Source organism: Kocuria sp. HSID16901 (assembly GCF_003989425.1).
Classification (GTDB): Bacteria; Actinomycetota; Actinomycetes; order Actinomycetales; family Micrococcaceae; genus Rothia; species Rothia massiliensis.
Genome location: NZ_RBLM01000001.1, coordinates 230,182 through 344,000, shown reverse-complemented (window position 1 = coordinate 344,000; position 113,819 = coordinate 230,182). Strand labels below are relative to the sequence as shown.

The 113,819-nt window shown below is 61.4% G+C and carries 115 protein-coding genes, 4 tRNA genes, 1 pseudogene and 1 riboswitch (2 of these 121 only partly in view); of the genes and pseudogenes, 26 read left to right on the top strand and 94 right to left on the bottom strand.

Annotated features, from left to right (window positions below; genetic code table 11):
- Window positions 1-579 carry the 3' portion of a glutamate--cysteine ligase gene (locus D8M21_RS01675; protein ID WP_048682642.1) on the top strand. Its footprint begins 570 nt before the window's first position, so the window shows 579 of its 1,149 coding nt (coding positions 571-1,149); its start codon lies beyond the left edge, outside the window; the stop codon is at window positions 577-579.
- A 42-nt stretch (window positions 580-621) separates the two neighbouring features.
- On the opposite strand, the gene tsaD is transcribed toward D8M21_RS01675, so the two are convergent.
- From tsaD to alr, 5 genes are read right to left on the bottom strand one after another with little or no spacing between them, the layout of a single operon-like run.
- Window positions 622-1,737: a tRNA (adenosine(37)-N6)-threonylcarbamoyltransferase complex transferase subunit TsaD gene (gene tsaD / locus D8M21_RS01670; RefSeq protein ID WP_048682645.1), complete on the bottom strand. Its 1,116-nt coding sequence runs from the start codon at window positions 1,735-1,737 to the stop codon at window positions 622-624.
- Window positions 1,724-2,299, bottom strand: coding sequence for a ribosomal protein S18-alanine N-acetyltransferase (gene rimI / locus D8M21_RS01665; RefSeq protein WP_238650916.1), 576 nt, complete (start codon window positions 2,297-2,299; stop codon window positions 1,724-1,726). The genes tsaD and rimI overlap by 14 nt, the downstream gene beginning before the upstream one ends.
- On the bottom strand, window positions 2,296-3,027 hold the full coding sequence (tsaB, locus tag D8M21_RS01660) for a tRNA (adenosine(37)-N6)-threonylcarbamoyltransferase complex dimerization subunit type 1 TsaB (RefSeq protein WP_053090017.1): 732 nt from the start codon (window positions 3,025-3,027) through the stop codon (window positions 2,296-2,298). Before tsaB ends, rimI begins: the two co-directional genes overlap by 4 nt.
- A gap of 24 nt (window positions 3,028-3,051) precedes the next feature.
- Entirely contained in the window at window positions 3,052-3,621 is a 570-nt protein-coding gene (gene tsaE / locus D8M21_RS01655; RefSeq protein ID WP_048682767.1) for a tRNA (adenosine(37)-N6)-threonylcarbamoyltransferase complex ATPase subunit type 1 TsaE, read from the bottom strand.
- A 2-nt stretch (window positions 3,622-3,623) separates the two neighbouring features.
- Window positions 3,624-4,853 carry an alanine racemase gene (gene alr / locus D8M21_RS01650; RefSeq protein WP_048682771.1) on the bottom strand — a complete coding sequence of 410 codons (1,230 nt, stop codon included), beginning with the start codon at window positions 4,851-4,853 and terminating at the stop codon, window positions 3,624-3,626.
- 116 nt (window positions 4,854-4,969) lie between these two features.
- Between alr and D8M21_RS01645 the strand changes: the two genes are divergently transcribed.
- The 3 genes from D8M21_RS01645 to D8M21_RS01635 all read left to right on the top strand — a co-directional run bounded on the left by D8M21_RS01645 (window position 4,970) and on the right by D8M21_RS01635 (window position 8,624).
- Entirely contained in the window at window positions 4,970-6,289 is a 1,320-nt protein-coding gene (locus D8M21_RS01645) for a glycosyltransferase (protein ID WP_126855598.1), read from the top strand.
- Window positions 6,270-7,043, top strand: coding sequence for a phosphatase (locus D8M21_RS01640; protein WP_048682653.1), 774 nt, complete (start codon window positions 6,270-6,272; stop codon window positions 7,041-7,043). Before D8M21_RS01645 ends, D8M21_RS01640 begins: the two co-directional genes overlap by 20 nt.
- Window positions 7,044-7,190: 147 nt before the next feature.
- Window positions 7,191-8,624: a sugar transferase gene (locus D8M21_RS01635; RefSeq protein WP_126855596.1), complete on the top strand. Its 1,434-nt coding sequence runs from the start codon at window positions 7,191-7,193 to the stop codon at window positions 8,622-8,624.
- Here D8M21_RS01635 and D8M21_RS01630 read toward each other — a convergent pair.
- From D8M21_RS01630 to D8M21_RS01610, 5 genes are all read right to left on the bottom strand, one after another.
- Window positions 8,621-10,255 carry an NAD(P)H-hydrate epimerase gene (locus D8M21_RS01630; protein WP_048682661.1) on the bottom strand — a complete coding sequence of 545 codons (1,635 nt, stop codon included), beginning with the start codon at window positions 10,253-10,255 and terminating at the stop codon, window positions 8,621-8,623. The two genes, D8M21_RS01635 and D8M21_RS01630, sit on opposite strands and share 4 nt — an antisense overlap.
- Window positions 10,246-10,650 carry a holo-ACP synthase gene (locus D8M21_RS01625; RefSeq protein WP_048682664.1) on the bottom strand — a complete coding sequence of 135 codons (405 nt, stop codon included), beginning with the start codon at window positions 10,648-10,650 and terminating at the stop codon, window positions 10,246-10,248. Before D8M21_RS01625 ends, D8M21_RS01630 begins: the two co-directional genes overlap by 10 nt.
- A 120-nt stretch (window positions 10,651-10,770) precedes the next feature.
- Window positions 10,771-12,645: a glutamine--fructose-6-phosphate transaminase (isomerizing) gene (gene glmS / locus D8M21_RS01620; protein ID WP_085529256.1), complete on the bottom strand. Its 1,875-nt coding sequence runs from the start codon at window positions 12,643-12,645 to the stop codon at window positions 10,771-10,773.
- 108 nt (window positions 12,646-12,753) lie between these two features.
- Complete coding sequence (locus D8M21_RS01615) at window positions 12,754-13,899, bottom strand: mannitol-1-phosphate 5-dehydrogenase (RefSeq protein ID WP_048682671.1); 1,146 nt, start codon at window positions 13,897-13,899, stop codon at window positions 12,754-12,756.
- Window positions 13,896-15,968, bottom strand: coding sequence for a PTS mannitol transporter subunit IICBA (locus tag D8M21_RS01610; protein ID WP_048682673.1), 2,073 nt, complete (start codon window positions 15,966-15,968; stop codon window positions 13,896-13,898). The genes D8M21_RS01615 and D8M21_RS01610 overlap by 4 nt, the downstream gene beginning before the upstream one ends.
- Before the next feature lie 248 nt (window positions 15,969-16,216).
- On the opposite strand from D8M21_RS01610, the gene coaA reads away from it, so the two are divergent.
- Window positions 16,217-17,173 carry a type I pantothenate kinase gene (gene coaA / locus D8M21_RS01605; RefSeq protein WP_082156854.1) on the top strand — a complete coding sequence of 319 codons (957 nt, stop codon included), beginning with the start codon at window positions 16,217-16,219 and terminating at the stop codon, window positions 17,171-17,173.
- Between the two features lie 127 nt (window positions 17,174-17,300).
- Window positions 17,301-17,726: a large conductance mechanosensitive channel protein MscL gene (gene mscL / locus D8M21_RS01600; protein WP_048682677.1), complete on the top strand. Its 426-nt coding sequence runs from the start codon at window positions 17,301-17,303 to the stop codon at window positions 17,724-17,726.
- 69 nt (window positions 17,727-17,795) lie between these two features.
- Here mscL and glmM read toward each other — a convergent pair whose 3' ends face one another.
- The 60 genes from glmM to modA all read right to left on the bottom strand — a co-directional run bounded on the left by glmM (window position 17,796) and on the right by modA (window position 74,468).
- Window positions 17,796-19,154 (bottom strand): phosphoglucosamine mutase, encoded by a 1,359-nt coding sequence (gene glmM / locus D8M21_RS01595; RefSeq protein WP_048682681.1) that lies wholly within the window; start codon window positions 19,152-19,154, stop codon window positions 17,796-17,798.
- Between the two features lie 20 nt (window positions 19,155-19,174).
- Complete coding sequence (gene ppk2, locus D8M21_RS01590) at window positions 19,175-20,164, bottom strand: polyphosphate kinase 2 (RefSeq protein ID WP_082156855.1); 990 nt, start codon at window positions 20,162-20,164, stop codon at window positions 19,175-19,177.
- Window positions 20,165-20,417: 253 nt separating this feature from the next.
- The gene (gene rpsI / locus D8M21_RS01585; RefSeq protein WP_048682683.1) at window positions 20,418-20,921 is read right to left on the bottom strand and encodes a 30S ribosomal protein S9; all 504 of its coding nucleotides are present in this window, start codon (window positions 20,919-20,921) and stop codon (window positions 20,418-20,420) included.
- 32 nt (window positions 20,922-20,953) lie between these two features.
- Window positions 20,954-21,397, bottom strand: a complete 444-nt coding sequence (rplM, locus tag D8M21_RS01580) for a 50S ribosomal protein L13 (RefSeq protein WP_048682686.1) — start codon at window positions 21,395-21,397, stop codon at window positions 20,954-20,956.
- Window positions 21,398-21,685: 288 nt separating this feature from the next.
- A complete protein-coding gene (locus D8M21_RS01575; protein ID WP_082156853.1) occupies window positions 21,686-22,705 on the bottom strand; it encodes a tRNA pseudouridine synthase A in 1,020 nt (339 codons plus the stop codon).
- A 107-nt stretch (window positions 22,706-22,812) separates the two neighbouring features.
- Complete coding sequence (gene rplQ, locus D8M21_RS01570; protein ID WP_048682688.1) at window positions 22,813-23,520, bottom strand: 50S ribosomal protein L17, sunset domain variant; 708 nt, start codon at window positions 23,518-23,520, stop codon at window positions 22,813-22,815.
- Window positions 23,521-23,616: 96 nt separating this feature from the next.
- Window positions 23,617-24,624, bottom strand: a complete 1,008-nt coding sequence (locus tag D8M21_RS01565) for a DNA-directed RNA polymerase subunit alpha (RefSeq protein ID WP_048682691.1) — start codon at window positions 24,622-24,624, stop codon at window positions 23,617-23,619.
- A 173-nt stretch (window positions 24,625-24,797) separates the two neighbouring features.
- Window positions 24,798-25,202 carry a 30S ribosomal protein S11 gene (gene rpsK, locus D8M21_RS01560; RefSeq protein WP_048682694.1) on the bottom strand — a complete coding sequence of 135 codons (405 nt, stop codon included), beginning with the start codon at window positions 25,200-25,202 and terminating at the stop codon, window positions 24,798-24,800.
- 28 nt (window positions 25,203-25,230) lie between these two features.
- A complete protein-coding gene (rpsM, locus tag D8M21_RS01555) occupies window positions 25,231-25,599 on the bottom strand; it encodes a 30S ribosomal protein S13 (RefSeq protein ID WP_048682695.1) in 369 nt (122 codons plus the stop codon).
- A 154-nt stretch (window positions 25,600-25,753) separates the two neighbouring features.
- A complete protein-coding gene (rpmJ, locus tag D8M21_RS01550; protein ID WP_030014999.1) occupies window positions 25,754-25,867 on the bottom strand; it encodes a 50S ribosomal protein L36 in 114 nt (37 codons plus the stop codon).
- Window positions 25,868-26,000: 133 nt separating this feature from the next.
- Window positions 26,001-26,222: a translation initiation factor IF-1 gene (gene infA / locus D8M21_RS01545; protein WP_030015001.1), complete on the bottom strand. Its 222-nt coding sequence runs from the start codon at window positions 26,220-26,222 to the stop codon at window positions 26,001-26,003.
- A gap of 236 nt (window positions 26,223-26,458) precedes the next feature.
- Window positions 26,459-27,634 carry a 23S rRNA (adenine(2503)-C(2))-methyltransferase RlmN gene (rlmN, locus tag D8M21_RS01540; RefSeq protein WP_048682703.1) on the bottom strand — a complete coding sequence of 392 codons (1,176 nt, stop codon included), beginning with the start codon at window positions 27,632-27,634 and terminating at the stop codon, window positions 26,459-26,461.
- A gap of 31 nt (window positions 27,635-27,665) precedes the next feature.
- Window positions 27,666-28,493, bottom strand: a complete 828-nt coding sequence (gene map, locus D8M21_RS01535) for a type I methionyl aminopeptidase (RefSeq protein WP_048682706.1) — start codon at window positions 28,491-28,493, stop codon at window positions 27,666-27,668.
- Between the two features lie 123 nt (window positions 28,494-28,616).
- Window positions 28,617-29,180 carry an adenylate kinase gene (locus tag D8M21_RS01530; RefSeq protein ID WP_048682708.1) on the bottom strand — a complete coding sequence of 188 codons (564 nt, stop codon included), beginning with the start codon at window positions 29,178-29,180 and terminating at the stop codon, window positions 28,617-28,619.
- The gene (secY, locus tag D8M21_RS01525) at window positions 29,177-30,487 is read right to left on the bottom strand and encodes a preprotein translocase subunit SecY (protein WP_126855594.1); all 1,311 of its coding nucleotides are present in this window, start codon (window positions 30,485-30,487) and stop codon (window positions 29,177-29,179) included. The genes D8M21_RS01530 and secY overlap by 4 nt, the downstream gene beginning before the upstream one ends.
- Window positions 30,488-30,722: 235 nt before the next feature.
- Entirely contained in the window at window positions 30,723-31,193 is a 471-nt protein-coding gene (gene rplO, locus D8M21_RS01520; RefSeq protein WP_048682715.1) for a 50S ribosomal protein L15, read from the bottom strand.
- Between the two features lie 2 nt (window positions 31,194-31,195).
- Complete coding sequence (gene rpmD, locus D8M21_RS01515) at window positions 31,196-31,405, bottom strand: 50S ribosomal protein L30 (protein WP_048682716.1); 210 nt, start codon at window positions 31,403-31,405, stop codon at window positions 31,196-31,198.
- Window positions 31,405-32,115, bottom strand: a complete 711-nt coding sequence (rpsE, locus tag D8M21_RS01510; RefSeq protein WP_030015011.1) for a 30S ribosomal protein S5 — start codon at window positions 32,113-32,115, stop codon at window positions 31,405-31,407. The genes rpmD and rpsE overlap by 1 nt, the downstream gene beginning before the upstream one ends.
- A complete protein-coding gene (gene rplR, locus D8M21_RS01505; protein ID WP_048682719.1) occupies window positions 32,112-32,474 on the bottom strand; it encodes a 50S ribosomal protein L18 in 363 nt (120 codons plus the stop codon). The genes rpsE and rplR overlap by 4 nt, the downstream gene beginning before the upstream one ends.
- 2 nt (window positions 32,475-32,476) lie before the next feature.
- Complete coding sequence (rplF, locus tag D8M21_RS01500; protein ID WP_048682722.1) at window positions 32,477-33,013, bottom strand: 50S ribosomal protein L6; 537 nt, start codon at window positions 33,011-33,013, stop codon at window positions 32,477-32,479.
- A gap of 27 nt (window positions 33,014-33,040) precedes the next feature.
- Entirely contained in the window at window positions 33,041-33,439 is a 399-nt protein-coding gene (gene rpsH / locus D8M21_RS01495; RefSeq protein ID WP_048682726.1) for a 30S ribosomal protein S8, read from the bottom strand.
- A gap of 70 nt (window positions 33,440-33,509) precedes the next feature.
- Window positions 33,510-34,070 carry a 50S ribosomal protein L5 gene (gene rplE / locus D8M21_RS01490; protein ID WP_030015016.1) on the bottom strand — a complete coding sequence of 187 codons (561 nt, stop codon included), beginning with the start codon at window positions 34,068-34,070 and terminating at the stop codon, window positions 33,510-33,512.
- Complete coding sequence (rplX, locus tag D8M21_RS01485) at window positions 34,070-34,405, bottom strand: 50S ribosomal protein L24 (protein WP_048682729.1); 336 nt, start codon at window positions 34,403-34,405, stop codon at window positions 34,070-34,072. The genes rplE and rplX overlap by 1 nt, the downstream gene beginning before the upstream one ends.
- 3 nt (window positions 34,406-34,408) lie before the next feature.
- Window positions 34,409-34,780 (bottom strand): 50S ribosomal protein L14, encoded by a 372-nt coding sequence (gene rplN, locus D8M21_RS01480; RefSeq protein ID WP_048682733.1) that lies wholly within the window; start codon window positions 34,778-34,780, stop codon window positions 34,409-34,411.
- A 520-nt stretch (window positions 34,781-35,300) separates the two neighbouring features.
- On the bottom strand, window positions 35,301-35,573 hold the full coding sequence (gene rpsQ, locus D8M21_RS01475; RefSeq protein WP_048682737.1) for a 30S ribosomal protein S17: 273 nt from the start codon (window positions 35,571-35,573) through the stop codon (window positions 35,301-35,303).
- A complete protein-coding gene (gene rpmC / locus D8M21_RS01470) occupies window positions 35,570-35,896 on the bottom strand; it encodes a 50S ribosomal protein L29 (RefSeq protein WP_048682739.1) in 327 nt (108 codons plus the stop codon). The genes rpsQ and rpmC overlap by 4 nt, the downstream gene beginning before the upstream one ends.
- A 2-nt stretch (window positions 35,897-35,898) precedes the next feature.
- Window positions 35,899-36,315, bottom strand: a complete 417-nt coding sequence (gene rplP, locus D8M21_RS01465) for a 50S ribosomal protein L16 (RefSeq protein WP_030015032.1) — start codon at window positions 36,313-36,315, stop codon at window positions 35,899-35,901.
- Complete coding sequence (gene rpsC, locus D8M21_RS01460) at window positions 36,316-37,146, bottom strand: 30S ribosomal protein S3 (protein WP_048682741.1); 831 nt, start codon at window positions 37,144-37,146, stop codon at window positions 36,316-36,318.
- Window positions 37,147-37,512, bottom strand: a complete 366-nt coding sequence (gene rplV / locus D8M21_RS01455) for a 50S ribosomal protein L22 (RefSeq protein ID WP_030015036.1) — start codon at window positions 37,510-37,512, stop codon at window positions 37,147-37,149. It abuts the gene before it with no gap.
- Window positions 37,513-37,570: 58 nt separating this feature from the next.
- Entirely contained in the window at window positions 37,571-37,852 is a 282-nt protein-coding gene (rpsS, locus tag D8M21_RS01450) for a 30S ribosomal protein S19 (protein WP_048682744.1), read from the bottom strand.
- 12 nt (window positions 37,853-37,864) lie between these two features.
- On the bottom strand, window positions 37,865-38,704 hold the full coding sequence (rplB, locus tag D8M21_RS01445; RefSeq protein ID WP_048682747.1) for a 50S ribosomal protein L2: 840 nt from the start codon (window positions 38,702-38,704) through the stop codon (window positions 37,865-37,867).
- Between the two features lie 34 nt (window positions 38,705-38,738).
- The gene (rplW, locus tag D8M21_RS01440) at window positions 38,739-39,041 is read right to left on the bottom strand and encodes a 50S ribosomal protein L23 (protein ID WP_048682749.1); all 303 of its coding nucleotides are present in this window, start codon (window positions 39,039-39,041) and stop codon (window positions 38,739-38,741) included.
- Complete coding sequence (gene rplD, locus D8M21_RS01435) at window positions 39,038-39,661, bottom strand: 50S ribosomal protein L4 (RefSeq protein WP_048682752.1); 624 nt, start codon at window positions 39,659-39,661, stop codon at window positions 39,038-39,040. The genes rplW and rplD overlap by 4 nt, the downstream gene beginning before the upstream one ends.
- Window positions 39,662-39,666: 5 nt before the next feature.
- Window positions 39,667-40,323, bottom strand: a complete 657-nt coding sequence (gene rplC, locus D8M21_RS01430; RefSeq protein WP_048682754.1) for a 50S ribosomal protein L3 — start codon at window positions 40,321-40,323, stop codon at window positions 39,667-39,669.
- Window positions 40,324-40,339: 16 nt separating this feature from the next.
- Complete coding sequence (gene rpsJ, locus D8M21_RS01425; RefSeq protein WP_030015043.1) at window positions 40,340-40,648, bottom strand: 30S ribosomal protein S10; 309 nt, start codon at window positions 40,646-40,648, stop codon at window positions 40,340-40,342.
- Between the two features lie 486 nt (window positions 40,649-41,134).
- On the bottom strand, window positions 41,135-41,728 hold the full coding sequence (locus D8M21_RS01420; RefSeq protein ID WP_126855592.1) for a hypothetical protein: 594 nt from the start codon (window positions 41,726-41,728) through the stop codon (window positions 41,135-41,137).
- 53 nt (window positions 41,729-41,781) lie between these two features.
- On the bottom strand, window positions 41,782-43,398 hold the full coding sequence (locus tag D8M21_RS01415) for an FAD-dependent oxidoreductase (RefSeq protein WP_126855590.1): 1,617 nt from the start codon (window positions 43,396-43,398) through the stop codon (window positions 41,782-41,784).
- A 278-nt stretch (window positions 43,399-43,676) separates the two neighbouring features.
- Window positions 43,677-44,867 carry an elongation factor Tu gene (tuf, locus tag D8M21_RS01410; protein WP_048682929.1) on the bottom strand — a complete coding sequence of 397 codons (1,191 nt, stop codon included), beginning with the start codon at window positions 44,865-44,867 and terminating at the stop codon, window positions 43,677-43,679.
- Window positions 44,868-45,047: 180 nt separating this feature from the next.
- Window positions 45,048-47,162 (bottom strand): elongation factor G, encoded by a 2,115-nt coding sequence (gene fusA / locus D8M21_RS01405; RefSeq protein ID WP_048682933.1) that lies wholly within the window; start codon window positions 47,160-47,162, stop codon window positions 45,048-45,050.
- Between the two features lie 66 nt (window positions 47,163-47,228).
- Window positions 47,229-47,699: a 30S ribosomal protein S7 gene (gene rpsG / locus D8M21_RS01400; RefSeq protein WP_030015050.1), complete on the bottom strand. Its 471-nt coding sequence runs from the start codon at window positions 47,697-47,699 to the stop codon at window positions 47,229-47,231.
- On the bottom strand, window positions 47,699-48,073 hold the full coding sequence (rpsL, locus tag D8M21_RS01395; RefSeq protein ID WP_048683053.1) for a 30S ribosomal protein S12: 375 nt from the start codon (window positions 48,071-48,073) through the stop codon (window positions 47,699-47,701). The genes rpsG and rpsL overlap by 1 nt, the downstream gene beginning before the upstream one ends.
- Window positions 48,074-48,456: 383 nt before the next feature.
- Window positions 48,457-49,242, bottom strand: coding sequence for an IclR family transcriptional regulator domain-containing protein (locus D8M21_RS01390; RefSeq protein WP_048682936.1), 786 nt, complete (start codon window positions 49,240-49,242; stop codon window positions 48,457-48,459).
- On the bottom strand, window positions 49,239-49,940 hold the full coding sequence (locus D8M21_RS01385) for a 3-oxoacid CoA-transferase subunit B (protein ID WP_048682938.1): 702 nt from the start codon (window positions 49,938-49,940) through the stop codon (window positions 49,239-49,241). The genes D8M21_RS01390 and D8M21_RS01385 overlap by 4 nt, the downstream gene beginning before the upstream one ends.
- Window positions 49,937-50,623: a 3-oxoacid CoA-transferase subunit A gene (locus D8M21_RS01380; protein WP_048682941.1), complete on the bottom strand. Its 687-nt coding sequence runs from the start codon at window positions 50,621-50,623 to the stop codon at window positions 49,937-49,939. The genes D8M21_RS01385 and D8M21_RS01380 overlap by 4 nt, the downstream gene beginning before the upstream one ends.
- A 3-nt stretch (window positions 50,624-50,626) precedes the next feature.
- Window positions 50,627-51,829, bottom strand: coding sequence for a thiolase family protein (locus D8M21_RS01375; protein WP_048682945.1), 1,203 nt, complete (start codon window positions 51,827-51,829; stop codon window positions 50,627-50,629).
- A gap of 25 nt (window positions 51,830-51,854) precedes the next feature.
- Window positions 51,855-53,114 (bottom strand): bifunctional 3-oxoadipate enol-lactonase/4-carboxymuconolactone decarboxylase PcaDC, encoded by a 1,260-nt coding sequence (gene pcaDC, locus D8M21_RS11585; RefSeq protein ID WP_065424319.1) that lies wholly within the window; start codon window positions 53,112-53,114, stop codon window positions 51,855-51,857.
- A complete protein-coding gene (locus D8M21_RS01365; protein ID WP_048682947.1) occupies window positions 53,111-54,334 on the bottom strand; it encodes a lyase family protein in 1,224 nt (407 codons plus the stop codon). Before D8M21_RS01365 ends, pcaDC begins: the two co-directional genes overlap by 4 nt.
- Before the next feature lies 1 nt (window position 54,335).
- Window positions 54,336-54,980: a protocatechuate 3,4-dioxygenase subunit alpha gene (pcaG, locus tag D8M21_RS01360; RefSeq protein ID WP_082156868.1), complete on the bottom strand. Its 645-nt coding sequence runs from the start codon at window positions 54,978-54,980 to the stop codon at window positions 54,336-54,338.
- On the bottom strand, window positions 54,977-55,813 hold the full coding sequence (gene pcaH / locus D8M21_RS01355; protein ID WP_082156869.1) for a protocatechuate 3,4-dioxygenase subunit beta: 837 nt from the start codon (window positions 55,811-55,813) through the stop codon (window positions 54,977-54,979). Before pcaH ends, pcaG begins: the two co-directional genes overlap by 4 nt.
- A 249-nt stretch (window positions 55,814-56,062) precedes the next feature.
- Window positions 56,063-59,956, bottom strand: a complete 3,894-nt coding sequence (locus tag D8M21_RS01350; protein ID WP_048682949.1) for a DNA-directed RNA polymerase subunit beta' — start codon at window positions 59,954-59,956, stop codon at window positions 56,063-56,065.
- Window positions 59,957-60,010: 54 nt separating this feature from the next.
- On the bottom strand, window positions 60,011-63,526 hold the full coding sequence (rpoB, locus tag D8M21_RS01345; protein WP_048682952.1) for a DNA-directed RNA polymerase subunit beta: 3,516 nt from the start codon (window positions 63,524-63,526) through the stop codon (window positions 60,011-60,013).
- 278 nt (window positions 63,527-63,804) lie between these two features.
- Window positions 63,805-65,253, bottom strand: coding sequence for an L-serine ammonia-lyase (locus tag D8M21_RS01340; protein WP_048682955.1), 1,449 nt, complete (start codon window positions 65,251-65,253; stop codon window positions 63,805-63,807).
- 54 nt (window positions 65,254-65,307) lie between these two features.
- Entirely contained in the window at window positions 65,308-66,492 is a 1,185-nt protein-coding gene (gene gcvT, locus D8M21_RS01335; protein WP_048682958.1) for a glycine cleavage system aminomethyltransferase GcvT, read from the bottom strand.
- A gap of 29 nt (window positions 66,493-66,521) precedes the next feature.
- Complete coding sequence (gene gcvP, locus D8M21_RS01330) at window positions 66,522-69,392, bottom strand: aminomethyl-transferring glycine dehydrogenase (RefSeq protein WP_048683061.1); 2,871 nt, start codon at window positions 69,390-69,392, stop codon at window positions 66,522-66,524.
- A 124-nt stretch (window positions 69,393-69,516) separates the two neighbouring features.
- Window positions 69,517-69,608, bottom strand: a riboswitch (glycine riboswitch).
- Window positions 69,609-69,988: 380 nt separating this feature from the next.
- Window positions 69,989-70,468, bottom strand: coding sequence for a molybdenum cofactor biosynthesis protein MoaE (locus tag D8M21_RS01325; RefSeq protein WP_048682961.1), 480 nt, complete (start codon window positions 70,466-70,468; stop codon window positions 69,989-69,991).
- On the bottom strand, window positions 70,455-70,952 hold the full coding sequence (locus D8M21_RS01320; protein ID WP_082156871.1) for a MogA/MoaB family molybdenum cofactor biosynthesis protein: 498 nt from the start codon (window positions 70,950-70,952) through the stop codon (window positions 70,455-70,457). Before D8M21_RS01320 ends, D8M21_RS01325 begins: the two co-directional genes overlap by 14 nt.
- The gene (moaC, locus tag D8M21_RS01315; protein ID WP_048682965.1) at window positions 70,949-71,440 is read right to left on the bottom strand and encodes a cyclic pyranopterin monophosphate synthase MoaC; all 492 of its coding nucleotides are present in this window, start codon (window positions 71,438-71,440) and stop codon (window positions 70,949-70,951) included. The genes D8M21_RS01320 and moaC overlap by 4 nt, the downstream gene beginning before the upstream one ends.
- Window positions 71,441-71,477: 37 nt before the next feature.
- On the bottom strand, window positions 71,478-72,758 hold the full coding sequence (locus tag D8M21_RS01310; RefSeq protein ID WP_065424320.1) for a molybdopterin molybdotransferase MoeA: 1,281 nt from the start codon (window positions 72,756-72,758) through the stop codon (window positions 71,478-71,480).
- An 8-nt stretch (window positions 72,759-72,766) separates the two neighbouring features.
- A complete protein-coding gene (locus D8M21_RS01305; protein WP_048682970.1) occupies window positions 72,767-73,624 on the bottom strand; it encodes an ABC transporter permease in 858 nt (285 codons plus the stop codon).
- A complete protein-coding gene (modA, locus tag D8M21_RS01300; protein WP_202975598.1) occupies window positions 73,608-74,468 on the bottom strand; it encodes a molybdate ABC transporter substrate-binding protein in 861 nt (286 codons plus the stop codon). Before modA ends, D8M21_RS01305 begins: the two co-directional genes overlap by 17 nt.
- 210 nt (window positions 74,469-74,678) lie before the next feature.
- Between modA and moaA the strand changes: the two genes are divergently transcribed.
- The 4 genes from moaA to D8M21_RS01280 are packed head-to-tail and all read left to right on the top strand — an operon-like array spanning window position 74,679 to window position 77,859.
- Window positions 74,679-75,710 (top strand): GTP 3',8-cyclase MoaA, encoded by a 1,032-nt coding sequence (gene moaA, locus D8M21_RS01295; RefSeq protein ID WP_048682971.1) that lies wholly within the window; start codon window positions 74,679-74,681, stop codon window positions 75,708-75,710.
- A 4-nt stretch (window positions 75,711-75,714) separates the two neighbouring features.
- Window positions 75,715-75,993 carry a MoaD/ThiS family protein gene (locus D8M21_RS01290; RefSeq protein ID WP_048682974.1) on the top strand — a complete coding sequence of 93 codons (279 nt, stop codon included), beginning with the start codon at window positions 75,715-75,717 and terminating at the stop codon, window positions 75,991-75,993.
- Window positions 75,994-76,000: 7 nt separating this feature from the next.
- Complete coding sequence (gene mobA, locus D8M21_RS01285) at window positions 76,001-76,663, top strand: molybdenum cofactor guanylyltransferase (protein ID WP_161800291.1); 663 nt, start codon at window positions 76,001-76,003, stop codon at window positions 76,661-76,663.
- Window positions 76,660-77,859 (top strand): molybdopterin molybdotransferase MoeA, encoded by a 1,200-nt coding sequence (locus D8M21_RS01280; RefSeq protein ID WP_048682978.1) that lies wholly within the window; start codon window positions 76,660-76,662, stop codon window positions 77,857-77,859. The genes mobA and D8M21_RS01280 overlap by 4 nt, the downstream gene beginning before the upstream one ends.
- A 104-nt stretch (window positions 77,860-77,963) precedes the next feature.
- Here D8M21_RS01280 and rplL read toward each other — a convergent pair whose 3' ends face one another.
- From rplL to D8M21_RS01240, 8 genes are all read right to left on the bottom strand, one after another.
- Complete coding sequence (gene rplL / locus D8M21_RS01275; RefSeq protein WP_048682981.1) at window positions 77,964-78,350, bottom strand: 50S ribosomal protein L7/L12; 387 nt, start codon at window positions 78,348-78,350, stop codon at window positions 77,964-77,966.
- A 120-nt stretch (window positions 78,351-78,470) separates the two neighbouring features.
- Window positions 78,471-79,010, bottom strand: coding sequence for a 50S ribosomal protein L10 (gene rplJ / locus D8M21_RS01270; RefSeq protein WP_048682983.1), 540 nt, complete (start codon window positions 79,008-79,010; stop codon window positions 78,471-78,473).
- A gap of 291 nt (window positions 79,011-79,301) precedes the next feature.
- Window positions 79,302-80,345 carry an ABC transporter ATP-binding protein gene (locus D8M21_RS01265; protein WP_053090026.1) on the bottom strand — a complete coding sequence of 348 codons (1,044 nt, stop codon included), beginning with the start codon at window positions 80,343-80,345 and terminating at the stop codon, window positions 79,302-79,304.
- 157 nt (window positions 80,346-80,502) lie between these two features.
- The gene (gene rplA / locus D8M21_RS01260; protein WP_048682988.1) at window positions 80,503-81,198 is read right to left on the bottom strand and encodes a 50S ribosomal protein L1; all 696 of its coding nucleotides are present in this window, start codon (window positions 81,196-81,198) and stop codon (window positions 80,503-80,505) included.
- Between the two features lie 132 nt (window positions 81,199-81,330).
- The gene (rplK, locus tag D8M21_RS01255) at window positions 81,331-81,759 is read right to left on the bottom strand and encodes a 50S ribosomal protein L11 (protein ID WP_030015100.1); all 429 of its coding nucleotides are present in this window, start codon (window positions 81,757-81,759) and stop codon (window positions 81,331-81,333) included.
- Between the two features lie 240 nt (window positions 81,760-81,999).
- Window positions 82,000-82,848 (bottom strand): transcription termination/antitermination protein NusG, encoded by an 849-nt coding sequence (gene nusG / locus D8M21_RS01250; RefSeq protein WP_048682990.1) that lies wholly within the window; start codon window positions 82,846-82,848, stop codon window positions 82,000-82,002.
- 84 nt (window positions 82,849-82,932) lie between these two features.
- Window positions 82,933-83,217: a preprotein translocase subunit SecE gene (secE, locus tag D8M21_RS01245; protein ID WP_048682992.1), complete on the bottom strand. Its 285-nt coding sequence runs from the start codon at window positions 83,215-83,217 to the stop codon at window positions 82,933-82,935.
- Between the two features lie 94 nt (window positions 83,218-83,311).
- Window positions 83,312-83,384 (bottom strand) — tRNA-Trp (locus D8M21_RS01240).
- A gap of 255 nt (window positions 83,385-83,639) precedes the next feature.
- On the opposite strand from D8M21_RS01240, the gene D8M21_RS01235 reads away from it, so the two are divergent.
- On the top strand, window positions 83,640-84,851 hold the full coding sequence (locus tag D8M21_RS01235) for a pyridoxal phosphate-dependent aminotransferase (protein WP_048682994.1): 1,212 nt from the start codon (window positions 83,640-83,642) through the stop codon (window positions 84,849-84,851).
- Window positions 84,852-85,020: 169 nt separating this feature from the next.
- Window positions 85,021-86,052 carry a 6-phosphofructokinase gene (locus tag D8M21_RS01230; protein WP_048682996.1) on the top strand — a complete coding sequence of 344 codons (1,032 nt, stop codon included), beginning with the start codon at window positions 85,021-85,023 and terminating at the stop codon, window positions 86,050-86,052.
- Window positions 86,053-86,152: 100 nt separating this feature from the next.
- On the opposite strand, the gene ygfZ is transcribed toward D8M21_RS01230, so the two are convergent.
- The 3 genes from ygfZ to D8M21_RS01215 form a co-directional block, all read right to left on the bottom strand.
- Window positions 86,153-87,292: a CAF17-like 4Fe-4S cluster assembly/insertion protein YgfZ gene (gene ygfZ / locus D8M21_RS01225; protein WP_048682998.1), complete on the bottom strand. Its 1,140-nt coding sequence runs from the start codon at window positions 87,290-87,292 to the stop codon at window positions 86,153-86,155.
- Complete coding sequence (locus D8M21_RS01220; RefSeq protein ID WP_048683000.1) at window positions 87,289-87,897, bottom strand: FABP family protein; 609 nt, start codon at window positions 87,895-87,897, stop codon at window positions 87,289-87,291. The genes ygfZ and D8M21_RS01220 overlap by 4 nt, the downstream gene beginning before the upstream one ends.
- A 180-nt stretch (window positions 87,898-88,077) precedes the next feature.
- Window positions 88,078-88,764 (bottom strand): hypothetical protein, encoded by a 687-nt coding sequence (locus D8M21_RS01215; protein WP_048683004.1) that lies wholly within the window; start codon window positions 88,762-88,764, stop codon window positions 88,078-88,080.
- Window positions 88,765-89,029: 265 nt separating this feature from the next.
- On the opposite strand from D8M21_RS01215, the gene D8M21_RS01210 reads away from it, so the two are divergent.
- The 8 genes and pseudogenes from D8M21_RS01210 to D8M21_RS01180 all read left to right on the top strand — a co-directional run bounded on the left by D8M21_RS01210 (window position 89,030) and on the right by D8M21_RS01180 (window position 97,347).
- On the top strand, window positions 89,030-89,719 hold the full coding sequence (locus tag D8M21_RS01210; RefSeq protein ID WP_048683007.1) for a winged helix-turn-helix transcriptional regulator: 690 nt from the start codon (window positions 89,030-89,032) through the stop codon (window positions 89,717-89,719).
- A gap of 136 nt (window positions 89,720-89,855) precedes the next feature.
- Window positions 89,856-90,896, top strand: a pseudogene (gene mshD, locus D8M21_RS11440) (mycothiol synthase); the annotation flags it as partial.
- Between the two features lie 6 nt (window positions 90,897-90,902).
- On the top strand, window positions 90,903-93,197 hold the full coding sequence (locus tag D8M21_RS11435) for an RNA degradosome polyphosphate kinase (protein ID WP_425432075.1): 2,295 nt from the start codon (window positions 90,903-90,905) through the stop codon (window positions 93,195-93,197).
- A 61-nt stretch (window positions 93,198-93,258) separates the two neighbouring features.
- The gene (locus D8M21_RS01200; RefSeq protein WP_048683010.1) at window positions 93,259-94,203 is read left to right on the top strand and encodes an NUDIX hydrolase; all 945 of its coding nucleotides are present in this window, start codon (window positions 93,259-93,261) and stop codon (window positions 94,201-94,203) included.
- Entirely contained in the window at window positions 94,196-95,023 is an 828-nt protein-coding gene (locus D8M21_RS01195) for a thymidylate synthase (protein ID WP_048683013.1), read from the top strand. The genes D8M21_RS01200 and D8M21_RS01195 overlap by 8 nt, the downstream gene beginning before the upstream one ends.
- Entirely contained in the window at window positions 95,020-95,664 is a 645-nt protein-coding gene (locus D8M21_RS01190) for a dihydrofolate reductase (RefSeq protein ID WP_065424321.1), read from the top strand. The genes D8M21_RS01195 and D8M21_RS01190 overlap by 4 nt, the downstream gene beginning before the upstream one ends.
- A gap of 91 nt (window positions 95,665-95,755) precedes the next feature.
- Window positions 95,756-96,901, top strand: a complete 1,146-nt coding sequence (asd, locus tag D8M21_RS01185; protein WP_048683015.1) for an aspartate-semialdehyde dehydrogenase — start codon at window positions 95,756-95,758, stop codon at window positions 96,899-96,901.
- Window positions 96,902-96,906: 5 nt separating this feature from the next.
- Window positions 96,907-97,347, top strand: coding sequence for a GntR family transcriptional regulator (locus D8M21_RS01180; RefSeq protein ID WP_082156875.1), 441 nt, complete (start codon window positions 96,907-96,909; stop codon window positions 97,345-97,347).
- Here D8M21_RS01180 and D8M21_RS01175 read toward each other — a convergent pair.
- The 4 genes from D8M21_RS01175 to D8M21_RS01160 form a co-directional block, all read right to left on the bottom strand.
- A complete protein-coding gene (locus D8M21_RS01175) occupies window positions 97,344-97,850 on the bottom strand; it encodes a PGPGW domain-containing protein (protein WP_065424322.1) in 507 nt (168 codons plus the stop codon). The two genes, D8M21_RS01180 and D8M21_RS01175, sit on opposite strands and share 4 nt — an antisense overlap.
- 188 nt (window positions 97,851-98,038) lie before the next feature.
- Window positions 98,039-99,124 carry a UDP-N-acetylmuramate dehydrogenase gene (locus tag D8M21_RS01170; protein ID WP_048683081.1) on the bottom strand — a complete coding sequence of 362 codons (1,086 nt, stop codon included), beginning with the start codon at window positions 99,122-99,124 and terminating at the stop codon, window positions 98,039-98,041.
- 148 nt (window positions 99,125-99,272) lie between these two features.
- Window positions 99,273-99,734, bottom strand: coding sequence for a MaoC family dehydratase (locus D8M21_RS01165; protein WP_048683017.1), 462 nt, complete (start codon window positions 99,732-99,734; stop codon window positions 99,273-99,275).
- Between the two features lie 2 nt (window positions 99,735-99,736).
- Entirely contained in the window at window positions 99,737-100,195 is a 459-nt protein-coding gene (locus tag D8M21_RS01160; RefSeq protein WP_048683019.1) for an FAS1-like dehydratase domain-containing protein, read from the bottom strand.
- Between the two features lie 157 nt (window positions 100,196-100,352).
- Between D8M21_RS01160 and D8M21_RS01155 the strand changes: the two genes are divergently transcribed.
- Window positions 100,353-100,541, top strand: coding sequence for a hypothetical protein (locus D8M21_RS01155; RefSeq protein ID WP_082156876.1), 189 nt, complete (start codon window positions 100,353-100,355; stop codon window positions 100,539-100,541).
- A gap of 180 nt (window positions 100,542-100,721) precedes the next feature.
- On the opposite strand, the gene D8M21_RS01150 is transcribed toward D8M21_RS01155, so the two are convergent.
- The 4 genes from D8M21_RS01150 to D8M21_RS01135 all read right to left on the bottom strand — a co-directional run bounded on the left by D8M21_RS01150 (window position 100,722) and on the right by D8M21_RS01135 (window position 104,903).
- Window positions 100,722-100,795, bottom strand: a tRNA-Met gene (locus D8M21_RS01150).
- 54 nt (window positions 100,796-100,849) lie between these two features.
- Window positions 100,850-100,921, bottom strand: a tRNA-Thr gene (locus D8M21_RS01145).
- A gap of 268 nt (window positions 100,922-101,189) precedes the next feature.
- On the bottom strand, window positions 101,190-103,106 hold the full coding sequence (locus tag D8M21_RS01140) for a DEAD/DEAH box helicase (protein ID WP_342342966.1): 1,917 nt from the start codon (window positions 103,104-103,106) through the stop codon (window positions 101,190-101,192).
- A 348-nt stretch (window positions 103,107-103,454) separates the two neighbouring features.
- The gene (locus tag D8M21_RS01135; protein WP_161970363.1) at window positions 103,455-104,903 is read right to left on the bottom strand and encodes a DUF2079 domain-containing protein; all 1,449 of its coding nucleotides are present in this window, start codon (window positions 104,901-104,903) and stop codon (window positions 103,455-103,457) included.
- A 204-nt stretch (window positions 104,904-105,107) separates the two neighbouring features.
- Here D8M21_RS01135 and D8M21_RS01130 point away from each other — a divergent pair, with 204 nt between their 5' ends.
- The gene (locus tag D8M21_RS01130; protein WP_053090028.1) at window positions 105,108-106,109 is read left to right on the top strand and encodes a DNA-3-methyladenine glycosylase family protein; all 1,002 of its coding nucleotides are present in this window, start codon (window positions 105,108-105,110) and stop codon (window positions 106,107-106,109) included.
- Between the two features lie 42 nt (window positions 106,110-106,151).
- Here the strand turns inward: D8M21_RS01130 and trxA are convergent, their stop codons facing one another.
- The 3 genes from trxA to D8M21_RS01115 all read right to left on the bottom strand — a co-directional run bounded on the left by trxA (window position 106,152) and on the right by D8M21_RS01115 (window position 107,255).
- The gene (gene trxA, locus D8M21_RS01125) at window positions 106,152-106,559 is read right to left on the bottom strand and encodes a thioredoxin (RefSeq protein ID WP_048683024.1); all 408 of its coding nucleotides are present in this window, start codon (window positions 106,557-106,559) and stop codon (window positions 106,152-106,154) included.
- 147 nt (window positions 106,560-106,706) lie between these two features.
- Window positions 106,707-106,788, bottom strand: a tRNA-Tyr gene (locus D8M21_RS01120).
- Between the two features lie 149 nt (window positions 106,789-106,937).
- Entirely contained in the window at window positions 106,938-107,255 is a 318-nt protein-coding gene (locus tag D8M21_RS01115) for a hypothetical protein (RefSeq protein WP_048683027.1), read from the bottom strand.
- Window positions 107,256-107,440: 185 nt separating this feature from the next.
- Here D8M21_RS01115 and D8M21_RS01110 point away from each other — a divergent pair, with 185 nt between their 5' ends.
- Complete coding sequence (locus tag D8M21_RS01110) at window positions 107,441-107,932, top strand: YajQ family cyclic di-GMP-binding protein (RefSeq protein WP_048683029.1); 492 nt, start codon at window positions 107,441-107,443, stop codon at window positions 107,930-107,932.
- A 108-nt stretch (window positions 107,933-108,040) separates the two neighbouring features.
- On the opposite strand, the gene htpX is transcribed toward D8M21_RS01110, so the two are convergent.
- Window positions 108,041-108,937, bottom strand: coding sequence for a zinc metalloprotease HtpX (htpX, locus tag D8M21_RS01105; RefSeq protein WP_048683031.1), 897 nt, complete (start codon window positions 108,935-108,937; stop codon window positions 108,041-108,043).
- A 241-nt stretch (window positions 108,938-109,178) separates the two neighbouring features.
- Between htpX and D8M21_RS01100 the strand changes: the two genes are divergently transcribed.
- Both D8M21_RS01100 and D8M21_RS01095 read left to right on the top strand, forming a co-directional pair.
- A complete protein-coding gene (locus D8M21_RS01100; RefSeq protein WP_446720488.1) occupies window positions 109,179-109,733 on the top strand; it encodes a Fur family transcriptional regulator in 555 nt (184 codons plus the stop codon).
- Window positions 109,734-109,783: 50 nt separating this feature from the next.
- Entirely contained in the window at window positions 109,784-111,283 is a 1,500-nt protein-coding gene (locus D8M21_RS01095) for a catalase (protein ID WP_048683034.1), read from the top strand.
- A 109-nt stretch (window positions 111,284-111,392) separates the two neighbouring features.
- On the opposite strand, the gene D8M21_RS01090 is transcribed toward D8M21_RS01095, so the two are convergent.
- Window positions 111,393-112,871 (bottom strand): SseB family protein, encoded by a 1,479-nt coding sequence (locus D8M21_RS01090; protein WP_082156879.1) that lies wholly within the window; start codon window positions 112,869-112,871, stop codon window positions 111,393-111,395.
- Window positions 112,872-112,985: 114 nt separating this feature from the next.
- On the opposite strand from D8M21_RS01090, the gene D8M21_RS01085 reads away from it, so the two are divergent.
- A protein-coding gene (locus D8M21_RS01085) for a DUF6882 domain-containing protein (protein WP_048683038.1) crosses the window boundary here: on the top strand, window positions 112,986-113,819 show its 5' portion. It continues 579 nt past the right edge of the window; the window shows 834 of its 1,413 coding nt (coding positions 1-834); it begins with the start codon at window positions 112,986-112,988; the stop codon falls past the right edge of the window.

Genomic DNA, 113,819 nt, shown 5'->3' with positions numbered 1-113,819 from the left:
ATTTTCCAACAGCTTCCGGCTAGCGGCATTCCGTATCAATTCGCGTCGTGGTCGGAGTACTCAGACTATATCGACGGATTAATTGCCGCTGACACGATCGCGGAGGAATCCGAAAATCGCTGGGATATTCGACCGGTGGCTCGATTCGGGACCGTCGAAATGCGCGTGTGCGATGGTTTGGCCACCATCGACGAAATTGGGGCCGTAGCCGCGCTGACCCAGTGCATCGTCGAAGAGGCCTCTCGTGCCGTAGACGACGGTCAGACCGTTGAGTCGCTCCCCCATTGGTTTGCCCAAGAAAATAAGTGGCGCGCCGCTCGATACGGGCTGGATGCCGACGTCATTACGGCGGCCAGCGGGTCCGTCCGCCCCGTCCGGGTCGAGCTCGAAGAACTCGTCGAACGACTTGCGCCCATCGCCCAGGACCTCGGATGCGCATCGGAACTCGCCTACATCTCCACGATCTTGGCTCAGGGACCCGGATATGTTCGGCAACGTCGCGTTTTTGAGGAATCGGGCGGGAGCCTGCGCGACGTCGTCACATCGACCATTAGCGCGACCCGAACCGGCCGCCTCTAGAACGAACCCAGGAGGCTTTCCCCTCCACGGAACGGGCGGAATCTAGGCTGAGGCCACGGACACGGTGGTCACGGGAAGCGACGGATCCACGGCGAAATCGAGTCCCGTCGGCTCCACCCCGCCCATGACCAATCGAGCGCCCAATGCCGCGACCATCGCTCCGTTATCGGTGCACAAGGACAACTTCGGGACGACGAGCCGAATTCCATGGTCGGCGCATCGCTGCTCTGTCAGCGCCCGCAGGCGGGAATTGGCCGCAACGCCTCCACCGAGCAAGAGCGTGTCGATCCCGTTCTCGGTGCACGCCAACATGGCTTTGTCCGTGATGACCTCGGCCACCGCCTCTTGGAAGGATGCCGCGACATCGGCCACGGGGACGTCGAGCCCCTCTGCCTCGATCCCCTCGACCACGCGCGCGACCGCCGTCTTCAATCCGGAAAAGGAGAAATCGTAGCGATGCGGCCCCGGCTCCTCCGGCGTTCCCATATATTTGCGAGCCGTCAGGCCTCGCGGCAGACGGTATGCGGCAGGGTTGCCCTCCGCCGCGGCGCTGTCAATCGCGGGCCCTCCCGGGTAACTCAAGCCCAAGATGCGGGCGACCTTGTCGTAGGCTTCCCCTGCGGCGTCGTCCAAGGTTGCGCCGAGCAGTTGCACGTTAGACGAGATGTTATTGACCTTGAGAATTTCGGTATGACCGCCGGAGACTAATAGCGCACCGAGTCCGGTCGGAAAGTCGCCCCCGGCTCCTTGGGCAACATCCACGCCGTCCAAGAGGCCGACCCCCACGTGAGCCACGAGATGATTGATTGCATACAGGGGTTTACCCGTGGCGACGGCGAGCGCTTTGGCGGCACTGACCCCAACCATCAAGGCGCCCGCCAGGCCTGGACCACTCGTCACCGCAATGGCGTCGATGTCGTTCAGCTCGAGGCCGGCCTCTGCCAGCGCCGCGTCGAGCGCCGGTACCATGGCTTCGAGGTGGGCCCGTGAGGCGATCTCGGGGATCACGCCTCCGAATCGGACATGGTCCTCCATCGACGAGGACACGGTGTTCGTTAGGAGGGTGTCCCCCGCGACGATGCCAATTCCGGTCTCGTCGCACGAAGATTCGATACCCAGAACGATCGGCTTCTGGACTGCAGAATCAGCGGTTGGCATCGGGGGCCTCCTTCGTCGTGGTCGCGGACGGACCGTGTAGGTCGAGTTGCATGATGATGGCGTCGCATCCGCCCGCGTAGTACCCGCGACGACGATGAATTGCGCTGTATCCCATGGATTCGTAGAGCCTTTGAGCTCGGTGGTTATCGGCGCGGACTTCGAGCATCATGACCTGTGCACCCGCGCGAACCGCTTGGTGGTGCATCCGTGTCATGAGCCAGCGACCGATTCCCAAGCCTTCATGCTCAGGCGCCACGGCGATGGTCTGTACGTCGCCCGTCTCTGCCACGGCCATCATGCCGGCGTACGCGACGACGCACCCGTCGAACTCAACGACCGTGTATCGACGAACAGGGTGGCACAGCTCCGCCAGAAACATGTCGACGGGCCACGCGTCGTCGGGGAACAGTCGCGATTCCAGCGTGTGCACGGATTCCACGTCGGAGAGTGTCATGGGACGGGCCAGGTAGCCGCCGGGCAAGCCACGGGAATCGATGGGCTCCTGATGATCGGGAGGCTGCCGCTCCGTCTCAGGACGGGGACCAATACTCGGCTGATTCACCGCGTAGCACGCTTCCTTCCGGTGGGCACTCGTGCGTCAGATTCCCGAAGGTACAAAGGGCTGGTGGACTCCGACGCCGTCGCCAAGCCTTGCCGCAGAGCCGCTCGAACCAACCATTCCGCCCACGGCTCATCGTCGAGATGCCCCGGCAACGGCGTCAGTGCGTCCGAATAAAGGGCTGCCCCGCGACCGGCCGTAACCAGCCCCGATTCGAGGTCCGTGGCTGGCCCAACGGCGGGTCCGGACATCCGGTCATATCCAGAACTCTGGGGTGCCTGCGGGGTGTTAGTCCGGAGACGGTACGTCGCGGAATACACTTCTCGACGGCGGGCGTCCGTGGCAACCTGGAACACCTCGAGCCCCGAGCGGGCGGCATCGCGCCACACGCCTTCCGCGATGGCGTCCAGGCTCATCACGCCTCGAAGGGGCACGGACCAAGCCCACGCCATGGTGCGTGCCGTCGCGATTCCGGCGCGGAGTCCTGTGAATGGTCCAGGGCCGACGCCGGTCAGGATCATCCCGAGGTCTGGGCCGGAGATACCTGCGTCGTCCAGAATGGCCTGGATACCAGGGGCCATGGCTTCGGCGTGTGAACGAGTATCCTCCGTCTGAAAACGCCCGACCACCGCAACCTCACCGGTGAAGGGCTCACCCAGCGCGGCGTCGTCGTCGACGTGGAGCAGGGCGCCGCTGGCTATGGACGATGAATCGCAACCGAGAATGAACACGGCCCACAGTCTACTGCTCCGAGCTCAGCCTTCGCTCGCGTTGCATAATTTGCGCCGAAGGTTGGTCACCTCGTCGACGCGCCATCGAGGTCCCACGAATTGAATCGTCATGCGGCGAGGCTCGGTGTCTTCCTCGTCGCCCTGAATGACGGGCGCGTCATCCCCCAGCGACCGTTCGAGCACGATCTCAATTCGAGATTCAGAAAGATGCTCGACGAGACCGGCGCCCCATTCGATCACCGTCACGGAACGATCCATCGAGTATTCAAGGTCGAGGTCATCGACCTCTTCCGGACTGCCGAGTCGGTAAGCATCCACGTGCACCAGATCCGGTCCACCTGGCCGAGAGCCCTCGGGATCGTTGGGGTGAATCCGAGACAACACAAACGTCGGGGAAATGACGTTGCCGCGCACGCCGAGCCCCTCGCCCAGAGCTCGGGTAAATGTGGTCTTCCCCGCGCCTAACTCGCCCGTCAAGATGACGAGGTCGCCGCTTCGCAAATTCCCTGCGAGCGCATGAGCAATGCGGGCGGTAGATTCTTGGCTACTCACCAGGATCTCTACCTCCGAGGCCTGATGATCGGTGGATTCCACGCTCACGAATCTGACTCCTTGAGGTACACCCGATCGAGTCGAGGCGACATTCGGGTGACGATTTCGTAGTTGATGGTCCCCGCCGCCTCGGCCCATTCATTCACTGACGGATTCGCCCCAGATCCAAAGATCACGACCGGGGCGTGAAGGTACCCCAGGGAAGGATCGGTCAATCCAGGCCGACCCAAGTCCACGACCATCTGGTCCATGGCGACCCGTCCGACCTCTGCGTAGTTCGCCGTGGCATCGCCGGTGGGGTAAATCCGCACGGGGCCGCCGGTCGCGACGCGAGGTATTCCGTCCGCGTATCCGACCGGAACGAGTGCCAAAGTCGTCGGGCGCTCGGTGTGGTACCGGAGTCCGTAGGAGACGCCCTGACCCGCGGGAACCTCCTTGACTGAACTGATGAACGATTGCACGGTCATGGCTGGTCGCAAGCCCCATTTTTCCGGGGGAACCCCTTCCAAAGGAGACAATCCGTAGAGCGCGAGACCCACCCGAACGGCATCTCGGGTGATGCGGTTGCCTTGGCCGCGGTCCGCGTATCGGACGGACGTCAGGGTTCCGGGGGTATTGGCGATGTGCACCAGCTCGGGGCGGAGGCCCGCTTCATGAGCGATGGCCTCGGCTTCTTCCAAGCGGTCGAGCTGCACCTGGGTTTCTGGACGTTCGGGCTCGTCGGCGACGGCCAGGTGAGAAAAGATGCCGACGACGCGAAGCAGTCCCTGTTTCTCCAGCGCGACGGCTCGCTCAACCATGTCCGGCCAGTCGGCGATCGTGCATCCGTTGCGTCCCAGCCCCGTATCGATCTTGAGGTGAACCTTGGCGGGAATGCCGGTGCGTGCCGAAGCTTCTGCGGTGGCTTCCATGTCCCAACCGGAGACGCCGATTTCGATGTCGGCCTCCAACGCGGCGTCGAAATCTGTAGCCCGCGTATGCAACCAGGCCACCATGCGGCCTTCAACCCCAGCGGCTCTCAGTCCAAGGGCCTCGCGCACGTGCGCCAGTCCGAGGGCATCTGCTCCGGCGTCCATCACGGTGCGCGCAACGGGTTCGGCGCCATGTCCATAGGCATCCGCCTTAACGACGGCGATCAGCAGGGTATCCCCGATCAGTTCCTTGACGCGCTTCACGTTGCTGGCGATCGCGTCGAGATCGATCAGAGCCGCGCGTTCAGGCAGCGCCTGATCGAGCAGGAACTCGTGGCGTTGCCGTTCTGGCTCTGGTGTCATCGCGGAATTGTGGGGGGACAGCATTTTTTCATTCTCTCACCGCAGCAAAGCTCTTTCGAACCGTGAGTCCGACTCATCATCGGCGAGTCCTCGGCCCGTCACGTAGGGTGGTTGATGTGTCGAGTCCCGGTCATGATGAGCAACGTTCCGTGCATCTCTTCAGCATGCACACTTCTCCCCTAGCCCAGCCCGGTGACGGCGACGCGGGCGGCCTCAACGTCTATGTTGCCCACCTATCGCAAGCTCTGGTGCGGGAAGGCTACTCGGTCGAAGCATTTACGCTCGCTACCGACGTCGCACAAGTACCCCATAGCCACGGCGATCCCGAACGAAGCGCCTCGGGCCGGACGACCGTTATCCCGGGGTATTCGGTTCACACCTTGTATCTGCCGGAGATTCGAGGGGCCTCCAAGGAAGAGCTTTCGGCTTGGACCGAGGTTTTCGGCCAAGCCTGCTCGCGGTACGCCGTCAACCATGGTCTCCGCCCGGACGTTCTCCACGCACATTATTGGCTCTCCGGCGAGGCTGCCATGCATTACCGAAGCACCCTCGGTTCCTCAGCGCCGCTGGTTTTGACGCTCCATACCTCCGCCCTCGCCAAAAATCTTCAGTCGGACAACGGTGAGCGGCCCGAACCGCAACACAGAGCCGACGTCGAACGCTTCTTACTGACGAACGCCGACGCGACGGTGGTCAATACGCCGCACGAGCTGCACCACATGAGCGACCTCTACGGAGCCCCCGAGGAGCGGATGCACGTCATCCCGCCCGGCGTCGACTTGGAAACTTTTCATCCGGGTGAGCCACGGAAGGCCGGCAATCCTGACGAGTTTCTGGTGGTCTTCGCCGGACGGCCCCAACCGTTGAAAGGACCAGAAATCCTCATCGACGCCGTCGCTCTAGCTGCACCATTCATTCCCGGGCTACGACTCGAGATTCGAGGCACCGCATCACCGGATTATTTGGACGGACTCAAAGCCCGGGCCCGTGAGCGTGGACTCGAGGATCGATGTGCGTTTCTTCCGGCGAGCGGCAGAGCCGAATTAGCCGCGGCATTTCGGGCCGCAGACGCCGTCGCTTGCCCTTCTTCGTCCGAAACTTTCGGACTGGTGGCCCTAGAGGCCCAAGCCTGCGGGGTTCCCGTACTCGCCTCAGACGTGACCGGGCTGCGAGCCGCCCTCGACGACGGACGAGCCGGCCGACTCGTGAGTCCTCGGACTCCCGAAGCGTGGTGCCAAGCCATCCTCGATCTAGCCTCCGATTCAGAGGCTCGGATCCGTCTGGGACAGGCAGGAGCGGCCCATGCGCGCTCCTTGGGCTGGGACCAAGCTGCCTACACCACCGCACAGCTCTATGACCGATTGCTGAATACCACGAAGTCATCACAGACTCACCCCACCCGTTCTGAGGAGCACCATGTCGAATCTGGATCGTGAGGCGCTGGGGCGCCACCTGGAACAGACCAAAATCACAGGTCAGGTCGCCACGCCAAGGGAAATCAACCTTGCACATATCACCGGCTTCCTGGAGGGCCAAGAACACCTCGAATTCGGCGTCGACATGCGCCAGCCATGGAGCTGGGACGAGGTCTTCGATCTCATGGTCGAACGCTGCGGCATCGATCCGGACCGGAATCATACGGAAGGACAGGACACCATTGGTACGCGCCAGTGCCTCGATTCCTTGGACCGGTACCGTGAACGGTTTTGGGCGGCCGTCGACCAGGAGGCGGACATCCTGTTTGCAACCGGACATCCAGCGGGCCTCTTTCCCATTTATCAACACCTCGCCACCGCCGCCCGCGAGAACGGGGCACATGTCATGACGATTCGCGAGGGCATCGAATTCAACGGCGGGGACCTTCGTCAGATCAACGATGTCGTCATGTTTCAGCAGTATGGTTCCCTCGCCCACACACACTTTTCCGAGCCGATGCGCCGCGTTCTCGAACAACTCGGCGATCAGGGTCGGCGGCCCAGTTTCGTCGTGGCGGACCACGGTTGGGCCGGGGCGGCCGCTTCCGCGGGCATTCCGACCATCGGGATCGCCGATTGCAACGACCCGGGGCTCTTCGTCTCCGAGGCACAACGCGACCTCGAGGTGTGCGTCCCCATGGACGACAACGTCCTGCCCGGTTACTACTCAAAAGTAACCAATTACATACTCGACCGCCCACTGAAGGCGGCCTAGACCTTTATACTCAATAGTTGTACTTAAGAGTATTTCGCCTCCAGATCTCGCCAGTTTGGAGGGCACCGCCAGCCGGGGTAGGGGGACCACCGAGCTATGTTGCATTCCAGGGGCGCACCCGCGCCTACCAGAGAGTTACCGCACCGCATGACGTGGAGCACAAAAGCCGTGAAGGTTTTGTCGGCGACCGATGCGGTCGCCATCGTCATCGCAGTTTTCATCGCGCAGTTTTTGCGCTTCGGCACCGACAATAATGCCATTCTCCCGATCGAAAATGACAATTCGATCGGTTACTCGATCATCTCTACCGCGTTGTGCTTGGCGTGGTGGATCGCTTTGTGGCTTGGTGGTTCTCGCGATTCGCGCATTCTCGGCGCGGGCAACGACGAGTACCGCAAGGTCATTTCGTCATCGCTGTGGGTTTTTGCGTTCATAGCTATTGGCTCCTATGCCGGCGGCATCGAACTCGCTCGCGGCTATGTCCTCATCTCCGCGCCCCTCGGTATCGTCGTTCTCCTCGCCCAGAGGTGGTTATTCCGGGCCTGGATCGTTCGACGGCGCCACAAAGGGGGCGCTCTCATTCGGACCCTAGTCATCGGGGATGCTGAGTCCACCGCCCACTTGGTCAAGACGATGCGCGGCGCACGGAACTACGGCTATGACCCCATCGGCGTCTACTATGCAGGACTGGATTCGGAGAAGCTTCCACAGCACTCGGATCTTCCACTCCTCGGCCGCAGCATACGCCCGGAAGAGATCATGCGAACGGTTCGCGAGCATGCCGTCGACGTCGTCGCGATATCCACTGGGCACATGATTTGGCCCAAGAATCTCCGCAAGCTCGGGTGGCTGTTGGCCGACCAGCACGTCGGATTGATCATGGCTCCCGCACTGACCGATATCGCCGGGCCGCGTTTCCACACTCAACCGCTCAACGGATTACCACTGATCCACGTCTCCACACCTCGCATGCGGGGTCCGGCGGCACTCGCCAAGAGAATCCTGGACGTCTTCATTAGCGGCCTCGCGCTCCTCGTACTTTCGCCGCTTTTCCTCCTTCTGGCGATCATCATCAAGATCGACTCGCCCAGAGGACCTGTGTTCTTCGCACAGCAACGGGTAGGACTCGAGGGCCTTCCTTTTTCCATGTACAAGTTCCGTTCCATGGTGCCGAACGCCGAAGAATTAAAGAAGCAACTCATGTCCCAAAACGAGGGCCACGGAGTGCTGTTTAAAATGGCCAACGATCCACGCATCACCCGGGTCGGCAAGTTCATTCGGCGCTATTCTTTGGACGAATTGCCGCAGCTGTGGAACGTGCTGACCGGAGAAATGTCCTTGGTGGGACCTCGTCCTCCCCTGAAGGACGAAGTCTCTCGCTACGAAGAAGACCTCCATCGCAGGCTCCTCGTCAAACCGGGAATCACCGGCCTGTGGCAAATCTCCGGACGCTCCGACCTCCCGTGGGAAGAATCGGCCCGGCTGGACCTTTATTACGTGGAAAATTGGTCGGTTCTGGGAGACATCTTGGTCCTCGTCAAAACCTTGCGCGCCGTCGTCCGGTCGAGTGGAGCCTACTAATCCATCAGGTGGGCGATCGCGTCGGGGATCCTGGCCGCTGCGATGCTCGGGGGTACGGGCCCCGGCTGCACGCAACTCATACGACGTTGAATCAAGAGGGCACCAGCGGCGACCCTCCCCCACGAGTCGTCGTCGCTGGCTCCCCCGGCTTCCGCTCGGGCGCCCCACGCTGCTATTCCGGCTCCCAAAATCCCGGTGAGGGTGTCGCCTGATCCGGCCGTGGCAAGCCATCCGCTATTGCCTGAATGCGCCCACGTCTTCGTCGGACCGGCCACGATGGTGGTGGATCCCTTGAGCAGGATCGTTCCGCCCAGGACCTTCTGAGCGGCCCTAGCCCATACCAGCGGGCATTCTTCGATCTCGCTGCGGCTGGGGAAACCGTCCTCAGGGAACCGCTCGTCATCCATGCCGGCGTCACACGCAGCGTCCCGTAGTTTCCGATCGCCTTGAAGATGGAGGCGAACAAACCACTCGAGGGACTGTGCGAGCTCTCCGGCGTGAGGCGTCATGATCACGTGAGGTTTCGCGGGTCGTCCGTCGGCGGCGTCCCGGGCCAGCATGTCCAAGGCCGCGGCGTCGGCCACCAACGGCAGGCCTGAATCGATGGCCTCGCGAATGTCGACTTCGCGGTCCCGACCAGTGGCTCCAGACCCGATGGCCCATGCCTGGACTCGATGAGCTCCCACGCCACTGGTGCGCACCGCCTCGGGGCAGGAAATTCCGACGAGCCCTGCAAACGAGTCCCCGCCCGTATACCGCACCATACCGACGCCTGAATTCAAGGCCGCCCGAATACACATGAGTCCCGCACCCGGGTATTCGTCTGACCCAACCACGGTACCGAGCACACCGCGCGTGTATTTATGGTCCCCCTCGCGTGGAAGGGGCCAAATATCCGAGAAGTCCCGGACGTAGAGAGCATGCACCGTGGGTTCCGGTAGCTGATCAGCCAATCCGATGGGTAGGTCGACGACGCGCCCCACGAGGCTCCGGTGCGGGGTTGCCACGAGTCCCGACGTGGCCCCGATAAACGTCACGGTGAGGTCGGCCGGAAGGACTGGCCCGAGGGCCTCACCTGTCGTGGCGTCGAGGCCGGATGGAACGTCGCACGCGATGACGTAGGGATTCTGCCGACCGTTCTTGGCACAATCTCCTTCTTCCAAACGGGCCCGAAGACCTTCGACGATCTGTCTGGCCACTCCGCGGAGGGCACCTCGGCCGCCCGTTCCGACGAGTCCGTCAATGATCACGTCGGCTTGGACCGATAGGTCAACCGCAGAATTCACGAGGGCTTCACCGTCAGTCCCGACCGCGTGGAAAACCTTGCCACCGGCTTTTTCCAGGGCCTCTCGGCCTTGTTCGTGACATTGTTCGTTGACCAATACTGCGGTCACTTGCACGCCCTTCGAGCGCATGTAGGCTCCGGCGAACAAGGCATCCCCGCCGTTGTTCCCCTTTCCCACGAGCAAAACCGCTTCCTTGCCGAAAGCGGTCTTGGTGCGATTCGACAACATGCGGACGGTGGCTTCACCAAGCCCTTGGGATGCGCGCTCCATGAGCGGCTCCCCTGCCTCAAGGGCCGGAGCCTCGACGTCGCGAATTTGCCTCACCGAATACGTTCTTAGGCCCATGTAATCTCCTCTAACATCTGCGCCGCCGCCAACTCGTCGGCGTCGAGTCGTTCCGCGATCACGCTCGCCACGGCCACTCCGCCGTCGTGCGTGATGCTCACGTGCCACCGATTGATGCCTAAGCGCTCAGCCGTTTCCTGGATCGTTCCCGTGACCACCAGAAGAGGAGCTCCATAGCGATTCTTCTCGATCCAACAGTGCTTCCAAATCATCCCCGGCGGCGCGTGAAGGGCTTTGGCGGTCGCTTCACGCACCGCAAATCGGCCTGCGAGGGATCGGTCCGTGAGGTCTTGTTCATCGGGTGTGAAGAGCCGATCCCGCAGACGGGGAGTTCGGGCAAGAATGTGCGAGAAACGTTCGATGTCGACGACGTCGATCCCCGAACCCATAATCACGGCAAACTCTCCTGATGTCTCGTGGCCTGATGTGGTGGATGACGGAATGCGCCACCTGAGGCACCCCGATAGCCGAAACGCCCGCTGCACCAGGATGCAACGGGCGTTTTCACGGCATGGTTACTCGACGGTGACCGACTTGGCCAGGTTACGCGGCTGATCGACGTCGTAACCCTTGGCGCCGGCCAACGCGCAGGCGAAGATCTGCAACGGGACCGTGGCCAGGAGCGGCTGCATCAGCGAGGGCGCCTGGGGAACGTAGATCAGGTGGTTTGCGTACTGCTGGACGTCCTCGTCGCCTTCCTCGGCGATCACGATGGTGATCGCCCCGCGAGCGCGAATCTCCTGAATGTTGGACACGACCTTGGCGTGCAACGAGTCCCGCCCCCGAGGAGACGGCACGATCACGAAGACCGGCTGACCCTCTTCGATCAGGGCGATCGGGCCGTGCTTGAGCTCGCCCGCGGCAAAGCCTTCTGCATGGATGTAGGCGATCTCCTTGAGCTTCAAGGCGCCTTCCAAAGCCACGGGGAAGCCCACGTGACGGCCAAGGAAGAGCACCGAAGAAGCATCCTTCATCTGGATGCCGAGATCCTTGACCTGTTGCTCCGCGTCAATGACCTTCTGGACCTTCTCCGGCATCTTCTGAAGCTCGTCAAGTACCTCGACGATTTCATCGGAGTACATGTTTCCGCGGAGCTGGGCCAGGTACAGGCCCAACAAGTACGCGGCGGTGATCTGGGCCAGGAAGGCCTTGGTCGAAGCAACCGCGATTTCGGGTCCGGCGTGCGTGTACAACGAGGCATCGGATTCACGCGGGATCGACGATCCGTTGGTGTTGCAGATCGCGATGACCTTGGCACCCTGTTCACGGGCGTGACGGATGGCCATCAGCGTGTCCATGGTCTCACCGGACTGAGACAACGCGACGACGAGGGTCTTCTCGTTGACGATGGGGTCGCGGTAACGGAACTCGTGAGCGAGCTCGACTTCGGTGGGAATACGGCACCAGTGTTCGATGGCGTAACGAGCAACCTGCCCGGCGTAAGCCGCCGTACCGCAAGCGATCACGACGATTTTATCGACTGAGCGAAGGACGGACTCGTCGATATGGATTTCGTCGAGGGTCAACCGACCCTTCTCATCGAGACGACCGAGCAAAGTGTCGCGCACGGCGGCGGGCTGGTCGTGGATCTCTTTATCCATGAAGGAAGAGAAACCGCCCTTTTCCGCCTGAGTTGCGTCCCACTTCACCTCGAAGGGCTTGCCCTCGGCGGGGTTACCTTCGAAATCGGTGATCTGGTAATCCGTTGCCGTGACGGTGACGACCTGGTCGTTGCCCATCTCGACGGCCTGTTTGGTGTAGTCGATGAAGCCGGAAACGTCCGAGCCGAGGAAGTTCTCGCCCTCGCCCACGCCAATCACGAGCGGTGAGTTGCGACGGGCTGCCACGATGCGGTCCGGCTGATCCGCGTGAATCGCGAGCAAAGTGAAGGCGCCTTCGAGACGCTGAGAGGTCTTCTGCATGGCGAGCGTGAGGTCATGCTCTGCCTCGCCGTTATAGATATGTCCGAGCAGCGTCGCCGCGACCTCGGTGTCTGTCTCCGAGACGAAGTCATAGCCCTGAGCGGCAAGTTCTTTGCGCAATTCGGAGAAGTTTTCGATGATGCCGTTGTGCACCAGGGCGAGGTGACCGTTGTCCACCACGTGCGGGTGGGCATTCTGATCGGTCGGCCCGCCGTGTGTTGCCCACCGGGTATGGCCGATGCCCAAAGTTGCGTTTGGCATGGGCTTGGCCTCAAGCTCCGCGTCCAGCGCGGCTACCTTACCTGCCTTTTTGCGGTACTCCACCGCGCCGTCGGCAACGACAGCAACGCCTGCCGAGTCGTAGCCCCGGTACTCAAGGCGTCGCAGCCCCTCGAGAACGACATCGAGTGCATAGTACTGACGATTGGCCGAGTCGCTCTGGCCTACGTATCCAACGATTCCACACATACGCTCAGCTTATCCCACGTGAAGTCACGATGCGGTCAACACCCTAGTGACGAAACGAATGCGGCCCCCTATCCACGGTGGAAAGGGGGCCGCAAGAACCAACGCGCGTCACGATGCGTGGGCGAAGGCCTCCGAAAGCTGAGCAAACAGCGGATGCGTCGAGTCGATGCCGGTCCATTCAGTCACCAGGCCGTCGGTGGCTGCTCGGTTGCCCCGAGCCTCCGCCAGTTTGGCTTGCAACTGCACGGATTCCGCGTCCTCGGCGACGTCGAACTCCAGCGCAGCACCGATGGCCGAGACCAGAGCCTCAGTCCGATGTCCGTGCTCGGCCAGTTCTGCTGCCGGCCCGACGAATCGTTCATGACGCGAAATCTTTCGCAACGGTGCACGACCCACTCGGTCCACGGTGTCCGGCAAATGCGGGTTCGTGAATCGTGTCAGGATCTTCTCGATGTAGGCCTGCTGCACATCCGGGGCAAAACCAAACTTGTCGACAAGCAAGGCCTTGGTTTCGGCGAGTACCGCTTCAACCTGAGCGCGCACGGCCGAGTCTGAGAGTGCGTCGGAGATCTTCTGAATCCCCGCACGGCTACCAAAGTAGGCGGTGGCGGCGTGGCCCGTATTGACCGTAAACAGCTTACGCGTGATGTACGGAGCGAGGTCATCCACCCACGTGATGCCGGGGACCTCGGGAGCAGAGCCTTCGAACGGCGTCGAGTCCACAGCCCATTCGTGGTAGGTCTCCACGGTGACGTCGAGGCCCTGACCTGCCGGCTGATTGGGGACGATTCGGTCCACGGCCGTGTTCGCGAAGATTGCGACGTCGTCTGCCTCCGGGTACGACTCGCGGATCGCTTCGGCCAACCCATCCGTGGCGTTAATGGCGTTTTCACACGCCATCACGGCGACCTTGCCTGCGCCAGATTCCGCACGAGCTTTGAGACCGCGCGCGATGGCGGGCGCGATGATCTTGAGGACAGTCGGCCCCACGGCGGTGGTGACGATATCCGCAGTTCGAATCTGTTCCGTCAGGGCATCCGGATCACTGGCGGAATTGACGCCCGAAAAGTTGGTGACCTGTATGTCACGAGCCTGCTCGCCAACCTCGTGGACGGTATACGAGTCTTCGGAGTTCAGAGCGTCGATCAATGGTTGCGCGACGTCGGCGAAGACCAGCTCGTATCCTGCTTCGTGCAGCAGGACCCCAACGAATCCGCGACCAATATTTCCCGCTCCGAAGTGCAAAGCCTTCATGAATTCACCTTTCCGAAAATATCGAGAATCTCTTGGGGCGACTGGGCCGCCTCGAGCTGGGCCACCGCCTCTTTTTTGGAGAAGGTCTTGGCGATCTTCTGCAGAAGCTCCAAGTGCTCCCCACCCGCGCCGGCGATGCCGATCACGAAGCGGGCGGTCTTGCCGTTCCAGTCGATGCCGTCGTCGTACCGAACGAAGGACATGGCTGAGGAATGAATGGCGGATTTGGCCTCGTTCGTTCCGTGCGGAATCGCCAAGCCGTTACCCATGAAGGTGGATACCGAGGCTTCGCGTTCGTGCATCGAATCCACGTAGGTGGGCTCCACCTTGCCGGTATCGATCAGCAACGCACCGGCTTCGTCAATCGCGGCGTCACGATCGGTTGCGCGACCACCGAGAACGATGGAAGCCCGGTCCAAAATCACCGGCTCCGAGGAGTTGGCTGACTCACCCTCCCCGGCGACAGCGCTATTCCCAGCTGCGGTTGCGCCCGCCGCTGTGGCGCCCGCTGCGGTTCCAGCGGTGGCATCCGTGGCAGCAGCACCATCGGAATCGGCATCAGATGTTTGCGAACCACCTGAATGCTGGCTACGGATGAGCTCGACGATTTCGTCGTACCGCGGGGAACTCATGAAGTTGTCCACGGTCACGTGCTGAGCGGAGGGCGTCGGCGCGGCGGCACGTTCGGCGAGGTCCTCGTGGGAAACCAGCAAATCGTAGTCGTCATTGAGCGAGTTGATGGCCTTATTGACCACCGTGATCTGCTGTCCAAAACCGGCGTCTTTGATCTTGTTCCGCAGAACCGAGGCACCCATCGCGGAGGATCCCATACCGGCGTCGCACGCGAAGACGATCGACTGAATCGGCCGGGTGGAATTCTGATCCCCGACCAAGGCGCCGGAAACCGAAGACTTCTTGCCCTTCATGCTTTCCATGTCGGCGGTGGCTTTCGCGATGTCGCCGTCGTCTTTCTTGGACACCTTGAGGATGATCGACGCGACAAGGAGCGAGACGATCGTGGCGGTCAGCCATCCGAGCGTGACGCCGAGGATCGCGTTCGGCGGCGCATTGACGTAGAGGAAGATGAGCGAACCCGGCGCCGCTGGCGAACGCAGACCGGCGTGGAAAATCAGCTCGACGAAGACACCGGACATTCCGCCCAGAATGGTCGCGGCGAGAAGCTGGGGCTTCATGAGAACGTACGGGAAGTAGATCTCGTGGATGCCGCCGAGGGCGTGGATGAGAGCGGCGGCCGGGGCGCTGGCCCGGGCTGTGCCACGACCGAAGATCATGTACGCCAGCAGAATTCCCAGGCCCGGCCCGGGGTTAGCTTCCAGCAAGAAGAGGATCGATTTTCCCTGCTCGAGGGACTGATCCGTACCCAGCGGCGTGAGAATACCGTGATTAATGGCGTTATTGAGGAACAGCACCTTCGCCGGTTCGATGAGAATCGAAGCGAGCGGCAAAAGCTTCATGTCGATCAGCCAGCCGACGGCACCCCCGGCAATCTCCATGAGCCAGTGCATGATCGGTGCCAGCCAGAACATCGAGGCAATGGCCAACGCGGCGCCAATGATGCCGGACGAGAAGTTGTTGACCAACATCTCGAAGCCGGGCTTAATGCGGCCTTCCATGATGCGGTCGAACTTCTTGACGACCCACGCGCCCAGCGGACCCATAATCATGGCCCCGAGGAACATGGGCGAGCCCGGCTTGTCACCGATGAACACCGGCGAGGATGTCGCGAGGATGACACCCATCGTCGATACAGCACCGACGACGCCGCCACGGACGTCGTGGATCAATTTACCGCCGGTATAGGCGATAAGAATCGGCAAAAGATAGGTCACCATCGGCCCGATGGCCGCATTGATGTATTCGTTGGCGAATGGTCCATGCCCGCCCTTAGGGTCATCGGACCACAGGAAGAGGGCCGTGAGAAGGCCCCAGGCGATGAAAGCGCCGATATTCGGCATGATCATGGAAGAGAGAAAGGTGCCGAATTTTTGGACGCGGACGCGCGCCCCAACCTTCTTCTTCGCTTCGGGTGTTGCTGCTGTAGTGGACACGGTGTCTCCAGGCTCAGAGGGCTCACTTACTCCGAACCGGGAAAGTATCCCGGAGCGTCGGCGTCTATGCGGCGACCGGCGAAATCGAATTCAGTGATACGTCACGGTAGGGAGCGCACGAGATGACTCGAAGGACCCCCGACCTTGGATACAGCATATAGCTAATTGTGACCACATTTGGTGCGTTGTTCCTTCTCATGGGCCCCGTCAATTCGAATTCCCCGTACCCGGGTCGTAAACTTCGAGAAATGACCCATCTGACGGCGATCTCTCGCACCTCACCTTTCGTGTCATTGGACCGGGAAACGTGGTCCAGACTCTCGGATGAGATCGAAGTCCCCCTCTCTCCCGAGGAGATCGAACAGCTCCGCGGGCTTGGCGAGACCCTCGATGTTGAGGAAGTCCGCCAGGTCTACTTGCCGCTCTCGCGGCTGCTCAATCTCTATGCCAACTCCGTTGGCGAACTCAATCAGCAAACCAACCGGTTCCTGCACGAGGATCACCAACGCACACCCTTCGTGATCGGCGTCGCCGGATCGGTGGCCGCCGGAAAGTCCACCACCGCTCGTCTTCTGCGAGCCTTGATGAGCCGCTGGCCCACCACTCCGAATGTTCAGCTGGTCACGACCGACGGATTCCTCTACCCCAATGCCGAGCTCGAGGCCCGCGGACTGATGCAGCGCAAAGGATTTCCCGAATCCTACGACCGCCGAGCCCTGTTGCGATTCGTCTCCGAGATTAAGTCCGGCTCCCCCGTGGTCACCGCACCCAAGTACTCGCACATGACCTACGACATTCTCGAAGACGACGAAACGGTGGTCACCCGGCCGGATGTCCTCATCGTCGAGGGCCTCAACGTGCTGGCCCCGGCGCAATTGCGCCCCGACGACACGGCTGCCCTCGCCCTCAGCGACTTCTTCGATTTCTCGATTTACGTCGATGCCCGCACGAGCGACATCGAGAATTGGTATGTCGAACGGTTCCTTAAACTTCGGAGCTCAGCCTTCACGGATCCCGAGTCCTATTTCCGCAAGTACGCGGACCTTTCCGACGACGAGGCCCGCACCACGGCACTCGACATCTGGCGGCGCATTAACGAACCCAACCTCGTACACAACGTCCGGCCAACCAGAGGACGCGCCAAGCTGATCCTCTCCAAGGACGCCGATCACTCGACCCGACGGGTATTGCTTCGAAAGAATTAGTCCTTTTCCATACCACCCCGTATTTATTGAATTTTTGAACTCTTTCTGCCCTTTCTTCACCTAAGCAACCGACATTCTCGACAAATTTCCTTTCCTTTTGCTCCATAGATCTGTGTAGGATGTCGATATGCTTAAAGGTTTCAAAGAATTCATCATGCGGGGCAACGTCATCGACCTCGCGGTCGGTGTCATCATCGGTGGCGCGTTCAGCACCGTCGTGACGGCCCTCGTTAATTCCGTCATCATGCCGGCCATCTCGATGTTGTTCCGTGCGCCCAACTTCGATTCATTCCTGGCCTTTGGCGACGTCAAGGTCGGCGTCTTCCTGACCGCCGTCGTGAACTTCTTGCTGGTCGCAGGCGCCCTGTACTTCTGCATTGTCATGCCGATCAATGCGATGAATGCGCGTCGTGCCAAGAAGCTGGGTCTGGAAGAGGAAGACGAGACCGAGCCCGAGGTCGCGTTGCTTACCGAGATTCGTGACGCCCTGCTGGCCAATAAGAACGTCACCGGTGCCGATTCCTACATCGACCCCGAAAACACCACGAAGTAACTACCCGCCACGTTAAACGACGAGGGGCCCGCACCAGTTGGTGCGGGCCCCTCGTCGTGTGCCTACGGTTTAGAGCGCAAGTTCCTGGGCCACGACCTTGGCCAAACGCTCAGCATGCCGATCAACCGTCGGCTGGTCAGGTCCTTCAACCATCACGCGCACCAATGGCTCCGTCCCGGAAGGCCGCAACAGCACACGACCTTGGGCACCCAGCTCGGCTTCGACGGCCTGAACCTCCGCTTGAACCACGGCATTCGTGTTCGCCGAGACTTTGTCCACCTCGGGAACATTGATCATGGTTTGAGGCGCCCGCTCGAACCGGTGTGCGAGCGACGAGAGGGCAAGGCCGGTTCGATTAATTTCTGCGGCCAAATGCAATCCCGTGAGAATGCCGTCCCCCGTGGTCGCATAGTCGCTCATGATCACATGACCCGACTGTTCGCCACCCAGGGAGTAACCGTTTTCCTTCATCGCCTCGAGCACGTACCGGTCCCCCACCTTGGTGCGGATCATCGAAATGCCCTCCGCAGCGAGGAACTGCTCCATGCCAAGGTTGGTCATGACCGTGGTGACCAGGGTGTTGTCCTTGAGCTTCCCGGCATCGCGGCGTGCAATGGCGAGGATCGACATGATGGTGTCACCATCGACAACCTCTCCGCGTTCGTCCACCGCGAGGCAACGATCCGCGTCGCCGTCGTGTGCGATGCCGAGGTCGGCCCCCAGCTCTTTGACCTTCGCCTGAAGCCCACTCAAATGAGTCGAACCGACGCCGTCGTTGATGTTGGTTCCGCTCGGCTCGGCGGCCACCACATGGACCTTGGCACCCGCGATGTGGAAGGCGTCCGGAGAACACCCGGAGGCGGCACCGTTGGCGCAGTCCAGAACAATCGTCAGGCCTTCGAGAGCCATCCGCCCTGGCAACGTCGAGAGCAGGTGCGTCACGTAACGGTCTTCGGCATCCGCAAAGCGGGAAATCCGGCCTACTTCTCCCCCGTCGGGATAGCGGAATTCCTTGGCGTGATACACCTTTTCGATGCGATCCTCGATCTCGTCGGGCAGCTTTTTGCCTCCACGAGCGAGGAACTTAATCCCATTGTCGTAAAACGGGTTGTGTGAGGCGGAAACCATCACCCCGAAATCGGCATCGAGATCCGCAATCAAGTACGCCGCGGCCGGGGTCGGAAGCATACCGGCGTCGTAAACGTCGACGCCGGATGACGCGAGGCCAGCCATAATGGCGGCGCCAATGAATTCACCACTTACTCGAGAATCATGAGCAATCACAGCTTTGGGCCGAGTTCCCTCAGCGACTTGATCAAATCCCAAGACCTGAGCAGCCGCCTGTGCCAACTCCAAGGAGGACAGGGCGCTCATCTTGTCGCTGTTTGCGCGGGCTCGTACGCCGTCGGTTCCAAATAATCTAGACATCGTTGGTCATTCTACGCACTTCACTGGTCGATATCGGACTTGACTACCGGAAACCCTTCTGGGTTGTGTTGTTCTTCCTCGAAAACCTCCGTCGCCGGACCCACAATCAATTTGTCGGGCGTGCCCACGACGTCGTGATCCTTATTCGGGTAATCGAATTGCGACAAAACATAGCGCATGGCTTCCAGGCGGGCCCGCTTTTTGTCGTTGGACTTCACAATCGTCCACGGTGCGTCGCCGGTGTTGGTATAGAAAAACATGGCTTCTTTGGCCTCGGTATAGTCATCCCACTTATCCAGGGACGCGAGGTCTGTGGGTGAAAGTTTCCACTGACGCACGGGATCGGTCCGGCGCGCCTCGAATCGGGCGATCTGCTCGGCCCGAGTCACGGAGAACCAAAACTTGATGAGGTGAATTCCGGAGTTAACGAGCATTCTCTCCAGCTCAGGGGCCTGACGCATGAATTCGTAATACTGATGCGGCGTGCAGTACCCCATGACGCGTTCCACACCGGCGCGGTTGTACCAGGAACGGTCCATCAACACGATCTCTCCCCCGGACGGAAGGTGCTGAATATATCGCTGAAAGTACCACTGGGTCTGTTCGATTTCGGTCGGCTTTTCGAGCGCGACGACGCGGGAACCGCGCGGATTCAGGTGCTCCATGAACCTCTTGATCGATCCGCCCTTGCCTGCGGCGTCCCGGCCTTCGAAAATCAACAAGATCTTTTGGCCGGATTCTTTAACCCACAGTTGCAACTTGAGAAGCTCGATCTGCAAAGAACGCTTGGTGCGTTCATATTCCTTGCGCTTGAGCTTTTCGTCGTAGGGATAATCGATGCTCCACACATCCGAGGCAGAGTGTTCCTGATGCAATCGATGCGTGAGCGATGCGATCTCATCGAGCTCGGCCGCGTAGTCCTCCGTGACGGACCGTCGACGGGCTTCCTTCTTCAACGCGTGGTCGACCGCAGGAGTTTCCTCCTGTCCGGGCTTCGTTTTTCCGACCATGACTCGTGCGGCCTGACGGCTCCGTTCCGAGGGGCGCTTACCTTGCTTGGGCTGTCCGTTTTTCGGCTCTCGAGGCTCCGTGGCCTCAGCGGTCCGATCGGATTCTTGCACTCCGGTGTGATCATTGTGGGCAGACACCGCAAACTCCTTCTCATCGGCATCAACCTCCTCATTTTATCCCGAAGAGCCCTCGCTTAAACGACGAACCCCTCCACGCGTGATGCGTAGAGGGGTTCGGGCAGAACCGGGCGAATTAACGCTTGGAGAACTGCGAAGCCTTGCGGGCCTTCTTGAGACCGGCCTTCTTGCGCTCGATGACGCGAGCATCACGAGTCAAGAAGCCTGCCTTCTTAAGAGCCGGACGGTTGTTCTCGAGATCGATCTCGTTCAGCGCACGGGCAACGCCGAGACGCATGGCGCCGGCCTGGCCGGAAGGGCCACCACCGTGCACGCGGGCGATGACGTCGTAGGAACCCTCAAGCTCGAGGAGCTTGAACGGATCGTTGACTTCCTGCTGGTGCAGCTTATTCGGGAAGTAGACATCCAGCTCGCGGCCGTTGACGCTCCACTTACCGGAACCGGGAACCACGCGGACGCGGGCGATGGCCTGCTTGCGACGTCCCACAGCTGCGCCGGAAACGGTGAGGGCCGGACGCTCAACGGGAGCGGCAGCCGAAACGGTCTCGGTGGACTCGGAGGTGTAAGAGGTCATCTCCTCGCCCTCGGGGTTGATCTGGTCTTCAGTATTCTGAGCCACGATTTCTCCTTGTAGTTTCTTCGTAGGCCCGATTACTGGGCGATCTGGTCAAATTCGTAGGTCTTCGGCTGCTGAGCAGCGTGGGGGTGCTCGGCACCCGCGTAGACCTTGAGCTTCTTGATCTGCTCGGCGGCCAGCTTGTTCTTGGGCAACATGCCCTTAACAGCCTTCTCGACGGCCTTGGTCGGGTTCTTGTCGAGCAGCTCCATGTAGGACACGGAACGAAGGCCACCCGGGTAACCGGTGTGACGGTAGGCCCGCTTCTTCTCGAGCTTGGCGCCGGTCAAGGCAACCTTCTCTGCATTGATGATGATGACGAAGTCACCGGTGTCCACGTTAGGAGCAAAGGTCGGCTTGTGCTTGCCGCGCAGCAGTGTTGCGGTCTGGCTGGCAAGACGACCCAGGACAACGTCGGTGGCGTCGATGACATGCCACTGGCGATCGATGTCGCCGGGCTTCGGAGTGTACGTACGCACGTTAATTTGCCTTCGTGTCGGAATTACTTCATTGGCGCTAGTTGGGTTTCGCGCCAGGTCAGGTGCGCTCGAAGGGGTCTGGGTGAGGGCCAGACAACATCCGTTCCGTCCCGAAGTCTCGCCGCCCTCATCATCCATAGGCCCTGCAACTGGGCGAATGATCCGGGCGCATGAACCGAGGTGGGACACGCACAACAGCTAGTAACTATACCCAAGTAGCCAGCCTTAATCCACAGCTGTGGGAATCCGCGGCGCGAGATGCCCCACATCTTCGGAGCTGCCGTGGCTTTAAACGGGGCCTTCAGACCGTTTGGCTCGGGTTTGCCGCGCCCTTTCGGCCCATTGCAGCGGGTCTTCCGGGTACCGCACACTTTCGAGGACCAGCCCCTCCGGCGGCGCAAGACGAACCGAGGAGTCCCTGATGGGGTCCTCCAGGCGCGACTCCAGCCACGCCATGTCTCTCTTCCCCTCTGCAACCAGCACGCAAGAGCCCACCATCGCTCGAACCATGTTGTGACAGAACGCATCCGCGCTGATCCGGGCCTCGATCAGGCCGGTGGACGTTCTGTCGAAAGTCACCGAACGGACGTCACGTACCGTCGTCGCACCCTCACGGGGCTTGCAGAAGGACAGGAAATCGTGGAGGCCCACCAATCGCTCCCCTGCTGCGTTGAGGGTCTCAAGGCTCAGTCGAGACTTGGCCCAGTACGACGTGGTCCGGTTCAGCGGCGATTGATGGTCCAGACCATCCGCAATTCGATACACGTACGATCGGGACAGTGCCGAGAAGCGCGCATCGAAGCCGACGTCGACTCTTTGGGCCTTCCAGACCAAAATGGCACCCACGGCGTAGGACGGTGCGCCCGGGCGCAACGGCGGAAAAGCGCGAGAAAGAATCCGGGTGAGCGCCCCATTCACCTTCCTCACCAGGGACGACGACGGGTCATCCGTACCGGGCCCATTCGGCCCTCGACGCCCTGGGAGATTCCGCCAGACGTCCTCAGGCACATCGACATGGACCACTTGATGGTCGGCGTGAACTCCGGCATCCGTGCGTCCGGCTACCGTCAACTTGATCGGACGCCGTAGGACGAGGCTGAGGGCCTCCTCCAGACAGCCTTCCACCGTCACAAGGCCAGGCTGCTTCGCCCAGCCCGAAAAGGGGCCGCCGTCGTAGCCGAAATCGAGTCTGACACGGACTCGCTCCTCGGCGTCCTGCGCCGAGATGCTCTCAACCACAGCGCCCAGGGGATGGCCCGATTCCGCCTGCCCTGAGCGCCCCGGCTCTCGTCGACCGTCCGTCGTCATTGCTTCTCCTTGCTCCACTCGACCCACAGCCCCTACAGAATACTCAAGCCCCGCTCACCACAATGGTGAACGGGGCTTGAGTGGTAACGCTACTCGGGAACGACCTCTTACTCGGAGACCTTCTGAGCGGCGGCGCCGCCGGCCGGTGCGTAACCGGCCGCGATGGCGGAGTCCGCGGTGTCGAACCAGATCTCGGCGCGGGTGTTTTCATACCAGCGCGAACCGGGAACGTGGTACTTCATCGAATCGCGGTTGCCCTTGATCTGGAAGCCCTCGGGAGCCTCGCCGGACTCCAACGGAGCGTGCGAACCGGCGGGGAGATCCGAAGCGGGAACTTCCGCAGCGGCGGGCTCTTCAGCGGCGGGCTCTTCGACGACGGGTGCCTCAGTTGCCTGGTTCGAAGCGGCGGCGGCGTTAGCGGCCTGAGTCGCCTCGTTGACAACCGACTTGGACGCGACCGGCTCCATGACGAGCTCGATAACGGCCATCGGGGCGTTGTCGCCCGAACGGTAACCGATCTTGGTAATGCGGGTGTATCCACCGGGACGCTCGGCCATGGCCGGGGCGATGGTGGTGAACAGCTCGTGCACCACGGACTTGTCCGTGAGGCTACGCATCACGCGACGGCGAGCGGCGAGGTCTCCACGCTTGGCGAACGTGATGAGACGCTCGGCAACCGGGCGGAGACGCTTGGCCTTGGTCACCGTGGTGGTGATGCGCTTGTGCTCGAAGAGCTGCTGGGACATGTTCGCCAGAATCAGGCGCTGGTGCGAGGGGCTACCGCCGAGGCGCGGCCCCTTGGTGGGAGTAGGCATATGACTGTTTCTCCAGTGGTCACGGTTCCCGCTTTAGGATCTCGCGGGGACCAAAGATTGTGGTGTGAATTGTGGTCGGCTCGTTGCCGTCCGACGTTAGAACGACTCTTCCTCTTCGCTCTCTTCGTCCTCAGCGGCGCGTGCCGCAAGGTCGAATCCGGCGGGCGAATCCTTGAGCGACATCCCCAACTCAGCCAGCTTGTCCTTGACCTCGTCGATGGACTTGGCACCGAAGTTTCGGATGTCCATCAAATCGGCTTCGGAACGAGTCACGAGCTCACCCACGGTGTGGATGCCCTCGCGCTTGAGGCAGTTGTACGAACGCACGGACATGTCGAGGTCCTCGATGGGCAACGCCATATCAGCGGCCATCGACTCGTCGGCGGGCGACGGTCCAACCTCAATGCCTTCAGCTTCAGTATTGAGCTCACGGGCCAAACCGAAGAGCTCAACCAGGGTGCTACCGGCGGAGGCCACGGCATCGCGCGGGGCGATGGCTTCCTTGGTCTCGACGTCGAGCACGAGGCTGTCGAAGTCGGTACGCTGCTCCACACGGGTTGCCGCGACGCGGAAGGTCACCTTGAGAACCGGCGAATAGATGGAGTCAACCGGAATCCGGCCGATCTCCGATTCACCGGCACCGACCTTATTCTGCGAGGCAGACACGTAACCGCGTCCACGCTCGATGGTCAGCTCGGCGTTGAAGGATCCCTTGGCGTTGAGGGTCGCGATGTGCAGCTCCGGGTTATGGATCTCCACACCGGCGGGAACCTCAATGTCCGCCGCGGTCAACTCGCCCGGGCCCTGCTTGCGCAGGTAGGCGATGACCGGCTCGTCGTTCTCCGAAGAGACCGAGAGCTGCTTGATGTTCAGGATGATCTCGGTGACATCTTCCTTCACACCGTCCACGGTGGAGAACTCGTGCAGTACACCGTCGATACGGATACTGGTCACGGCTGCACCGGGGATGGAGGACAAAAGCGTGCGACGCAGGGAGTTACCCAGCGTGTAGCCGAATCCGGGTTCGAGAGGCGAGATCGTGAAGCGCGAGCGGTGATTCTCGACGACTTCTTCACTCAGGGAGGGGCGCTGTGCAATGAGCACTGATGTTTCCTTTCAGCGAGCATCCGCTATATGACGCAACACAGGTTGGGGAAAACAAGGGATGAAGGGGCCGCGGTTGCGGCACCCGGATAGTTTGTGGTCGTTGGCCACAAACCCCCAGGCTTGCGGTTCCCACTCGGGAGACACCAGCCTGGTGAACGGCAACGCCTCTATTAGACGCGGCGACGCTTCGGGGGGCGGCAACCGTTGTGCGCGCTCGGGGTGACGTCCGAAATGGAGCCAACCTCGAGGCCAGTGGCCTGAAGGGAACGGATGGCGGTCTCGCGACCGGAACCCGGACCCTTGACGAACACGTCGACCTTGCGCACGCCGTGCTCCTGAGCACGCTTGGCGGCGGTCTCCGCAGCCATCTGAGCGGCGTAAGGGGTCGACTTACGCGAACCCTTGAAGCCCATCTCACCGGCGGAAGACCAGGAGATCACAGCACCCGAGGGGTCAGTGATCGAAACGATGGTGTTGTTAAACGTCGACTTGATATGCGCCTGACCGGCGGCAATGTTCTTTTTGTCCTTGCGGCGGGGCTTACGAGCGGCCGCAGCACGTGTCTTTGGGGGCATTGAATACTTCTCCTACGCGAAAGGGTGCTTACTTCTTCTTACCGGCGACCGTGCGCTTCGGGCCCTTGCGGGTGCGAGCGTTGGTCTTGGTGCGCTGGCCGTGAACGGGAAGACCGCGGCGGTGGCGAAGTCCCTGGTAGCTACCGATTTCAACCTTGCGGCGGATATCGGCGGCCACCTCGCGGCGGAGGTCACCCTCAACCTTGAAGTTGCCTTCGATGTAGTCGCGCAGCTGCACGAGCTGGGCGTCGGAAAGGTCCTTGACGCGAATGTCCGGGCTGACGCCGGTCGCTGCCAAGGCTTCGTCGGCACGGGTCTTACCCACGCCATAGATGTACGTGAGAGCAATTTCCACGCGCTTTTCGCGGGGAAGATCTACTCCTGCGAGACGAGCCATAGTGGCGGTTCTCCTTGTAGTTGATCCAGAGGTTTGTGGCATCGCTTCCCGGGTTTCCCCGGTCTCCGGCCTCTGTATCCGGAGGTGTCCCACTGATGGGGAGCGGTACCTTGTGTGATGTGCCGACCAAAGCCGGCGTGCGTCGAACGGGCTATTAGCCCTGACGCTGCTTGTGGCGCGGGTTACTGCAGATAACCATGACCACGCCGTGGCGGCGGATCACTTTGCAGCTATCGCAGATCGGCTTCACGCTCGGCTGAACCTTCATCGCATTCCTTTGCGTTGTTGCAACTTGTAGTTGTTCCGGGTCCCGGGTGTTAATCCAGTTCCCTTTCACGCAGACAGGCACCACCCATTCGGGTAGCGCCCTTCACACGCCGCGCGAGGCGGCGACATGAGATCTACTTGTAGCGGTAGACGATGCGACCACGCGACAGATCGTACGGAGAGAGTTCAACAACAACCCGATCCTCAGGGAGGATGCGGATGTAGTGCTGACGCATCTTTCCGGAGATGTGTGCAAGAACCTTGTGGCCATTGTCCAGCTCCACACGGAACATAGCGTTGGGCAGGGCTTCCACCACTGCGCCTTCAATCTCGATTACGCCGTCTTTCTTGGCCATATCCTCCGCTAACGTCGGTGCCACGCACGGTGCGCGCGAGGCATGCTTTTGATTCTTTCCGCTCGTCCGCGCACTAAAACACACGGACGGCAGACACAACCAACAGTCAAGTGTACGCCATACCCCGCTGTAAGTTAACCCAGAATTCCGGAACTGCCCCCTGTGACGTTAGTCGCCGTGGTAGTGTCCGGGTTCGCTCCTCAACACGCAGGCAGGAAGGCGAAACGTCATCCCTGCTAACTTGCGGCAGCCAGCTGACCACAGGCGCCGTCAATATCGGAGCCACGGGTGTCTCGAACCGTGGTGGGAATGCCATGCGCGCGCAGTCTCTCCACGAAGTTCTGTTCGACACCCGGTCGCGACGCCGTCCATTTTGAACCGGGAGTTGGGTTCAACGGAATCGGGTTAACGTGCACCCAACCCCGGCCACGCTGGGCAAGTTTCTTGCCGAGAAGGTCCGCCCGCCACCCTTGGTCATTGATGTCGCGGATGAGCGCGTATTCGATGGAAACGCGCCGCCCGGTCTGGCGGTAGTAGTCATACGCAGCGTCCAGGGCCTCGTCGACCTTCCACCGGTTATTGATCGGGATGAGCTCATCACGCAATTCGTCATCAGGCGCGTGCAAAGACAATGCCAGAGTCACCGGAAGGTTCTCTTGGGTGAACTTATACATGCCCGGAACGAGTCCGACGGTCGACATCGTAATGCCGCGAGCCGAAATGCCCATCCCCTCCGAAGGCGCATCGATGAGTCGGTGAACAGCGCCCAACGATGACTTGTAATTCGCGAGGGCCTCTCCCATGCCCATGAACACGATGTTGGAAATCCTCAACGGTTTCGTTTCCTCGGGACCGTCCTCGGCACCTTCCAAGCCCTTCATGTTCTTGACCATGCGGGCGCCCGCCACAACCTGCTCCACGATTTCGGCGGTGGACAGGTTGCGAGTCAGTCCGGCCTGGCCCGTCGCGCAGAAGGGGCAGTTCATGCCGCAACCGGCTTGGGAAGAGATACACATGGTGACACGGTTCGAGTACCGCATGATCACGGATTCGACGAGCGCGCCATCGAAGAGACGGTGCACCATCTTTAGGGTGTCGCCACCATCGGCTTCTAAGGTATTGACGGTGGTCAGTAGGGTGGGCATGGCTTCAGCAACCATGTCGGCACGGGAGGCCGCCGGGAGATCGGTCATCTCCTCGGGATCGGTCACGAGCCTTTCGAAGTAGTGCTTGGAAAGCTGCGTGGCTCGGAACGGTTCATAGCCGAGTTCTTTGAGGAACTCCTTGCGCCCCTTCAGGTCGAAATCCGCGATGTGGCGCGGAGGCTTCCCGCGGCGTGGTGCTTTGAGGAGAATCTTTCCAGGTTCCGGCCGCGTCGTGATTTCGACCGGCGTCGACGTCTCTGAGGACATGATGAGGCCCCTACTTCCTGTGTGCGTGTGGTCAGTCGGGAATGGGGGCGACGGTAACCCCGAGCGGTCCAAGTTCCGAAGCGCCGCCGTCTTCTGCGGTCAGCACCCAGATCCCGTCCCGATGAAAAGCGACCGAGTGTTCCCATTGGCTGGCGTGAGAGCCATCCACGGTCTTGACGGTCCAGTCGTCGTCGAGGGTCACGGTCTCCGTTGATCCTGTCACAAGCATCGGTTCGATGGCCAGGGCCATTCCCGGCTTGAGTTTGGGACCCAGGTCGCGGGCTCGGTAGTTCAAGACGTCAGGCGCCATGTGCATTTGGGTTCCAATGCCGTGACCTACGAAATCTTCAATAATGCCGTAGGTCCCGCCCGACTCTTGCCGAACAAACACCTCAATGGCGTTGCCGATCTCCCCTACCCGCTCGGCACGAGCCGCTACAGCGATACCGCGCCACATGGCCGCACGAGTCATTTCGGAGAGATCTCGGTCCTCCCGCGAAGCGTTTCCGACCAAAACGGTCCGGGCGGAATCACCGTGCCACCCGTCGACGATCGCTCCCCCGTCAATCGAGATGATGTCCCCATCGGCCAGCGGCTCGTCGTTAGGGATTCCGTGCACGACGACGTCGTTAGGCGAGGCGCACACGGTTGCTGGGTAGCCGTAATACCCCAAGAAGTTGGAACTCGCACCGTGGCTCTCCAAGACTTCACGGAAGGCCCGGTCGATGTCTAGGGTGCTGGCTCCTACCGCCGTGGCTGACACCGCGGCGTCCAGTGCGCGAGAGGTGACCACACCTGCACGCACCATCTTCCGGAGTTGATCGTTCGTTTTGTACTCGATCTTTCGTCGGCCGAACATTCCGCACTTCCTTGTAGCCAGGGGTTGAGTTGGGCGGACCGTGTGCCGCCCGGGAAAAGCAGGGGCCCCCGACATGGTGGTCGGGGGCCCGCCAAAAAGCATTCTCAGGGAACGCGACGAAAACTACCGAACAGCCGACAGAAGGCGCTCGGTGACCTCATCGATCGTGCCGAGGCCGTCAACGCGGGTCACGATGCCCCGGGCCTCATAGACATCGACGATCGGCTCCGTTTCGGATGCGTAGACATCGAGACGGTGGCGAATCACGTCCTCGGTGTCGTCGCTACGGCCCTGTTCGGCCGCGCGACCCAACAGCCGCTGGACGAGCTCCTCGTTGTCGGCGGTCAGCAAGAGGACGCCGTCAATCTTCTGGCCGAGGTCAGTGAGGATGACGTCGAGCTCCTCCACCTGCGCCACGTTTCGGGGGTAACCGTCCAGAAGGAATCCGTTGGCGGCATCCGACTGCGCCAGGCGATCCCGAACCATGCGGTTGGTAACCGAGTCAGGCACCAGGTTGCCCGCATCGATGTACTGCTTCGCTTCCCGACCAAGATCCGTCTGCTCTTTGATATTTGAGCGGAAGATGTCCCCCGTGGAAATCGCCGGGATGAACAGCTCCTCTGAGATCTTGGAGGCCTGAGTACCTTTACCGGCCCCGGGAGGGCCAATAATGAGCAATCGATTCATCGTAGGAGTCCTTCATAGTGTCGTTGTTGCAACTGCGCGTCGATCTGCTTGATCGTATCCAATCCGACGCCGACCACGATCAGCAACGAGGTACCGCCAAACGGGAAATTCTGATTGGCGTTGAACATGACCAACGCGATCAACGGAATGAGCGCCACGATTCCCAGATACAACGAACCGGGCAACGTAATGCGGTTGAGCACGTAAGCAAGGTACCGCTCTGTGGGACGTCCTGCACGAATGCCGGGAATAAATCCGCCGTACTTCTTCATGTTGTCGGAGACTTCCTGCGGGTTGAACGTGATCGACACGTAGAAGTACGCAAAGGCCACGATGAGCAGGAAGTACGCGATCATGTAGATCGGATGATCGCCCTTGACGAGGTTCGCGTTAATCCAGTTGACCCACTCCGGCGGCGGCGTGCCATCCTTCGGCGTCGAGAACTGTGCGAGGAGTCCGGGCAGCATCAGGAGGGAGGACGAGAAGATCACGGGGATCACGCCGGCCATGTTGACCTTCAACGGGATGTACGTGGTGGTGCCTCCGATCGTGCGACGTCCCACCATGCGCTTGGCGTACTGAACAGGGATTCGTCGCTGCGACTGTTCCACGTAAACCACGGCAATGATCACGACGAGTCCGATGGCAAGGATTGCCGCAAAGACGCCCCAACCTTGGGCCTTGAAGATCTGTCCGAGGGCTGTGGGGAACGAGGCCGCAATCGACGTGAAAATCAGCAACGACATACCGTTGCCGACGCCGCGTTCAGTGATCTGCTCGCCGAGCCACATGATGATGCCGGTTCCCGCCGTCAGCGTCACGATGATGAGGATGATCATCAAAATCGAGTCGTCAGGGATCACGGGCAACGGGCAATTCCCCAGCAAAGCGCCGGAACGTGCCAGTGAAATGATGGTGGTTGCGTTCAACAGCGCCAGGCCGATCGTCAAGTATCGCGTGTACTGCGTCAGCTTCTGCTGGCCTTGGCCACCCTCCTCATGGAGCTCCTGGAACCTGGGGATGACCACGCGCAGAAGTTGAACAATGATCGACGCCGTAATGTACGGCATGACGCCCAAGGCGAAAATCGAGAGCTGGAGGAGCGCTCCACCGCTAAAGAGGTTAACCATGTCGTAGATACCACCGGTGGTACCGCCCATGGCGATGCACTGCTGCACGTTCCCGTAGTCGACACCCGGCGCCGGAATGAAGGTTCCGGCACGGTAGATCACGATGACCGCGAGGGTAAACAGCAGCTTGCGTCGTAGATCGGGGGTCTTGAACGCCCGTCCGAAAGCGCCGAGCACTTGGCCTCCTGTAAAAATTTATTCCTATGGAAATCAACAACCGACTCGCATCGAGACGGGATGACCCCACTAGTCCTTGGTCAGTCTAACGGCATTACGCGCCTGGCACCCGATTCTGTGAGCCAGTCCGCGGAATGTTCCGAAAGGCCAACCGACGCGACAAGGTCCCTCCCCTGTGTTCGGGAAGGGACCTTGTTGCTATGAAAAGTCGCTGAGCACTAGCTCAACTTCGATTCTACTTGCCGGTGACGGTCACGGTGCCGCCGGCAGCCTCAATCTTCTCCGCCGCGGAGGCGGAGAATTTATCGGCCGTGACGTTGACCTGGACGGTCAATTCACCCTGACCGAGAACCTTGACCGGCTGGTTCTTGCGAACCGCACCCTTGGCCACGAGGTTCTCGACGGTGACGTCGCCACCTTCGGGGAACAGCTCCGAGATGCGCTCCAGGTTAACCACCTGGTACTCAACACGGAACGGGTTCTTGAAGCCACGGAGCTTCGGAAGGCGCATGTGCAGCGGAAGCTGCCCACCTTCGAAGCCTGCCTTGACCTGGTAACGAGCCTTGGTGCCCTTGGTTCCTCGGCCTGCGGTCTTACCCTTCGATCCCTCACCGCGACCCACGCGGGTCTTAGCCTTATGGGATCCCTGAGCGGGACGCAGGTCGTGGAGCTTGATGGCCTGGCGTTCTTCGTTCGTATCTGCCATTTTTACTTGACCTCCTCAACCTTCACGAGGTGAGCGACGGTGTTGACCATACCGCAGGTCACCGGATCGGCGGTGCGAACAACCTTGTTGCCCGGACGCTTGAGTCCCAGTGAGCGCAGGGTGTCGCGCATGTTCTGCTTCTGGCCAACGTAGGACTTCAACTGCGTGATCTCCAGCTTGGAATCGCTGGGCTGAATACGCTTTCCGGTCATTACGCACCTGCCTTTTCATCGCGCAGCAGGTAGCTCGGGATAACCTCGTCGTTCGGCAGACCACGGCGGGCCGCAACGGCAACGGGCTCTTCGAGCATACGCAGGGCCTCAATGGCCGCGTGCACGATATTGATCTGGTTCGAGGAACCGAGGGACTTGGACAGCACGTCGTGGATACCCGCACACTCGAGTACCGCACGCACCGGACCACCGGCGATAACACCGGTACCAGCGGTAGCGGGACGGAGCATAACGACACCTGCGGCCGCTTCACCCTGCACACGGTGCGGGATCGTGCGGTCCTCGACGCGGGGCACGCGGAAGAAGTTCTTCTTTGCTTCCTCGACACCCTTGGAAATAGCCGAGGGAACTTCCTTGGCCTTTCCGTAGCCGACGCCGACCAAACCGTTACCGTCGCCTACGACGACGAGAGCGGTGAAGCTGAAGCGACGGCCGCCCTTGACGACCTTCGAGACGCGGTTGATGGTGACAACCTTCTCGATGTACTTGTCCTTCTCCTCATCGCGGCCGCCACGTCCACCGCGGCCTCCGCGATCGTTGCGGTCATTGCGACCACGGCCGCCGCGTTCACCGCGGTTGCCGCCGCGACGGTCGTCGCGCTTCGAGGAGTTCTCGGTCTCGGAGTTCTCAGTTGCAGCGTTGTTCTCTGCCACCTGATTTTCCTTTTCGTTTGCAGTCTGCTCGCTCACAGTGCCAGCCCACCTTCCCGGGCGCCTTCAGCAACAGCGGCCACGCGGCCGTGGTACTTGTTGCCGCCACGATCGAATACAACGGACTCGACGCCCGCAGCCTTGGCACGTTCGGCGATCAATTCACCGACGCGCTTGGCCTTTGCGGTCTTGTCCATATCGGTTGCGGAACGCAACTCGGCTTCCAGCGTGGAAGCCGAGGCCAGCGTGTTGCCCTGGGCGTCGTCGATGACCTGCACGAACATGTGCTTGGTCGAACGGAACACCGAGAGACGGGGACGCGCCGCGGTACCGGAGACGTGCTTGCGAACGCGCGCGTGGCGGCGCTTGCGAGCAGCGAACTTCGTCTTGTTAGCCATGTTTACTTACCAGCCTTTCCGACCTTGCGGCGGATCTGCTCGCCCTCGTAGCGAACACCCTTGCCCTTATAGGGATCGGGAGCGCGGAGGCTGCGGATGTTGGCGGCCACCTGGCCGACCTGCTGCTTGTGAATACCCGAGACGGTGAGCTTGTTGTTGCCCTCAACCGTGAAGGTGATTCCTTCGGGAGCCTTCACAGACACAGGGTGGCTGTAGCCCAGCGCGAACTCGAGGTCCGAGCCCTTTGCCAGAACGCGGTAACCGGTACCAACGATCTCGAGCTTCTTGTTGTAGCCCTGAGAAACGCCGATGATCATGTTGTTGATCAGCGTGCGACTCAAGCCATGGAGCGAGCGGGACTCGCGTTCATCGTCGGGACGATTGACGGTGAGGGTGTCGCCGTCGAGAGTGACGGTGATCGGCGAAGCGATCTCTTGGGAGAGCTCTCCCTTGGGACCCTTCACGCTCACGAGGGAGCCGTCGATCTTTACCTCAACACCAGCCGGCACCGAGATGGGGAGACGTCCAATACGTGACATTCTTCTCTTCCTTTCTCTTGTGACCGACTACCAGACGTAGGCGAGGACTTCGCCGCCCACGCCCTTCTTGGAAGCCTGCTTGTCGGTAAGCAGTCCCGAAGAGGTGGACAGGATGGCGATGCCGAGTCCACCGAGAACCTGAGGCAGGTTGGTGGACTTCGCGTAAACGCGCAGGCCCGGCTTGGAAATGCGGCGAACACCAGCAATGGAATTCTCGCGGTTCGGACCGAACTTGAGCTCGAGAGTCAGAGTCTTACCGACCTGAGCCTCTTCCTCGTGCCAATCCTTGATGTAGCCCTCGGCCTTGAGGATGTCAGCGATCCGGCCTTTGAGCTTGGAGTACGGCATGGACACAGAATCGTGATGTGCCGAATTTGCGTTGCGCAGACGCGTCAGCATGTCTGCGACAGGATCTGTCATGGTCATGTGGGCACTAGCCCTTCCTCGTCACGGTTTCCGATCCCCGGAAGCCGGGGGCGGACCTGAAACGTAGCAGTTAGTTGGTCTTGAACGGGAAGCCGAGCTGGCGAAGCAGCGCGCGACCCTCGTCGTCGGTCTTGGCGGTCGTGACCACGGTGATGTCCATGCCACGCACGCGGTCGATCGCGTCCTGATCGATTTCGTGGAACATCGACTGTTCGGTCAGACCGAACGTGTAGTTCCCGTTGCCGTCAAACTGGCGATCCGACAAGCCGCGGAAGTCGCGGATGCGGGGCAATGCCAGAGAAATCAGGCGGTCCAGGAATTCCCACATGCGGTCTCCACGCAGGGTCGTGTGGCAGCCAATGGGCTGACCTTCACGCAGCTTGAACTGCGCGATCGACTTCTTGGCGCGGGTGACCTGGGGCTTCTGACCCGTGATGAGGGTCAGATCCTTGACGGCCGAATCGATGAGCTTGGAATCGCGCGCGGCGTCTCCAACACCCATGTTGACGACGACCTTGACGAGCTTCGGGGACTGCATCGGGTTCCCGTAGGAGAACTCGCTCTGCAGTGCCGGAACAACCTCGTCCTTGAACTTGGTCTTGAGGCGGGGGGTGATCTTGGTTTCGGTCATTAGAGGTCCTTACCCGAGCTCTTGGACACGCGCACGCGAACGGTGCGGGTGCGTCCGTCTCGCTCAACGGTCTCTTCGCGGTGGCCAACGCGGCTAGGCTTCTTGGTCTCGGGATCAACGATCGCAACGTTGGAAACGTGGATCGATGCTTCAACCTTCTGAATGCCGCCACCCTCACCGGTGTTCGGGTTGGCCTTGGTGTGCTTGGTGACAACCTTGACGCCCTCGACGAGAACGCGGTTGGTCTCGGGGAATACCTTCAGGACCTTGCCCTGCTTGCCCTTATCGGAACCTGAAATGACCTGTACCAGGTCACCGCTCTTGATCTTAGCCATAAGTTAGAGCACCTCCGGAGCAAGCGAAATGATCTTCATGAACTTCTTATCGCGGAGCTCGCGCCCAACCGGCCCGAAGATACGGGTACCGCGGGGCTCGCCGTCGGTGTTCTTGAGGATCACTGCTGAGTTCTCGTTGAACTTGATGTAAGAGCCGTCCGAGCGACGGGTCTCCTTCTTGGTGCGAACGATGACGGCCTTGACGACGTCACCCTTCTTGACGTTTCCGCCAGGAATTGCGTCCTTGACGGTGGCGACGATGATGTCGCCAATACCTGCGTAGCGACGGCCAGATCCACCGAGAATGCGAATGGCAAGGATTTCCTTGGCACCCGTGTTGTCGGCAACCTTCAGCCGTGACTCCTGCTGAATCACTAGTTACTCCTGTCGTCTCACCGGTTCTCACGCCGCCGGTAGGTCATGCCTACTCGCTCGCCGTGGGCCTTGCGGAACAGCTGGTCGGGGTTGATGACGCACCGTTTCCCCGTGTCGTCACCCAGTGAGGCACTGCCTGGCTAGGTGATCGAGGGTCAGCGGTACGCCTAGGAATTCTTCATGCCAGGAACATCGTGAACCGCCGGCTACTTTGCCATCCATGGCTCATGCCCGCGTCATTATGCACTGGCACGGAAGAATTCCGTGGAACATGTGCGAATTTCGCTCCACATGACGTCGCACGAGGCAACGCACAGTGGGCACGAAAAGTCCACACAAGGTCAATACTTTACCACGCAATTTGCCCATGGCATAGGGGCCCTTGGCCTACCACTAGTGACTCTGCTCATGCATTCGTACGGCCTGATCTCACCAGCCGTTGTGCACGCAGAAGGGCACACAAAGGCCCCTCCCCGAGTGACGGGAAGGGGCCTTTGATCATGAGATCACAGCTCGCTTTTTACTTAGCGCGCTCCAAGATCTCGACGATGCGCCAGCGCTTGGAAGCCGACAGGGGTCGGGTCTCCATGATGCGCACGAAGTCACCAACACCGGCGGTGTTCTGCTCGTCGTGCGCCTTCACTTTGTTGCTGCGACGCATGACCTTGCCGTACAGGCCGTGCTTGACGTGATCTTCCACCTCGACGACGACCGTCTTGTCCATTTTGTCGGACACGACGAAGCCGCGACGGGTCTTGCGGAGATTACGCTCTTCCGTCTTCTGTTCACTCACTTGGCATCACCTTCGGTAGCGCTAGCCTTCTCGGCCTTCTTCGCTGCCTTTGCAGCCTTCTTATCGGCCTTCTTGTCAGAGGCGTCACCGGCGGGCGTTGCCTCGGGGCGGATGCCCAATTCACGCTCACGCAGCACCGTGTAGATGCGTGCGATATCGCGCTTGACAGCCGCGAAGCGACCTGCATTCTGGAGTTGCCCCGTGGCCTTTTGGAAACGGAGGTTGAACAACTCTTCCTTGGACGAACGCAGCTTCTCGGTGAGGGCCCCGTTATCCAGCTCAGCGAGCTGATCGATCGAGAGATCCTTGGATCCTACTGCCATTTCTATTCACCACCTTCGCGACGCACGATGCGTGCCTTCATGGGGAGCTTGTGGATTGCCAGGCGAAGCGCCTCTTTAGCGACTTCGTCGCTGACGCCACCCAGTTCAAAGACAACGCGACCGGGCTTGACGTTGGCGACCCACCACTCGGGGGAACCCTTACCGGAACCCATGCGGGTTTCGGCAGGCTTCTTGGTCAGCGGGCGGTCCGGGAAGATGTTGATCCAGACCTTACCGCCACGCTTGATGTAGCGAGTCATGGCGATACGAGCAGCCTCGATCTGGCGGTTGGTCACATACGCGGGTGCCAACGCCTGAACGCCCCAGTCACCGAAGGTCACGGTGGTGCCGCCCTTGGCGACGCCGCTACGCTTCGGGTGGTGCTGCTTGCGGTATTTTACGCGACGGGGAATCAGCATTTATGCCTCACCGTTTTCTGCAGTCTTGGCTTCGGCCGCCGGAGCTTCCGAAGCGCCATTCTGCTGCTCGTTGCGTCCACCGCGACGACCGGCTCCACCGGCGTTACGACGACGACGCTCGCCACCACCGGGGCGGCGATCGTTGTTACCGCGGCGGTTACCCTGCGCGGCCTGCTGAGCAGCAAGTTCCTTATCGGTCAAGTCACCCTTGTAGATCCACACCTTGACACCGATGCGACCGAAGGTGGTCTTGGCCTCGAAGAAGCCGTAATCGATGTTGGCGCGAAGGGTGTGCAGCGGCACGCGACCCTCTCGGTAGAACTCCGAGCGGGACATTTCGGCGCCGCCAAGACGACCCGAGCACTGAATACGGATGCCCTTGGCTCCGGCCCGCTCTGCGGACTGGATGGCCTTCTTCATCGCGCGGCGGAAAGCCACACGCGAAGCGAGCTGCTCCGCAACACCCTGAGCTACGAGCTGGGCGTTGACCTCGGGGTTCGAGACCTCGAGGATGTTCAGCTGGATCTGCTTGCCGGTGAGCTTCTCGAGCTCGCCGCGGATGCGATCAGCTTCGGCGCCACGGCGGCCGATGACGATACCGGGGCGTGCGGTGTGGATATCCACACGGACACGGTCACGGGTACGCTCGATCTCGACGTTGGCGATGCCGGCGCGCTCCATGCCGTTCGACATGAGTTCACGGATCTTCACGTCCTCGCGGATGAAGTCCTTGTAGCGCTGGCCTTCCTTGTTGGAGTCAGCGAACCAGTGTGACTTGTGGTCCGTGGTGATCCCCAGTCGGAATCCGTGCGGGTTGATTTTCTGTCCCACTTAGCGGTCCTCCTCGTTCTCCGGGGTAGCGAGCACCACGGTGATGTGGCTGGTTCGCTTGTTGATGCGGTATGCACGACCCTGAGCACGCGGCTGGAACCGCTTCATGGTCGGGCCTTCGTCCACGTACGCTTCGCTGATGAAGAGTTCTTCTTCTTTGTAAGCGACGCTGTCGCGATCCGCGAGCTGGCGGGCATTTGCCACAGCCGACTCGACGATCTTGAAGACCGGTTCCGAAGCGCCCTGCGGGGCAAACTTCAGAATCGCCAGTGCCTCATTCGCCTGCTTGCCACGAATCAGGTTGACGACGCGCCGGGCCTTCATAGGCGTCACGCGAACGTAGCGCGCAGATGCCTTGGCTTCCATTGCCTATCTCTCTTTCGTCTTATGCCGAAGAGTGAACGTTGCTAGTCGGTTTCCCGACTTAGCGACGCTTACCCTTGCGGTCGTCCTTCACATGGCCGCGGAAAGTCCGCGTGGGAGCGAATTCGCCGAGCTTGTGCCCGACCATCGACTCGGTGATGAACACGGGGACGTGCTTGCGTCCGTCATGCACGGCAATCGTGTGCCCGAGCATGTCGGGGATGATCATCGAGCGACGGGACCACGTCTTGATGACGTTCTTGCTGCCCTTATCGTTCTGAGCGGCTACCTTCAGGAAGAGGTGCTGGTCGACGAAAGGGCCCTTTTTCAAACTACGAGGCATGTTTCAGGCTCCTTAGCGCTTGTTCTTGCCAGTACGACGACGACGCACAATGAGCTTGTCGCTTTCCTTGTTGGGGCGACGGGTGCGTCCCTCGGGCTTGCCGTTCGGGTTGACGGGGTGACGACCACCGGACGTCTTGCCCTCGCCACCACCGTGGGGGTGATCGACGGGGTTCATGACGACACCGCGGACGGTCGGGCGGATGCCCTTCCAGCGGTTACGGCCGGCCTTGCCCCAGTTGATGTTGGTCTGCTCGGCGTTGCCGACCTCGCCAATCGTCGCGCGGCAACGAACGTCAACGTTGCGGATCTCGCCGGAGGGCAAACGGAGCTGGCCGTACTTGCCTTCCTTAGCAACGAGCTGCACGGAAGCGCCTGCGGAGCGAGCCAACTTGGCACCGCCACCGGGACGCAGTTCAACGGCGTGGATCACGGTACCGACGGGGATATTCCGCAACGGCAAGTTATTGCCGGGCTTGATATCCGCATTCGGACCGGATTCGACGACGTCGCCCTGCTTCAAGCGATTCGGGGCAACGATGTAACGCTTAGCGCCATCGACATAGTGCAGGAGCGCGATGCGCGCCGTGCGGTTGGGATCGTATTCGATGTGTGCGACGCGAGCATTCACGCCGTCCTTGTCGTGACGACGGAAATCGATCAAACGGTAGGCCCGCTTGTGTCCGCCGCCCTTGTGACGGGTAGTGATGCGACCGCTGTTGTTGCGTCCACCGGTCTTAGAGAGCGGGCGGATCAACGACTTTTCGGGAGTCGCACGCGTGATTTCTGCAAAGTCGGCAACGCTCGAACCGCGACGGCCCGGCGTTGTCGGCTTGTATTTACGGATAGCCATAATTTAGTTCCTCGTTAAAGTGGTCTCCGCGGCGCTAGGCCTGCGGACCGCCGAAGATATCGATGGTGCCTTCGCGCAGGGTCACAATCGCACGCTTGGTGTTCTTGCGGGAGCCCCAGCCGAAGCGCGTGCGCTTCCGCTTGCCGGCACGGTTGATGGTGTTGACGGTCGAAACCTTGACGCCGAAGATACGCTCCACGGCATCCTTGATTTCCGACTTATTCGAACGGGTATCGACCTCGAAGGTGTACTTACCTTCGTCGATCAACCCGTAGCTCTTCTCCGAAACGACAGGCGCAATGATGACGTCGCGGGGATCCTTGATGGTGGCGCTCACTTGGCGTCCTCCTGGTTCTTTCCAGCCTTGCTGGCGAATGCCACAAATACGTCGTACGCATCCTTGGTGAAGACCACGTCGTCGGCGCGCAACACGTCGTAAGTGTTGAGCTGATCGGCGTACAGTACGTGGGCAAACTCGAGGTTGCGGACGGACAGGGCGACGTTATCTTCCTTGCGGTCGATAACCACCAGCACCTTATTGCGAGAGGTGAGGTCCCTCAGGGCTGCCTTGGCTGCCTTGGTGGAGATCTCCTCGACGAGCGAGCTGACCACATGGATGCGGCCGTGGTTCGCGCGATCGGAGAGAGCACCGCGGAGAGCCGCGGCCTTCATCTTCTTGGGGGTGCGCTGCGAGTAGTCACGCGGCACGGGGCCGTGAACGACGCCACCGCCGGTGTGCTGCGGCATACGGACCGAACCCTGACGGGCACGGCCGGTGCCCTTCTGCTTGAACGGCTTGCGGCCCGAACCAGCGACCTCGCCGCGGTTCTTCGCCTTGTGCGTACCCTGGCGGGCAGCGGCCAACTGGGCGATGACGACCTGGTGCATCAACGCCTCATTGGGCTCAACACCGAAGACATCGGCCGGCAGGTCGACCTTAACGGTTTCAGTAGCCATTGGAGTTAGGCTCCCTTCACAGCGGTGCGAACCAGAACCACGCCATTCTTGGGGCCGGGGATGGCGCCCTTGATCAGCAGAACGTTGTTCTCGGTATCGACACCCTGAATCGTGAGGTTCTGGGTGGTGTGACGGTTGTTGCCCATACGTCCCGCCATGCGCATTCCCTTGAACACGCGAGCAGGATAGGACGCGCCGCCGATGGAACCCGGCTTGCGGTGGTTCTTGTGCGCACCGTGCGAAGCACTGACGCCCTTGAAGCCGTGACGCTTCATAACACCGGCAAAGCCCTTGCCCTTGGTCTTGCCCACGACGTCGACACGCTGGCCGACCTCGAAGATCTCGACGGACAGTTCCTGTCCGAGGGAGTACTCAGCGGAGTCAGAGGTGCGGATTTCGACGAGGTGACGACGCGGGGTGGTCCCGGCCTTCTCGAAGTGTCCGGCCATGGGCTTGGTGACCTTGCGGGGGTCGATCGCACCATAGCCGATCTGGACAGCGTTGTAGCCGTCGGACTCTTGGCCGCGCAGCTGGGTGACGACATTGGAATCGGCCTTGACGACGGTAACCGGCACAAATTTGCCGTTCTCGTCCCAGACCTGGGTCATGCCAAGCTTGGTGCCCAGCAGGCCCTTCACCTGGCGCTCGAATTTGGTAGTCATTGGGATGCGATCCTCTTTACAGCTTGATTTCGATGTTCACGTCTGCCGGCAGGTCCAGGCGCATGAGCGAGTCAACTGCCTTGGGCGTGGGGTCGACGATGTCGATCAGCCGCTTGTGCGTACGCATCTCAAAGTGCTCGCGGCTGTCCTTATACTTGTGCGGCGAGCGGATCACGCAGTACACGTTCTTCTCGGTGGGCAGCGGCACGGGGCCAACAACCGTCGCGCCTGCACGCGTCACCGTCTCAACAATCTTCCGGGCCGAAGAATCGATGACCTCGTGGTCATACGACTTCAGCCGGATGCGGATTTTCTGTCCCGCCATCTGTCGGACTCTCTTTCTTCAAGTACTTCCCTGTGTAGGAACCTCAAGGGCTCCTCTGTATGGCGTCTTCAGGCAGTCACTCAGGTATCCGCCGTTGCGGATTTATCCTGAATTTCCGGCGCCGCCTCACACGAACTGAATCCGGCATTCCCGGGTTCCTCAATTCGCAGAAGCACCGACCCCCGTACTCGGGCGTGTCGCGCTTTGTTCGCGCAGACTGCCGTTGAGCTTTCGGACCGGGTCATTTTGGGCTTGTGCGGATCGCCCGGGCGGCCCATGAGGCCTATTCGGGCAATTCAACGCCAACAAGCGCTTGAACAACGTCCTCTATCTTGCCAGAGGCCGCAAAGTCTTGGCAACCCATAATTCACGAAGTGGTCAGAGACACATGCACGTTTCGCCTGATAGGCGAGATGTCCGCACGAGGCCTGCGTGATCGCCTGCCCCGCACGGACGTCGGGTAACCGTCAACGAGAACAAGGCTCCTTAGAGCCATCCACCAAAGCCTGGCACGTGGCCCATGCGTTCGCTTCGCTCCCCCGGCACCTCGCCTCCAGGTGAATCAGCCAGCGCGGAGACCAAGAGGTTGAAGGTGACGTTGCGAAATGGCGGGTTCACGAAGTATCGCAACGGAGCGTTCACACTTTGTCCCGGTTGGATGATCCCCCGGTAAGAAACCCTAAACCGTGAGCCTTCACGGGATCCGATCGGCGTTCGCTCTTCCCGAATACTCACCGCACTCGACGGAGAAGTCACCTTCATCTGGTTAGCTCCCACCGGTGCATAGTCCGTGTCATAGTCCCGCATGGTGAGAGTCAATTGGCCTGTGGGGTTCTCCGCCGGGACCGAACCGTCGTTGCGGATGATGAACGACGACGGAAGGGACGCTTTGGTGCGTTGCGCATTACCTGAAGCGAATCGATACACCGGCACATCCCATTCCGGTCTAAACGTTCCGAAGTTCACGGAGGGGTCAGCGACGATAAACCGAACCCGCCCAGGCTGTGCGCTGGCCGCTACGGCCGGAATCATCGTGGATGCCGCAACGACCGGTGCCGCCCAGAGAAGTGCTCTCTTCACCGTGCCATGGTGCCGCCGGGTGGTGACAAGATCTTGCATTATTCGTGGTGCTCCTAGAATCGGTGGCCCGCAATGAGCCGGTCCATATTGCGTTCGGCCAATGCCGTGATGGTGACGAAGGGGTTGACACCGATCTTCGCCGGGATCAACGAACCGTCCATGACGAATAGCCCTGGTACGCCTTTAACCTCGCCCGAAAGATCCGTGGCCTCCCCCAGCACGGCCCCGCCAAGCGGGTGGTACGTGAAGTAGTCGGCGAATTGCTGCCGACGTTCGAAGACATCGGCGCGGTACGCAGTACCCGAATGTGCTCTGTTGATCGGGTCAAAGAATGCCCGAACGGCGTCGACCCCTGGTTTCGCGTGACTCGGCCCCCAGTCGAGGTGCACATTTCTCCGCTGGTCATCCCACGTGAATTTCCCTGTGTTGGGGTTGTTGGTGATAGCCAAGTACACGCCGGTATGCAGCTCGATGCCGGTGGGGAACGGCGCGATTTCAGCGAAGACGGATCGTTCCGAGTCATCCCAGTTGCTCACGCCCAGGACAGGAATCGTCGATTGATGCATGCCCGTGGGGTATCCCCACATCCGCCGAGCCAGCATCACATTGCCGTTGGGGCCCCAGTACTGGCCAATCGCATCCGGCAGACCCTTCACCGTGCCGTAACGCTTGGCCTTGAGCAGCAAACGAGACGTCCCCTCAGAACCGGCGGCGAGCACGACGCGGTCGTAGACCGCCGTCCGCCGCTCTGTTTCTTTGCCCCAGAAGTCAATGGTTCGCAGTGAAAGCTCAAAGGTTCCATCCGGGCGCTGGGATAGCTGCGTCACCTCCGTCATAGGAATGAGGTTCACTCTGTTCGTTGCCAACGCCGTCCGGAGAATAGATTTGGGCAACGATCGTTTGCCGTAGTTATTCCCAAACATCACCTCACCAACGAGGGCAGAGCGCGGAACCTGCTTGAACGTTTCCTTACGCAGGTAGTCGAAATCGTAGACATTGGGGACCAGTTGGTGTCGGTACCCCACTTTCTTGGCCTGCAGCGCACTGACCCGCGCAAATTGGTACCACGGAGAGTTCATCACGATGTCCAAAGGCGGCTCGGTGACGAGCAGCTGTTGCCGAGCCCGCGGGAAATAGGTGTCATACATCTCCGCGGCATCGACCGACGGAAGCACCTTTTCGAAGAAGGAGCGCGACGGCGTCACGGCCATGCCGCCGTTGACCAGCGACCCACCCCCGACGCCCCGCCCCAGGTACACCTTGATTCCGGCAAAGGTTTCGATATCGAGAACGCCGGCGGCACGCCTGATGGGACGGTTGATAATGTCCAGGCCGCCCAAGTAGCTGAACGGCATATCCGTTCGATTCTTAAACCACATCGACCGTTCATTGGGTGAGCGCATACCCGGAAAGACCGGACCGGAAGAACTCGACATGGCTTCCCAGTCCGCGCCCATTTCAATGAGATCAACCCGACGCCCCGCTTCGGCAAGACTTCGGGCTGCGACGGCCCCGCCATACCCCGAACCGATGACCGCAATGCGCGGGCCACTCCGAACTTCGGCGGGCGGCGCAGCTAGCGCTGGACTCGCCTCCGAACCGACAGCTACCGCGGCACCGGTGGCTAATGAGGCAGTGACAAATGTTCGGCGAGAGACTGACGGGGACACTTCGGCTACTTTCTTGACTACTGTGCCTAGACCGACCCGCGTTGAGGGAAAGATCCCCCAACGGGTTCTTGTTCAAATTTGGACTTTATACTTTCAAGAATACTCTCAGGTTCCAGCGACGAAGCGGCCGCGGGTCCCCCAGACCGGGATGTCACGTCGCTTGAGGTCGACAATAATGCGCCTCTGAGTACGCAAAAGGGCCCCGGCATAGCCGGGGCCCTTTAGGGTTTGACGTCAGGAACGAGTGATCATTCCCACGTCGAAATCACCAGATATGACTACTTGGTGATCTTGGTGACGCGACCCGAACCAACGGTGCGGCCACCCTCACGGATAGCGAAGCCGAGGCCCTCTTCCATAGCGATGGGCTGGATCAGCTCAACGCTCATCTCGGTGTTGTCGCCGGGCATAACCATCTCGGTGCCCTCGGGCAGAGTGATAACGCCGGTAACGTCCGTGGTGCGGAAGTAGAACTGCGGACGGTAGTTCGAGTAGAACGGGTTGTGACGGCCACCCTCATCCTTCGAGAGGATGTAGACGTTCGCCTCGAAGTTGGTGTGCGGGGTGATCGAGCCGGGGGCTGCAACAACCTGTCCACGCTCGACGTCGTCGCGCTTGAGGCCACGAAGGAGCAGACCACAGTTCTCTCCGGCCCAGGCCTCGTCCAACTGCTTGTGGAACATCTCGATACCGGTCACGGTGGTCTTCTGAAGGTCGCGGATACCGATGATCTCGACATCCGAGTTGAGCTTCAGGGTACCGCGCTCTGCACGGCCGGTCACGACGGTGCCGCGGCCGGTAATCGTGAAGACGTCCTCGATCGGCATGAGGAAGGGCTTGTCCTTGTCGCGAACCGGATCCGGGATGAACTCGTCCACGGCCTCCATGAGGTCCTCAACCGACTTGACCCACTTCTCGTCGCCCTCGAGGGCCTTGAGAGCGGACACGCGGATGACGGGGGCGTTGTCGCCGTCGAACTCCTGCGAGGACAGCAGTTCGCGAACCTCCATCTCGACCAAGTCGAGCAGTTCCTCGTCCTCAACCATGTCGGACTTGTTCAGCGCGACGAGGAGGGAGGGAACGCCAACCTGGCGAGCGAGCAGGACGTGCTCGCGAGTCTGGGCCATGGGGCCGTCGGTGGCGGCGACCACGAGGATAGCGCCGTCCATCTGGGCAGCACCGGTGATCATGTTCTTGACGTAGTCAGCGTGCCCGGGGGCGTCAACGTGTGCGTAGTGACGCTTGTCGGTCTGGTACTCAATGTGAGCAATGTTGATGGTAATACCGCGCTGCCGCTCCTCAGGAGCGGAGTCGATCATACCGAAGTCCTTCTTCTCGTTGAGGTCCGGGAATTTGTTCGCCAGAACCTGCGAGATGGCAGCAGTCAACGTGGTCTTACCGTGGTCAACGTGACCGATGGTACCGATGTTGACGTGCGGCTTGGAGCGCTCGAACTTTGCCTTAGCCACTATGTTCCTCCTAGAACGTTTGATGGAAACTTGCGCTGGCTTTCTGCGCAGTCCGTGGTTGAAGACGGATTCCTGGTCAACAATAACGGAAAAGACTTCCCGTACGAAAACCAGCGCAAGCTTCCGAGGCTGTATTGAATGGATTAGGTCAGCGGCCCAGAAGAGCCGCCATGCGGGGAATTACTCTCCGCGGCTCTTCTGGATGATTTCGTCGGCGACGGCCTTCGGAACCTCGGAGTAGCTGTCGAAGGTCATCGAGTACACCGCACGACCCTGCGTCTTGGAACGCAGGTCACCGATGTAGCCGAACATTTCGGACAGCGGAACGAGAGCCGAGACCAGCTTCACGCCGGCGACGTCTTCCATGGACTGGATGTGGCCACGGCGCGAATTCAAGTCGCCGATGACGTCACCCATGTACTCCTCCGGAGTACGAACCTCGACGGCCATCAACGGCTCGAGCAGTACCGGGTTGGCGCGGCGTGCGCCTTCCTTGAATACCATCGAACCGGCGATCTTGAAGGCCATTTCGGAGGAGTCGACGTCGTGGTAGGCGCCGTCCACCAGGGTGGCCTTCACACCAACCACGGGGTATCCCGCGAGAATGCCGAGCTGCATCGCATCCTGGATGCCGGCATCCACCGACGGGATGTATTCACGGGGCACGCGGCCGCCGGTGATCTTATCCTCGAACTCGTAGAGTTCTTCGGCGTCGAGCGCGATCGGCTCGAAGTTCATCTGCACCTTAGCGAACTGACCGGAACCACCGGTCTGCTTCTTGTGGGTGTAGTCAACCTTCTCGACGGCCTTCTTGATGGTCTCGCGGTAAGCCACCTGCGGCTTACCCACGTTCGCCTCCACGCGGAATTCGCGCTTCATGCGATCCACGAGGACGTCGAGGTGAAGCTCGCCCATACCGCCGATCTCAGTCTGACCGGTCTCGTCGTTGAGGTTGACCGTGAAGGTCGGGTCCTCAGCGGACAGCTTCTGGATAGCCGTCGACAGCTTCTCCTGGTCGCTCTTGGTCTTCGGCTCAATGGCAACGAAGATCACGGGCTTGGGGAAGGTCATCGACTCGAGGACGATCGGGTTCGCCTGATCCGACAGGGTGTCACCGGTCGTGGTCTCCTTGAGACCAATCGCGGCGTAGATGTGACCCGCCTGGATCTCCTCAACCGGATTCTCCTTGTTGGAGTGCATCTGGAAGAGCTTGCCGATGCGCTCACGACGCTGCTTGGTCGAGTTGAGCACCTGCTGACCCGAGGAGGCCGTACCGGAGTACACGCGGATGTAGGTCAACTGGCCGTAGAACGGGTGAGCGGCAACCTTGAACGCCAACGCGGAGAACGGCTCGTCCTTCGCGGGGCGACGGGTCAACTCGACCTCTTCGTCCTTGGGGTCGTGACCGACCATCGGGGGCACATCGAGCGGCGAAGGCAAGTAGTCGATCACGGCGTCGAGCATCGGCTGAACGCCGCGGTTCTTGAACGCCGAACCACAGAAGACCGGGTAAGCAGCGTTATCGACGGTCAACTGGCGGATGCCAGCCTTGAGTTCGTCGATGGTCAGCTCTTCACCTTCGAGGTACTTCTCCATGAGTTCCTCAGAGGACTCAGCAACCTGCTCCACGAGCTGGTTACGGTACTCTTCGGCACGCTCCTGGAGGTCCGCGGGGATCTCCTGGGTCTCGTAGCTCTGGCCGAGCGTGACGTCGCCCTTGGCATCGCCGTGCCAGACGTAAGCCTTCATCTCAAGCAGGTCGACGACGCCGACGAAGTCATTCTCTGCACCGATGGGCAGCTGCATGACGATCGGGGTCGCGCCGAGACGCTTAACGATGGTGTCAACGGTGAAGTAGAAATCCGCACCGAGCTTGTCCATCTTGTTGACGAAGCAAATGCGGGGAACCTCGTACTTGTCCGCCTGACGCCACACCGTCTCGGACTGCGGCTCAACGCCTTCCTTGCCGTCAAACACAGCAACGGCGCCGTCGAGCACGCGCAACGAACGCTCCACCTCGACGGTGAAGTCGACGTGGCCCGGAGTATCGATGATGTTGATCTGGTTGTTCTTCCAGAAGCACGTGGTCGCGGCGGAGGTAATCGTGATGCCGCGTTCCTGTTCCTGGGCCATCCAGTCCATCGTGGATGCACCGTCGTGGGTCTCACCGATCTTGTGGTTGATACCGGTGTAGTACAGGATGCGTTCGGTAGTGGTGGTCTTGCCGGCATCGATGTGGGCCATGATGCCGATATTGCGGACCTTGTTCAGGTCGGTAAGCACGTCAAGTGCCACGATGTGTCCCTTTCAGGTGGATCAACCGGAAGGCCCGCCCGGATCGAGCGGGCCAACAGGATGAAATTACCAGCGATAGTGTGCGAAGGCCTTGTTGGACTCGGCCATCTTGTGGGTATCTTCGCGACGCTTCACAGCGGCACCGAGACCATTGGAAGCATCCATGATCTCGTTCATCAGACGCTCGGTCATGGTCTTCTCTCGGCGAAGCTTGGAGAAGCCCACGAGCCAGCGCAGGGCCAGGGCGGTCGAACGGCCCGAACGGACCTCAACCGGCACCTGGTAGGTTGCACCGCCAACTCGGCGGGAACGAACCTCGAGGGAAGGCTTGATGTTATCCATAGCCTTCTTGAGGGTCGTGACGGCGTCGGAGCCGGTCTTCTGGGCGACACCCTCGAGGGCACCGTAAACGATGCGCTCGGCGGTGGACTTCTTGCCGTCCTGCAGGACCTTGTTGATCAGCTGCGTCACGAGCGGCGATCCGTAAACGGGATCGACGACGAGAGGACGCTTGGGAGCGGGACCCTTACGAGGCATTACTTCTTCTCCTTCTTGACGCCGTAGCGCGAACGAGCCTGGCCACGGTTCTTGACACCCTGGGTATCAAGCGCGCCACGGACGATGCGGTAACGAACACCGGGGAGGTCCTTCACACGACCACCGCGAACGAGCACGATGGAGTGCTCCTGGAGGTTGTGGCCCTCACCCGGAATGTATGCCGTAACCTCGACGCCGCCGTTGAGCTTGACGCGGGCGACCTTACGCAGAGCGGAGTTCGGCTTCTTGGGGGTGGTGGTGTACACGCGGGTGCAGACGCCGCGCTTCATAGGGTTGCCCTTAAGAGCGGGCGCCTTGGTCTTAACGACCTTGGGAGTCCGACCCTTGCGGACCAGCTGCTGAATTGTAGGCAATTTCGAGTTCTCCGTTTGATCTTGGCGACCCTTGCGGGTCACCTTGAAATGTATGCCTCGTGCGGTGTGAGCCGCGCTGAGAGCACTGATGTCCGGTCTAGCGGTATTGGGAAATGGGCACAGTTAATTGATGGCATTTTGACGCAAAAAATAAAAAATGTGCGTCAGAGGACCGTATCCATACCTGCCATTGATTCTGAAGCCCGTCCCGAACGCGTACCGCGATGTTTCCGCCAACCACATTGCACGGAGAGAAACCGTCAACATCCTGGTTGGAGCCACGTCGCACAGCACACTCGCACTGAGACTGAGTACTTCACGTGCAACGATACCCCAGATCCCGCGACTTGGCGAACGCATGTGGCACACACAACGCCCACGATTCAGGAATGGACGCTGAGACCAACGCCTGATCGGTACGCATGCCCGATCCGTCGGGCGGTTTCTTCCAAGCGCGGAACGATGCGTTCGACCATCGTGTCCGCGCGAGCATTCTCCGTGCCAACACGCATGGACACGTTGATGGCCGCAATGTGCGCACCTCTAGCGTCCTTAACCGGCGCGGCGACGGACCGAAGCCCCATCTCGAGCTCCTGATCGACCATTTCCCAGCCCCGCTCCCGCGCACGCCGGATGCGGGTGCGCAGATCTTGAACGTCGGTGATGGTCCGGTCCGTAATGCTCTCCGGACGCTGGCGGGCCAAGTATTCCTCGAGGCGGTCCTCGGAGAGTCCGCTCAGAAGAACGCGGCCCATAGAGGTCGCGTGGGCCGGAAAGCTCGTCCCGACGCTGATCGCCACGTGCATGATGCGGCGCGCGTGGACCCGGGCGACGTAGATGATGTCGTCGCCCTCCAAGACCGACATCGACGTCGACTCGCCGATCCGGCCCGAGAGTTCCCGGAGATGCGGGTATGCCAGGTCGGGCAGGGAGAGGCTCGACAGGTAGGAATAGCCGATGCTCAATACAGTAGGACTCAGCCGGAATTCCTTGTCGATCTGGTGAACGTAGCCGAGGTCGACCAGGGTGTGCAGAAACCTCCGGGCCGTCGCCCGTGTAAGGTTCGTCCGCTGGGCCACCTCAGACAGCGACATGCTGGCGTGCTCGGCGTCGAAGGCCCGTAGAACCGAGATCCCGCGGGCCAGCGACTGCACAAAGGCGTCGCTCATCGAACCGAAGCTTCTTCCGAGGCGCCTTCGAGGGGGCCCAGGAGTTCGACGTCCAGCTCTTCGGCGAGTTCCGCCACACTCACACCGAAGGTCTCGCGCACGTGCACGCCGTCGGCGGCGATGTCGAAGACGGCCGCTTCCGTGTAGACCCGTGACACGCACCCCACCCCGGTCCGCGGAAAGGTGCACTCCGGGACGAACTTGGCCGAACCATCTTTGGATCGAAGGTTCATCATGACGAACGTCTGTTTGGCGCCGATCGCCAGATCCATGGCCCCTCCGACTGCGGGAATCGCGCTGGGCTCCCCGGTGGACCAGTTGGCAAGGTCGCCGTTGGCCGCGACCTGGAAGGCTCCCAGAACGCAGATATCCAAGTGGCCTCCGCGCATCATGGCGAACGAATCCGCGTGATGGAAATACGAGGTCCCCGGGGTCTCCAGAACCGGAATTTTGCCCGCGTTGATCAGGTCAGGGTCAATATCTTCACCATGAGCCTCCGGCCCCATGCCCAACATGCCGTTCTCAGTGTGGAGGGTCACTCCCTGGTCGACGTCGAGGTAATCGGAGACCTTGGTCGGTTGGCCGATCCCGAGGTTCACGAAGGCCCCCGTCGGGATGTCACGAGCCACCATCTGTGCCATGTCATCGCGGGTCAGGGCCGACTCGCGCGTCTGAGGAGTCTCTGTCACCGTGCTCATGCCTGGTCACCTTTCTGCGTCTGGGAGTCGATCGCGACGACGGTATCCACGTAGATTCCCGGGGTCACGACCGCTTCCGGATCCATTTGGCCGGTCTCGACCCTCTCGGCCACCTGAACGATGGAATGCTGTGCGGCAGCGGCCATGATCGGCCCGAAGTTCCGGGCGGTCTTTCGATAGGTCAGGTTGCCGACGCCGTCGCTCGTCTGCGCCTTGGTCAGGGAGAAATCGGCCCGCAAGGGCTGCTCCAGGACGTAGTGGACGCCGTCGATCTCTCGGGTCTCTTTTCCTTCCGCGAGTTGGGTGCCGTAGCCGGTCGGCGTGAAGAAACCACCGATTCCCGCCCCAGCCGCGCGAATTCTCTCGGCAAGGTTGCCTTGTGGCACCAGCTCGAGTTCGATCTCCCCGGCCCGGTATTTTTCGTCAAAGTGCCAAGAGTCTTTTTGTCGGGGGAAGGAACAAATGACCTTGCTGACGCGACCGAGCTGAATTAAACGGGCCAAGCCCACGTCCCCATTGCCGGCGTTATTGTTGACCACGGTCAGGTTCTGTGCACCCTGGTCGATCAACGCATCGATCAGTTCCACGGGTTGCCCGGCCACCCCAAATCCGCCGATCATCACGGTCGATCCATCGGCGATATGTCGGACGGCCTCGGTCGCGGTCTGCGCGAACTCTGTCATGGTTCAGTTCTTCCCTTCAACGTTTTCGAGGACGACGGCCAATCCCTGGCCGACGCCGATGCAGATCGCCGCGACGCCCCATCGCCGTCCCGATGCCTGGAGAGAACGCGCGAGCGTGCCCAGAATGCGGGTACCGGAAGCACCCAGGGGATGCCCGATCGCGATGGCCCCGCCGTGGCGGTTCACGATCGCCGGATCGATGTCCCAGGCACGAATGCACGCGAGGGATTGTGCGGCGAAGGCCTCATTGAGTTCGACGGCCCCGACCTGCCCCCAATCAATCCCCGCCTGTTCGAGCGCGCGGTCAGCCGCCTCGACCGGCGCGTATCCGAAAAATTGCGGTTCGTTGGCCGCGGTCCCGCGCCCCGCCAGACGGGCGATAGGCGCACGCCCGATGCGATCTGCTGCCCTCTCGTTGCCGAGCAGAACAGCCGACGCGCCGTCGTTGAGGGGCGAGGCGTTTCCCGCGGTGACCCGTCCGCCGTCCCGGCGGAAGACCGTCTTGAGGCCGGCCAGAGTCTCTGGGGTGCTCCCCGGTCGCAACGACTCATCACGTTCGAGGTCGGTCCCTGGCATCTGCTCGACCAGGTTGTTGTAGAAGCCCTCGTCCCAGGCCGAGGCCGTGCGCTGATGCGAGGTCGCGGCGAACTCGTCCATGTCCTCGCGCTCGACGCCGTACCGTTCCGCCAGGCGTTCCGTGGCCTCTCCCAAGGACACGGTCCAGTCCTCTTCCATCTTGGGGTTCACGAGCCGCCACCCCAGCGTGGTCGAGGCCAGGTTGAGGTCCCCCGCCGGGAATGGCTTGCTCGTTTTGGGCAGGACCCATGGCGCTCGAGACATTGATTCGACGCCGCCGGCGACGACGATCTCGGCGTCACCAACCGCAATGGATCGGCTCGCCTGCATCGCAGCGTCCAATGAGGAGCCGCAAAGTCGGTTGATCGTGGTTCCCGGCGTCGATACCGGCATTCCGGCCAGGAGCGCCGCCATTCGGGCCACATTGCGGTTCTCCTCCCCCGCCCCGTTGGCGTTGCCGAGCATGACCTCGGAAACCTCCGCGGCGTCGAGGGCCTCGGAGCGCTCGACCACCCGGCGCACCACAAAGGCCGCCAAGTCATCGGGGCGAGTCCCGGACAGGGCGCCTCCATATTTCCCAAAGGGCGTCCGGACCGCGTCGTAGATGAATGTTGCGGTGGGGTCGGTCATGAGGTTCCTCCTGGTAAGCGCAGGTTTAGCTGATCTCGCCGAGATCACGAAGGACGGTCTGTGCGTGGGCGAATGCGGTATTGGCGGCAGGAACGCCGCAGTAGATCGCCGATTGCAGGATGATCTCCTGTATCTGCGCGACGCTGACGTCGTTGCGGCGAGCCGCCTTGACGTGCATCTCGAATTCGGACCAGTGGCCCAAGGCGATCATCGCGGTCAGCGTGATGGCGCTGCGCGTCTTACGATCCAATCCTGGACGGGTCCAGATCTCTCCCCAGGCGTACCGGGAGATGAGGTCTTGGAAGGGCTCGGTAAAGGACGTGGTCGCGGATACCGCTCGGTCCACGTGCTCATCGGAAAGGACCTGGCGGCGAACCGCCATACCGTCCGCCTTGACCTCGTCGCGGGTTTTCGAAGGATCCGGCAAATCGGATACCGCCGGGGCCCCACTTGCGGCGTTTTCAGGCAGGTCGCCGAAGAACTCTGTCAGGTCCGCCGCCGCCTGGTCCGGGACCTCGGCGACCGCGAGGTGCGAGGCGTCGAGGTAGACCGTGGAGCGTCCGGACTGGACCCCTTCGGCGATTTCCTGAAGGGATTCGGGCGGGGTTGCGGGATCGTGTCCGCCCGCGATGGTCAGCACCGGGACGTCGATCTCGGACAGCCTCTCGCGGACGTCGAAGACCGCCAAGGCTCGACACACCAGGCCGTAATTGGCTCGGTCGGCCTCCTGCAGGCTGTGCAGAAGTTCGGTGCCTACCACGGGCTGTTGGTCGAGGAACCCGGGGGCAAACCAGGTCTTCGCGGAATGGATGATCTGTGTGGGAGTGCCGGAACCCTCCACGAGTTCCGCGCGGCCGATCCAGCTCTCCGCCGTGCCGATTTTCGCGCCCGTGCAGATCACCGCCAGTCCCCTGAGCTCATCCCCGTGTGCCAGTGCCAGAGCGAGACCGACTGCTCCGCCGACCGAGACCCCCGCATAGAGGTAGCTCTCCTCGGGGCGACCTCGTTCGGCACGGATCCGGTCGGCCAATCGGTGGACGCCTTCGGCAAGCTCCTCGACCGTGAACGGCTCGCTCACGGGCGTGCCCCGTCCGTGCCCGGGCAGTTCCCACCCGACGACGTCGTATTCTTCTCGCAGGTGTTCCGCGGCCGGAGCCCACAGCGGCGTCACGGACGTCCCAAGGGAGGGACCGACGACCAACAGAGGTTTCGCATGCCGCGAGGATGGTTGGCCGCCGTCCAGATTGCTTCCGAGGGCCACCGACATCAGGTCCGGCATCGTCATGATTGCTCCTTTGCTGTGTCCCATCGACGGGCGGCCGCACGGGCCTGGTCCGCGCTATTTCCTGTGTCCCGGCTCGCGGGCGAATTCCCGTCGAGATTGAGATTTCGGGTCATCGCCCCGGGATCGACGATCAGCCCTTCCGCTAGTTCCGCCGCAAGGGACGTCGCGATCAGTCCGTGACGAGCAACTGTTCGAATTGGCTCCCATTCCAGGTGCCAGGCGAGCTCCGACCGTTCCTCAACCGCGAGGGCCTCTGACTCCATCAGCGCACCGACCGCACGCGAGGCCGTGACCCCGGATCGGCGGATCAGAATCGACAGGGTCGGATTTTTCTTATGCGCCATCGCAGAGGATCCGCCCCGGCCTTCGGCGGCCGGCTCTGCGAGCTCCGAAATCTCATTGCGCGAGGAGATCACGACGTCGCCGGCCATCTTGGCGCACGCGACGGCGGCTCGGGCCAGGGGCTCGACCGCGTCGATCATGGGGCGACGCCGCGTGTGCCAGACCTGATCGGCGACGGGACCATTGAGGCCCAGTCGCCGCGCCCAGAAGTGCCCGAGCCGATCCCCCAACGACATGTCCAGGGCCGAGTCTTCGGCCATGGATTCGAGCGCCAACGCCGCGCGGTGGGTTCCTGCGGCGCCTCCCCCGGATACGGGCAACCACGTGTGGTCGGGGTCCGTCTCCCGGTATGCGGCCGCGACGCCGTCGAGCCACCGACCGGCCCGGGCACCAAAGGTCATCGGCAATGCATGCTGGCCTAGCGTCCGGGCCACCATCACCGTGTCGGCGTGTTCGGCACTCAGGCGAGCCAAGGAGTCACCGGTGCGACCCAACGCTTCGTGGCATCCCGCCAACGCCGAGGCGACAACGCTCATGAGGGCCGTGTCCATCACGTCTTGGCTGGTCAACGCACGGTGGACGGCCATGGAGGCCTCTTCCGAAACCCGCTGCGCGACTGACCGACGCAACATCGCGACCAGACCAATCACGGGGTTGCCCCCACCTTCGGCCCCGCTCGCGAGGGCCTCAGGATCTATCTCGGCCTGCTCGATCGCGGAGGCGATGCGAGCGGCCAAAGGCGGATCCAGCACGCCGGCGTCAGCCTGTGCCCGGACCCACTCGGCTTCCGCGGACACCAGCGCTCGAAGCAACGCGTCGTCCCCGACCACGGAGTCGGCGCGTTGCCCGCCGGGGATGAGGAGATCACTGAAGGTCATGTCAGCCGTCGATTCCGGGGTACGAAAGGAATACGGTCTCTCCCTTTCCCTGAAGGCGAATGTCATGCCGCAAGGTGCCGTCCGGCTCGCGATCTGCGATAAGCGTCGCCCGACGATCGGCCGGCAAGGACGCCAAGAGCGGATCCGCATCCAGCGCCTCGGCATCGTCCGGTAGGTAGACGCGGGTGAACAAGCGATTGAGGAGGCCTCTGGCGAAAACGACCATGAGGAAATATGGGGCATGTCCGCGGTCCGTGGGACCGGGATTGACGGTCGTAAAGGAATAGGTTCCGAGCCGATCGACGGCGTCCCTCCCCCACCCTGTGAAGGTGTAACCGTCGCGATGTAGCGACCCGGTCTCCTCGGGGATCGAGCCGTCCTCGGCCGCCTGCCAGATCTCGATCATGGCATCGGGGACGACGTCACCATTGCCGTCGTAGACCTGCCCGGTCAGACGCACCGCGCCCGGTCGAGAGCGGTCCACGAGCTCGTTGCCTCCACGGTACGGCAGTCCGACCGCTTCGGCTGCGGTGGCATAACCGAAAAAGGGGCCAATCGTTTGCCCAGGGGTGGGCGTGAGATCCTGCGGGTGATCGGCCAGGGGCCGCCCTATGCTGGTGGGACGCGTCGTCGTGTCGCGGGTCATCGCTGCTCCTCTTCGGGTTCCATCCAGGTCCGCTGGCTGCCACCGAGGACGATGTCCCACCGGTAGCCTAAAAGCCATTCGTGTTCCGAGACGCCGTGGTCGTAGGTCGCGACCAGACGATCACGCGCCTTCTGATCCGTAATCGACTGGTAGATCGGATCCAGACTGAACAGCGGATCACCGGGGAAGTACATCTGGGTGATCATGCGCTGTGTAAAGTCCGTGCCGAACAGCGAAAAGTGCACGTGGGCCGGGCGCCAGGCATTGCGGTGGTTCTTCCACGGGTACGGCCCCGGCTTGATGGTGGTGAATTCGTAATTTCCGGCTTCGTCGGTGAGGCACCGACCGACGCCCGTGAAGTTCGGGTCGATCGGGGCCGGATGTTGATCCCTTTTGTGGATGTAGCGTCCAGCGGCATTGGCCTGCCAAATTTCCACGAGCTGATGACGGACCGGGCGACCGGCGGCGTCCATGACCCGGCCGGTGATCTTGATCCTCTCGCCCACGGGTTCTCCGCCGCCCTGGATCGTCAGATCGGATTCGAGCTCGTGAACGTCGCGATGTCCGAAAGCCGGGGACGTGAGTTCGATGAGCTCCGGGTCCGTATGGTGGAGGTCCTTGGTCGGGTGCCGCAACACCGAACTCCGATACGGGGGAAAATCCAGACGGGGTTGCGTTTCCGCCGATCCACCGCTGCGAGCCGCCTGATGAACCCGATCGATCTCTCGATTGATCGCGTCTTGGCTGTCCGCGGCGGCGTCGGAATTCAACACCACCGGCTGGGTGAAGTTCTCCTCGTCCAGATTCTTTTCGGCGTGTGACTCCTGTGTCATGCCGTCCTCCCTTCCTGTTCCCGAATCCGCTCGTGATCCGCGCCATGGTCAATCTATCGGCGAAAAGTTCGCTCTCAGAATTTGTGTGCGCGATGCGAACCTCGAGGAGGGTGATTCAGGGTCCGAGGGAGGCCCTGGTGACAGGCACGAAGCTACCCCACCTTTAACGACGGCCGGCCCCCTCCAGATTGGAGAGGGCCGGCCGTCGTTCGGTGCGGATCGCCCTAAGGCAGGTCCGCAACTCAGTGTTTAGTTATTGCCGAAGTCGTAGTCATCCAACGGGATGGCCTGGAACTCGGCGGCCACGGAAGCGTCATTTTCGGCAGCGTAGCTGAAGTCACCAAAACCGGTGGAGTTGGCATACATCTTCTCGCGTGCTTCCTCGGTCGGCTCAACCTCGATGTCGTTGTAACGGTCCAAACCGGTACCGGCGGGGATGAGCTTACCGATGATGACGTTCTCCTTGAGGCCAACCAGCGGGTCGGACTTGCCCTCCATCGCGGCCTGCGTGAGGACGCGAGTGGTCTCCTGGAAGGAGGCCGCAGAGAGCCACGAGTCGGTCGCCAACGAGGCCTTGGTGATGCCCATCAGCTCCGGACGACCGGCCGCCGGACGCTGCTGCGTCGTCACGGCCTTCTTATTCGCCTGCTGGAACTGCACGGTCTCCACCAATTCGCCCGGAAGCAGATCGGTCTCGCCGGATTCGATCACCGTGATGCGGCGGGTCATCTGACGGACGATAACTTCCACGTGCTTGTCGTGGATGCCCACACCCTGCGAGCGGTACACGCCCTGGACCTCGTCCACCAGGTGCTTCTGCGCCTCGCGGGGACCACGGATACGCAGAACTTCCTTCGGATCCACGGCACCGGAGACCAACTGCTGGCCAACCTCGACGCGTTCGCCGTCTTCCACGAGCAGGCGAGCACGGCGCAGGATCGGGTAGGCGATGGCCTCGTCGTCCTTGCTGTCCGGCGTCACGATGATCTTCAAGGCCTTCTCGGTGTCCTCGATGGTCACGCGACCGGCGATCTCGGAGATCGGAGCCACGCCCTTCGGGGTTCGTGCCTCAAAGAGCTCCTGAATACGGGGCAGACCCTGAGTGATGTCCTCGGCGGAGGCAACACCACCGGTGTGGAAGGTACGCATGGTCAGCTGGGTACCCGGCTCACCGATCGACTGCGCAGCGATAATGCCCACGGCCTCACCAATGTCCACCAGGTTGCCCGAGGCCATCGAACGGCCGTAGCACTTGGCGCACACACCGACGGCGGACTCACAGGTCAGCACCGAACGGACGCGAACTTCCTGGATGCCAGCCTTGTACATCGTCTGGATGACGGAATCCGAAACGTCCTCGCCCGCAGGGACCAGAACGTTACCGTCCTCATCCTTCACATCGACCGCAAGGATACGGCCGTGGATCGAGTTCTCGACGTCCTCATGCAGCGAGATAGAGCCGGTATCCGGATCGACCTGCACCAACGGGAGCACCAGGCCACGACGGGTCTGGCAGTCGAGTTCGCGAACGATGACGTCCTGCGAAACGTCCACGAGACGACGGGTCAAGTAACCCGAGTTCGCGGTACGCAACGCGGTATCGGCAAGGCCCTTACGAGCACCGTGCGTCGCGATGAAGTACTCCAGAACCGACAGGCCCTCGCGGTACGAGGACTTGATCGGGCGGGGCATGATCTCGCCACGGGTGTTCGCCACCAGACCACGGATACCCGCAATCTGACGGACCTGCATCCAGTTACCACGGGCGCCCGAAGACACCATGCGGTTGATCGTGTTGAGGTCGGTGAGGTTGTCGCGCATCGCCTCGGCCACCTCGTCGGTCGCCTTCGTCCAGATGTCGATCAGCTCGGAACGACGCTCGTCGTCGTCGATCAGACCCATCTCGTACTGGCCCTGGATCTCGTCGGCCTGCTGCTCGTAGCCTGCCATGATCTGGGGCTTGCTCGGCGGCGTCGCGATGTCGGAGACGGCGACGGTCACGCCGGAGCGCGAAGCCCAGTAGAAACCGGTGTCCTTGAGGTTGTCCAGAGTGCGGGCAACCTCGACCATCGGGTAGTTCTCGGCGAGGTCGTTGACCAGCTGTCCGAGGCCCTTCTTGTCGGCGACGCCGCGGAACCACGGGTAATCGGCCGGAAGAGTCTCGTTGAACAGCACCTGTCCCACGGTGCACTCGACCAGGACGGGCTGTCCCTGCTCCCAACCCTCCGGTGCTTCCCATCCTTCGTACGGCACGAAGTCGTTGAGGATGATCTTCACTCGGGAGTTGAGGTGGATCTCGTGACGCTCCATGGCCATGATCGCCTCGGCGAGGGAGGAGTAGGCGTGGCCCTCTCCCTTTTCGCCGTCACGAACCGTGGTCAGGTGGTACAGACCGATGATCATATCCTGCGACGGAACCGCCACCGGACGGCCGTCGGAGGGCTTCAGGATGTTGTTCGAGGAAAGCATCAACACGCGAGCTTCCGCCTGCGCCTCGGGGCTCAGGGGAAGGTGCACGGCCATCTGGTCACCATCGAAGTCGGCGTTGAAGGCCGAGCACACGAGCGGGTGAAGCTGAATGGCCTTGCCCTCGACGAGCTGCGGCTCGAACGCCTGAATGCCCAGACGGTGCAGGGTTGGCGCACGGTTGAGCAACACGGGGTGCTCCGTGATGATTTCTTCCAAGACGTCCCAAACCTGCGGGCGGAAACGCTCGACCATACGCTTGGCCGACTTGATGTTCTGCGCGTGGTTCAGCTCCACGAGGCGCTTCATCACGAAGGGCTTGAACAGCTCCAAAGCCATCTGCTTGGGCAGACCACACTGGTGCATCTTGAGCTGGGGACCAACGACGATCACGGAACGGCCCGAGTAGTCGACGCGCTTACCGAGCAGGTTCTGACGGAAGCGTCCCTGCTTGCCCTTGAGCATGTCGGAGAGCGACTTGAGCGGGCGGTTGCCCGGACCCGTCACGGGTCGGCCGCGACGGCCGTTGTCGAACAGTGAGTCCACGGCCTCCTGGAGCATGCGCTTCTCGTTGTTCACGATGATCTCGGGGGCACCAAGATCCAAAAGACGCTTCAGGCGGTTGTTGCGGTTGATCACACGGCGGTAGAGGTCGTTCAGGTCCGACGTCGCAAAGCGTCCACCATCGAGCTGCACCATCGGGCGCAACTCCGGCGGAATGACCGGGACGGCGTCCAGAACCATGCCGAGCGGCGAGTTATCCGTGGTCAGGAAGGCGTTGATGACCTTGAGGCGCTTGAGCGCACGAGTCTTGCGCTGTCCCTTGCCGTTCTGGATGACCTCGCGGAGGGCCTCAGCTTCAGCCTCCATATCGAAGTTCTCGAGACGACGCTTGATGGACTCGGCGCCCATCGATCCCTCGAAGTACATGCCGTACTTGTCGACCATCGAACGGTACAGAGCTTCATCGCCCTCGAGGTCGCTGACCTTGAGGTTCTTGAAGCGGTCAAAGACCTGGTCGAGGTGAGAAATCTCGGCGTCGACGCGCTTGCGAACCTGAGCCATCTGGCGTTCCGAGGAATCGCGCAGCTTGCGCTTCTCCGCGGCCTTGCCACCCTCGGCTTCGATGCGCGCGAGCTCTTCCTCGGTCTCCTTGGCAATCGCCGCAATATCGGCGTCGCGCTCGGATTCCAGGGACTTCTTGTCCTTATCGTGCGCGGCCTGAAGGTTCGGCAGGTCGTCGTGACGGCCTTCCTCATCAACCCACGTAATCATGTACGCGGCGAAGTAGATGATCTTCTCGAGATCCTTCGGCGCGAGGTCCAGGAGGTAACCCAAGCGCGACGGAACGCCCTTGAAGTACCAAATGTGGGTGACCGGTGCGGCCAGCTCGATGTGGCCCATCCGCTCACGGCGCACCTTGGCGCGAGTCACCTCGACGCCGCAGCGTTCACAGATGATGCCCTTGAAGCGCACGCGCTTGTACTTACCGCAGTAGCATTCCCAGTCGCGGGTCGGACCGAAGATCCGCTCGTCGAACAGGCCTTCCTTCTCCGGCTTCAGGGTTCGGTAGTTAATGGTCTCCGGCTTCTTGACCTCACCGTACGACCAGTTTCGGATATCTTCCGCGGTGGCCAGGCCAATCCGCATCAAACCAAGTGAAGATTCGTTGGACATGGGGTCCTTTTCTCTCAAAAAACTCTAGAAGGATCTGGTGTGGATGAGGGGTGTTTAGACTTCCTCGACCGAGCTGGGCTCGTTGTGGGAGAGGTCAATACCCAATTCATCGGCAGCCCGGAATCCTTCGTCCTCCGAGTCGCGCATTTCGATCGCATTGCCTTCGGTCGAGAGGACCTCGACGTTCAGGCACAGAGACTGCATTTCCTTGATGAGCACCTTGAAGGACTCGGGGACACCCGGTTCGGGGATGTTGTCGCCCTTCACGATGGCCTCGTAGACCTTGACGCGTCCGTGGACGTCGTCGGACTTGATGGTCAGGATTTCCTGCAGCGTGTAGGCGGCGCCATACGCCTCGAGTGCCCACACCTCCATCTCGCCGAAACGCTGTCCGCCGAACTGTGCCTTACCGCCCAGCGGCTGCTGGGTAATCATCGAGTAAGGACCGGTCGAACGGGCGTGAATCTTGTCGTCCACCAAGTGGTGCAGCTTCAGGATGTACTGGTAGCCCACCGAAATCGGCTCGGGGAACGGCTCACCGGTACGTCCGTCGAACAACATCGCCTTGCCGGAGCGGTCGATCAGACGCTCGCCGTCCCGGTTCAGCGTCGTGTGGTCCAGGAGGTCGAAGATTTCGTTCTCCTCCGCACCGTCGAACACCGGAGTCGCGACCTTGGTGGGGCCGGATTCCTTCGGGAAGTTCGGCAGATTCTCGAGCCACTCGGGATTGCCCTCGATCTTCCAACCCTGCTTGGCCAACCAACCGGTATGGACCTCGAGCACCTGGCCGATGTTCATACGGCCCGGCACACCGAGCGGGTTCAGGATGACGTCCACCGGAGTTCCGTCGGCCATGAACGGCATGTCCTCGACCGGAAGGATCTTGGAGATGACGCCCTTGTTACCGTGACGGCCTGCGAGCTTGTCACCGTCGGTGATCTTGCGCTTGTGAGCCACGTAGACGCGAACCAGCTGGTTGACTCCGGGAGGCATGTCCTCGTCGTCTTCGTCGCGGTCGAACACGCGGACGCCGATGACGGTTCCGGACTCGCCGTGGGGAACCTTCAAGGAGGTGTCACGAACCTCGCGGGACTTCTCACCGAAGATCGCGCGGAGCAAGCGCTCCTCAGGGGTCAGCTCGGTCTCACCCTTCGGCGTGACCTTACCCACCAGGATGTCGCCGGCCTCGACCTCGGCACCGATGTGGATGATGCCGCGCTCGTCCAGTGCGGACAGCACCTCTTCCGAGACGTTCGGGATGTCCCGGGTGATCTCTTCGGCGCCCAGCTTGGTGTCGCGGGCATCGATCTCGTGCTCCTCGATGTGGATCGAGGTCAAGACGTCGTCCGAGACCATACGCTGCGAGAGGATGATCGCGTCCTCGTAGTTGAGGCCTTCCCAGGACATGTATGCGACCAAGAGGTTCTTACCGAGGGCCAGTTCGCCCTTGTCGGTCGAGGGGCCGTCGGCAATCAAGCCGCGGTATCCCACGCGGTCTCCCTCGGAAACCACAACACGGTGGTTGTAGCAGTTACCCGGGTTGGAGCGCTGGAACTTGGCGATCGGGTACGAAGTCGTGGTGCCGTCGTCGTTCGCAATGACGACCAGATCGGCGGAAACTTCGCGGACCACACCGGCCTTCTTGGCCAGCACGGAATCGCCCGAGTCCATCGCGGCGTAGCCTTCCATGCCCGTGCCGACGACCGGCGACTCGGATTCGAGCAGCGGCACTGCCTGACGCTGCATGTTGGCACCCATGAGCGCGCGGTTGGCGTCGTCGTGTTCGAGGTAAGGAATCAACGACGTCGCCACGGACACCATCTGGCGCGGGGAAACGTCCATGAATTCGACGTCGGCGGCCGGCTTGGCCTCGGCTTCACCGGAACCGTCTGCGGCGCGGCACAGGACGTACTCTTCGGCAAAGTGCTGGTCCTCGGTGAGAGGAGCATTTGCCTGCGCGATGATCTTGCCCTTTTCGTCATCCGCAGTCAGGTACATGACCTTCTCGGTGACCTTGCCGTCGACGACTTCGCGATACGGAGTCTCGATGAAACCGAAGGGGTTGATGCGCGCGAAGGTCGCGAGCGATCCGATCAGACCGATGTTCGGGCCTTCAGGGGACTCAATCGGGCACATGCGTCCGTAGTGGGACGGGTGCACGTCTCGGACCTCCATGCCGGCGCGGTCGCGGGAGAGGCCTCCCGGGCCGAGCGCGGACAGGCGACGCTTGTGGGTCAGCCCGGCGAGCGGGTTGTTCTGATCCATGAACTGCGAGAGCTGGGAGGTGCCGAAGAACTCCTTGATGGAGGCGACCACCGGGCGGATATTGATCAGGGTCTGAGGCGTGATGGCCTCGACGTCCTGGGTAGTCATCCGCTCGCGCACGACGCGCTCCATACGGGACAGACCCGTACGGATCTGGTTCTCGATCAGCTCGCCTACCGCACGAATACGGCGGTTACCGAAGTGGTCGATGTCGTCGGTGCTGACGTAGATGTCGGTGTCGACGCCGTCGCGCTTGCCCTTGATGGTCTTGCCGCCGGCGTGAAGGGTCACGAGGTAGCGGATCATGGCGACAATGTCGTCCTGGGTCAGAACCGAGGAGTCGTTATCGGACAGCGCCTTGTCGAGGCCGAGCTTGCGGTTGATCTTGTAACGACCGACCTTGGCCAGGTCGTAGCGCTTCGGGGTGAAGTACATGTTGTCGAGCAGCGACTGAGCTGCATCGACCGTCGGGGGCTCACCGGGACGAAGCTTCTTGTAGATATCGATCAGGGCTTCGTCGCGGGTCTCGACGGTGTCCTTCTCGAGGGTCGCGCGAATCGAGTCGAATTCGCCGAACTCTTCCAAGATCTTGGAGTCGGTCCAGCCCAAGGCCTTCAGCAGGACGGTGACCGACTGCTTGCGCTTGCGGTCGAGGCGAACGCCGACCTGATCGCGCTTGTCGATCTCCAGCTCAAACCAAGCACCGCGGGAAGGGATGATGCGGGCCGAGTAGATGTCCTTGTCAGACGTACGGTCGGCGGCCTTCTCAAAGTATGCACCCGGGGAACGCACGAGCTGCGAGACGACGACGCGCTCGGAACCGTTGATCACAAACGTGCCGGACTCGGTCATGAGCGGGAAATCGCCCATGAACACGGTCTGCTGCTTGATCTCGCCGGTTTCGTTGTTCATGAACTCGGCCTTGACGTATAGCGGCGCCGAGTAGGTGGCATCGCGATCCTTGCACTCCTCCATGGTGTACTTCGGATCAGCGAATTCGGGTTCCGAGAAGGACAGGGACATCGTGCCCTGGAAATCCTCGATCGGTGAGATCTCCTCGAAGATTTCGGTCAGGCCGGACACGCGCTCGACCGAGGCATCGCCGGTCTTTTCGGCTTCGACGACGCGCTGGCTCCAGCGGTCGTTTCCGACGAGGCGGTCAAAGCTGTCCGTCTGCAAGGCAAGCAGGTTAGGAACGCTCAGTGGTTCGTGAATCTTTGCAAAAGAGATGCGTGAGGCGGAACCGTCGTGCGGGTTTCCCTCCGCGAGAGCGGCGTCATAATTAGAGGTGCTCGAGGCGACCAAGATTGGATCCTTCCACAGACCTGTCGGGACACGAAGGCTTGCCCGGATCCACGTTCTCGCGCATTCCGGCTGGCGATCTGACGCGCACAAGGACCGCCCCTATGATGAGCGATCTTGGTGAGTCGGTGGTCGTGGTTGCCTGGAAGCGTGAGCTGGATCCATCAGTTGTACCCACCGCTATATGAAGGCACAAAAATTTAGGGAAAGCGCAAATTTTTACTCTACACTCGGAATTCTGATTTGTCCAGCGGTTATGCGAAACCCGCTCCCCCGCTGAATTAGCACTCGACGACGTTGACGGCGAGACCGCCCTGTGAGGTCTCCTTATATCGGTTGGACATGTCCACGCCCGTTTGCCGCATGGTCTCGATGACTTGGTCCAATGAGACCCGATGTTCGCCGTCACCACGCATCGCCATCTTGGCTGCGTTTACTGCCTTGGCCGCCGCCATCGCATTGCGCTCGATGCACGGAATTTGCACGAGCCCTCCCACGGGATCGCAGGTCAGGCCGAGGTTGTGTTCCATAGCGATTTCGGCGGCATTTTCCACTTGCTCGACGTTTCCGCCGAGCACCTGGCAGAGACCGGCCGCGGCCAACGACGAGGCGGAACCCACTTCGCCTTGGCAACCAACCTCCGCACCGGAAATCGACGCTCGCTTCTTATACAACGTGCCCACGGCCGCGGCCGCCAAGAAGAAGTCGATGACCGCGCGTTCGCGCTTCTTTCGACCGCCGTGGCGAACCTCAGGGACGTAGTTGACGGCATAGTGCAATACGGCCGGGATGATTCCCGCGGCGCCATTGGTCGGCGCGGTCACCACACGTCCACCGAAGGCGTTCTCCTCGTTGACGGCCAAGGCGATCAGATTCACCCAATCGATCGAGTATTGCGGATCCTTATTGGGGTCTTCATTCAACAACTCTCGATGCCATTTTTGGGCTCGACACCGAACTTTGAGGGCACCGGGGAGGTATCCGATACGGGTCAACGATGAGCCGATGCATTCGCGCATCACCTGATAAATGTGCAGAATTCCGGCCTCGACCTCCTCGCGGGATCGGGCCGTCGTTTCATTCGCCATCTTCAGTTCGGCGATCGAGAGACGATGCGCATTCGCCAATTCCACGAGTTCTTCGGCGGAATCGTAGGGATACGGGACATCGGTCAGGCTGTCGCCACCGGCGGCCTCTTCACCCTCTTCGATGACGAATCCGCCGCCGACCGAAAAATAGGTTCGTTCGTCAATCAACAGGCCATCGGAATCTTTGGCCGTAAATCGGATGCCGTTGGTGTGGCGTTCCAAAATGGTCAGCGGACGCAACACCATCGCTGCCTCGCTGATCTCCACCTCGGGCCCCGTCTGAATGTCGGACCGGTTCGCGGTCGACGGGTCGACGTCAGGGGCGAAACCCGCCAGAACGAGCTTTCCGGTGGCCTGATTATCGGAGATCATCTGCTCGGATTCGGCGATATCGATGGTTTCCGGAATCCATCCGGCGAGCCCGTTGACGGTTGCGGACATGGTTCCGTGGCCCGCTCCCGTGGCTGCCAGAGATCCGTAGAGGTCCACTTGGAGACGAGCGACGTCGTCGAAACGCTGCGCGCCAATCAACTCGCTGATGAAGCGGTTTGCGGCACGCATCGGGCCCACGGTGTGTGAGCTCGAGGGGCCCACGCCGATGCTGAATAGATCGAAGACGCTGATATCAGTGGTGCTCTTCATGGCCTTCCACACCTCCGTCAATAGTTGGGGTTCCGGCAGGCCGGATTCGAGTGGTTATTTCGAGCGACGATAGAACGGCAATTCGACGACCTCGAAGTCGTTAGTTTTACCGCGAATATCGACCGCGATGGTCTTGCCGACGTCGGACTGCTCGCGTTCCACGTGTGCCATGGCGATCGGATATCCCAGCGTCGGAGAAGGAATTCCCGAGGTGACGACGCCCACTTCCCGGCGGCCCTCGCCGTCACCGGTCACGAGCTTAGCTTCGGCACGGGCCGGTCGCTTCGACAAGCCTCGCAGGCCCACGAGAACTCGCTGGCGTGGTTCTTGAGCGCGTTCCTGGGCCCTTTCGAGGGCTTCGCGACCCACGAAGTCCGCGCCGTTTTTCAGGGCAATGTCGACCATCTTACCTAGCCCGGATGTATATGGTGAAACGTTCGAGCCGAGCTCATGACCGTAAAGCGGCATCCCCGCTTCGAGACGCAACGAATCGCGTGCCGCCAGTCCTGCCGGGACGACGCCGTGCTCCCGGCCCGCTTCCAGGAGCGCGTTCCACAAGGCCACGGCCGACTCATTGGGCACGTAAAGTTCGAAGCCGTCCTCACCGGTGTAACCGGTGCGGGCGAGCAGCACCTCGATTCCGGCAATCGTCGCAGGGGCGGCGGCATAGTACTTCAGGTCGGCGAGATCTTCGCTGCCATCCGCAAGTCGCACGTTATCCATCACGCTCGCCAATACTTCGGCAGAGACCGGGCCCTGCAGAGCGATCAATGAGGTCGCGCTGGTCTCCTCGTGGATGGACGCATCGAAGTCGGCGCCGCGAACCGTAAATTCCCGAAGGACGGCGTCGGCGTTCGCTGCGTTCGGCACGACGAGGTATTCCTCCTCGCCCACTCGGTACGTGATGAGGTCGTCCACGAGGCCGCCTTCGGCATTCGCCATGACCGAGTATTTGGCGCGCCCTACCGCGAGCTTCGAGAAGGACGAGACCAGGGCGTAGTCCAGAAGGGCAGAAGCTTCCGGGCCCGTGATCCTGATTTCGCCCATGTGGGACAGGTCGAAGAGACCCGCCGCCTCGCGCACGGCGCGGTGCTCTGCGACGTCGTTGTCGTATTTCAACGGCATTTCCCAGCCGCCAAAGTCGGTGAAGCTCGCTCCCAGCTCCTCATGGACTCCGTGGAGCATCGTGGTGCGCGGACCTTCGGTATTGGGGATGAAGTCGGTATTTTGAGCAGTCATCTTCGTGTCTCCCTGATCGAACGATTCGATTATGCGTCTTCGGCGGCCAGCGGGCCCTCGAGGTCAAAAGCCTCCATGGGAGGGCATTCACAGACGAAGTGTCGGTCCCCCGCGGTGCCGTCGATGCGGCCCACCGGAACCCAATACTTGGAATGACGCAAACGCGGCACCGGATAAGCGGCAAGGCTCCGAGAGTAGGGGCGATCCCATTCGTCGGCGGTCAGGACCTCGGCCGTGTGCGGCGCCAACCGCAGCACCGATTGTTCGGCGTCGACCCGACCCTCGGCCACCTCGATCATTTCCGCACGGATATGAATCATCGCCTCGATAAAACGCTCGAGTTCCTCCAAAGATTCCGACTCCGTGGGCTCGACCATGAGGGTTCCCGCTACGGGAAAGGCCAGGGTCGGGGCGTGGAAGCCGTAGTCGATCAGGCGCTTGCAGACATCCTCCGCGGTGATTCCCGAGGCTTGGGAGAGATCCCGCACATCGATAATGCACTCGTGAGCCACCAATCCCGACGGCCCGGTGTACAGAACCGGGAAGTAGTCGTTGAGCCTCTTCGCGAGATAGTTCGCGTTGAGGATCGCGACTTCCGACGAGGCGCGGAGGCCTTCCGCTCCCGTCATCGCGATGTACATCCACGAAATGGGCAACACGCCGGCGGATCCAAAGAAAGCCTGAGAAACCGCCTCGACGCGGCGTGAGTCGGCGCCCGAATCGGCATCGAGCTCCGCCGCATCTCCGGGGAGATACGGTGCCAGCTGCGACGCTACGGCCACGGGACCAACGCCGGGGCCCCCGCCACCGTGCGGAATGCAGAACGTCTTGTGCAAGTTCAGGTGCGAAACGTCGCCCCCAAATTCGCCAGGTGCGGCCAATCCCATCAAGGCATTCAGGTTGGCGCCGTCGACGTAGACCTGTCCCCCCGCCTCATGGACCAGGCGGCACACCTCGGTCACCGTCTCCTCATACACGCCGTGCGTCGAAGGGTACGTGATCATGATGGCCGCAAGTTGCGCACCATATTTTTCAATTTTCGCCGTCAGGTCCTCGATGTTGATGGAACCGTCCTCCGCCGTAGCGACGGAGACGACGCGCAGTCCTGCCATGACGGCCGAGGCGGCGTTGGTTCCGTGCGCCGAAGCCGGAATGAGGACGACGTCGCGCTCCGATTCACCTCGGTCACGGTGGTAGTCACGGATCGCTTGCAGACCGGCGTACTCCCCCTGAGAGCCGGCATTCGGCTGAAGGGAAACGTCGGAATAACCGGTGACCGCGGTCAGCCAGTCCTCCAGGTTCTGGACCAGTTCAAGCCAGCCTTCCGCTTGATCCCGCGGGGCGAGCGGATGGATCGAGGCGAATTCCGGCCACGAGATGGGCTCCATCTCGGCCGCGGAGTTCAGCTTCATGGTGCACGAACCGAGCGGAATCATCGTGCGATCGAGCGCGAGGTCCTTGTCGGACAGCTCCCGCAAATAACGCATCATCTGAGTTTCGCTTCGGTGTGCGTGGAACACCGGGTGACGGAGGTAGTCGTCCTGCCGCAGCACCTCCTCCGGGAGGTCGTACGCACCGGGGCTGTCTGAAGGCGCCGCGTCGAATGCGCTCAGAACGTCATCGAGTTGAGCAAACGTATGCGGCTCGCCAATGCTGATGCCCACCCGGTCGTTGTCGATCTTGCGGAGGTTGATGCCTTTGGCCAAGGCGGCGGCCGTGACCTCATCGGCGCGGCCCTGGGTCACTGCCGTCACGGTATCGAAGAAGGTTTCGTGGGCGAGCGCGATGCCCGCGGCGTTGAGTCCGGCCGCAAGATATGCAGCCTTGTCATGGATCTCTTCGGCGATGCGACGAAGCCCCTCCGGACCGTGATAGACGGCGTACGCACCTGCCACGATCGCCAACAGAGCCTGGGCCGTGCAGATGTTAGACGTGGCCTTTTCGCGCCGTATGTGTTGCTCGCGGGTCTGGAGCGACAGACGGTAAGCGGGCCGTCCAGCCGCGTCGGTGCTGACGCCCACCAAACGGCCGGGCAAGGACCTCTCGAAGCCGCGGCGAACGGCGATAAATGCCGCGTGAGGCCCACCAAAGAAGAGGGGGACGCCGAAGCGTTGCGAGCTTCCGACGGCAATGTCCGCGCCTTGGGCGCCCGGAGAAGAGATCAGCGTCAGAGCCAGCGGGTCGGTCGCGATCGTGACGAGGGCGTTGCGTTCGTGGGCTTGGGACGCGAGTTCGGTGTTGTCGATAACCTGGCCTTCGGAGCCAATCTGCGCCGCGATCACCCCAAAAAGTTCCTCGTCGGGCAGACCCTCGGAGAGATCGACGATGCGGTGCTCGATACCGAGGGCGGTCAGACGGCCCTCTACGATGCGGAGGGTCTGCGGTAGGAGCCGGGCGTCGACGGCGACCGCCCCGCCCTTGACCTTGCGATTGGCCCGGCGCATCATCACGACGGCTTCGGCGGCAGAGGTTGCCTCGTCCAACATCGACGCGTTGGCAATGTCCATGCCGGTCAGGTCCATGATGGCGTTTTGGAAATTGAGCAACGCTTCCAACCGGCCCTGCGAGATTTCCGGTTGATAGGGCGTGTATGAGGTATACCAACCCGGGCTCTCCAGGATGTTTCGCCGCAGAACGGCCGGCGTGATGGTCTCGGAGTATCCTTGACCGATCATTTGGACCTTGACCTGATTTCGGTCCGCGAGTCCGCGCAGTCGACGCGTTGCCTCGTCTTCGCTCAGCGGCTGGGAAAGCCCGGGAAGCGTCATGGGCTCGGAACGCCTGATCGAGGCGGGCACGGCCGCGTCGGACAACGAAGCCAGAGAGTCGTATCCCAGCTCGTTAAGCATGGAGGCGATGTCGGACGGGCGGGGCCCAAGGTGGCGGTCGATGAAGGACATGAGTACTCCGAGGTCGGCGAATGTGCCCTCCCCGCTCTGTGCCTTGACCTGAGAGTTTTCGACGCCGCGACGGTGCGACATCTTGCCCCTTCGGCGGGACCGTGGGGTCCCTTTCCAGAGTTGCCTGACGTTTTCGGTTCATGGGCCTGAGAGTTTCCCGGGGAGGGTTTGCTCCTTCGGCGTCCGGTCGAGCCGGATCTCTCCCGAAAGCGCTTTCGCGGCAATTGACCTTAAGTTTGCCACACCACATCGGGAGGTCCAACCATCAGCCCCGCTCCTCGGTCGGGTCACCGATAAGCGGGGCTGGTGGGTGAATTTGATGCACCTGCCGTGCACGGTCTGGCTCCGACATGATCCTTGCCCGACCGTGCCCGGAATGGTGTTTGGTTGATTCGACGACGGCGTTACCTCGAGGTGAGTTCGTGGCGGCGCCGAGTGCAGCGACAGGAAACCTGTTTTTCAGCCGTTACTCTCGGTACAGCTCCAGCGAGATAGCGCGTACAGAGAGATAATTCACCTGAGTTGGCAATAGGTGTACCAATGGCCGGTGGCGCCTCGGGGGTAGCCCTGAAGGTCGCCTTCGTGCCGGTTCGGGCCTATGAATCGAGACCTACCCAGTCGATCGAGCCATTCCGGAGAAACTGCTCTTTCCAGATCGGAACCTCGGCCTTGATCGAGTCCGCGAGGTCCTCGCACGCACTAAAGGCTGCCCCTCGATGTGCCGCTGCCGCCATGACCGTCAACGCAGATTCGCCGATCTCCAAGGGGCCGATGCGGTGCACAGCCCAGAGACGTGCATCCGCGTGACGCGCCGATACCGTTTCCGCCGTGCGTCTCATGAACTCGCCCACGTCAGGGTGGGCCGTATACGTGAGGCCGCTGACATCCCGGCCCCCGTCGTGATCGCGCACAATACCGTCGAAGACCACGAGGGCGCCCATGGCCCGGGTCATGGTCGCGGCACGCCCCTCCATCTGCAGGTGCTCCAGTGGCTCCTCGACAACGTCCGCGCGGATAACTCGCCCCGTTTCCTGCGCAACGCGCGATGGATCCCCGTTTGACTCATGAGTGGTCATGGCAATCCTCCAATTGGCTCAGGATATGCGGGTAAATGCCGTCCAGAACAGCGATCCCATCTTTGACTCCCCCACGAGAACCGGGCAACGTCACCACGAAAGTCCTCCCGACGACGCCGGCTACGCCTCGCGAAAGGACCGCCGTCGGAGTGGATCGTAAACCGCGATCCCAGAGGGCGTGCATGATTCCGGGGATCTGCCGATCAAGGTATGGGGCGACGGCCTCTACCGTTCGATCATCACTGTTCAGACCCGTTCCACCGCTTGTCAGAATGAAAGTCGGGCGGTTTTCCGGATCCTCGATCACGCGGGCGAACGTCGCCTCGATCTGGGAGTCTTCGACGACCAACGCATCAGGGGTCTCAAACCCCGCGCCTTGAAGCCACTCCACGGCAATCGGCCCGGACTGGTCTTCATAGATTCCCCGGGCAGCGCGGGTAGAGGCCACGATGACCAGTCCCGTCTTCTTGCGGGTATCGCTCATGAGGTGCGCTCCCGCTGCCAATCCCCGGATTTCCCTCCAGATTTCGCCACAACGTAGATTCCTTGCATTTCCGCATGCTTATCCACGGCCTTAATCATGTCGTAGAGCGCGAGTAAGGCCGTATTCACAGCGGTCAATGCCTCCATCTCGACGCCGGTCACCCCCGAGGTCTTCACGGTGGCCTCGACCCGAATGCCCTCGTCCAACCGTTCGAAGTCCACCGTGATTTTGCCAAGCGGCAAGGGATGACACAGCGGGATGAGCTCGGACGTCTTCTTGGCACCCATGATTCCGGCGATACGCGCCACCGGCAACGCGTCGCCTTTCGGCAGGTCCGCCGCGTAGACGAGATCGATGACGTCCGGTCGAGTTTTCAGGGTTCCGGTTGCCGTGGCTTCGCGCTGCGTTACGCCTTTAGCGGTCACGTCAACCATATGGGCGGTTCCGTCAGCCCGAACGTGGGTCAGCTCGGTAGGTTCTTCGGTCATAGTGTTGTCTCCATCAGTCAGAAGTGATGTTCGGGGGCTAGCATCCGAGGTTGAGCAAGTGCGCTGTCACGACGTCGCCGTGGCTCAGTTGCGCGTTGGCCGGCACCTCAAGGAGACAGTCCGCCTCCGCCATCTGTGACAGAAGGTGCGAGCCGGCCCCACCGACGACGGCGACCCTGCGAGCTGATCCTTCGTTCACAATTCGGCCCCGTCGAAACTGCGTCTTACCTTTGACCCCATGCACCGGAGTTTCGAGTGCCGCCTGGACGGTCTGTGGTTGCTGTGTCCCCCATACCGCCGCTGCGGCCGAGGCTATGACGACGCGGAAGGAAACGAGGGTGCTGACCGGGTTCCCCGGCAGACAAATCACCGGCACTCCCTCACAATCACCGTACCCCTGCGGGCCGCCCGGCTGCTGCGATACGTGACCGAACCACGACGTCGCGCTCGAACCGATGATCTGGCGGATGACCTCGAAGGCACCGTGGCTGATGCCTCCGGAGGTGACGATCACGTCAGGACGGTATTGCCGGACGGCCTCCCGGAGTCGAGACGCGCCATCCTCGGGCCGGTCGCTCGTATGGACCCGGCCCACGACGTCGAGCCCATATTCGACGCACAAAGCCGACAACATGGGTGCATTAGCGTCAAAGACTCCGGCTGCTCCGAGCGATTCCGCCGACGCGTCCATTCCGAGAACTTCTTCGCCACCTGTGCAGATCAGCACGCGCGGTTGTGCATGGACCACAGCTTCCTGGCATCCCATCCCCGCGAGGATTCCGAGTCTATGGGGCGTCACAGCTTGCCCACGCCCTAGAACCCTTTCACCTCGCATGATGTCGGAACCTGACGTCCGAATGAATTGCCCAGACGGTGCCTTGGGAACGGAAACTCGACGGCCAGCCTCCACGAATTCCGGCGGTTCGCAGCGTTCGACGGGAACCACCGCGCCAACCCCATCGGGAAGCTTCGCCCCCGTCATGATCGGGCAGACGGTTCCTTGCTCCAGGCCGTTCGGGTAGACCTTCTCCGGATCGGACCCTGCGGCCACCACGGGCCCCACGAGAAATACCCGGTCCTCCCGCTCGACGTCGGAGGCAGCCAGGGCAAAGCCATCCATCTGGGAGTTATCGAAGCGCGGAGAGTCCAACGGTGCCAACACGTCTTCGGCGAGAACTCGACCGAGAGCGTCCGGACCCACCGGAATGGTTTCGCTGCGGGGCCGAGCACCGAAGGAGCGAAGGTGTTGGATCACCCGGTCGAGGTGTTCCCGAGGCGACCTGGCCTCGGTGGCAGATTTGGAGGGACGTTCGGACATCAGACTCCCTAACGTTGACGGAGGCCGCCGAGCCAGCGGGCCAGCACTAGCAGCGCCACCACGACGATGTACAGGGCAAGCAGCATGATGCAACTTCCCAACGCGGCGTCGACGTCGTCGGAGGACAGGCCCAGCTCAATATTCAGCGGGATGGTACGGGTAACGCCGTCGATATTGCCGGCGAAGGTGATAGTTGCCCCAAATTCGCCGAGGGCTCGGGCAAAACTCAGCAAGGAGGCGGTGATCAGGCCGGGGGCCGCAATGGGTAACAGCACCTTGCGCATGATCTCTCCGCGCCGGGCCCCCTCCGTCGCCGCGATTTCCTCAAATCGACGAGGAATCGAGGAGAGTGCGGTCACGGCAGTGGACACGAAAAAGGGAAGAGAAACAAATACCTGCGCGAGCACCACCGCCCACGGCGTGAAGGAAACGCTCAATCCCATGGAGGCAAGAAATTGGCCGAGCAGCCCATTGCGCCCCCAGAAATACATGAGGGCAAGCCCAGAAACCACCGGTGAGAGCACTAATGGGGCGTACACGACAAAGGCGACGCCTCCACCCATCACCGGGATGAGCGTTGAACCACGTCCCCCACGCGATTCACCGCGATGTCGAGCCCACTGCGCCAAGAGCAACGAGAGCGGCAGCCCCACCAGGATGCACAGCACCGTGGCAGTGACCGCCGTCCCGAGGGAGAGCTTGAGGGCCGCGACCGCCGAGGGGGCCGACAAGAGTTCCTCGGCTCGATGCCAGGGAATCTTGATGACCAACCCCAACAGCGGCCCCACCACCACCAGTACAGCGATGGCGGCTGGGACAAACATCCACAGCGGAAACGCGTAATTGCGACTATTCGCCCGGCTCAAAACCGTACTTCTTCAGGATCTGCTGGGCATCGTTGGACGCTAACCACTGGTAGAAGTCCTTAACGTCCGAACGGTCCTGACCGGAGGTGGTCATGGCCGCCGGGTACTTATTATTCGAGATCCCTTGGAGATCGATTGCGGTGATGTCCTTGCCACCGTTCTTCAAATTCAGTGCGTCCGTCGAGTAGATGAAGCCCGCGTCCACTTCACCCTGGCTCACCTTGGTGGAAACGGCCGAGACATTGGCTTCCTGGCTCGCCTTATTCAGGTGCACTCCCGCGGCATCCGTGGCTGATTTCGCCAACGTGCCACACGGAACCTCGGGGGCGCATACCGCCACCGGTCGATCCGCGGCGTCCTGGATACTGGAGACGTGCCCCGGGTTGCCCGGAGCCGTCACCAGCTGAAGCGTGTTGCTGGCGATGACTTTGGGCTCGGGAGAATTATGGAAGGCATCCGTTTTCAGAGCCTTATCCATATTGGCCTGGTCGGCCGAGATGAAAAGGTCTGCGGAAGCTCCCTCACGCATTTGCTGCACGAGCTTTGAGGAACCGGCGAAGTTCCACGAAATCTTGACACCCGGGTGATCTGCCTCGTATTTCTTGGCGAGGTCCTCCCCGGCTTTGTGCAAGGATGCCGCGGCGAACACGGTAATCGTCTTCTGCTGCTCGCCGTCTGAGGCGGACGCGCTTCCGCTGGAAGTGGCGTCGCTCGCCCCTGAGCTTCCGCATCCCGAGAGCGCCAAGACGCCGATCGCCATCGTAGAAGCACCCATCAGAGCCCATCGGGTTTTCCGGTTCGAGCCCCCTGAGGTCGAGGCATTCATAGAGCTGTACTGATGCATAGGTGCTCCTTCGCAGGTGTGGTGATGCATCGCGATCCCAAGGATCGGACCGAAATTTAAGTATAGGCACGAGGCAATGCCCATCACTTTTGTGACGCGGCCCACTGAGATGGGTGGCGCATCATAAACGGTCTTTCTCACGGCCTGGACACGGCGAGTAACGTAGATAGAAAGGCCAAGACCCCAACGAATTGGCCGTAAGGAGGATTCGTGGGACTACTCGAAGATCGCCACGGACGCATCGCACATGATCTGCGCCTTTCCCTCATCGATAAGTGCAATCTCCGGTGCACGTATTGCATGCCCGCCGAAGGGTTGGACTGGCTTAAGAAGAACGAGATGCTCACCGCGGATGAAGCCGTGCGCATCGCGGACATCGGAGTCCGCCTCTTGGGCATTAGAGAGGTTCGCTTCACCGGAGGTGAACCCTTGGTCCGACGCGACCTAGAGCACATTATTGGCTCGTTACATCAAGCTCACCCGAACTTGCCCATGTCGATCACGACCAACGGCATCGGCCTGGAAAAACGCATCGATGATCTCGTCGCGGCGGGCTTGCAACGCATCAATGTTTCCTTGGACACCATCTGCCCCGAAACTTTTGCGAAGATGACCCGGAGACAACGCCTCCCTCAGGTTCTTCGGGGCCTAGAAGGCGCCAAAGAGGCCGGCCTTCATCTGGTGAAGATCAACGCCGTACTCATGAACGGCATCAACGACGACCAGGCGGCCGAGTTGCTGGAATGGTGCCTCGATCAGGGGTTCCAACTCCGGTTTATCGAGCAGATGCCATTGGACGCCGACCACGGGTGGACCCGAGACGGCATGGTCACCGCGGAACGAATGCGGGAACTCCTTTCGGAGAAATTCACCTTGGCTCCGCACGCGGAACCCCGTGGCTCGGCCCCGGCTCAACTGTGGGATGTGTTCCCGGGCGCTTCCGACCCGTCGTCCCATCCCCTCGGGCAAGTCGGTATCATCGCTTCTGTGACCGAGCCCTTCTGCCAGTCGTGTAGTCGCACTCGGATCACGGCCGACGGCAAGATTCGCAGTTGCCTCTTTTCTCACGAGGAAACTGACCTATTGACCGCGCTCCGGTCCGACGCCTCCGACGAGGAGATCGCCGAAATATGGCAGGCAGCCATGTGGGTAAAACCCAAGGCGCACGGTCAAGACACAGTGGGGCTGGACACCCCCGAATTTGTGCAACCGGATCGAAGCATGAGTGCAATCGGAGGATAACGCTGTGTTGACCGTCCACTATTTTGCCGCTGCCAAGGCGGCCCGCGGCGTCGAGACCGAAGAGTTGGACATCTCGGACCTAGGCAACGGCTCCCCTACGACCTTGGCGGATGTTTTGGCGCATCTTGGCTCCGCGCACACGGAAGGCCGGGCCTCCGGAAAAACCTTGACGGAGGTCTTCGCACGGTGCACCTTCCTGGTCGACGGCACATCCTCCCGTCGGGAAGACGCCGTCCCGTCCACCGGCCGGCTGGACATCATGCCCCCCTTTGCCGGTGGATGACGGCTCCGTGATTCGCCGAGAATATTTTGCGCTCATACTGGCCGGCGGGCGGTCATCGCGCCTTCATCACACAGCTCCCGCACCCACTCCCGATAAGCCGCTACTCCGCGATTCTTCGGGTACTTTGCTGGAGCACAGTCTCCGCGAGCTGAGCCGATGGGCAGACGTACCCAGTCAACGATGCGTCATCGTGGGGCCTCAAGACCTGCCCGTGCCTGCGGGCACCACAGTCACCCGCGAGGACCCGCCCTTTTCGGGGCCGGCCGCCGCAATCCATGCGGGGCTGGTCGCTGTGGGACGTCTGCTGTCGCCGCAGGACGACGCAGGATCCCGTTCCGAACCATGGGTTTATCTGACGGCTGCGGATATGCCCCAGTCGGGACCCGGATTCACCGCGTTACGCAAGGCAGTCGAATCTACGGAGGCGACCGTGGACGCCGCCGTCGGCATTGACGATCACCATTGGCAACCGCTTCTGAGCTTGGTTCGTTGGAGCGCCGCACTCCAAGCTTTCGGGCCCGATTCCGCTGGAGCGTCGATACGGTCACGGCTCTCCAAGCTGAATCTCGTGGAGGCGCCGATTCCTCACGCGGCTGGAGCCGACGTCGATACGTGGGAGGATGCCGTGACTTTGGGCTTTACTTCGGTCACCGGCGAGGAGGACTCATGAGGAAGTCCTGGGAGGGGGCCCGCCAGGATCTCTACGCCGCCGCATCGCGACTCGGTGGCCTCGCTGAGACCTCGAATCTGGACGTGTCCGCGGCTCTAGGCCACACCCTCGCCGAACCCATCCATTCGCCCGTACCCATCCCCCATTTCGATTCTTCCGCGATGGACGGATACGCGGTGTCGGGACCGCCCCCGTGGCGACTTCTTTTCGCTCCCCACGAGGCCTCCGGTCGAGAAAACCTTCATCGTGGCCATCACTCGGTTGCCGCGGGAACGGCCTGTCCGGTGCTCACCGGTTCGCTCTTGCCCGAGGGCACCGAGGGGATTCTTCGGTCGGAGCTCGCGCACGTAAACTCCGGATATGTTCGGCCTCAGCCCGGGCACGACATCGTCCCGGGGCGAGACATCCGACGAACAGGCGAAGAGTTGCCCCTCGGAAGTCTGCTCCTACCGGCCGGAACCCTCCTCAACCCGCGCCATATCGCCCATCTGGGGGCCTGCGGCGTCGATACGGCCCCGGTGTTCCGCCCGACTCCGGTTGCTCTTGCCCTCACCGGGAACGAAGTCATTGAACGGGGAATACCACGTCCTGGCGAGGTCCGAGACGCATTCTCCGACTCGCTTCCGGCGCTCATCTCCGGGTGGGGCGGCGCCGTCAACCACTGCGACAGACTCCATGACGACTATCGCGCCGTGGAGCAATGGATCGATACGTCGTCGGAACGGTTACTCATCCTCACCGGTGGTTCCGGAGGGTCCGGCCAAGACTTTGCACGACGGGTGATTGAGCAGAAAGCCACACGAATCCTGGCCTCGTCCGTGGAGATGCGGCCAGGCCACCCCACCTTGCTGGCCGAGCTCCCGAATGACCGCCTCGTTCTGGCGCTTCCAGGAAATCCGTTGGCCGCGTATACCGCCCTCTATTCCTTCGCCCCGGTTGCGCTGGCAGGACTCATGGGCAGGGAAGAACCAGCCGTTCACGACGCTCGGGTAGCGATGACCGTGGGACCGCTGTCCATGTCCGGGGTCCGGCTGATCCCGAGTATCCTTCGAGGCCATACGATCGAGCCTTTGCCTCGAGTTCAATCCCATATGCTCTCAGGCTTGGCCGCAGCCGACGCCTTCGCTCTCATACCTCATGAGGGAGCCGACGAAGGCGCCGTCGTGGGAATGATTCCCCTGCGATCACCCTTCTGAGGCCCGAGGCTCCTCAACAATCGCGGGGTACCGAACCGTTAAACGGGAGAAGGCCTCCCCACCGCAAGGTGGGAAGGCCTTCAACCAAAGAATTCCGGAAGGAATTACTTGAGGGTGACGGTGGCGCCGGCGCCCTCGAGCTGCTCCTTGGCCTTGTCGGCGTCTTCCTTGGAAGCACCTTCGAGGACAGCCTTCGGAGCGCTGTCGACGAGGTCCTTGGCTTCCTTGAGGCCGAGCGAGGTCAAGGCACGAACTTCCTTGATCACTGCGATCTTCTTGTCGCCAGCGGACTCGAGAACGACGTCGAATTCGCTCTGCTCTTCAGCAGCAGCACCGGCGTCGCCACCGGCGGCCGGGGCGGCAGCAACTGCGGCCGGAGCAGCAGCGGTGACGTCGAAGGTCTCCTCGAAGGCCTTGACGAAGTCGGACAGCTCGATCAGGGAGAGTTCCTTGAAAGCTTCAATGAGTTCTTCGGTGGTCAGCTTAGCCATGTGTTTGGCTCCTTCTCATGTCTTGTTGCGGTGGATTCCCGCAACGGATCTTGCGTTCTCCTGCTCCCCAGGCTGAGGCGCAGGGCCAACGGTGTCCCGTTGATGACGTCCGGGGACGTCTTAGGCAGCGGATTCTCCACCCTGCTCCTCGACCTTCGCGCGCAGGGCCTCTGCGGTGCGAACGGTCTTGGAGAGCGGTGCCTGGAACAGTGCAGCAGCCTTGGACAGCGTGCCCTTTGCGGCACCTGCAACCTTGGCCAGAAGCACCTCGCGAGATTCAAGATCCGCAAGCTTCTTGATGTCGTCCTCGTTGAGCGTCTTACCTTCGAAGTAACCGCTCTTGAGGACCAGCTGGGGGTTGTCCTTGGCGAAGTCACGCAGGCTCTTGGTCGCCTCGACCGGTTCCCCGGTGATGAAGGCGATGGCGGTGGGGCCGTTGAGGTCATCGAAGTTCAGGCCTTCGATGCCGGCTTCCCTGGCCGCAATGGCGGTCAGCGTGTTCTTCACCACGGCATATTCAGCGTTCTCACCGAGGGAACGGCGCAGCTCTTTGAGCTTTGCCACGGTGAGCCCACGATACTCAGTCAAAACAGCGGCATCCGAGTTGGAGAAAAGCTCCTTCAACTCCGATACAGCGGCTGCCTTTTCCGGTGTCGCCATGGTACTCCTTCCGGTCTGATTGCCGGACGCCCATGAGCCTACAAAAAATGCCCCGCGCAGATGGCGGGGCACAGCAACCCTCAACGCACATGAGAATGCACGGAGGTTAGTGTGTCACGTTCACCTGCGCTGGCCGTTCCTTGCGGGAACTCTTATGGCGGATAAACACACCCTGACGGGCATGAGAAACCTACGACCGGCGGTCTTTAGTGTTACCAGTAAACCACATCGGTGCCCTGAGGACCACCCTGAACCCTGAGATGCGGTGTAGTTCACTCTCTGTGGTCTCACCTAAGATGCCAGAACTCTGTTTCCGGTCTTCGCGTCGAACTCATGGACGCGGCCTGGCGGTACGGACAATTCAACCCACTCCCCTCGCATGGCCCTTGCCACCTTCTCCGAAGAAGGCACGATCGCCCGCAACCATTGCTGCTGAGACTCAGATTCCACATCGAGCAGGGTTTCTTCGCCCAGGAAACTGGACCCGGTCACGCGGACTCGAGTCCTGATCCCGTCAGTCATCGACGTGCCGCCGTGACTCGCAGAGGGGACCGAGCGGACCAGACAGTGCTCGGGTCTAAAACCCAGAAGCTTTCCCGTTGGCGACTCCACGAAGTTCATGGGGTAACTCCCCAGGAACTCCCCGACGAATCGCGTCGCGGGTTGGTTCCACAGTTCCCAGGGAGTCCCGAGCTGCTCCACCATTCCGTCCTTCACAACGGCTACGGTGTCGCCCAAGGCGAAGGCTTCCTCCAAATGATGCGTCACATACATCATGGTGAACCCTTGCTGACGCTGAACGGAACGAAGATCTTCTCGAATGACTCTCGCCAACGCGGGATCCAGGTGGGCCAGCGGCTCGTCAAAGAGATACAGGTTGACGTCTCGCACAAGGGCCCGGGCAATACCGACGCGTTGACGCTGCCCACCGGAGAGTTGGTGAATACGACGGGGCCCAAGCTCACCGATGCGCATCATCTCCAGCGCTTGGTGAGCCCGACGACGCCGATTCGTTTTGTCCCCTGCATTCTTGGAGCGGCCGGCCGCGAGCTTGAGCGGAAAAAGCACATTTTCCAAGACCGTCAAGTGTGGATAGAGCGGGGTGTCCTGGAATGCCACGGAAATCTCGCCCAGGCGCACCGGGCGACCCTCGATGGTGACGTGTCCGGCATCGGGGCGTTCCAAGCCGGCGGCCAGTCTCACAAGAGTGGTCTTCCCTCCACCGGATGGCCCGACGACGGATAGCATCTTTCCGGTCTCTAGCGTGAGGTCGACGCCGCGCAGTACCGGCTCGCCACCGAAATTCTTTTCGATGCCCCTGAATTCCAAGCCCATACGACCGACTCCTCACCGAGTACAACCCCTCTAGTCTACGTCGCCTACCTCTCCGCGCCGGTTGGATATGACAAGGCCCCGATCATCACATCGATGATCGGGGCCTTCATGCTGTGCCGCAGGTGTTCAGGCAACCTCCGGCGCGGCGGGGAACGTCTTACTTCTCGGCAACCGAGGGGTCGACGGGAACGCCGGGGCCGAACGTGGTAGCCACGGTGACCTTCGAAATGTAGCGGCCCTTCGAGGAGGACGGCTTCAAACGAACGATCTCTTCGAGAGCCGCGCGGAAGTTCTCTTCCAACTGAGCGGCATCGAACGAGGCCTTACCGATGATGAAGTGAAGGTTGGCGTTGCGGTCGACACGGAAGTCGATCTTGCCGCCCTTGATGTCGCCAACGGCCTTGACGACGTCCATCGTGACCGTGCCGGTCTTCGGGTTCGGCATGAGGTTACGGGGGCCGAGGACCTTACCGAGGCGGCCGACCTTGCCCATCATGTCCGGGGTAGCCACGGCGGCGTCGAAATCGACCCAACCGTCAGCAACCTTGGCAATGAGCTCGTCCGAACCGACAAAGTCAGCACCGGCTTCTTCTGCCGCTGCGGCCTTGTCACCCTGAGCGAAGACGACCACGCGGGCGGTCTTACCGGTGCCATTCGGCAGGTTCACGGTGCCGCGAACCATCTGATCCGCCTTACGGGGGTCAACCGAAAGGCGAAGGGCGACCTCAACGGTCGCGTCGGCCTTGGAGGAGTTGATCTCCTGAGCCTTGGCGATTGCTTCGCCGATGCCGTAGAGCTTGTCCTGCTCAATCTTGGCTGCGGCTTCCTTGTACGCTTTGCTGCGCTGTGCCATCTGCTATTTCTCCTTGTGCAGTTGTGGTCTCTCGGACCGCGCGGGCCCTGCCACCGGCCCCTTCGTGTGGGGCCTCCCGCGACGTACGCGGGCTTAATTTATGGTCTATTTCGAGAAATCCCTAGTAAGGAATTACTCGACGGTGATGCCCATCGAACGGGCGGTTCCGGCAACGATCTTCGACGCGGCGTCGAGATCGTTGGCGTTGAGGTCCGGCATCTTGGTCTCGGCGATTTCGCGGACCTGATCCATCGAAATCTTGCCCACCTTGTTGGTGTGGGGAACACCGGAACCCTTTGCGACGCCGGCGGCCTTCTTGATGAGGTCGGCGGCCGGAGGGGTCTTGGTGATGAACGTGAAGGAACGGTCTTCGTAGACCGTGATTTCCACGGGGATCACGTTTCCGCGCATGGATTCCGTTGCAGCGTTATATGCCTTGCAGAATTCCATGATGTTGACGCCGTGCTGACCGAGCGCGGGGCCGACCGGAGGTGCCGGGTTAGCGGCGCCTGCCTGGATCTGCAGCTTAATCAGGCCTGAGACCTTTTTCTTGGGAGCCAATGGAGGTCCTTTTCGTAAACGGGGCTGACCGTCGCACAGGAGCGTACGGCGGCGGTGGGTCACCGTGGCGCGGCGACCCGGCGTGGAGGCTCGCCAAAGCTTAACGAGCACACGCGATCACCATCTTAGACCTTGCCTTCGCTGATTCTCCACCTGAGGGGACGAATCTCACCCTTTAACGCGACGACGCGGCCCTCCCCACGTGGGAAGGAGCCGCGCCGACGGTTTCCAGAAGGAATCTTAGATCTTGGTGACCTGATTGAAGCTCAAGGTCACGGGCGTCTCGCGTTCGAACAGGGAGACGAGGACCACGAGCTGCTGAGCCTCGGGCTTGATCTCGGAAATCGTCGCCGGAAGCGTCTCGAACGGACCTTCCTTGACGATGACGGATTCGCCAACCTCGAAGCCGACATTGAGCTGCGGCGCAACCGCCTCCGGGATGGGCTCGCCTGCTTCCTTGGCCGCCTCGGCCTGCTCGGCTTCGAAGACCGGTGCGAGCATGTCGACGACCTCATCGAGTCGCAACGGCACCGGGTTGTAGGCATCTTGGCCCACGAATCCGGTGACACCCGGGGTGTGGCGGACGACGCCCCACGACTCATCGGTCAGGTTCATGCGAACCAGCACGTAACCGGGGATGCGCACACGGCGCACGGTCTTCCGCTGACCGTTCTTAATCTCGACGACCTCTTCCATGGGGACCTGGATCTCGAAGAGATCGTCCTCCATGTTCATCGACTGAGCACGCGTGGTCAGGTTAGTTTTCACCCGATTTTCATAGCCCGCGTAGGTATGGATGACGAACCAGTCGCCCTCCTGACGGCGCAACTTGGAACGGAATTCCTGCATCGGATCGACGTCGTCGGCTGCGTCTGCCGCATCCGCCGCGTCCTGAACCGTGTCATCGAAGTCATCGGAAGCGTCGTCAGAGGCCGCGGAATCTTCCTGCGCGGAGGAGACCAGGGCCGATTCCGTTTGTTCGAATCCGGACTGGCTGGACTGCTCCGCAGCCGCGGCCTGTTCAGCCTGCTCGGGCGAGGCCTCTTCAACCTGGTTTTCGGCGGAGTTCTCGAGTTCCTGCTCGGACACTGCGTTTCCTGCTTTCTTGGGGGTTCTCACGCCCGCGCAACCAAACACCTGGTCGCCAGACGAGATCGTCTGAATGGTCTGGACTTAGCCTTGGCCGCCGGCGGGCTTTTGCCCAAAGGTTCCGTCACCGAAGAGCCAGAATGTTCCCTGGCCGAAGAGGTAGTCCAGGCCAAAGATCAGCAACATCATGAAGGCCACGAACACCAGGACGATGACGACGTAGTTTGCCAATTCGCGCCGAGTGGGGCTGACGACCTTTTTAAGTTCGGCAATGACCTGCTTGAAAAATAAAAGAATACGTCCGAAGAAGCCGCGCTTGCTCGTGCTGGCATCTTCCTCGGCGGCTCCCGTAGCGGCAGCTCTAGCCATTCGGTACCGCCCCTTTCTGACGTTATGGCTTGGACGTTGTGCAACGTTCTCGACTATATGCCACGAATGAGGTCTTCGTGAGGGGATGAATATGCAGGGCAGACAGGACTCGAACCTGCAACCTGCGGTTTTGGAGACCGCTGCGCTACCAATTGCGCCACTGCCCTTCGACGGAGACCGTCGTTCGCCGTTTCGCATCACCCCGTTGCCTTGCAGGCATGAGCGATCCGCGGTGGCGAGCACCGAACGTTCACTTTAGCGAGTTTGCCGAATCATCGCAATTTGCCGTGGATCACTCTGGAACATGAAGCCCCATGCGAAGCCTGAACGGTCGTCCACAGCCTGGTCACGAGCGTGTGTCGTTCCCGCCTTGGCACCTATGATGGGTATCACCGTCCCCGTCCTCAACGAAAGTGAACATCATGTCCACTCACGAGCGCATCTCCTCGCGCATCGCGGCCATCGCACCCTCTGCCACACTCGCCGTCGATTCCAAAGCGAAGGCGCTCAAGGCCGAAGGTCGCCCGGTGATCGGATTTGGGGCAGGCGAGCCGGACTTTCCGACCCCCGCCCCCATCGTGGACGCCGCGCGAGAAGCACTGAACGACCCCTCGAACTTCCGGTATACGCCCGCCACGGGCCTGCCGGAACTCAAGCGCGCCATTGCGGAGAAGACCCTGCGCGATTCTGGCTACTCGGTGGACCCCTCGCAGGTGATCGTGACCAATGGCGGTAAGCAGGCGGTCTATCAGGCGTTTGCGACCGTGATCGATGAAGGAGACGACGTCCTCCTTCCTGCACCGTATTGGACCACCTACCCGGAAGCTATCCGGCTAGCCGGCGGGCGCCCGGTCGAAGTCTTCGCCGGCTCGGACCAGGAATACAAGGTCACCGTGGATCAGCTGGAGGAGGCATACACGCCTCACACCAAGGCACTGATTTTCGTCTCCCCTTCGAACCCGACGGGTGCGGTTTACACCCCGGAGGAGACCGCAGCCATTGGTGCGTGGGCCGCGGAGAAGGGCATCTTCGTCCTGACCGATGAAATTTATGAACACCTCACGTACGACGACGCCCCTTTCACCTCGATCGCTACCGCTGCGCCTGAGCTTGGAGAGAACGTCATCGTCCTCAACGGCGTGGCCAAAACCTACGCCATGACCGGCTGGAGGGTGGGCTGGATGATCGGCGCCCCCGACGTCATCAAGGCCGCATCCAACCTGCAGTCGCATCTCACCTCGAACGTCAACAACATCGCCCAGCGTGCCGCCTTGGCGGCACTCACTCTCCCCCAGGACGAACTAGACCGGATGCGAGAAGCCTTTGATCGGCGCCGTCGCACCATTGTCGACGGTTTGAACGCGATCGACGGCGTCACCTGCCCTACGCCGAAGGGCGCCTTCTACGCCTACGCTGACGTCACCGGTCTCCTTGGGGCCACCCTGGCAGGTCGCACGGTGACGACGTCCGCAGAACTGGCGGATCTCATTTTGGAGAAAGCTGAAGTTGCCGTAGTTCCCGGCGAGGCCTTCGGCCCGAGCGGGTACTTGCGGTTGTCATATGCCCTCTCGGACGACGACCTCCAGGAAGGATTGGGGCGCATCCAGCGCTTCCTCGCGACCGCGGAACGGTAGGCTCCCGCGCCGAAAATCCCACACAATCCCACATCATTTTCCAGGGGCATCCCGCATTTCATGACGCGGGATGCCCCTTGCCGATTCCACCGGTGTGGGGATCCACAAGTTCGCAACAATTCGCTACACTGGAATTAGCATTCTGGCTGGATCAATGCAAGGAGACCCCATGAAAATCGGACTTCTCACCAGCGGTGGCGACTGCCCCGGTTTGAACGCCGTGATTCGCGGCGCTGTTCTCAACGGTGTCAAAACATACGACGACGAATTCGTGGGGTTCCGCGACGGGTGGCGGGGCCTCCTGGAAGCCGACATCATGGACCTTCCCCGCACCGAAGTCCGCGGCCTGGCCCGGACCGGCGGCACGATTCTCGGCACGTCTCGCACCAACCCCTTCGAGGGCCCCTTGGGCGGTCCGGAGAACATCTCCCGTGTCCTCGCCGAACACTCCATCGACGCGGTCGTGGCCATCGGCGGTGAAGGCACCCTCGCCGGCGCCAAACGCCTCTCCGATGCTGGCTTGCCCGTCGTGGGCGTTCCCAAAACCATCGACAATGACCTCAACGCCACCGATTTCACGTTCGGTTTCGACACCGCCGTGTCTATCGCCACCGACGCCATGGACCGGCTCCGCACCACCGGAGAGTCACATCACCGATGCATGGTTGCCGAGGTCATGGGTCGCCACGTTGGGTGGATCGCCTTGCATTCCGGGATGTCAGCCGGTGCCCACGCGGTACTGATCCCTGAACAAAAAGTTCCCATGACGCAGGTGGCCGACTGGGTTCGTGAGGTCCACGAACGCGGACGCTCACCGCTCGTCGTCGTCGCCGAAGGGTTCATTCCCGAAGGCATGGACGACGTTCTGCACGAGAAAGGCCTCGAGCAAGACGGCCGCCCCCGTCTTGGCGGCATCGGCGAATACGTGACCCGGGAGATCGAGAAAATGACGGGCATCGAGACCCGCAATACAACTCTCGGCCACATCCAGCGCGGTGGCGCGCCGACGGGCTTCGACCGCGTCCTCGCGACTCGACTCGGTATGGCCGTGGTGGATCTCATTCACGACGGCGAGTGGGGCAAGATGGTCGCCCTTCACGGAACGGACATCGACCGCGTCGACTTTGCCGAAGCGCTCAAGGGCCTGAAATCTGTGCCCCAACACCGCTGGGACGAGGCCAAGATCCTCTTCGGACGGTAATCCGCGCAACGGCACGTCCATTCGAGTCTCACGACGACGGGGCGCCGCTTCCTTAGCTGGAAGCGGCGCCCCGTCGTCGTGAGTCAGTGGACGCGTCGGTTCATTTCAAGAAATCCCCGCGATTTCGACGCCCGACGGCTTGTCCGGCGTCCGGACTGACCACAACAGTCTGGGCCGCCGCGTATTCCACGGTGACGGACCCTTCCGTCTCAGCCCCTGCTTCCACATGCGAGGTTGAATCTCGGATGATCAGAGATTCCTCCGGGTCCACCCCGCGCTTGATGACGGCGAGCGCAATGGGACCGGCTTCGTGATGGAGCGCGACGCTCGTGATCCGTCCCGCGGGACGTTTTCCGCCGGGTGCGAAGACCTCGGCCCCCACCTCGGGGAGGGTGTGTTCTGACCCATCTACATCAAGGAACACCAGGCGGCGCGGCGGATGGCCCAGGTTGTGAACTCGAGCGATGGTTTCCTGCCCCTTGTAACACCCCTTGCTGAGGTGAACGGCCGTTCGCATCAGGTCGAGTTCGTGCGGGATCGATTTTTCGTCCACTTCCGTCGCGTAGCGAGGCCTCCAGGCGGCAATGCGCAATGCTTCCAACGCCCAGCTCCCGCACCACTCGACGGTCAATTCACCGAGTAGGGTCCGGGGAACCAGAGTTTCCCAGTACTCCCATTCCTCACCAGGATGAGCTTCAACGGCGGAGTACGACGTGCCGCCCGGCCCAATCGCCGGCCACGGATCCTGCCACTCCGCGACGTCGTCGGGCACCCCGGCCCGCCCCGCCAGCGAACGGGTGGAACCCACCACGGCATAATTCGCCGTCACGTCATTGACCTCGACCCGCAACATGAAGCGCATGGAATCGAGGAAGGTCGCGAGCGCCTCTTGCTGCCCGGACTCCACGATGAGCCAGATGGCCTCTGCGCCGACGATCACGTGTGGTTGAAATTCGATGCGTCCTTGAGCGGAGAGGAGCGTCAGTTCCGAACTGGTGCCCACGGGCAATCCGGAGATGACCTGCGAGGATAAGGTCGTCAACCAGCTCGCACGATCGTCACCGGTGACGCTGACTACCCCTCGGTGGGATAGATCAACGGCGGCAGGGCTTCCATCGGTGGAGCGCTCGAGACGGCGTTGTTCCTTGATGGGATCGCCATAATGAGCGGCCACGCCCGCATCAGGCCCGGAGGCCTCGACCGCTCCATGCACCGAGAGGATCGGGGAGGTATAGGTCATGCGGCCTCGTCCACCTTCCGCAGACGCGCCGAGGCGTGCGACGAAAGCTGCTGCCCCTGTGCAGCCATGTCCCAGGCCCACATGAGTTCGCCGTTGACGAGCCCAAACATTCGCGACGCGGCGGTGTACTCCTTGGCGTTGGCTCCTCGCATCACGGCGTCGGTGGCCATTTGGATGCGAGGTCCTTCGATGACTCCCACGTAGAGTTCGCTGACTCCCCCGGGATGGTTGATGGTCGCGAGGATGTCGAATCCGTTATCCGAGTTGCGGAGCTTTTCAACCTCCGAAGCCGTAGTGATAACGGCCTCCTCCGAGCCGGGCAAGAGGCCTGGGCCGAGGTCCGAGTCCCCCAGCTTCCGGTCAAGCTGCCAGAATCCGGTTTCTACGGTAATCAGACGGGTACGGTTGCCCTCCTCATCCAGGAGATAGGACTCCGCTCGATATTCGAGGTATGGCTGGCCGTTGTGCGTGAAATCGACGATCTGGCCGAATTGACGTTCCTCGGCTTCTGCGTATCCCAGTACGCCAACACCCTCCCAATGGCCCAAAAGCCACGCGAAGGGAACTAGTTCGGGGGTCAAATCTGACGGAATCTCAATAGGCATATGACCATCTTAAACGCCAATAGCCCGAGCATCTATGCTCGGGCTATCGAATCGAAGAGTAGGGGCTACTTCTGTCCCCGGAAGAGGCCGCTGATCACCAATGCGGCGCATCCGAGAATCGACAAGGAGGCAAGCCCCAAGAGGGTCAAAAAGAGGATTTCCAGTGCAATGATCATGAGCTCAAACTATCACGCGCTCGATGAAGATCGCGCCGGCATATCCAAGAATTCCGAGGAAAGCCACTGGTGTGACGCCGAGGGTCATGGCTCCTCGCCTCGGCCCGCCCGAAGGCCCCGCGAAGATCATCCGTGCTCCGACGATCCCAATGCAGATCGCGACGACGACACCGCTCCCCCACACGATCACCGGGGCATGGCTATGACGATGCACGAGGGACATCCCGACCCACCCGGCCGCGCTCACCGAGGTTAAGACGCCCACCGAGGCGGTAATGATCGATTCGAGCCGGGCGGCGGCACCCTCGCCACGCAACAATTCCATGAGGAAAGCCACCACGATGCCTACGGCCACGACCGCCGGCAAGAGGGTCAACAGCCGTCCCACAGGGGCGTAATACACGACGGCGCAACTCACCCACCCGCAGGCCGCAAAAAGTATGTTGTGGGCTGGAACCCACTTGGCTCCGCGAAGGTCCGTGAGCCCCGACGCCGCCGGCCAGCCCCAGGCAATGATCGCAACCATCAAGGCGGTCGCGACGATGGACCACTCTGGCGACATGACGGCGCCAGCGAGCGACGCGACGAGCGCCACGATGCTCGACACGGCCACCAGCCAGTATCTTTGCTTGCCCTCGGTGCCGACGGTGCGCAACGAGTACGTACCCGTCGACGTCTCGCTGTGCGCCATGATCCCTCCGAAATGTTCTGCGGCGTGCTGTCTACCCGTCCCTGCGCCTTTCGACGCGGTTCGTCATTTTCAGTCTATCCAGCTCGAACCGTCAAACAACGCAACACATTGGCGGGCTTGATGGGACCCATCACCTTATACTGACGGACAATGGCAACGGTGCCACAGCGATACCTCGGCCCATGGGCCCGGTATCTCCGTTCATCGTCCCCTGGGGCGCCCCGCGCCGCCGGGCATAACCGCCCGATCCGGAAGGTACAGGTTCATGGCCACAATCCTGGTGCTCAGTGACACCACGACGCCGGGTTCCGAACCGGTGCCCTCCCTCGAGCTTTTGAACCACAAGGTTTCGGCTCGTCCGGTGAACCTGCCCGCCGCCGAGATCGAATCGACTGACGTAGACGTCATTTTCCTCGACGGCCGTGAAGGCCTCGTCACCGCGCGCAATACCGCCCAAATGCTCAAGGGCGCCGGGCTTGGCGTACCGGTGGTCATGGTGCTCACCGAAGGGGGCATGGCCGCGGTCTCCGACTCGTGGATGGTCGACGACGTCATGTTGACCACCGCGGGACCGGCCGAGGTAGAGGCCCGGATCCGGCTCGCGGGAGTTCGAACCGATGATGAGCAGAGCGATTCGGACGTGCTGAGGTGCGGCGACGTCGTCGTGGACGAGGCTTCATACTCGGCCAAAGCGGGACCCCACACGCTCAACCTCACCTACAAAGAATTTGAGCTCCTGAAGTTCATGGTTCTGAACGCCGGCCGGGTCTTCACCCGGGCTCAGCTGCTCTCCGAGGTGTGGGGCTATGACTATTACGGCGGAACCAGAACTGTCGATGTACATATTCGGCGCCTCCGCGCCAAGCTCGGCCCGGATCACGATCAGCTGATCACCACGGTCCGCAACGTCGGATACAGCTTCACTGAGTTGCGCCATCCGGCCTCGGATGCTTGAGGTTTAATGCCTCTTCACGGTGACGGCGACTCAGAGGGACTTTCGCCCCAGACCTCCTCCATGAGCCACCTTCCGAGTGGGTAGAGTGGGATATGACGCGTCGGGGCCGACCCGACCAGTTTGGAATCGACTCGGAATGGGTAGGTACGCGGTGAATTCTGCGCTCAATGGACCATCTTCTCGATACTCCGTTCGCCTCGCGAGGCCGACTAGCGACCTCGCGGAGAAAATCGACGACCTGACGCACACCGTTCGGGCCCACGACGGCGCGAGCCCTTTCTCCGAGCAGACCCTCGTGGAACTTCGCCGGGCTGCTCAGAACTCTGAAGACGCCACTGACCCCGTGATCGTCGCGGCCTACGATGGTGAAAAGCTCGTGGGCGTTGCCATCGCCACCGCCCCGGAAGACCCCGATTCCACGGGCACGGTGGAAGGCACCGTTCTCCCCGAGTACCGAGCAGGCGGCGTCGGCCGCAACATCGCCGAGTTCCTCCTCGGCAATGAGGGATTGGGAGATGCTGCCGCCCAATACCGCGTGTGGGTTCATGGCTCAGGCGAATCCGCCGAGTCGAAGGACTATTCGGCTCCCCTGGCTGCCGCGCATCTCGCCCAAGTCTTCGGATACACCCCCGTACGGGAACTCTGGAAGATGCGCCTCGAATTGAACCCCAAGACTCGCGCCCACATTGCGACCAAGGCCGAGGAGCACAGCCCCCGCGGACCAGTTCGGGTTCGGTCCTTCGAAGATTCCGACGCCGAAGCGTGGGTTCGACTCAATGCGCGGGCCTTCGCGGATCACCCCGAGCAAGGCCAGTTGGGGGTTTCCGACCTCCGCGACCGTCAGAAAGAATCCTGGTTCCGTCCGGAAGGATTCTTCCTCGCCGAGTCTCTGCAGGATTCGACCGGAAGTCCCGCGCTGCTCGGCTACCACTGGACCAAGATTGAGGACCAGCCAGACGGCGAGCGCGAGGGCGAGGTCTACGCCGTAGGCGTGTCCCCGGACGCTCAAGGAACCGGGCTCGGCCGGGCCCTGACGTTGCGGGGGATGGACTACCTAGCCAAGATCGGCAACGACGGTGCAGAGAGCCCGCTCGAGGCCATCGTCTTGTACGTAGACGCGGACAACCAGGCCGCCGTCGCGCTGTACCGTTCCTTGGGATTCCACCCGTGGGATGTCGACACGATGTACGCGCCCGGCACGTCCACGAATACTTCTGCAGCTGGTGCAGGTTCCGACGGCCGAGCGGCTGAAGACAACGGTCAACACAATCTGACGCATCCCGGAGGAGCCTCAACCATCTCTAAGATCGAAAGAGCCGAGACCCGGGGCGACCGCATCGAGGCTCCCGAACACTATTCCATCCCGTTGTTGCAGGGAGACTTCGGCCCTGAACGATTCGCCGATCGTGAATCTTCATGGATCGATTTCAATACCCGCGTGCTCGAACTCGCCGAGGATCCGTCGCTCTACCTGCTCGAGCGTTTGAGCTTCCTATCGATCGTGGCCTCCAACCTGGACGAGTTCTTCATGGTGCGCGTCGCGGGCCTCAAGCGTCGCATCGCGACCGGAATCGCCGTACCCACGCCGGCCGGCCTGACCCCAGACGAGCAAATGGAGCTCATCAGCGAGTCGGCTCACCGTTTGCAGCTGCGTCACGCCGAGGTCTTCCAGAAGCAGGTCCTGCCGGAACTTGAAAAGGCCAAGCTGCACATCGTCGGTTGGGATGACCTGGAACCGGCCGCTCGGGAACGCCTCAGCGCACAATTCCAGGAGCGCGTTTTCCCCATCCTGACGCCTCTGGCCGTGGACCCCGCACACCCGTTCCCGTATATCTCGGGGCTCTCTTTGAACCTCGCGGTGATCGTCCGTAACCCGCAGACTGGCAAGGAACTCTTTGCCCGCATCAAGGTTCCGGATCAGCTGGACCGCATGATCTCGGTCGACGGCTCACGCAACGCGAATTCGCCGTCACGAACCGCCCGGTTCATTCCGCTGGAAGCCATCATTGCCCAGCACCTCGACCAGCTCTTCCCAGGCATGGAGGTTGTGGAGCACCACGTCTTCCGTGTGACTCGGAATGAGGACCTTGAGGTCGAGGAAGACGACGCCGAAAACCTGCTGCAAGCTCTCGAAAAGGAGCTGTTGCGCCGGCGTTTTGGGCCGCCCGTCCGTCTGGAGGTCGAAGACTCCATCAATCCGGCGATCTTGGATCTCTTGGTCTCCGAATTGCGCGTGGAGGATTCCGAGGTGTACCGCTTGCCGGCCCCGCTGGATCTGCGGGGAATGTCAAGCGTCGCGAAGGTCAACCGGCCCGCGTTGCACTATCCGAAGCACATCGCTCACACGAGCCGCTATTTGAATGCGGCGGAAACGTCGAAGGCTGCGGACGTTTTCTCTGCAACTCGCGAGCACGACGTCTTGCTCCAGCACCCGTACGATTCCTTCGCCACGAGCGTCCAGGCCTTCCTCGAGCAGGCCGCGGCCGATCCGCAGGTCATGGCCATCAAGCAGACGCTGTACCGGACCTCCGGCGACTCGCCGATCGTGGACGCCCTCATCGAGGCGGCAGAGGCCGGAAAGCAGGTTCTCGCGGTCGTGGAGATCAAGGCCCGCTTCGATGAACAGGCCAACATTTCTTGGGCTCGCAAGCTGGAAGAGGCCGGCGTCCATGTGGTCTACGGAATCGTCGGGCTCAAGACGCACTGCAAACTCTGCTTGGTCGTGCGCAAGGAGCCGGACGGCCTTCGCCGTTATTGCCACATTGGTACCGGCAATTACCACCCCTCAACGGCCCGCTTCTACGAGGACCTCGGCTTGCTGACCTCGGATCCCCAGGTCACCGAGGATGTCTCTCGGTTGTTCAACCAGCTGTCGGGCTATGCCCCCAAGACGTCCTTCAAGTCTCTCCTCGTTGCTCCGCGCTCGTTGCGCTCCGGACTCATCGACCGAATCAACCGAGAGATCGCTCACAAGCACGCTGGGCTGAATGCCAAGATTCAGGTCAAGTGCAATTCGATGGTGGACGAAGCGATCATCGACTCTCTCTACCGCGCTTCCCAGGCCGGTGTGGAGGTGAACGTCGTCGTTCGTGGCATCTGCGCCCTACGCCCCGGGGTCCCCGGTTTGTCAGACAACATCACGGTGCGCTCCGTGCTGGGCCGGTTCCTGGAGCATTCCCGGGTCTTCACCTTCGAAAACGGCGGCAAGCCGGTGGCGTACATAGGTTCGGCGGATATGATGCACCGGAATCTGGATCGTCGCGTCGAAGCGCTCGTCCGGATCAAAGATCCTGTACATATCAAGTACCTCTTGGACATGATGGCTTTGTATTTGTCGGACAAGACCTCCACGTGGCACTTGGATTCCGAAGGCACCTGGACTCGTCACTCGCGCGACGAGAACGGGAAGCCGTTGCGGGATGTCCAGTCGTACCTCATGGAGTCTCGTTCGCCTCGAGGTACTTACCCCGGTCAGTAAACCCCTGTCGGGTCATTCCGACTCATCAGTTCGCTCCCCCACCAAAGGAACCATTCCGCCGATGTCAGATTCTTCCAAAGCCAAGCCCGCGGTGATTGCTGCCGGAGCCCTCTGTTGGCGCGAGGGCTCTCAGGGCCTTGAACTCTTGATCATTCATCGCCCCAAGTACGACGACTGGTCCTGGCCTAAAGGGAAACTGGATGACGGCGAGTCGATCCCCGAGACGGCCGTGCGTGAGGTCCGTGAGGAAGTCGGCCTAAAGATCACACTCGGTGTGCCGCTGACGACGACGAGCTATCGCGTTTCCTCTGGCCTCAAGAACGTGTACTACTGGGCCTCCGAGATCCCCCAGAGCAAGAAGCCGCAGGTCGACGACAAAGAGGTGGACCGACTCGAATGGGTTTCCCCCGAGAAGGCTCGCTCATTGTTGACGAATTCTTCGGATCGTTATCCCCTGGACCGGCTCGTGGAACTATACGAGGCGGATGATCTGCGGACTCGTCAGCTCATGATTGTGCGCCATGCCAAAGCCAAGCCGCGGTCTTCGTGGTCCCGCGCGGAAGGGGATCGCCCCTTGGCCGCCACGGGTAAACGACAGGCGCACGCGGTGTGGCGTCTGCTGGATGCGTGGAAGCCTTCTCGCATTATCTCGAGCCCCTGGATGCGGTGCATGCAAACCGTGGCCGGTTATGCAAAGGCCAACGGGCTGCCCATCAAGGAGAAGAACCGCCTGACCGAAGCGGAGCACAAGCGCAAACCCGCCAAGGCGGCAAAGCTCATGGAGTCGCTCTTCGACTCGAATCATTCAACGGTGGTCTGCACGCATCGTCCGGTGCTGCCCACCATCCTCAAGGTCGTGGGACATCACCTCCCGAAAGAGCTGAAGGCAAAATTGCCAGCGGAAGATCCATATCTGGCTCCCGGTCAGATGCTCGTGTTGGACCTCAGCATCAAGCACCGTGATCGCGTCATTTCGGTGGAAAAGATTGAGCCCTTCGATGACTGATACCTCCACGATCCCCACACCCTATGAAGACCTTCTTCGGGACATCCTCGCCCACGGAAACCACCGATCCGACCGCACAGGGACCGGCACCACGTCCGTTTTCGGACGCCAGCTGAGGTATGACCTTTCGACGTCGTTTCCCCTTCTCACCACGAAGACGGTGAGGTTCAAGGCCATCGCGATGGAGCTCTTGTGGTTCCTTCGCGGCTCGACCAACGTGCGCTGGTTGCAAGAACGCAACGTCCATATCTGGGACGAATGGGCGGACGAAAACGGAGATTTGGGGCCGGTCTATGGCGCACAATGGAGATCGTGGCCTGCACCGAACGGTGAATCCATCGACCAAATCGACAAGGTCATCCAGTCTTTGCGGGAGAATCCATATTCGCGTCGGCACGTCGTGAGCGCTTGGAATCCCGCAGAAGTGGATGAGATGGCGTTGCCTCCGTGCCACGCGCTCTTCCAGTTCTATGTGGAACCGACCGACGACGGACCGGATCGACTCTCGTGTCAGCTGTATCAGCGTTCGGCCGATATGTTCCTTGGCGTGCCATTTAACATCGCCTCCTATGCGTTGCTGACAAGCCTCGTCGCGGAGCAGGTGGGGATGGTTCCGGCGGAGTTCGTCTGGACCGGCGGCGACTGCCACATCTACGACAACCATCGCGAACAGGTGGAATTACAACTTTCCCGTGAGCCACGCCCCTACCCCACCCTCAGCATCGAGCCCAGAGAGTCCATCGACCTCTACGAGTTCGAAGACCTCACCGTCTCTGGATACAACCCGCACCCCGTGATCAGGGCGCCTAAAGCCGTATGAGTTCGAGCTTGTCCGAAGTAGCGCCTCACGCACCACGACTCTCGACGATATGGGCCCAGGCGGCAGGAGGGATCATCGGGGCCGCGGGCACCATGCCCTGGTCAGTCCCCGCCGACCTCGCATTCTTCAAGAAGCACACCTCAGGTTGCCCTGTCATCATGGGTCGCCCCACGTGGGAATCCTTTCCCCCTCGCTTTCGGCCGTTACCGGGGCGCACCAACATCGTCGTGACGCGCGCTCTCCCCGCCCCCAGTGAGGGTGACGAAGTGTCAGAAAACGTCCCGGAAGCCGTCTTGCACGACGGCGCCCTCTGGTGTTCGAGCCTCGAAGCCGCAATAGGCCTCGCCACCACGTCGTGTCCGAAGGCTCCAGAGATCTGGATCATCGGGGGTGCCCAGGTCTACGCCCAAGCCCTGGCCCTCGCAGAGGTCCCGGGCGTGGTCGACGGTCGGGTGACCCGAGCACTCGTGACGGAACTTCAGGTCAGGGTGGACGGTGATCGAATCGCACCGCGGTTGGGGTCCGAGTGGCATCCTCGCCTCCTGGGTGAGGGCATCGAAGAACGCGGGGCCGTGGCCGGTACTTCCGGCTCCCTCGTTTCGACCGCCGTCGCCTACCGGTTCCTCGAATACACCCGCTGAGCGCGCCCTGCACATTTCTCTATGACGCCCCACCTCGTCTGTGACCGGCCGATGCAGACGCGGAACTATGTAACTCGCTAAAGTGGTAACCATGACTTTTCGGCCCGGAGATACTGTAGGTTTTGTCGGCTGGCGTGGCATGGTGGGATCCGTCCTCATGCATCGCATGGAGGAAGAAGGCGATTTCGCCGGAATCACCCCCGTGTTTTTCTCGACATCAAACGCTGGTGGCGAGGCCCCGAGCTTCCGCGGTGTCGAAGAACCTGGCGTTCTGCACGATGCTTACGATCTCAAGGCCCTGGCACGCCTGCCCATCATCGTGACCACGCAGGGCGGCGACTACACCCAAAAGATCCATCCGGAATTACGCGCCCGTGGTTGGAATGGCCTCTGGATCGACGCCGCCTCGACCTTGCGTATGAAGGACGACGCGGTCATCGTCCTCGACCCCGTTAATCGCGATGTCATCGACCAAGGCCTCGAACGCGGCATCAAAGACTTCGTCGGCGGCAACTGCACCGTCTCCTGTCTCCTCATGGGCCTCGGCGGACTCTTCCGCCAGGGCCTCGTCGAGTGGACCACCGCCATGACCTACCAGGCTGCTTCTGGCGGCGGTGCGCGGCATATGCGCGAAGTGCTCAAGGGGTTCCGCGATATCTCCGGTAGCGTTGCGGCCGAGCTTGAAGACCCGGCGTCGGCAATTCTCGAGATTGATCGGAAGGTCCTCGATTTCCAGCGTTCCGACCGGCTCGACGTCGCGGAATTCGGCGCTCCCCTCGCGGGCTCGCTCATCCCCTGGATCGACGCCGATCTGGGCAATGGCCAGTCGAAGGAAGAGTGGAAGGCCGACGCCGAAACCAACAAGATTTTGGGCCTCGACGGCGCAGATCGGGTCATTATGGACGGCTTGTGTGTCCGGATCGCCGCCATGCGCTCGCACTCACAAGCTCTGACTCTCAAGTTGACGGAAGATATCCCCGTTGAGGAGATCGAGCGGATCATTGACCAAGACAACGAGTGGTCGAAGGTCGTGCCCAATACCAAGGAAGATACGGTGAGGGATCTGACGCCGGTAGCGGCTTCTGGAACGCTCACGATCCCGGTCGGACGGATCCGAAAGCTGGCGATGGGGCCGGAGTATATTTCGGCCTTTACCGTGGGCGACCAACTCCTGTGGGGCGCAGCCGAACCGGTTCGTCGCATGCTCAAAATCGCCACCGGGTCTACCGAGATCTGATCTTCATGACTGATCGCCCAGCGACTCCACTCGCCCCGCTTCGCCCCCGGACCATTGATTGGGACGATCCGGAGGCTACCCGAACCTTTTTTGCCCTCAGCACGACCAACCGCGTACCTCCGTATGCTCAGGTGCGCCGTCGGCTCGTCGAAGCGCGCCATACTGGGGAGCTCGAATCAGGCACGCGCATTCCCCCCGTCCGAAAGCTTGCGGCCGCCTTGGGGCTAGCGATTAATACCGTTGCCAAGGCCTATAAGGAGCTCGAGGCGTCAGGCGTGATCGAAACCAAGGGCCGGGCTGGAAGCTATATTCGGCCGAAATCCCAGGTGGAGACGAGGGCGTTGCGCATGACCCGGAAGTATCTTGCGTCTTTAGCGGAGATCGGCATCTATGGGGAGGAAGCGGAGGCGATTCTCCGCCGGGTCCTCGATGAGGATTCCCTCTAGACTTTCGGTAATCGCTGCAGACCGGCCCGTTCCCGCGACGCCGGAATCACCAAGGATTTGCTTCGAAGTGGACGGTGGGGAGCACAGTTGTGGCTCCGCCGAAACTGAGCGTCGAGGAATTCCCGGTGTTGGATTCGGGCGAGCCGTTCGCGCGTACGACGGGCGCGTTTGGCCGCTCGACGTTCTTGACGTTCAGCTCGCCAATGCATGAATCGGTGCCAAGCCTGGACGACTTTGGCTTTGGCCCACTGATTGAATCGATGCACGATAGGGTACTCGGTCGCGAGAATTCCTAGGCCCAGAAAAATGGCAAGCCAACCTGGGCCAGGAGTCACCAGCATGACGATGCCGGCTAAAACGATGCTCCCGCCCACCACAGAGACCACGATTTTGTGGAACAGCGCAAGAAGCGGGTGCCGACTCGTGAACCGCCGGAAACGATGCAACGCCTGATGAAGGCGGCCCTCTTGCTGGCCTTGCTCGATTTCTCTCTCGATGCCCACGCGGCGCTCCTTCTCTCCGAGGTGGGTTCCGATGAGGGATCTTCGGCTCCCCCACAAGCCAGGCGAGACCCGCCCGCCACACTCCTCAGTTTACCGACGCCGATCTACCGATCACGGGGAATGCGATGAACGCAACCTCGGTGGTCCGAGTTTGACAGTGAAACCTGGTCGTTTCCCGACAATCTGGGTCAGAGGGACAATCCCATGATGACCGGTTCGGCTTCCAAGGTGACGCCGAATTCCTCGCGTACGCCGTCGCGCACCGCACGGGCAATCGCGAGAACGTCGTCTGCGGTGCCTCCCCCACGGTTCGTCACGGCCAGGGTGTGTTTGGTCGAGAGGCTCACGCGTCCACCGGCGAGCTTCCGTGCCTCGCCCTCCAAGCCGAAACCCTTGTCGAAGCCTGCGTGCTGAATCAACCACGCGGCCGAGAGCTTGATCTTGGAGGGGTCCACCTCCCCGTGCGGATCCAGCACCGGGTAACGTGGGGCGTCCTCGGGAACCCGAGATTGCTCGCTCGTGGGAATGATGGGGTTCGTGAAGAACGACCCGGTACTGTACGTGTCGCGGTCGGAACGGTCCAAGACCATTCCCTTCCCCGAACGCAGTCCCAGAACCGTTTGACGGACGGTCTCGGCCTCGGCCCGTTCACCTACATCAACACCCAATCGACGAGCCAGCTCGGCGTACCGGATGGGTTGGGATTGACGGTCGCGTTCGACCCGGAAGCGCACGGACAAGACGACGTATCTGGGTGAACCGCCGTGAATTTCCCTTTTCAACAGGGAGTCGCGGTACGCGAAGTCGAGGTCGTCGCCGCGAAATGTCGTGGTCTCGGCCGTCTTGCGATCGTAAACGAGAGCGGATTCAAAGTGCTGAGAGATTTCAGTGCCGTACGCTCCCACGTTTTGCACGGGGGTGGCTCCCGCCGTCCCTGGGATACCGGAGAGGGTTTCGAGCCCAGTCAGGCCCTGCTCGACGGTGTAGCGAACGACGTCGTCCCATATTTCTCCGGCGGCCGCAGTCAGGATCACGAATTCGCCGTGGTCCTCGAGCGACATCCCGCGAGAGGCAACATGAATAACAGTGCCGTCGAACCCTTCGTCGGAGACGACGAGATTCGATCCGCCGCCCAAGAGAAGCACGGGTTCGCCGCGTTCGTCGGCCGCACGCACGGCATCGACGATTTCTTCCTCGCTGCCTGCGTGCACATAGCGGCGGGCCGGGCCGCCGACGCCGATGGTCGTCAATTCGCTCAAAAGGGTCTCAGTCACGCAGGCCATTCTACCCGGGAGCAATACTCAGAATGCGTTGGGTGCCGCCGTGACGAGCGAAGAACCTGCTCTGAGCGATAGACGTGCCTGACACCGGACCCCAGCATGGGTCGCTCCGCGATAGGAATCGTGAGCGACCCATCGCAGGTCACAACCGCACGACAGCTTGAGCTTTAACCAACACCTTCTGCGAGGTGCCCTCAGCATCGGGGGCAGAAACGGCCAAGTCGACACGCACGGTCGATTCCTCCGCGTTTATGGCACCAATTTTTCCCTCGACCGTGATGACGTTTCCGCCGTGGTCTGGGCCTTGGGCGCCGTCTGCATCAGGTACCGGAACGGGCTTCGTAAAGCGTGTTTGATAGTCGACGACGCGTCCGGGGTCTCCAACCCATTCCTCAACGAGTTGCACGGCCGCGCCCATGGTGAACATTCCGTGAGCGATGACGCCGGGCAGCCCAACGGCCGTCGCGAACCGCTCATTCCAGTGGATGGGATTGAAATCTCCGCTGGCTCCGGCATAGCGGACCAAATCTGCGCGAGTCACGGGGATCTCGCGACGACCGATCACCTGCCCTTTTTCCAGGGACTCAAGAGTGGGATGCTGCATGTCTACTCCTCACCCCTCACCAGGAGGGACGATACGGCGGTCGAAACCGGCCCGCCGCGTTGATCGACGATTTCCTCGCGAGTTGTTACCAAGGCTCCAGCTCCCATGGTCCGTACGGAATCGACGTGAACGGTCGTGGAGAGCTCATCACCGGCAACGATCGGCCGATGATGAGTGAAACGCTGGTCCGCGTGCACCACCCGGGTGAAATCGATACCTGCCGTCGGGTCCTGTATGAACTCCGCATCGGCCGCCTGGCTGACGATAATCGCGAAAGTCACCGGGGCCACCAGGTCCGAGTATCCGAGTCCTTGGGCGGCTTCTAAATCAAAATGCGCCCGAGACTGTGCCTTGACTGCATTCGCGAATTCTCGAATTTTCTCTCGGGACACCGAATAGACCGGAGCACCCGTATAGGTGCGTCCTTGCAGGTCTTCGGCTATGCCCGTCGTTTCAGACATGCTTCTCCTCGTGCCATCGTTGGACTCCCGTCAGCGTGCGAACGAGAGCCGCTATGCCTCGGCCAACTCTACCGGGACTCCGCCCACACCGAAGACCTCGCTTGTCACCAGTAGTGATTATGGTGCAGTTCACACCCGAGAGTGTCAGACTGGTCCCATGAACCGAAAATATCTGTCCTTCATCGCCCTAGCTATCAGCATTTTCTACGGCGTAGGCTTTGCGGCCTTTGAGGTTCCTCCACGGGGTTACGCAGTTATCGGAGGTGCCCTGGTGGCTCTGGCGTGGGTAGCCGTGGGAGTGTTCGGCAAGGACGACACATCACAGAGGGATCGACGTCGACGCTAGGCATCCCCGACGGCGGTGGAGGTGACGTTCACCCATCGTCGAACGGAAGGAAAACCCTGGAACCGCGCTACGGCGAGTTGAGGGGCGCTGCCGGACGTATACCCAGTGGAATTCGCAGCTCTCCAGCGCACAAAAATACCCCCGCCTGACAGGTTCTACCTCGTCAAACAGGGGTTCTTGTAGCGGTGGACGGGCTCGATCCGTCGACCTCACGATTATGAGTCGTGCGCTCTAACCAGCTGAGCTACACCGCCAGACATGAAAGCGCCCGCGTGAAGCATGTGCTCCACGCAGGCCCTCACCATGAGAGCCCCGACCGGGAATCGATCCCGGGACCTCCATCTTACCAAGATGGCGCTCTACCACTGAGCTATCGGGGCAACGACATATAACTTTACCGTCGCCTCAAGGCTTACACAAATTGAGGAGCCAGTGTTTCTCGCCACACGATGTCACCTCTGCCCGGCCCTCACCTCGTCCACTCCGCGCCAGAAACAGATCAGGCGGGGAGGGACCTTCTTGGCCCTTCCCCGCCTGATCTCAGCACCACCCAAAACCGCGCCGTGCGGCACAGCTCAAACCCCCACAGAGGCCCTTTAGCTCACCGCTATACCCGAAGGGGCAACGCGCTCGTGTAGGTCGTCGCTATTAGTCTCGGTATCCGCCCTTACGGAAGCCACCACGGCCGCCACCGCGGTCATCACGGTAACCTCCGCGATCGTTACGTCCACCGCCACGGCCACCACGGTATCCCCCGCGGTCATCACGACCACCGCGGTCATCCCGGCGACCGCGGAAACCGCCGCGATCTCCGCGGAATCCACCGCGGCCGCCGCCACGGTTGCCGCCGCCACGAGAGTTGCCACCGCGGTCCGGAGCAATGTCGATGCTGTTGCCGTTGATCTGGATATTGCGCAGATCGTTCAGGTTGATGTTCTCGGGGAGGTCCACCAAGGAGAATCCGCCGCGAATGTCGATGTTGCCCACCTGAGAGCCGTCGAGGCCGCCTTCGTTGGTCAAGGCACCCACGATGGAGCCCGGAGAGACACGCTGGTCGTGACCCACCTGAATCTTGTAGGTGGTCAGGCCTTCGTCGCTACCGCGGCGTCCGCCGCGTTCGTTCTTGCCGCCACGATCGTCACGACCGCGACCGCGCCCTGCACCCTTATTCGGAAGCTCTTCGACCAGGAACGGGCGACCATTCTGAGCGATGAGTGCAATCGCAGCTGCGACGTCCTCGGCCGGGACATCATGCTCTTCCACGTACTTCTCGACGAGCTCCTTGAACACGGTAAGGTCCTCGGACTCAATGGTCGTCGTGATCTGTTCGGCGAAGCGTTCCAAACGATTCGCGTTGACGTCGTCGGCGGTCGGCATAGCCATCTGCTCGACCTTCTGGCGCGTGGCCTTCTCGATCTGGCGCAGCATGTGCTTTTCCCGCGGCGTCATGAACAGAATCGCCTCTCCGGCACGACCGGCACGGCCCGTACGACCAATGCGGTGCACGTAGGACTCGGTGTCGTGAGGAATATCGAAGTTCACGACGAGGCTGATGCGCTCAACGTCCAAACCGCGAGCGGCGACGTCGGTGGCGACGAGAATGTCCACTCGGCCGTCGCGCAAGGATTCCACCGTACGCTCACGCTGATTCTGGGGAATGTCGCCGTTGATGGCCGCGGCCTGGTAACCACGGGCCTTCAGCTTGTCCGCAAGCTCCTCGGTTTCCCTCTTGGTGCGGACGAAGGCGATCACGCCGTCGTAGTCCTCCACCTCAAGGACGCGAGTCATGGCATCCAGCTTGTGAGAATGCATGACCTGCATGTACCGCTGGCGAATATTCGAGGCGGTCGTCGTCTTGGATTCGACCTTCACCTCAACCGGATCGTTCAGGTACTGTTCCGCGAGCTTGCGGATCGTGCGAGGCATGGTCGCCGAGAAGAGGGCCACCTGCTTATCACCGGGAGTTTCGGCCAGAATCTGCTCGACGTCGTCGGCGAAGCCCATACGGAGCATTTCGTCGGCCTCGTCGAGCACGAGGTGCTGGAGGTGAGAAAGATCCAGGGATCCACGCTTGAGGTGGTCGATCACGCGGCCCGGGGTTCCGACGACGACCTGCGCGCCACGGCGCAAGCCAGCCAGCTGCGGGCCATAGGGCGATCCGCCGTAGACGGGCAAAACGGTGAAGTTCGGCATTTCACTCGCATAGGAGGAGAAGGCCTCGCCAACCTGCAGGGCGAGCTCACGAGTCGGAGCCAGCACGAGAACCTGAGTGTTCTTGCTGGGACCGTGAACGTCAGAGAGTTCGGCCAAGTGGGACAGGGCCGGAACCGCGAATGCCGCGGTCTTGCCGGTACCGGTTTGAGCCAAGCCCACGACGTCGCGCCCTTCGAGCAGCAACGGGATGGTTTCGGCCTGAATCGGTGAAGGCTTTTCGTAACCGACCTTCTCGAGCGACGCAAGAACGCGCGCATCGAGGCCGAGATCGGTGAATTTCAGGGAGTTGTCCTCGGACTCCGCTGCTGCGGTCGAGGTGTTTTCGGGCAGGGTCTGGTTGGTTTCAGTCACCAATGAGTCCTTATGTGTGTTGGGGTTCTCGCACCGTTCTTTCTGAACGGCGGCCGGATTATCCCCTGTTGAATCTGCCCGCGAACACCCTCTGAATATTTCAGATCCGCGTGTTCCTCCTATGGGCGCACCTCATGATCCGAAGTAGTGGGTCATTGACGGCCGGCCGATCCAAAATGTCGGCTCAAACCGGTGGGTGAGGTGTGCGCTGCGGCGAGCTATTACACGTCATGCAACGGCCGGGTCCTTCGAAGTTCAGGACTGACTCGGCACAAAACGGGGAATCCCGGTAATGACTTCCACATTACCGCATGGTTCTCGGATTCACGCCACGGGGTGACGCATCGCTCACCGGAATTGGGACATGACCACCACACCGTCTTCCCGGAACACTTCCCTGTATTCGAGCCCGAGGTGGTCCTTCGCGAAAGCGGTTGGATCCCGCGGAGGCGCACCGTTCCAGGTATTCCCCTCAAGGTTCAAGATCACGTAGTCGGGTGCGGGATCCCCCGGTGTACCCATCCACCGAACATCATGGTGAGGCACCAAATACGCCAGGCTGGTCAAATCGCTCGACACGCTCGCCGCTGAGGGGATTCGCTCCATGGCCCGAGATTCCGCCTGAACAACATGCTGGCTTGGCCCATCGTCGCCTTGCAGCGTGGGTAACAACGACGACGTTGGCACCAGAACCAGGGCCATGACACCCGCCAAAACCGGTCCCCAGGACGTCATACGCTCGACGCCGCCGCGCCATCTCCCCGGCGCATCGGCCCGAGCACGCAACGCCGCGTCGAATATCGCCGCGATGAGAACGGGCATGATCACCAGGTTGTAATGCCACGTGGGTTCCCAATACCCCGGGTGATCCGAGAGAAATCGCCAGACCAGCGTCGGTAGAGCCACGAACGACACCGGCGACCTCAAGCACACCAATGCTCCCGTGACGAGGAGTAAGCCGAGGGTCTGCGCCTTCGCCCAGGGGTACAGCATGAGAGCGAAGGATTGCAGTGGGTCGGCGATGGCGCCGAGGACGTTCACGGAACCGCCGTAATCGAAGCTACCTTCGGGGTTGAGCGACGGCACGATGACGAAGACTGCCAAGGCACTCCAGAGAATCCCCCATCCGACGAGAAATAGTCCCCACGCGGAGTCGCCGCGGACCAGGCTCCTCACGAGCCGCCTCACAGGGAATGTCTCGGACGACCTCCCGCGAGCGGCCCGATACATGACCATGAGACCGATCATCGCCGCCGTCACGCCCATGTCTTCCTTGACGAAGGCCAACGGGATCGCCCACAGCACGGCGGCACGTAGTTTTCCGACCCCCAGCAGACACAAGGATGCGCTCAGGAGGGGCATTGCGAAGGCCACCTCGTGGAATTGCACCCTGACGGACTCGATCACGCCAAAACTTAAACCAAAGGCCAGCGCCAAGCCCATTCCTCGCAGGACTCCCAAGAAACGGACACCAAACCAGCCGAAGAGGCCGACGGAGATCGCAAGCAGTGCGTCCTGGACCAACATCACGGTCAATCCAGATGGCCAGACAGCGTATATCGGCCCCAGCAAAACCAGGATCGGGTGAAAATGGTCACCTAGAAGGTTAAAGCCGTATCCCTTGATATTGACGATCGGTGCGCTTCCCGACCCGTATGCCTTGGCCAGTTGCGTAAAAATGGCCAAGTCCCAGGACGGCGTCACCATGCGCCGCCATTGAAGCACCGACACCGTGGAGTAGAGCACCATCGCCAGAATCCCGAATAGTACGGCTATGCCCGTGGCACGGCTTCGCACGACATCCCGAAGGCTTCGGAACGCACTACTTCGACACACCCCACTGACCGTGGCGTAGGCGCCATGGTCGCGAGAGTTCTGTGACGGTCTCGACGGCGTCAAAACTGGTGGGTTGTTGTGGTTCATCATGGTGTGGATCTACCGGAATTTCCTTGTCCCGACGTGGCTCGCTACGGCGCTGTCGGGCCGTGAGAGCATGGCGGTATGTCAGCCGTGCATCTCTCCGAGCGTCGATTCGTACCGCACGTGGCCGTCGATCTCGGACACACCCTCGCGGTCCTTCAGCGTGGTCGCAACGATCCCACTCTACGGATCAGTTCTGCCCCGACGCAGACCCGGGTCGCTCTCACCGCACGCATTAGTGAGCATGAGGGAGAAGGAGTCGCCGCACTACTCGAGCAAACGGCCGATACGACTCCTCGCCACCGAGCACCCATCAGGGTGATCGCGTGGGGTCATCTCGCGGCGGAGGTGGAAGCCTTTATGAGCTCTGTGGGGCGACTTCTAGGCTTCGACGACGACTGGTCTGAGCTGTTGGATTCGCCGTCGTACTCCCAGCTACCGCATGCAGTGCGATACGCGCGTGAGACCCACCCGGGACTCAGGCTGAGCGCCACACGATGGGTCTTCAAGCAGGGTGTCTCGGCCATTTTTGAGCAACGGGTCACCGGCAGTGAAGCCATCGGCGCGTGGCAACGATTAACAAAGCACCACGGAACGCCTCCCCCACCCCCGCCTCGGGCAGGTCTCCCCTTCCCCAGCGACCTCCGCGTATTTCCGACGCCGCGCACATGGCTCGATATTCCGAGCTGGCAGTGGCGACAAGCCGGCGTCGATGCGCATCGTCGCGACGCCGTGCGGGCCTTGGCAGACGCTGCGCCGGCTCTCGCGCGGCTCGAGGCCACATCGCCCATTGGGGCCGTGGCACGGGCTCTGGCCAACCTTCCCGGAATCGGCCCCTGGACCGTCGCGGAGACCCTGCAAAGGTCACACGGGCTTCCCGACGCCATCAGCATCGGCGACTATCACCTCGCACACGCGGTCTGTTACTGCCTGGAAGGCCGCCGTGGCGACGACGCACGCATGCTTGAGCTGCTCGCGCCCTGGTCGGGCCATCGGCAACGGGTGGTGCGCCTCATTGGCGTTTCGGGAGTTAACGAACCCCGGCGAGGACCAAGGGTTGCCCCTCGGTCACTCGCCGGGTAGTGGTGTGACGCCCAGACGGCGTCACTTTAAGAAGTGTGAGCGTTAAGCCTGACCGGGATCGGTGGCGGATTCACCCTTTTCCGCGGCTTCCTTTTCGGCTTCAGCGATCTGCTTGCGGACGTCGTCCATATCCAAGCCCTTGACGGCCTCGATGACCTGCTCGAGCTGTCCGCCATTCAAAGCGCCAGGCTGAGCGAAAACCAAAGTCTGCTCGCGGAACGCCATGAGGGTCGGGATCGACGTGATGCCGGCCGCGGCGGCAAGTTGCTGCTGATCCTCGGTGTCCACCTTGCCGAAGACGACGTCGTCGTACTTTTCCGAGGCGGACTCAAACACCGGGGCAAACTGCTTGCACGGACCGCACCATTCGGCCCAGAAGTCGACCAGAACGATGTCGTTCTGACCAATGGTGTCGTTCAAGTTCTCTTGCGTAAGTTCAATAGTCGACATGGCCTCGAGACTACAGATCGCCCCTGGGGGCGCCCAAAGACTTTCACCAACAGCTCAGCGTCGCCATCGTCAAAGAACCGGCAGGTGAACGGGCCTTAAAAGCATGACGCCGCAAACTCCAGAGAGTTTGCGGCGTCATGGCGGCGGTGGCAGATGAGGGATTCGAACCCCCGTAGGCAGTGCCAGCTGATTTACAGTCAGCCCCCTTTGGCCGCTCGGGTAATCTGCCGAGCGTTCCGCAGGTCAGAGACCCTGACAGAACAACGCCCCCGGCAACGGGAGCGGATACAACAGTACCCAAAGATCTTCGAGATACACAAACCGACGCCGCCCCCTGGTGAGGTTTGTGACGAACCGCATAATTCCTGACGTAGGAACCTAGGCAGAGGCCCCCGCTTGTTGCTCGGCGAGGAGGCGCACCTCCAAGCGAGCCAGAAATTTGGTGAGCTGATCCTCCGTAATTTCACCGCGTTCCCGGGAGGCCTCCAGGTCTTCTCGAACCCCTTCGAAACGCTGCACCAGCGAGGGCTCGACGAGCCGCTCGCACGTTTCGCTCCCTCCGACGGAGGAAGGCGCATACCTGGGAATCGCGGTGTGGACCGGGGCACGATAGAGGTAACCCAGCGAAGGGCGGTCCCCTACCGGAAATCGGCGCGGTGCGTTCGGTCGGCTACTTCGTGCTGGGGAAGTTTTCATGGTTCCTAGTCTTCAACCTCCAGCTGTGAAGAGGTGCAGAAATACGTGACGATTCCATAACGATTCGGCCGATTGTGTCCACATACCGACCCCATTCATCCGCTCCGCCGCGGAACTTGGGTCCAGCGTGCCTTAAGCTAGTGGGCAACATCAGTTCCATCTTTTCCCCTTCGACAGGAGCCCACATGGCCAGCGAATCCTCGTTCGACATCGTCAGCAAGGTCGATTCCCAGGAAGTTTCCAACGCTCTCAACCAGGCGGCCAAAGAAGTCTCTCAACGCTACGATTTCCGCGGCGTCGGCGCCTCCATCGAATTCTCCGGCGAGAAGATCATGATCAAGGCCAATTCCGAGGAGAGGGCCAAAGCCGTGCTGGATGTCTTCGAATCCAAGCTCGTCAAGCGTGGAATCTCCCTCAAATCTCTCGACGCCGGAGACCCGTACGCCTCGGGCAAGGAATATCGCATCGAGTCCTCCATCAAGGAAGGCATCGCGCAGGACCAGGCCAAGAAGATCTCCAAGATGATCCGCGACGAAGGCCCCAAGGGCGTCAAAGCCGTCATTCAAGGCGACGAACTTCGCGTGTCGTCCAAGTCCCGCGACGACCTCCAGGCCGTCATGTCGATGCTCAAATCTTCCGACCTCGAGGTGGATCTGCAGTTTGTGAATTACCGCTAAACCTCGTCGAGTCAAAGAGCTCAACGCCAAAGTCCCGCCCTCTCCTGACGGAGGGGGCGGGACTTTTCGTGGACGAATCGGTATGGGCTTCGGAAGCCCGTTCGGGCCTCAGCGGCGAGGAGCGTTGCCCCCGTATCCCGCCATATTCTCCAAACGCGCGATGCGCTTTTCCATGGGTGGGTGGGTCGAGAAGAGGTTCTTTGCCTGCGCCGCGCGGAAAGGATTCGCGATCATCATGTGGGCCGTGTTGACCGTCTTCTGATTCTCGGGATTCATGGGAGCTTGCTGGGTCCCCTGCTGCAACTTGCGCAAGGCCGAGGCGAGCGCCAGCGGGTCATCCGTGAGTTTCGCACCGTCTTCATCGGCGTCGTATTCGCGAGTTCTACTGACGGCGAGCTGGATGATGGTAGCTGCCAACGGCGCGAGCAAAGCCATCAAGATGGCCGCAATCGGATTTCCGCCGCGTTCGTCGCGACCGCCAAAGGCGCCACCGAAGAACATCATGAATTGGGCAACCGACGTGATCACTCCCGCAATCGCGGCAGAAATGGACGACGTCAAGATGTCCCGGTTGTAGACGTGCATCAGTTCGTGCCCCAAGACACCCCGCAATTCCCGCTCATTCAAGAGCTGCAGAATGCCCTCCGTACAGCACACGGCCGCATGATTCGGGTTACGCCCCGTCGCAAAGGCGTTGGGCGACATCGTCGGTGCGATGAACAGCCGAGGCATGGGCTGGCCTGCCTTGGCCGAAAGCTCCTCGACGATGCGGTACATACCGGGAGCCTCTTCCCGACTCACGGCCCGGGCTTGCATTGAGGCGATCGCGATTTTGTCGCTGTTCCAGTAGCTCACCCCGGTGGCGATGAGGCCGCCAATAGCAAATACCCAAATAAAGATGCTGCTACGGCTGCCCGCCGACAGCACACCGCCGACGGCCAACAAAACGGCAAACATGCCACCCATGAGGAGGGCGGTCTTAATCCCGTTGAAGTGTGAGTGCATAAGCGGTGGATCTCCTTGCGTAGCCGCGGTTGCGGCGCACGTTTCTTGAGGACTGTCGGCCTGCCGACTAGACAAGATGCTTCAACTGTAAAGCACTGGCCATCACGAAACGATTGCGATTTCATCGGTGAAGGCTGTGTATGCCCTCGAAAATCCTTCTGACCTGGGTGAACACGGCTCACACGATATCCACAGGAACTTCTTATTGTGAACCACTCAGAATAACTATATAGTGGTGCACATGACATTGGTTCAGCCAGACACCTCTCAGGAGCTCATGGGCGAGTCCCTTGAGTCTCTGCATGCGCGGTGGTCGGGCGAGCTCCGGGCCCACGGGCGAAGGGTTACTCGGCAGCGTCTCGCAGTCCTCACCGCGGTGCATCAACATCAGCACTCACCCGCCGAGGACATCGTGACGTTCGTCCGCAAAGACCTCCCCAACATCACGGTTCAGTCCGTCTATGTGGTCCTGGCCGATCTCACGGAGATCGAGATGTTGCGCAAATTCCAGCCCCCGAACACGCCGGCGCTCTATGAGACCCGCACGACGGACAATCACCATCACGCACTCTGTATCGGATGCGGCCGGGTTGAAGACGTCGACTGCGCCTTGGGTGAGGCACCCTGCCTCACTCCGAGTGAATCTCACGGCATGACGATCATCGCCGCCGACGTCGTCTTCCGTGGGCTGTGCGCCGCCTGCCAACAGCAGGCCCATGCCGAGGACTCTGAGGAGTCCACCGAGCGGGCGAAAACCACCGCTCCACCCCAAGTGTCCGGACTCGCCCCCCGTTGAGTCTGGCGTCAACACAGCACGAGCACACACAAAGTAGAAGGAGATCAACGATGACTGAGTTCGTTTCGAGCCAGAGCTCCACAGATCCCAAGAAGGCTTCGACCACAGAGTCGGGCGCGCGTCGGGAATCCGACGCTAACTCGCTCTCCGTCGGGACTGACGGTCCGCTCATGCTTCACGACGTCGCCCTGGTCGAGAAGCTGGCACGCTTCGACCGCGAGCGCGTCCCGGAGCGTAGCCCCCACGCCAAGGGTTCCGGAGCGTTCGGTGAGCTGGAAATCACCGAGGACGTCAGCAAGTACACCAAGGCCAAGTTCCTGCAAAAGGGTGTCAAGACCCCTATGCTGGCTCGTTTCTCCACCGTGGCCGGCGAGCTCGGCTCGCCCGATACCTGGCGTGACGTGCGTGGTTTCGCCCTGAAGTTCTACACCGAAGACGGCAACTTCGACATGGTGGGCAACAACACCCCCGTGTTCTTCGTCCGCGATCCCATGAAGTTCCCGGACTTCATCCACTCCCAGAAGCGCACCCCTGATTCCGGCCTGCGGAGCCCCAACATGCAGTGGGACTTCTGGAGCCTCTCCCCCGAGTCCGCTCACCAGGTCACCTACCTCATGGGCGATCGTGGCCTGCCCCGCAACTGGCGCCACATGAACGGTTACTCCTCCCACACCTACATGTGGGTCAACGAGTCCGGCGAGAAGTTCTGGATCAAGTACCACTTCTTGACGGAGCAGGGCGTCGAGAACATGACCAACGAAGAGGCCGACCAGTTGGCCGGAACCGACGGCGACTACCACCGCCGGGATCTCTTCGACGCCATCGAGCGGGGAGATTACCCCTCATGGCGCATGGAAGTTCAGATCATGCCGTACGAGGATGCGAAGACTTACCGCTTCAATCCGTTCGACCTGACCAAGACGTGGTCTCAGAAGGACTACCCGCGCATCCCCGTGGGCCGGTTCACGCTCAACCACAATCCGACCAACCACTTCGCGGAAATCGAGCAGGCGGCCTTCAGCCCCTCGAATACCGTTCCCGGAACGGGCGTATCCCCGGACAAGATGTTGCTGGGCCGCGTGTTCTCGTACCCGGATGCTCAGCGCAACCGTATCGGCACGAACTTCAACCAGCTGCCGGTCAACTCGCCGATCACGTCCACGAACTCCTACGACAAGGAAGGCCAGATGCAGTTCCGTCACAGCGGAAATGCGCCGGTCTACTCGCCGAACTCGTACGGTCGTTCGTACCAGGACGAGCAGGGTCCGGTCGAAAACGGCTGGGAGACCGACGGCGAGCTCGTGCGCGCCGCCTACTCCTTGCACTCCGAGGACGACGACTTCGGTCAGGCACACACCTTGATCCGCGAGGTTTACGACGAAGGTGCCCGCGAGCGTCTCATCAAGACCGTCTCGGGCATGCTGGGCGCCTGCGAGGAGCCGGTGCTCTCGAACGCTATCCAGTACTGGAAGAACATCGACCAGGAAGTTGGCGAGCGCATCGAGAAGGCCGTCCAGGAGAATGCCGGAGACGACGTTCCCGGCGCCTAATCTCGGCACGCTGAACCCCGGCTGACGTCCCGATTCCTGGATCGATGTCAAGCCACGAAGGGCTCCCCACCGTTTTCGGTGGGGAGCCCTTCCTCGTTCTCGGGAGGTATTACTCGCGGCTCAGCTTCTCTTGGGCCTCGACGATCTGCAGGAGCTCTTCGACCTGGGCGATCGGAAGGCGTGCGCTCGGGCCTAAAGCGTTGATCATGACGTAGGCGGCACCGGCGTCGACCGCGAATCGCAATGCATCGACGGCCTTCACAGAACGAACTTCGAGCCGGGGGTCCAGCGCCGCAACTTCGGGGGCGGAGGTAAAGAGCAGGAAAGTATCCGGGTCACGGCCGTCTTCTGGCTGCGCGTAAACCGGACGCATGTCTTGGTCGCCGTGGCGCATTCCCAGGAGGAGCACCGCCGCCGGCCCCATGAAGGACCCCACGAGCTGTTGCATGCTCCCATTGAGGAGGGCGTTTTTCGCGGCGTCGTTCCGCGGCGTTTGAATGGCCCATGCGGCCTGTGGACCCTCGATGCGACACGAGAGGCCCGCGTTCGGTTCGACGATGATGTCGGTGAGGGAATCGTCGTTGACGAAGTTCTGCAAGACGGCGACCGCAGGTTCCCGGCTGAGGACGAGCTCGTCCGGGTTTCTGCCCGAATTCGCGATGACTTGACGCGCGGTCTCCTCGCTCAAGTACACGGCCAACGATCGTTGACCATCCTTGTTGAGGACGGCTTGAACACGGATTTGAGACTCCGGTCCGGCCTGTTCACCGTTCGGTCCCGGCACGAAGGTCGACCCCGAAATATCGAGCAGAACTTCGCCTCCCATGAGGGTGCGCACGACGTTGGCGATCGTCTGTTCGGTGGGCTTGCGCCCAAAATGCGATAGTGCCCGATAAACCTCCGGATTGACGATGTCGTTGTCGACCTCCGCCGTGCCGAACGGTGTTTCCGGCGCGGACCGGGCGGCGTCTGCACCGGCGTCGGCGGCCGAAACCGCTGCCATGGAGCTGGTCGCGGCCGTCGGTTCCGTGTGCCCTTGGGTCTCGCTTCTAGCTTTCAACGCGCCTCGGATACCTTCGGTGCGCTCTCGCATCCAGGACGGCATGGTGAATCGCTGCCTCGGGAAGACCTCCCAATCCGCGACGAGGTCCTCACCGGTGAGCGGAGCTTCTTGGGCCCACAGTTCCGGCTCTTCGTCAAAGTTGAGGTCCGATCCGACCTGGTATGCCGGTTCGGGCCAGCCCTCGGCCTGAATGATGAGGCTTGCCGAAAGCCAAGCTCCGGAATCTCGCGTATAGGTGGAGCGACGCAATTCCTCGAGGACCGGGACCACGGAGGATTCTTGGGACACCACACCGGTCGCGCCGGTCAGTTCTCGCTCTCCTCGTATCTCGGTAATTCTCGCCAGGTAGGCGCCCGGCTGCTGAGGAGCGGGCTTGAAATCACCAATCAGTTGGTCCCAGCCGGGTTCCGTGGTGGTAGAGGACAAAAGCCAGTGGCCCAGGCGGTTGACCGCGCTGCCGCTGCGGCTCTGGCGCTCCGTCTCGGGCAATTCTTCCACGGGTGTTCTGTGGGGTGTGCTCGGCATAGGTGATCCTCCGCTGGTCGGTGGGCCTCATGGGCCATCGCTGTGGCATCGTGTTCGTTTCGAGCCTACACAGTGGACGCCGCGGTACCGGCGTTTACTTGCTAGCCTGGCATCATGACGAAAACTCTCCAGGATCTGATTGACGAAGCCCTTTTCATCTCCACCGAGTATCAGGCTCGCTTGGCCGAGCTGACCGGTGATTCCGATTGGTCCGTGGACTTCTCCGCCCCGTCTTTCACCCTGAAGTCTGACCCCTCCGTTTCGCTGAGCCCTTCGCTGTTGGGCACCGAATCGGAACAGCGTGGATCGTGGATCTGGTCCTGGCAGGAACTGGGACATTTCCCGGATGAGGTCGTGACGGCTGCCGTGCAGGCTCGTGAGGCCGGCGAGAGCCTCGGCGTGCAGGAACTCACAACGGATGAGCTCGTGCTCTCCGAGGGACTGGCCCGCCGTCTGACGTTGGCCGCCAAGGCTGCGACCGGCCTCTTTGCTCACTACCCGGCCACCGCCGGTGGCGGCGTCCGCGCCTGGCTCTTGGTGGACGGGCCTCAACTCGAACTTCCCGAGCCCACGGTCAACCGGATGGGCCGAGTGATGGCTCAGGCGTTGCAGACCGATACGGCCGTCCACCATCAGCGGGCCGTCGATTCGTACGCGCGCCTCCGCGGAGCCCACATTTCCTGGGACACTGAAGCCTGCGCCGTCATTACCGCGACCGACGGCGCCTTGCGCCTGTGGTTCGATGAGCACCGCATCTCGGGCATCGAACCGGCCGAACCCGTGGTGGACCAGCGTGAGCTCGCGCGAGCCGCCCAAGATGCGCAGAAGCACCGTGCGGCATCGCGTGAGGATGCCACTCGTGCTCTGGCCATCGCCCACCGTGAGGCCGAACAGCAGCGACGCGCCCGCGAAGAAGCCGAAGCACGACGCGTCGCGGCGACCGAAGCG

What these genes read in the sequence shown, in the direction of transcription:
- D8M21_RS01385 (WP_048682938.1), bottom strand. Translation starts at nt 49,940, where the DNA reads ATGAGCACGGTGACAGAGACTCCTCAGACGCGCGAGTCGGCCCTGACC.
- secE (WP_048682992.1), bottom strand. Translation starts at nt 83,217, where the DNA reads ATGGCTAGAGCTGCCGCTACGGGAGCCGCCGAGGAAGATGCCAGCACG.
- rpsJ (WP_030015043.1), bottom strand. Translation starts at nt 40,648, where the DNA reads ATGGCGGGACAGAAAATCCGCATCCGGCTGAAGTCGTATGACCACGAG.
- pcaH (WP_082156869.1), bottom strand. Translation starts at nt 55,813, where the DNA reads ATGACACAGGAGTCACACGCCGAAAAGAATCTGGACGAGGAGAACTTC.
- rplO (WP_048682715.1), bottom strand. Translation starts at nt 31,193, where the DNA reads ATGGCAGATACGAACGAAGAACGCCAGGCCATCAAGCTCCACGACCTG.
- glmS (WP_085529256.1), bottom strand. Translation starts at nt 12,645, where the DNA reads ATGTGTGGAATCGTTGGATACGTAGGCCAGAGCGACTCGGCCAATCGT.
- rplL (WP_048682981.1), bottom strand. Translation starts at nt 78,350, where the DNA reads ATGGCTAAGCTGACCACCGAAGAACTCATTGAAGCTTTCAAGGAACTC.
- D8M21_RS01325 (WP_048682961.1), bottom strand. Translation starts at nt 70,468, where the DNA reads ATGACCACTCATGAGTCAAACGGGGATCCATCGCGCGTTGCGCAGGAA.
- D8M21_RS01340 (WP_048682955.1), bottom strand. Translation starts at nt 65,253, where the DNA reads ATGAAGAGCACCACTGATATCAGCGTCTTCGATCTATTCAGCATCGGC.
- D8M21_RS01180 (WP_082156875.1), top strand. Translation starts at nt 96,907, where the DNA reads ATGACTGATCGCCCAGCGACTCCACTCGCCCCGCTTCGCCCCCGGACC.
- rpsS (WP_048682744.1), bottom strand. Translation starts at nt 37,852, where the DNA reads ATGCCTCGTAGTTTGAAAAAGGGCCCTTTCGTCGACCAGCACCTCTTC.
- rpmC (WP_048682739.1), bottom strand. Translation starts at nt 35,896, where the DNA reads ATGGCAGTAGGATCCAAGGATCTCTCGATCGATCAGCTCGCTGAGCTG.
- tsaD (WP_048682645.1), bottom strand. Translation starts at nt 1,737, where the DNA reads ATGCCAACCGCTGATTCTGCAGTCCAGAAGCCGATCGTTCTGGGTATC.
- rplA (WP_048682988.1), bottom strand. Translation starts at nt 81,198, where the DNA reads ATGGCACAGCGCAGCAAAGCGTACAAGGAAGCCGCAGCCAAGATTGAG.
- D8M21_RS01200 (WP_048683010.1), top strand. Translation starts at nt 93,259, where the DNA reads ATGTCAGATTCTTCCAAAGCCAAGCCCGCGGTGATTGCTGCCGGAGCC.
- D8M21_RS01310 (WP_065424320.1), bottom strand. Translation starts at nt 72,758, where the DNA reads ATGTCCGAACGTCCCTCCAAATCTGCCACCGAGGCCAGGTCGCCTCGG.
- D8M21_RS01390 (WP_048682936.1), bottom strand. Translation starts at nt 49,242, where the DNA reads ATGAGCGACGCCTTTGTGCAGTCGCTGGCCCGCGGGATCTCGGTTCTA.
- D8M21_RS01640 (WP_048682653.1), top strand. Translation starts at nt 6,270, where the DNA reads ATGTCGAATCTGGATCGTGAGGCGCTGGGGCGCCACCTGGAACAGACC.
- ppk2 (WP_082156855.1), bottom strand. Translation starts at nt 20,164, where the DNA reads ATGGTCGGAAAAACGAAGCCCGGACAGGAGGAAACTCCTGCGGTCGAC.
- D8M21_RS01630 (WP_048682661.1), bottom strand. Translation starts at nt 10,255, where the DNA reads ATGGGCCTAAGAACGTATTCGGTGAGGCAAATTCGCGACGTCGAGGCT.
- asd (WP_048683015.1), top strand. Translation starts at nt 95,756, where the DNA reads ATGACTTTTCGGCCCGGAGATACTGTAGGTTTTGTCGGCTGGCGTGGC.
- D8M21_RS01320 (WP_082156871.1), bottom strand. Translation starts at nt 70,952, where the DNA reads ATGAGCGATACCCGCAAGAAGACGGGACTGGTCATCGTGGCCTCTACC.
- D8M21_RS01095 (WP_048683034.1), top strand. Translation starts at nt 109,784, where the DNA reads ATGACTGAGTTCGTTTCGAGCCAGAGCTCCACAGATCCCAAGAAGGCT.
- D8M21_RS01115 (WP_048683027.1), bottom strand. Translation starts at nt 107,255, where the DNA reads ATGAAAACTTCCCCAGCACGAAGTAGCCGACCGAACGCACCGCGCCGA.
- htpX (WP_048683031.1), bottom strand. Translation starts at nt 108,937, where the DNA reads ATGCACTCACACTTCAACGGGATTAAGACCGCCCTCCTCATGGGTGGC.
- D8M21_RS01350 (WP_048682949.1), bottom strand. Translation starts at nt 59,956, where the DNA reads ATGTCCAACGAATCTTCACTTGGTTTGATGCGGATTGGCCTGGCCACC.
- rplV (WP_030015036.1), bottom strand. Translation starts at nt 37,512, where the DNA reads ATGGAAGCCAAGGCATCTGCGCGCTACGTTCGCGTGACGCCTATGAAG.
- D8M21_RS01155 (WP_082156876.1), top strand. Translation starts at nt 100,353, where the DNA reads ATGAACCGAAAATATCTGTCCTTCATCGCCCTAGCTATCAGCATTTTC.
- ygfZ (WP_048682998.1), bottom strand. Translation starts at nt 87,292, where the DNA reads ATGACCTATACCTCCCCGATCCTCTCGGTGCATGGAGCGGTCGAGGCC.
- alr (WP_048682771.1), bottom strand. Translation starts at nt 4,853, where the DNA reads ATGACACCAGAGCCAGAACGGCAACGCCACGAGTTCCTGCTCGATCAG.
- D8M21_RS01365 (WP_048682947.1), bottom strand. Translation starts at nt 54,334, where the DNA reads ATGACCTTCAGTGATCTCCTCATCCCCGGCGGGCAACGCGCCGACTCC.
- rpmD (WP_048682716.1), bottom strand. Translation starts at nt 31,405, where the DNA reads ATGACCGGAAAGCGTATTCAGCCCAGCGATTCCAAGCTGGAGATCACG.
- rplF (WP_048682722.1), bottom strand. Translation starts at nt 33,013, where the DNA reads ATGTCACGTATTGGACGTCTCCCCATCTCGGTGCCGGCTGGTGTTGAG.
- D8M21_RS01265 (WP_053090026.1), bottom strand. Translation starts at nt 80,345, where the DNA reads ATGGGCTTGGAATTCAGGGGCATCGAAAAGAATTTCGGTGGCGAGCCG.
- rpsH (WP_048682726.1), bottom strand. Translation starts at nt 33,439, where the DNA reads ATGACCATGACAGATCCTGTCGCAGACATGCTGACGCGTCTGCGCAAC.
- moaC (WP_048682965.1), bottom strand. Translation starts at nt 71,440, where the DNA reads ATGACCGAAGAACCTACCGAGCTGACCCACGTTCGGGCTGACGGAACC.
- rplP (WP_030015032.1), bottom strand. Translation starts at nt 36,315, where the DNA reads ATGCTGATTCCCCGTCGCGTAAAATACCGCAAGCAGCACCACCCGAAG.
- D8M21_RS01615 (WP_048682671.1), bottom strand. Translation starts at nt 13,899, where the DNA reads ATGAAGGCTTTGCACTTCGGAGCGGGAAATATTGGTCGCGGATTCGTT.
- rpsM (WP_048682695.1), bottom strand. Translation starts at nt 25,599, where the DNA reads ATGGCTCGTCTCGCAGGAGTAGATCTTCCCCGCGAAAAGCGCGTGGAA.
- rplE (WP_030015016.1), bottom strand. Translation starts at nt 34,070, where the DNA reads ATGACCGAAACCAAGATCACCCCCCGCCTCAAGACCAAGTTCAAGGAC.
- rplJ (WP_048682983.1), bottom strand. Translation starts at nt 79,010, where the DNA reads ATGGCGACACCGGAAAAGGCAGCCGCTGTATCGGAGTTGAAGGAGCTT.
- D8M21_RS01235 (WP_048682994.1), top strand. Translation starts at nt 83,640, where the DNA reads ATGTCCACTCACGAGCGCATCTCCTCGCGCATCGCGGCCATCGCACCC.
- rplR (WP_048682719.1), bottom strand. Translation starts at nt 32,474, where the DNA reads ATGGCTAACAAGACGAAGTTCGCTGCTCGCAAGCGCCGCCACGCGCGC.
- D8M21_RS01190 (WP_065424321.1), top strand. Translation starts at nt 95,020, where the DNA reads ATGAGTTCGAGCTTGTCCGAAGTAGCGCCTCACGCACCACGACTCTCG.
- D8M21_RS01635 (WP_126855596.1), top strand. Translation starts at nt 7,191, where the DNA reads ATGACGTGGAGCACAAAAGCCGTGAAGGTTTTGTCGGCGACCGATGCG.
- D8M21_RS01220 (WP_048683000.1), bottom strand. Translation starts at nt 87,897, where the DNA reads ATGCCTATTGAGATTCCGTCAGATTTGACCCCCGAACTAGTTCCCTTC.
- D8M21_RS01230 (WP_048682996.1), top strand. Translation starts at nt 85,021, where the DNA reads ATGAAAATCGGACTTCTCACCAGCGGTGGCGACTGCCCCGGTTTGAAC.
- rplD (WP_048682752.1), bottom strand. Translation starts at nt 39,661, where the DNA reads ATGGCTACTGAAACCGTTAAGGTCGACCTGCCGGCCGATGTCTTCGGT.
- rplB (WP_048682747.1), bottom strand. Translation starts at nt 38,704, where the DNA reads ATGGCTATCCGTAAATACAAGCCGACAACGCCGGGCCGTCGCGGTTCG.
- rpmJ (WP_030014999.1), bottom strand. Translation starts at nt 25,867, where the DNA reads ATGAAGGTTCAGCCGAGCGTGAAGCCGATCTGCGATAGCTGCAAAGTG.
- D8M21_RS01160 (WP_048683019.1), bottom strand. Translation starts at nt 100,195, where the DNA reads ATGTCTGAAACGACGGGCATAGCCGAAGACCTGCAAGGACGCACCTAT.
- D8M21_RS01165 (WP_048683017.1), bottom strand. Translation starts at nt 99,734, where the DNA reads ATGCAGCATCCCACTCTTGAGTCCCTGGAAAAAGGGCAGGTGATCGGT.
- D8M21_RS11435 (WP_425432075.1), top strand. Translation starts at nt 90,903, where the DNA reads ATGTACGCGCCCGGCACGTCCACGAATACTTCTGCAGCTGGTGCAGGT.
- map (WP_048682706.1), bottom strand. Translation starts at nt 28,493, where the DNA reads ATGTTCGGCCGACGAAAGATCGAGTACAAAACGAACGATCAACTCCGG.
- D8M21_RS01130 (WP_053090028.1), top strand. Translation starts at nt 105,108, where the DNA reads ATGTCAGCCGTGCATCTCTCCGAGCGTCGATTCGTACCGCACGTGGCC.
- D8M21_RS01110 (WP_048683029.1), top strand. Translation starts at nt 107,441, where the DNA reads ATGGCCAGCGAATCCTCGTTCGACATCGTCAGCAAGGTCGATTCCCAG.
- D8M21_RS01100 (WP_446720488.1), top strand. Translation starts at nt 109,179, where the DNA reads ATGACATTGGTTCAGCCAGACACCTCTCAGGAGCTCATGGGCGAGTCC.
- D8M21_RS01575 (WP_082156853.1), bottom strand. Translation starts at nt 22,705, where the DNA reads ATGACGACGGACGGTCGACGAGAGCCGGGGCGCTCAGGGCAGGCGGAA.
- modA (WP_202975598.1), bottom strand. Translation starts at nt 74,468, where the DNA reads ATGCATCAGTACAGCTCTATGAATGCCTCGACCTCAGGGGGCTCGAAC.
- trxA (WP_048683024.1), bottom strand. Translation starts at nt 106,559, where the DNA reads ATGTCGACTATTGAACTTACGCAAGAGAACTTGAACGACACCATTGGT.
- D8M21_RS01090 (WP_082156879.1), bottom strand. Translation starts at nt 112,871, where the DNA reads ATGCCGAGCACACCCCACAGAACACCCGTGGAAGAATTGCCCGAGACG.
- pcaDC (WP_065424319.1), bottom strand. Translation starts at nt 53,114, where the DNA reads ATGACGATGCCGGACCTGATGTCGGTGGCCCTCGGAAGCAATCTGGAC.
- D8M21_RS01380 (WP_048682941.1), bottom strand. Translation starts at nt 50,623, where the DNA reads ATGACAGAGTTCGCGCAGACCGCGACCGAGGCCGTCCGACATATCGCC.
- coaA (WP_082156854.1), top strand. Translation starts at nt 16,217, where the DNA reads ATGACCCATCTGACGGCGATCTCTCGCACCTCACCTTTCGTGTCATTG.
- rlmN (WP_048682703.1), bottom strand. Translation starts at nt 27,634, where the DNA reads ATGTCCTCAGAGACGTCGACGCCGGTCGAAATCACGACGCGGCCGGAA.
- D8M21_RS01375 (WP_048682945.1), bottom strand. Translation starts at nt 51,829, where the DNA reads ATGACCGACCCCACCGCAACATTCATCTACGACGCGGTCCGGACGCCC.
- infA (WP_030015001.1), bottom strand. Translation starts at nt 26,222, where the DNA reads ATGGCCAAGAAAGACGGCGTAATCGAGATTGAAGGCGCAGTGGTGGAA.
- rpsK (WP_048682694.1), bottom strand. Translation starts at nt 25,202, where the DNA reads ATGCCCCCAAAGACACGTGCTGCGGCCGCTCGTAAGCCCCGCCGCAAG.
- D8M21_RS01195 (WP_048683013.1), top strand. Translation starts at nt 94,196, where the DNA reads ATGACTGATACCTCCACGATCCCCACACCCTATGAAGACCTTCTTCGG.
- glmM (WP_048682681.1), bottom strand. Translation starts at nt 19,154, where the DNA reads ATGTCTAGATTATTTGGAACCGACGGCGTACGAGCCCGCGCAAACAGC.
- rplC (WP_048682754.1), bottom strand. Translation starts at nt 40,323, where the DNA reads ATGACTACCAAATTCGAGCGCCAGGTGAAGGGCCTGCTGGGCACCAAG.
- gcvT (WP_048682958.1), bottom strand. Translation starts at nt 66,492, where the DNA reads ATGACTGCTCAAAATACCGACTTCATCCCCAATACCGAAGGTCCGCGC.
- rpsG (WP_030015050.1), bottom strand. Translation starts at nt 47,699, where the DNA reads ATGCCTCGTAAGGGTCCCGCTCCCAAGCGTCCTCTCGTCGTCGATCCC.
- rplQ (WP_048682688.1), bottom strand. Translation starts at nt 23,520, where the DNA reads ATGCCTACTCCCACCAAGGGGCCGCGCCTCGGCGGTAGCCCCTCGCAC.
- D8M21_RS01210 (WP_048683007.1), top strand. Translation starts at nt 89,030, where the DNA reads ATGGCCACAATCCTGGTGCTCAGTGACACCACGACGCCGGGTTCCGAA.
- D8M21_RS01280 (WP_048682978.1), top strand. Translation starts at nt 76,660, where the DNA reads ATGAGGAAGTCCTGGGAGGGGGCCCGCCAGGATCTCTACGCCGCCGCA.
- mscL (WP_048682677.1), top strand. Translation starts at nt 17,301, where the DNA reads ATGCTTAAAGGTTTCAAAGAATTCATCATGCGGGGCAACGTCATCGAC.
- D8M21_RS01215 (WP_048683004.1), bottom strand. Translation starts at nt 88,764, where the DNA reads ATGGCGCACAGCGAGACGTCGACGGGTACGTACTCGTTGCGCACCGTC.
- gcvP (WP_048683061.1), bottom strand. Translation starts at nt 69,392, where the DNA reads ATGTCCTTCATCGACCGCCACCTTGGGCCCCGCCCGTCCGACATCGCC.
- rplX (WP_048682729.1), bottom strand. Translation starts at nt 34,405, where the DNA reads ATGGCTAAGATCAAGAGCGGTGACCTGGTACAGGTCATTTCAGGTTCC.
- pcaG (WP_082156868.1), bottom strand. Translation starts at nt 54,980, where the DNA reads ATGACCCGCGACACGACGACGCGTCCCACCAGCATAGGGCGGCCCCTG.
- D8M21_RS01530 (WP_048682708.1), bottom strand. Translation starts at nt 29,180, where the DNA reads ATGAATCGATTGCTCATTATTGGCCCTCCCGGGGCCGGTAAAGGTACT.